Genomic DNA, 112,907 nt, shown 5'->3' with positions numbered 1-112,907 from the left:
GCTGCGGAGATAAAATTGCGATAGTCGCAAATTTAGTCAAGCGGAGACTTGTGCAAATCGCGAATTTATCCGCGCGTCCGTCCCCGCCTTTCTCCCTGACGGAAATTGTCAGGGGGAGGGCGCCGCCCTGACTCGACTCCCGTCGGCGACCCTGCTTTCAATGAGAACATAAATAGAACATACGGGATGCGTGAGATGAGCCTGGCCTTCGAGAATGGACCGTGGAAGCCCGAACTGGCCCTGGTGCGGGCGATCGATATCCGCTGCGAGGATTGCGGCCGGACCAGGCGCATGCAGGCGCCGGCGATCGCGCGCCATGTCAGCGCCGGCTGCCACAGCCTCATCGGCCTGCATGACAAGCTCTATTGCGCGGTTTGCCGCGAGCGCGGTGGCCTCGGCAAGAATCTGAGCCTGTTCCCGATCGACAGGGGCTCGGCGTGAGGCATTGGAGGAGACGATGACCGCTTTCGGCCGTTCTCCAGATCGGCTTGATCCGATCGGTCGACTGGTCGAGGCTGGGATCCCCAGCCCCGAATGTCACGCCAGCGGAAGCCTGCCTGAGCATGATTGCTGATCACGACGCCTATATAGCCGAGGCTCCCGCGGAGCTTCGCCCGCTGCTCGTTCGCCTGCGGGCTCAGCTTGCGCGCGCCTTGCCCGACGCCGAAGAGGTCATCGCCTACAAGATGCCGGGCTTCAGGATCGGGCAAACCATCATCGCGGGCTATGCGGCGTTCAGTCAGCAATGCGGCCTCTATCTGGCTCCGTCCGCCATCGCGTCGCATGCCGATGAGATCGCCGCGGCCGGGCTCAAATCGACCAAGACCGGCATCACCTTCTCGCCGCGCCGGCCGATCCCTGACGAACTCGTCGGGAAACTCGCCCTGGCTTCCCGAAAGGAGCAAAGTCTCTGAGCGGGCCGCGCCACCCGCGCATCGCTCAGCCGTCATTGCGAGCGCAGCGAAGCAATCCAGGACGGCAGCGCTCCACGTCCTCGTGGATTGCTTCGTCGCTACGCTCCTCGCAATGACGGGAGTGCCAGGGCATCGGCCCGGAACCTGGATTGCGGAACGTCAGCCCCCCAAGCCCGGGCAAGCTCTTAGACGCTCAGTCCCATCGCCTCGACATAGGGGATCACCCGCAGCATCTGCCTGACGCGGCTGGCGTCGAAGCGCAGCTCCTCCGGCGGCGGGTTGTATTGCGAGAGGATGACCTGGCCGCCGCGGCGCCGGACCAGCGTCTTGATGAAGGCCGGGCCCGGCTCGTGCTCGTCCTCGCCATAGAGCTCGATCAGCACATCCTCGCCTTCCACCGGCTTGCGCCCGTCCTCGTCGACGAAGACCGGCCAGCCATGACGATAGACCGGCTCCATGCTGCTGTTGCGCAGGATGATCGCATAGGCCTTCGGCCGGCCGAGCAGCCCCGCCGGCCGCGCCATGAAATCGAGCGCCTCGCCGTTCAGGTGGAAATCGCCGTCGCCTTCCTTGCCGCCGAGCGCGATGCCCCTGACGCTGAGATCGGGCTGGCCGCCGCGCTGCGGCTGCGGCGAGAGCGGCAGGCGCGGCCCGGCATCGGCCGGCGGCAGCACCTGGGCGGCATCGTCGAGCCAGGACGACATCTCCTGGAATCCCGGCGGCAGCTCGCCGAAGAAGCGGGCGATGAGTCGGATCTCGGCGAGCGGCAGCTGGCGCCGCTTCTTCGGGTCGCTCGCCTCGAGCTCCTTCGAGCGGGTGATCTTGTCGTTGCTGATCCCCGTCGCCGCCGCGAGCCGGGAGATCGTACCATGCGGCGCGACCTTCTCGGCCAGCCACAATTTCAGAGCGCGCTGAGGGTCATCGGTCATGGCAGGACTCTTTGCGAAGCTCGCAAAATTATCCATCGCGAAGATCGCAAATTTCACTTGACTCAAGAATTGCGATAATCGCAAATTCAGGTGCATGAGCACCGATCGTCCCGACCCCACCCGCTCCGTCATCCGCAGGCGCGACTTTGTCATGTCGGCGGCCGGGTGAGGGCGCCATGACGACCGTCCTCCTGCTCTGCGCTTTTCCGCTCCTCTGCTTCCTCGCCATGCCGGTCATCTGGTGGCTGCACCGGCCATGAGCGCGCGGCTGCCACTCATTCGCACGGCCATCGCGGCCACCACGTCAACCGGAGGAGGCCGCGATGGCTGAAACCGTCGCCAGGCAATCGGGCGTCCCCGTGCGCGAATACCGGGATGCGGCGGATATGCTGAAGGCCGCGCGCGAGCGCCAGGCCCGCTTCTTCCCGCAATCCGTGGTCCCGCTGGCCCGGCCGGCGCCGCCGGCCGAGGGCGGCCGTGCGAGCCTGGTGCAGCGTGCGACGCCGCGGCGCGACTGGCTCAACCTCGCCTCGGCCACCTCGCTGAAGCGGCCGACATGGCGCGACATCCTCAATACCGTCGTCAATGCCACCGGGATCACGCCCAGTGAGCTGCTCGGCGAGTGCCGCGTCGCCAGGATCGCCCGGCCGCGCCAGATCCTGTTCTGGCTGCTGCGCCGGCATGCCGGCCTGTCGCTACCCGCGATCGGCCGCCGCATCGGCGACCGCGACCACACCACGGTCCTGCATGGCTGCCGCCGCGTCGAGGCGATGATGGCGGCAGACCCCGGTTTCAAAGGGCTCATCTGCAGCCTCTCCGACGAGATCATGGCGCGGGCCGAGCCATGAGCGCGCGCAGGCCCCTGGGCAACAACGCGCAACCCGGCAAGAGCACGTCACGCAGCATGGGCAGGGCGCTCGCCATCCCGCGCGAGGCGGACCCGCTGATGAACCGGATGATCCGCGTCACCGCCGGCGAGCACGCCGCCCGCCAGGGCATCGTGCGTCGCGCCTTCCGCGGCCGCGTCGCGACGCCCGATCGGCTCCTTGTCGAGATCGAGGGCGGCCATCCCCACCGCTTCGTTTCCATTCCCGCTGGCGCCGTCGAGGTGCTCGGATGAGCCGCGCCTGGATGCCGCTTTATGTCGCCGATTACCTCGCCGATACCGGCCATCTCAGCGCGGCCGAGCATGGCGCCTATCTGCTGCTGATCATGCATTACTGGCAGAACGGCGCGCTCCCCGAGGAGGACCGCCGCCTCGCCCGTATCGCCCGCATGTCGGCGGCGGAATGGGACGACGCGCGCGCAGCGCTTTTCGATCTCTTCGACGAGAACTGGAGGCATAGCCGCATCGACGCGGAACTCGCGGCCGCCGAGGCGGTGAGCGCCAGGGCGCGGGAGAAGGCCGGCAAGCGCTGGGGCAGGGCGAGAGCATTGTCGAGCGAAGTGGAGACCGGTTCGCGTGAAGACAATGCGTCAATACAAATCGATAGAAGAGGCGAAGCCGCGGCGGATGCAGACACCCATGCAGCGGCAATTCCGCAGCACCTGCCGGGGTCATGCCAATCACAACCACAATCACCTCCTGAAACAGTCTCTGACGATCCTGTTTCAGGGCGCCGAGAACCGAAACAGGCGAGGGAAGCGAGACAGGCGAAGGGCCGCCGGATTGCGCCCGGCTGGCGGCCAGCGGAGCATAACCGCTCCGACGCGCTGCGCCTTGGAGTCCCCGAGGGGCTGATCGATCCGCTCGCCAATCGCTTCCGCGATTTCTGGACGGCGAAACCCGGCAAGGACGCGCTCAAGCTCGATTGGGACGCGACCTGGCGCAACTGGTGCGCCTCGGAATGCGAGCGCAAGGGCTGGGCCGCGCCGGGCGCGGCGACCGGCCCGCCGCCGGCCGGGATCAGCATCTCGCCGATCGGCGATCCCGAGGCCTGGGAAGCCTGGCGCATCGCACGCGACGGCAGGCCGCTGCCGACCGACAGGACCGGCTGCTGGACGGTGCCGACACGCTTTCCCTCGGCCGCCACGACTCCCGCGTCCGCCAAGGGCGCCGTGAACGCAAAGCCCGCCCCGGCATGAGCCGGCGCGCAGCGAATGCCACCCCTTCATCCACCCCCAGTCACCACAAGGAGAGACCCGATGGCAAAACCCGGACGCAAAGCCAGGCCGAATGTGGCGCGTTATGCCAATGGCCGCATCCTCCGCGCCGAGCGCGGCGAGCGGCCCGAGGCGATCATGGCGGTCGCGCTGGCGCAGCCGCATCGCCGCGGCGAACGCTCGTATATGGCGGGCTTCGCCGTCGGGCGGCTGCGGCTCGGCGGCATGATCGACGAGCGCCAGTACCAGGCGGCGGAGATCTACACCAAGCGGGCGGTGCGCTACATGGCGCATGTCACCGGCAGCCTGCCGCGCTTCCCGAGCCTCTTCGCCACCATGCTCGGCACCTTTTCCGGCGGCTCCGGCGGGCCTCCGGACGATGACGCCATCGCCTCGATCCGCTCGCAGTTCCGGGAGCTGCAGGACGCGCTCGCCGATGCCGGCCTGCATCACGAGGGCAACAGCATCCTCGCGCGCGTCTGCATCATGGACAAGGATATCGAGGACCATGCTGCCATGGGCACGTTCCGGAGCGCGCTGAATGTGATCGCTCATCGGCTCAGGTTGCCGTGAGGGGGAGGCGGGGGCTGAGCTTGACGACGAAGCCTCCCGGGTCGCCACAAGCGCTGAGCGACAACGCCCCCGGGATTGCGATCATACCGAGCCCGGCAATTAGCCATGCCGGTCCCGGTTAGCGCATCGGCCCGAAAAGTGGCTTGCGGTTTTCGGAAAAAGCCGATGCGAAAACAAGGAGCTAGATCATCGGACCGGATACGATATCCGGTCCGATGATCTAGAGCATTTCCGCGATTCCCGGAATCGCGGAAACGCTCTATCTATTTGTTTTGAGGCATTTTCTTCACGCGAACCGGTATCCACTTCGCTCGAAAAATGCTCTGACCGTCGGCGCTGCTCCGATGTCGTCTACCGGACCCGCACGAGCTTGCGGATATGGCAAAGATCTTTCGGAAGAGGTTCGCCCGGAAAGAGCATCGGCCAGGAATTGTTGCCCACCTGACCGACATAGATGTCGCCGTGGGAATCCAGTGCCAGCGAATGCGTCGAAAGGAACTGGCCCGGATTGTTGCCCGCCGGCGGGTCGCCGATGAGCCGGCCGAGCAATTTGCCCTCCTTCGTCATGATGCTGACCCGCGGCCCGATATTGGGCGCATGCCTGTTGAACGAGTAGAAGGGACCCAGTTCGCCGATATAGCAGATCGGATCATCGTCCTCCGAAAGGAACAGCCCGCCCGGACGGTGGATATTGTTGATTTGCCAGAGGAACGTGCCGTCGCCGTCGAAGACCTGGATGCGGTGGTTCTCGCGGTCGGCGACGTAGAGACGTCCTTGCTTGTCGCAGCAGATCGCATGGGGGAGGTTGAATTCGCCTTCGCCAGTGCCGGATTCCCCCCAGGAGCCCACCAGATCGCCATCGTAGGTGTACTTGTAGACCTTGGCGTTCCCGTAGCCGTCGGTGACGTAGAGATGTTTCAGGTCGCGCGACAGGACCGTATGGGTCGGGCGGTTGAACGGCTGGCCGCTCATATAGGGCGCCGGTTCGTTCGGCCTGCCGAGCGTCATCAGCACCTTGCCGTCCGGCGTGCAGCGGCGGACCGTGTGGTCGCCCCAGTCGGTGCAGTAGACGTACCCGTCCTCGCCGACATAGACGCCGTGAGCGCTCTTGAAGATGTCCTGGCCCCAGGTCTCGATGAAGTTGCCGGCGGTGTCGACGACGATCATCGGGTTCGGGCCGCGGTTGAAGAGGTATACGCGGTCGTTCTTGTCCACCGTGACGGCTGACACGTCGCCGATCTCGAGATCGGCGGGGAGGCGGGGCCAATGCTCTTCGACCCGGTACCGGTATTCCCCGGCGCCCATGATGACACTCATAGCTTTTCCTTCCAATTGCACGATTGCATCGGGGGTCTCAGACCGTCAGCGCCTTCACCCGCTTCCAGTCGACCTCCATGCCGAAGCCCGGGGCTTCGGTGAGATGCAGCCGTCCGTCCTTGTAGTAGGCGCCGCCGCTGAAGATCTCGTGGTGGACCGGGTGCATGTGCGGATCCGGCACGCATTCGGCGCCATAGGCTCCCTTGCCGAGTGCCGAGGCGATATGGGCGTGCAGATGCGGCCAGGAATGCGGCTGCACCATCACGTTCCTCTGCTCGGCATAGAGCCCGACGCGCAGGCCCTCCGTGATCCCACCAAAGCGAGCCGAGTCGAACTGGATGTAACGGAGCGCCCCTGAATCGATGTAGTCGCGGGCGGCGAAACGGTGCCATTCGCGTTCGCCATGGGCGAGCGGAATCGGGCAGGAATTGGCGAGCCGCACGAAATCTGCCGGCTGCAGGTACCAGTGCAGCGGCTCTTCCAGCCAAGCGATGTCGAACTCCGCCACCGTGTTGGCATATTCGATGCAGTCCTCGACATTGTAGGCGGCGTTGACGTCGAGGGCGAGCTGGATGTCCGGGCCGATCGCGTCGCGCACCGCCTTGATGCGCTCGACCTCTTCCCTGAGCGACAGGCCGCCGGATTTCAGCTTTACGGCCTTGAAGCCGCGGTCGACGAACTCGGCCAGTTCCTCGGCATAATCGGACGGTTTGCCGTTCTTGCGGTACATGCCGCCGACGCCGTAGGTGAAGACATCGGTGCGGGTGCCGCCCATCAGCCGGAAGACCGGGAGGCCGGCTGACTTCGCCTTGATGTCCCAGAGCGCGATATCGATGCCGGCCATCGCGGCCATGAACTCCCAGCGCAAGTGGCGCGCCAGCGGCGCGGGCAGGCCGTCCCCGTCGAACACGGCGCCTGGCCGCGGCGTGGTGATCGACAGCATCCGGTCCCAGATCTCGGTATGGCCGCGCGGGTCCAGGCCGATGATCGTCGGGATGATCAGGTTCAGCATGTCGCAGACGACCGGCTGCGGCCCGCTGGCGATCTCGCCGATGCCGACCACGCCTTCGTCGGTCCTGATCTCCACCAAGGTCAGAATGGCCCGGGCGAAAGGTTCATGGGCCGTCCAGGACAGGCGGTTATGGTCCGCCTGCAAGGGGTGGATGATGATCTCGGTAATCTTCATGAAATGGCATCCTTTCGCCAGGTCGTAAGCTTCATGACGTCTCCGGCGCGGCTCGGTCCGTCCGCTTTCGGCAAAGACTTCTCGTTCCGGCAATCCGGCTGGGCCGGCCCGTTGAACGATCCGTGTAATGACTGCCGGTATTCTGCTTCGAGGTTCCGCCGGAAACGGATAGAGACGAAGCCGAACAGATTTACATCTTGCTCAGTTCAGGCAGGTTCCCTCGCTTTGTCGTCGAGATTGACGACATCATCGATGATCGTCTTTTTCTTGACCTTGAAGTAGATCATCACCGCTGCCGTGAAGAGCAGGATGCCCAGGCTGATCGGATTCTTGAGGAAGACCGAGACATCGCCGTTGCCGATGATCATCGCGCGCCGGAAGTTCTGCTCGAGCAGGGGCTCCAGGACGACGGAGAGGATCAGCGGCGCCGGATTGGCCCCCAGGATTCGGAACAGGATGCCGAGCAGGCCGAGGCCGGCCGCAAACAGGATGTCGAAATAGGAATTCTGCTCGCTATAGACCCCGATGCAGGAGAAGGCGATGATCGGCGGGTAGAGAACGTGGAAGGGCATGCCCAGCAGCCGGACCCAGAGGCCGATCAGCGGCAGGTTCAGCACGAGCAGCATCAGGTTGCCGATCCACATGCTGGCGATCAGCCCCCAGAACAGCGCCGGATGGTCCGTCATGACGCCGGGGCCGGGCGCGATGCCCTGGATCTGCAGCGCGCCGAGCATGATCGCCATGGCCGCCCCCGCCGGAATGCCCAGCGTCAGCATCGGGATGAAGTGGGTAATGGCAGCTGCGTTCGCAGCGGCTTCCGGCCCGACCACGCCTTCGATTGCGCCCTTGCCGAACCGGGAGGGATCGTCCGCCAGGCGCTTTTCCATTGAATAGCCGACGAATGAACTCAGCATCGGCCCCGTGCCGGGAAAAATGCCGAAAGCCGACCCGAGCGCCGTCCCGCGCATGATCGGCTTCCACGAACGCGCCAGATCATCGCGCGACGGGACCAGCCCGCGAAAGCTGAAGCTCATCTTCTGGCGAATGGCCGTGGTGCCGGAATATTCGATGATCTCGGTGAAGGCGTAGAGGCCGACGGCCACGGCGACGAAATTCGCCCCGTCGGACAGCGACGGAATGCCGAATGCATAGCGTTCGTCGCCCGTGGTCAGGTCGGTGCCGATGGAGCCGATCAGGAGGCCGATCATGCACATGCCGAGCGTCGTCAGCAGGCTGTCGTCGGTCAGGATCGAGGCCATGATCAGTGCCATGACGATGGTGGCGAAGTATTCCGTCGGCCCGAAAGCAAGCGCGATATGGGACAATTGCGGCGAGAGCGCCGCCACGATCATGAAGGCGACGCAGCCAGCGACGAAGGAGGAAACCGCCGACATGGCCAAGGCCGCACCCGCGCGCCCCTTCTTCGCGAGCGGGTATCCGTCGAGACAGACGACCACGGAACTCGGCTCGCCCGGCATGTTCAGCATGATGGCCGTCGTCGAGCCGGCATGGTTGGCGCCGTAGTAGATGCCGGCGAGCATGATGAGCGAGCCGATGGCCGGCATGTGGAAGGTCAGCGGGATCAGCATGGCGATCGTGGTGACCGGGCCGATGCCGGGCAGGACGCCGACGGCCGTCCCCACTGTTGCCCCGACCAGGCAGAACAGCAGGTTCTCCGGCGTCATCGCGACGCTGAAACCCATCAGAAGACTTTGCAGGAAGTCCATTTCTTGTCGTCTCCCGCGCGTTACCAGAACAGTTTGATCGGAAGCTTGATGAGCTGGATGAATACGCCCCAGGTCATGCCGAGCACCGCGACATAGATCAGCGCCACTTCGAGCGGATGCTTCAGAACCCGGTCGTAGCAAGTGCCGAGAACCATGAAGAGGAGCGAGACGGCGAGCCCTGCGCGGTCGATCAGCAACGCCATCGCGACAATGCCGGAGATGATGAAGAATGTCGGCACCAGGGACAGGGGCTCGACCGTCGTATGCGCCCGCGAGCGGATGCCGACCGCAACCGATGCCGCGCCCGCCAGAACCAGGCCGATTCCGAGCAGCATCGGGAAGTAGCCCGGGCCCATCGCGGTGAGCGTCCCGATCGGCCGGGGAAGCTCCCAGAGCGCGATCAGGCCGATGACGGCGAACAGGACACCAAGCCAGAACTGTCGGATATTTTGGATTTGCAGCATGCCTGTTTCCCGTGTCGCCGGCGCTGACCGGCCGCAGAACTCGGTCCGCATGGCGCCGTTGCCGCTCCGGCATCGGCAGGCATGCGTCGTTCGAAGGATTGGCTATGCGGCGGCCGTCGCACAGCGCTTGCGGAAGAGGTGGCCCGCGCGGCCTAGAGTATTTCCGCGTTTCTCCGAATTACGAAAACTCTCTATCTATTTGTATTGACGCATTTTATTCACGCGAACCGGTATTCATCTCGCTCGAAAATGCTCTAGGGGCCGGAAAGCCGGAAGTCGATCGCCTTGGCGGCCTTGGTCCATCGATTGAGATCATTGACGACGAAGGTCCTGAACTCGTCGCCAGTGAGCCCGAACGGCTCGAGACCCAGCGAATTGAGTCGCTCCGTCATGCCGGGACTCTTGAGGGCTTTCTGGACATCGTCCCTGACCTTCCGGACGATCGCCGCCGGGGTGCCGGCCGGGGCTAGAATGCCGTAGTAGAGATCCGAAGTCAGATTGGGATAGCCCGCCTCGGCAATCGTCGGCACATCCGGCAAGGCGCTGGCTCGTTTGCTGCCGGAGACCACGATGGCGCGCAGGGTGCCCGCCTTGATATAGGGCAACACCGTCGAGGGGCCTTGCTCGGTGAACTCCGCATGGCCGCCGGCGACCGCGACGGATGCAGGACCGCCGCTATCATAGGGGACGTGCTTCAAGTCCAGGCCAAGCTCTTTCGCAATATAGGCCGCCTGCAGGTGAGAACCACCGCCCGGGCCCGTACTCGCATAACTCATCTGGCCCGGATGAGCCTTCGCGTATTCGACGAATTCCTTCATGTTCGTGATCGGCAGCTTGGCGGACACGCTATGGACGAGCGGGTAGGAGCTGAAAGACGAGATGAATTCGAAACTGCCTGGAATCTTGTAAGGGACCGTCGCCTTGACGGCGGGCAAGACGGAGAGCCCGTCGGATGAAGCCCAGAGCAGGGTGTAGCCGTCGGGCTTGGCCTTCGAGACGAAGTCGATGCCGATCTGGGATGCCGCGCCAGGCCGATTTTCGATGATGACGCTCTGTCCCCACTCCTTGCTGAGCAGCTCTGCGACGATACGGGCCGTGATGTCGGTGCCGCCACCTGGTGCGTACGGCACGATGACCCGCACGGTCTGCGTCGGATAGTCCGTCGTCTGCGCGATGGTCGAAGCAGCCGGAGCAAAAGCGAAGGCAGCCAAAAGAAAACGCAAGAGTTTCCGGTTCATCCATGTCCTCCCAATCTTATTGGATCCAGGTCGATCGACAGATCGATCGAGGGATCAACTCATTCCGCTTGTGTGCCGGGGGCCCAGAACGCTGGTTCTGCAACTGCCTGGACATGATCGTCGTAGGACGCGCTGCGCGGCGACGCGCAGCGCCCGTCGATCAAGACGGCTCCCGGGGCCTATTGGCCGGAAAGCTGGAAATCGATCGCCTTGGCGATCTTGGTCCAGCGATTCAGGTCGGCGACGGCGAATGCCTTGAATTCCTCGCCGGTCAGGCCGAGCGGCTCGAGGCCGAGCGCCCGCAGCCTCTCGGCCATGCCCGGGCTCTTCAGGACGGACTGCACGCCGTCCCGAAGCTTCGCGACGATCTCAGCCGGGGTGCCGGCCGGCGCGTACATGCCGTAGAAGAAGTCTTCGGTGAGGTCGGGATAGCCGAGCTCGCTGACGGTCGGAACATCCGGGAACAGGATCGTGCGGTTCCGCCCGGAGGTCGCGATCGCTCGGATCGTGCCGTCCTTGATGTAGGGCGAGACGGTCGAGGGGGCGACGTCGGTGAATTCGGCGTGACCTCCCGCCACAGCCACGGTCGCGGGAGCCGCGCTGTCATAGGGCACATGCTTCACGTCGAGGCCGAGTTCCTTCGCCATATAGGCCGGCTGCAAATGCCCGCCGCCGCCGGCGCCGGAACTCGAATAGTGCATCTTGCCGGGGTTCGCCTTGGCGTAATCGATGAATTCCTTCATGTTCGTGATCGGCAACTTGCTGTAGACGCCGAGGATCAGCGGAAACGACGAGAAGGTCGAGACGAACTCGAAGCTTTCCGGGATCTTGTAGGGCATTTTCGGCTTGACTGCCGGAAGCACCGAAATTCCGTCAGCCGACGACCACAACAGCGTATAACCGTCCGGCTTCGCCTTCGCGACGTAGTCGATGCCGATCTGCGACGCCGCGCCGGGCCGGTTCTCGACGACAATGCTCTGGCCCCAGGCCTTGCTGAGAGCATCGGCGACGATGCGAGCCGTCAGGTCCGTGCCGCCGCCGGGCGTGAAGGGAACGATGATGCGAACATTTTGCGTAGGGTAATCCGTCCCCTGGGCATAAGCATACCCGGAGAGCGTCGATGTAACGACGGCCAGCGCAAGCCCGATTTTGTTCAAAATCATATGCATCCTCCCATGTTTTATTGATTTTATCATGTCCGAATTGGCTGATGATCTGCGGTATCACTCCTCGCAGCATTCGGAACGAGCTTATTATTTCGAAGTTTTATCAGCATCGCTCCGTGCGGTCTAATTAGTAATCATCCGCACGTCTGATGCGGATTTTTTATCATTCGCCGCCGGTTTACTTGCGCAGAAGCCGCATCGTTTCGCTGCTCCGCGCGCCGGCGGCGTCGCCGGACATCGCGTTCCGCTCGTTGGCGTCGAAGAAATTCGAGCCTGTTCAAGTCGTTAGGCTGAATGAAAGCGACCCGGGCGGAGACGGAAGCTCGCACCGATCTCCGGTTTCGGCGCCCCCCGGCATGATGGCGAAACCACGCGAGACATAAAAATTGCTGCAGTGCAGGATGAGAAAAGCGTACCGCCCGGTCGAGTACTGTCATAAACCTGCGGAATGGCTGCGATCCACAATGTCACGTTGTCGCAAATTCGCGCCTTCGAGCGCACGGTCCGCCTCCACGGCGTGCATGCGGCAGCACGTCATCTCGGCCTGACGCAGCCGGCCGTGTCGCGCCGCATCCGCGAACTCGAATTGGCGCTCGGCATCAAGGTCTTCGTGCGCAGCGGCCGCTCCCTGAGGATCAGCCCGGAAGGCGCCGCACTCCTGGGCTATGCCGATGAACTCATCAACACCGCCGACGAAATGGCGGTGCGGCTCAGCACCGGCGATCCGTTGAGCGGCACGCTGCGCCTGGGCGTGAGCGCCAGCTTTGCGGTCGTCGGTCTCGACATCATGCTCGAGCGGCTGAACAAGCGTCATGCGGGGCTGAAGACGGCGGTCCATGTCGGCGACAGCAACACGATCAGCGAGCTCTTGAACGAGCAGAAGCTCGATCTTGCCGTCACCTCGGAATACCGCATCGCCGAGCATATCCACCGGGAGCGCACGGGCGTCAATCTACATGGCTGGTTCGCCAGTTCGTCACAGGAATTCGACGAGGAAATCCTGTCTCCAGCAGACTTGGCGCCGCATCACCTGATCATCACGCCGCCGCCGGCGCGCCATAACGCCAGCGTCATGCAGTGGTTTCGCCAGGCCAATATCACGCCGCAACGCCTCAGCACCTGCAACGAACTGGCGACGACGGTCCGGATGATCCTGCGCGGCGTCGGGATCGGCTCGGTGCCGATCCGGGTGATGAAGCCCTATGTCGAGCAAGGCCTGGCGAAGGAGCTGAAAGCCTGTCCACCCATCCCGCCCTACGATGTCTGGATCTGCTACCAGGTCGAGGAGCTGGGGCCGAGCCTGCGCCAGGTGGTCGACCTGATCCAAGAGGTCGTCGCCGAGGAGAATATCTACACATAGATCGCCGCGCGTCCTGTCGGACGCGAAGTGGCGATCTATCTCTCTGTTCCAGCATCGGATTTCTCCGAAAAGCGGGTTCCACTTTTCGGTCCGATGCTCCAGAGCATTTCCGCGTTTCTCCGGATCGCGCCAATTCTCTATGCCTTTGTTTCGACGCATTTTCTTCGCGCGAACCGGTACCCATTTCGCCCGAAAATGCTCTAGAGCATTTCCGCGTTTCTTCGAATCGCGAAAATTCTCTATCTACTTGTTTTGACGCATTTTCTTCACGCGAACCGGTATCCACTTCGCTCGAAAATGCTCTAGCGGTGCCGCGCGATCACCAGCTGCACCTTCGCGGCGGCGAGGCGCGCCGGGAACGGTTCCGGCGGGCGTCGGTCGGTGACCAGAACGTCGATCTCCGCCAGGTCGCCCTGGCGGTAGCGGTCGCTGCGGCCGAATTTGGAATAATCGCTCAGCACCATGCGGCGGCGCGCGCGCCGGCGCAGGATATCGGTGATCGCCGCATGCGCGGTGGTCGGGCCCATCACGCCATGCTCGGCATCGAGCGCGGCCGCGCCGGTGATGGCGAGGTCGAACAGCCGGTTCTCCAGGAAGCGCAGCGCCTCCGGCCCGCCCAGCGTATGCGTGTCCGCATAGAGCTCGCCGCCGGTGAGATGGACCTCATGCACGCCGCCGCGCAGCGCGACCGCGATATCGATCATGTTGGTGACGAAGGTGGTGCGCACCGGCAGGTCGGCGAGGCGCCCCGCCAGCGCCAGCACCGTCGACCCGGCCCCGAGGAAGATGTGGCTGCCCGCCGGCACCAGCGGCAGGGCCGCCTCGACAATGTCCGCCTTCGCATCGGAGGCGTAGTCCATGCGCAGCCGCACCGGCGGCAGGCTCGGCGGCGGCAGCGCGACCGCGCCGCCATGAACCCTTCGCAGCAGCCGCCTGCGCTCCAGCGCGACGAGATCGCGCCGGGCGGTCTCGATGGAGACGCCGAGATCGGCGGCCAGCGCCGCGACCTCGACCTCCGCCACCGCATTCAGCAGCTCCAGGATGCGCTGCTGTCTGGCATTGGCGAGCATGGTTCGGGCTCCTGATCCGCACGCGCGATCCGTAGACTTGGCCGCTTCTGCTCGCCTCGGTGAGCGCGCGCCGCCAAATCGGTCAATAGACGGCATAAACAGTCACATTCTGTCATCGACGGGTCAAGCAGCCCTCGTAGCCATGGCTGGACTTCGGAAGGAGGCCGTCATGAGCCAGATCTCACGCCGCACGCTGCTCGCCGCGGGCGCGGGCGCATTCGCCCTTGCAGCCGCGCCGCCCCTGCGGGCGCAGGCGCGCCGGACCGTGACGGTCGCGTCCCAGGCGCTGCCGCCGAGCATGGAGCCGATGGACACGCCCGGCACCAGCTCGGTCTGGTACCGGACGGAATACAATGTCTTCGAGGGGCTGCTCGGGCTCGATTTCCGCAACAACCTGACGGTGCGCGGCGCCCTGGCCGAGCGCTGGTCGCAGATCGGTGCCCGGACCTGGGAGTTCACGCTGCGCCAGGGCGTCAAATTCCATGACGGCAGCGAGCTGACCGCCGAGGACGTCATGGTCTCGCTCGGCGACGACCGGCTGATGGGGCCGAATGCGCCGGGCCGCGCCTCGGCCAAGGGCTTCCTGCCGACCTTCGCGCGCGCCGAGAAGGTGGACGAGCGCACGGTGCGCCTGATCACCAATATGGATGATCCGGTCTTCGACCGGCGCATCGCCGCCTGGGGCGGCCAGATCATCAGCGCGGCCGCCTTCCGCGCCGCGCCGAACTGGGCGAGCTGGGCGGCGCGGCCGGTCGGGACCGGGCCCTATCGCGTCGCCGAGCTCAGGCGCGATTACGGCATCAAGCTGACGGCCCATGACGAGTACTGGGGCGGTAGGCCGCCGCTCGCCGGGGTCAATTTCCGCGCCGTGCCGGAAATGGCGGCGCGTTTCGCCGGGCTGCTGGCGGGCGACTGGGACATCGCCACCGATGTCACGCCGGACGCGGTCAGCGAGATCGAGGGGCGCCGCGGCTTCAAGGTCGCCGAGGCGGGCTCGAACGTCACCCGCATGGTCATCCTCGACGCCAAGCATAATCCGCAGCTGCGCGATGTCAGGCTGCGCCGCGCGCTCAGCCTCGCGGTCGACCGCCAGCTCCTCGTCGACACGATCTGGCTCGGCCGGACCACGATCCCGAACGGGCTCCAGTCGCCGAGCTACGGCCCGCTCTACGATCCCGGGCGGCGCGCCCCGGTCTTCGACCCCGACCTCGCCCGCAAGCTCGTCAGGGAATCCGGCTATCGCGGCGAGCCGATCGCGCTCAGGACCACCGGCACCTATTACCTCGCCGAGCGGCAGACCACGGAGGCGCTCGTCGGCATGTGGCAGGCCGTCGGCATCGAGGTCCGCATCGAGATGGTCGAGAACTACGCGCAATGGTACCGCCGGCCCGGCTCCGGCATGTACAACTACTCCTCTGTCATGCTCTTCCCCGATCCGCTCGCCGGCACGGTCCGCAATTTCGGGCCGAGCAGCGCCCTGCAGCTCACCGAGGACAGCTGGTTCAACGAGGAGTTCAACGGCCTCTGCCGCGGGCTCGCCGGCACGAGCGACCTCGGCGAGCGCCGGCGCATGCATGCGCGCATGCTCGACATCCTCGAATGGGACGATCCGCCGATGGTCCTGCTCTTCATGCAGAACATGTTCTACGGCATCCGCGCCGATCTCGACTGGCGGCCCTATCCCGCCCACCAGATGGATTTCGGCCCCGACAATATGAGGGCCGGCTGATGGCGCGCGCTGTCCTTGCCCTCCTGTCGGATCCGCATCTGTCGCGCCGGCGCGGCTATACGGTCCCGGCCTTCCGCCATCTCCAGGGCGAGCTCGCCGCGCTCGCGCCGGCCGCCAGCATCGTTGCCGGCGATCTCGTCTTCGACGATTGCGACGATGCCGAGGACCGGGCCTTCGCCGCCGAGGCGGTCGCCTCCCTGCCGGGCGAGGTCCGCCTCATCCCCGGCAACCACGATCTCGGCGACAATGTCGCCGAGCCCTGGATGGGGCAGGGCGTCACCGCCGAGCGGCTCGCGGCCTTCCTCGCCACCCACGGCACGGACCGCTTCGCCCTCGACCTCGCCTCCTGGCGGATCATCGGCCTCAACGCCCAGATCTTCGGCACCGGCTTTGCCCGCGAGGAGGAGCAATGGTCCTGGTTCGGCGAGGCGATGCGCGATGCCGGCCGGCGGCCCGTCATCCTGGTGCTGCACAAGCCGCTCGCCCTCTGGACCAGCGCGGAGGCCGAGCAGCCCAACAGCATCGGCAGGGCGGCGCAGGCCAGGCTGCAGGATCTGACGCGGGGCGGCCGGGTCAGGCTCGTCATCTCCGGGCATTACCATCACCATCGCGCGCTCGTCCTCGGCGGCACCGCCCAGCTCTGGCTGCCGAGCACGGCGCTGATCGGCCGCGCCAGCCACGGCCTCGAGCCCTTCGCCCAGCGCAGCCCCGGCTTCGTCGCCCTGGCTGTTGATGGCGAGGATGCCAGCTTCGCCCATGTCGCGACGCCGCCGGCCCTTGCGGTCGATCCGGTGCAACTCGCCGCTCTTCATGGCGAGGCGCCGCGCGATTGGCCGGAGCTGAGCATCGGCCCGAAAAGTGGAGTGCGGTTTTCGGACAAAGCCGATGCGAAACCGAGCGAGGCGGGTGCGCCATGAGGATCGCAGACATCCTGTTCGCAAAGGGCTCCGCCGGCCATTTCCATGTCGACGCCAAAGCGCTGCGCGCCGGCGCGGAGCCGGACGGCTTCTCCTGGAAGGGCGAGCCGCTGACGCCGGGCTTCTCGCGCATCGTCCAGCCGGCCGAAAGCCTGTCGATCCTGCTCCGGCTCGAGGATGGCCAGGTTGGCTTCGGCGATTGCGTCGATGTCGCCTATGCCGGCTCCGCCGGGCGCGAGCCGCCCTTCACGCCGGATCGCGTCCTGCCCTGGCTGGCGCCGGAGCTGCGCGAACGCGTGGTCGGCGCCGAGATCAGCGACTGGCGCGGCCTCGCGGAAAGTTTCGCGGCCGGGCGCGGCAATGGCGAGCCCTGGCCGGCGGCGATCCGCTACGGCCTCGGCCAGGCGCTGCTGCATGCGGCCTCGCTCGCCCGGCATCGGCCGATGGCCGCTCTGATCTGCGAGGCCTATGCCCTGCCGGACCGGCTCGGCATGCCGCCGCTGCTGGCCTGCGCCGCCATGGACGATCACGAGGCGCTCGACCGGCTGATCCTGAAGCGCGTCGATGTGCTGCCGCACAGCTTCATCACCGATCCCGACCGGCATCTCGGCCGCAACGGCGAGGCGCTGCTCGGCCATATCCGGCGCATGGCTGCGCGCATCCGCGCGCTCGGCGACGCCGATTACCAGCCGACCCTGCAATTCGACATGAGCGGCAATCTCGGCCGGCTCTTTCCGGCGCCGGATGCGCGCCTCGTCGATTTCCTCGAAAGGCTCGCCGACGCGGCCGCGCCCTTCGCGCTGCGCATCGAATGCCCCTGGCTCGGCGCGAGCCGCCAGGAGCAGATCGGGATTTACGTCGAACTCACCGCGGCGATGCGGGGCAGGGGGCGCAGGCTAAGCATCGGCGTCGACGAATGGTGCAACCGGCTCGAGGATTTCGCTGCTTTTGCCGCCGCCGGGGCCGGCGACTATCTCCACATCAAGATGCCCGATCTCGGCTGCATCACCGCCAGCATGAGCGCGATCGAGGCCTGCCGCGCCCATGGCATGGCGTTCTGCCTCGGCGGCAGCGCCAACGAGACCGACCAGTCAGCCCGCGTCAGCGCCCATATCGGCCTGGCCTTCCGCCCCGAGGTCATGCTGGCCAAGCCCGGCCTCGGCGGCGACGAAGCCCTGATGATTGTGCGCAACGAGATGGCGCGGGGGGTGGCGATGGTGGGGTAGGGGGAGGGAGATGATGTCGGCTTGAGGAAAGGGGGCTGTGATATCTATTGATTACAATAGTTGCGGTGTGCTTGCGCATCAAATTTGAGCTCCACTGGAGGTTTGGTGGCCCATCGAAAGATCGCCAACTGGCATTCGTAAAGTATTGGTCCGCGATCTTTACGGCAAGTCTCAGCCGGTCAATCAAAATGCTTTATGCGAGTTTCGCCGGCTTCACGGCTCAATAGCCAATCCTTCAACGCTACCGCTACAGAATCAGGATCACGCCTTAAGGCGCATTCCCACACGACCGCTACTCGCCATCCCGCCGCGAGCAGCCCCTGCTCGTTGGCAGCGTCGCGCGCCACGTTGGACGCAAACTTGCCGGCCCAGAAGTCCGCGTTGCTGGCGGGTATGGTGGCAAAACGGCAGCTCCGGTGGCGATGCCAGAAGCAGCCATGGACCAAAATCACAGTCCGATGTCGCGGCAGGACGATGTCAGGGCGGCCAGGCAATTCCCTCGCATGCAGGCGAAAACGCAGCCCTGCAGCATGCAGCATACTTCGCAGCAATCGCTCCGGCTTCGTGTTGCCGCCCCTGATGCCGGCCATCATCCGGGAGCGCGTCTGCCTGTCGACAACGTCGATCATGTTCCTCTGCCATACTCGCTATTCGTGCGGATTTGGATATATCTCGTACCTACAAATGAAGACCGATGTGCCGCCATTAAAGTTTGGGGTCGTTGACCTCTTCGCCGGCCCGGGGGGGCTAGCGGAGGGCTTCTCAGCGCTCGAGGTCGACGGCCATCGCCCATTCCGCGTCATGCTCTCCGTCGAGAGGGAACGTGCGGCGCACAGAACACTTCTTCTCCGTACCTTTCTGCGCGAGTTCGATGGTGGATTTCCGAGTGCCTACTACCAGTGGCTGAATGGGCGTGAGGACGAACCCAATTGGCGCTCTCTACACCCTGCCGAGTGGGAACGGGCCAACGAGATCGCTCTTCGCCGAGAGTTGGGCAAGGGACCTGATCAGGCGGTCATCGACCAGCAAGTCGACGCCGTCCGACGCGAGTTTGGAGAGAGCACGATCCTGATCGGCGGGCCTCCCTGCCAAGCCTATTCGCTGGTTGGGCGCGCACGGAACGCCGGGATCGCTGGGTATGATGCCAAGGAGGATCATCGCCACTTTCTTTACAAGGCTTACATCGCCACTCTTCGCAGGTTGAGGCCCGCCGCCTTCATCATGGAGAACGTAAAGGGCATGCTGTCCTCGAAAGTCGAGGGGGTGGCGGTGTTCCAGCATGTTCTCGATGACCTGAGGTCGGAAGGCTACAGGCTTATTGCGCTCGCCCCGCAGGCCACAGACTTGCTCGCGGACATCGAAAGCGAACCCGAGCCACGTGATTTCGTCGTTTGCGCTGAGGATCACGGACTTCCGCAGGCCCGACATCGCGTGATCATCGTCGGAATTCGACGCGACCTCTCGCACGGCGATGTCAACCCGCGTCTCGACCGGCCCTCGGAACGCAGCAACGTCCGGCATGTTCTCTCGGGGTTGCCTATGCTTCGCAGCGGCTTGAGTGGAGCACAGGACACCGAACATCAGTGGCTCACTGTCATCCATGAGGCGATCGGCAGGCTTGCCGGCTCTCGCCTGAGCGGCCCGGCCAAGCGCCAGTCCGACTTCGAAGCTGCGCTTGCAAGGCTGAAGCTCACGATTCAACTACGCGACGAACCTCTTGTTCGTTCTTCCTCAGCAACCTCGTCACTTCCTGCCAATTGCCCGCCTTGGATCGCCAATTGGCTGCATGATCCGAAACTGTCGGTGACACTCAACCATGATACCCGCGGCCATATGAAATCGGACCTCGGCCGTTACTTGTTTGCCGGACTGTTTGCGGAGGCCGCCGGACGGTCACCCAAGGCCGCCGAATTTCCGGCTTTTCTAGCGCCGGATCACGCGAACTGGGAGACTGGAAAGTTCGCCGATCGGTTCCGCGTGCAGACATGGGATGCGCCGGCGACCACGGTGGTCAGCCACATCTCGAAGGATGGACATTATTTTATCCATCCGGACCCGGCGCAGTGTCGCAGTCTGACCGTGCGGGAAGCCGCAAGACTTCAAACTTTCCCAGACAATTATCTATTTTTGGGAAACCGAACCGAACAGTATGTGCAGGTAGGCAACGCTGTTCCGCCGTTGCTAGCCAGAAGCATCGCCGGTGCACTCTGGAAAATTCTTGGCGGTCATTTCGAGTTGAAGAGGACTGATCTGATCAAATATTCCGGAGCTGCCACTTTATTGGCCGAATGCGCAGTCTAGATTAACGCGTGGGCGTGAGGCTAACGTTGGAACACTACATACTTGAGCCTGAAGCCTCAAAGCTCATCGAGAGTATGCGGGACATCGGCTATTCGTTGGAAACAGCGCTCGCCGACATTCTGGACAATTCGATATCGGCCGGCGCGTCGAAGATCGAAATTTTTTCAAGGTCATCTGGCGAACAGCCAGTCATTGCAGTCCTTGATGACGGTGAAGGGATGACGCGGAACGAACTGCTTCAGGCCATGCGGCCAGGGAGCAGAAATCCGATATTGGACAACCGGCCCCATGACCTCGGCCGCTTTGGCCTTGGTCTAAAGACCGCATCATTCTCACAAGGCAGGCGTCTTACAGTTGTCACTACGAGGTCTGCCCAGACAACATGCGCAATATGGGACCTCGATCATGTCGCTTCGGCTAATAAATGGGAAGTGCTGCTCCCTGAAAGCGCAGCGACAGTGCCATTTGTCGAGCATCTCGCGGGTGATGGCACGCTGATCGTCTGGGAGAAGCTGGACCGTGTGTCGTCGACCGGCGATAGGACGGGAGCCTCTATCGGCGTTGCTTTAGACGAAGCCCGGGAGCATCTGGAGCTGGTGTTTCATCGCTTTCTTGCTGGAGAGAGAGGCCAGAAGAAATTGTCCATGAAACTCAACGGGCGACCGCTAAGGCCTTTCGATCCATTTCATTCGGTTCATCCTGCAACGCAGTGCGAGCCGCCGGAGCCCGAGGTGATGCGCCTGCGTGGGCACGATGTGCTGATCCAAGCGTTCACGCTTCCTCACCATCGGAAGGTTAGCCAGGCAGATTGGGAGAAGTACGCCGGCAAGGCCGGCTACACGAAGAACCAAGGCTTTTACGTCTATCGAGAGCGACGCCTTATCATCCACGGTACTTGGTTCGGGCTCGCACGGCAGACCGAGGCAACCAAGCTGTCGCGTGTGCGGATCGATACACCGCGCGAACTCGACCAGCATTGGAAGATTGATGTCAAGAAAGCCTCAGCGCAGCTTCCGCCAGAACTGCGTGATCATCTACGCTCGCTCGTCGAACGCATTGGGGCGACTTCGAAGCGGGTCTACACTTACCGTGGACGCATTATCACCGACGACAAGCGTCTTCCGGTCTGGAACCGCGTCCAGCAGGCCGGCGAGATCCGTTACCGCTTGAACCTCGAGCACCCCGTGCTTGCCCAGCTCATCGAGGATGTCGCGCCATCAATGGCCGAGCGGATTCGTGATGCGCTGGAACTTGCGGCAGCAGCGCTCCCGATCGACGCCCTAGTAGTGGACCTTTCAGGCAAGCCAGAAGAGGTCTCGGGAGCGGAGATCTCGGCAGAGGCATTGCGAAACGTGGCCATTACCACCTACCGGCAGCTGTCTAGCGCAACCGAAGCGCCTGAAAAGCGCATCATCGACATGATGTCGGTCATCGACCCGTTTCGGACAAGGTTCCAGCAGGTCCGTGAAATGCTCGCTGACGAATTTGGATGGGTGGACGCATGAACGAGTTGATGAAGCAACTTGAAGACATGGTGAGCATGGGTTTGCCACGGTCATCTCTGCCCAAAGCGGAAGCTATTCGCGAGACGGTTTCACAGCTGCGCCGCCTGCCGATGTTCGATTCGCTTGACGACAATCATGCGGAGATGGTGGCTCGTATTTTGGAGGAACGACTGGGAATCACCATGACGGTGGGCGCTCAGCTAGTCACGCCGGATTTCGAGCCGTGGTTGCCCGCCGCCAAGGTGACGATCAATCCGTTCTATTGGGAAAGATACCAGAAGTATCTTGTGCACAAGAGCTTTGCTCGCGACGTCATCGCGAAGACAGACGAAGTGACTGACCGCATTGTCGGGCTGCTCGAGAACCCGGCCAAAGAAGGGCCGTGGAAGCGCCGCGGAATGGTTGTCGGTCATGTGCAGTCGGGCAAGACCGCGAACTACACAGGTGTCATCTGCAAGGCGGCCGATGCGGGATACAGGTTGATCATCGTGATTGCCGGCATCCACAACAACCTTCGCAACCAGACCCAAATACGGATCGATGAGGGTTTCATCGGCTGGGATACCGCCAAGAAGCTGAAGGGTGCATCTCATGATGGTGTCATCGGTGTTGGTAGGTTCGATGCACGGCAGCGCCCGGGCTTCTTTACGAATTCGGTGAAGGATTTCTCCCGATCAGCGACCGACCCTGGAGTTCGCCTTGATGATCTGAAGGTTCCAGCGATCCTTATCATCAAGAAAAATACCAGTACACTGAAGAACGTTATTGAATGGCTCAAGGAGCACAATGCAAAGCGAGGCACCAAAACCATTTCAGCGCCGATGCTCCTTATCGATGACGAGGCCGACAACGCTTCGATTAACACGGCAAGCGACAAGGGGCTGATCAGTCGCATAAATGGGCAGATCAGGGAGCTGCTTGGTGCGTTCGAGCGCAGTTGTTATGTCGGCTACACCGCGACACCCTTCGCCAACATTTTTATCGATCCCGAAACAACGGACGACATGCTTGGCGAAGATCTTTTTCCAAGCGATTTCATCATCAGCCTCGATCCACCGTCCAACTATGTCGGTGCGACCCGCATATTTGCGGACCGCAGCCCCAATATCGTCCGCTACATCGAGGATAACGAGGATCTGCTCCCGCTGGTGCACAAAAAGGAGCATCGGATCGACGGCTTGCCCGAAAGCTTGATAACGGCCATCAGAGCGTTCATCCTCGGTCGCGCAATACGTCTCTTGCGAGGGCATGGCGGTCAGCATTGCTCAATGCTTGTCAACGCTTCTCGGTTCACCGACGTGCAAGAGCGGCTGCGGAACGAGATCGATGCTCGGCTGAATGAAATACAGCGCAATATTCGCGTTGACGGTGCCTTGCCGGTGAAGCAGGCTCTCGCCAATCCGTACATCGCGGCCCTGCACGGCGTTTGGGAGAAAGAGTTCTCCGAGACGCCATGGGCCGATATCCAGTCAGTCCTCAACGAAGCCGCAGCTCCCATCCGCGTCGTGACCGTAAACTCACGTTCTTCCGGCGCGCTCGACTATGACGGACACGCAAAAAGCGGGCTCTCTGTGATCGCGGTCGGCGGCTATTCGCTGTCACGCGGACTTACGCTCGAAGGGCTCATGGTGAGCTACTTCCTGCGGAATTCGATGATGTACGATACCCTGATGCAGATGGGCCGATGGTTCGGTTATCGGGGCGGTTACGAGGATCTTTGCCGCCTGTGGTTACCTGAGGAGGCTGACGGTTGGTATGAACACATTACCGAAGCAATTGAAGAGCTTCGAAGCGAACTCCGCGCGATGGAGAAGGCAAACGCAACCCCGAGAGAATTCGGCCTACGCGTCAGGAGCCATCCCGATACGCTAATTGTCACTGCACGAAACAAGATGGGCTCGGGCAAAAAGCTCGTTTCGCGAGTTGGTCTCGCCAACAACTTCATCGAAACCACAACCTTGCTCGCCGATCAGCCGGCGCTCCGGGCAAACCTTGAAGCGGCCCGCAGATTGGCTGCAGTTATGAACGCCTCCTCGGCCCCGCATTTCCCCACACGGCAAGGCCGCCTTTTTGAGAATGTTCCTGTCGATTATGTTCTGGATTTCCTTCGCGCCTTCAGAAACCACGATGGCTCTATCCTGACCCTCGGAGACCCTGTGGCTGCCTACATCTCCGATCGTGCCAAGGGCGAACTGGCGAAGTGGCAAGTCCTTTTCGCCAGTTTGGGTGCCGACAAACTACCATCTCTAGTCAGTTCCGATTTAGGGTTCCCGATCATTCGTCAGGAACGAAGGGCTGGCGCACGGACAACCGCTTCAGCGATCCATGTTGGTGAAAAGCAACGGGTCGCGTCACGCGGAGTCGAGCGGATCGGCGTCCCGGACGATCTTGCTTCCAACGCGGAGCGAGATTTCAATTCCGGCGAGAGAGATACGGGAAACACCAACTACCCCGACCGGATATACAGGGAGGTTAGGCCGAGGCCGCTGCTTATCGTTCACCTGATGAAGATAAACGCAAACACCGTGTCCGAAAAAGAGGGCCAGCGGTGCGGCACCTTTGCCGGGCTCGATCAACCGGTCGTTGCGTGGAGTATCAGCTTTCCAAAAACGCAGACCCCCGAGCACACTGTCGAGTATGTCGTGAACACCACCTGGATGCGCGAGAACCTCGGAGACGAGGACGAAGATGACGAGCCGCGCGATGACGCCGCCTGATGACCCGTGGAGGGGTATGCCCCAGCCGACATCATCGCAGGATGTCTCTGCCAGGAGGGTGGACGCCAAGTCGCAATGGAATTTCTTCTGGGCAATCGACTACGGCGGACGACGCTTGCTCGTATTCCGTCACCGGCCTGGGTCGTTTGCAAAGACGAAACTGCCATTTTTCAAGGGTTTCGACGTAGTTCATGCCACGCTCGATCATAACGAAGCAACGCTGACATTCCGCCTTCTCGATGCCCAGCTAAAGGAACCGTTCATCCGGCTGTGCGTCGACATTATTGACGCGGCCGAACAGCGTTCTCTCGAACATGAAGCGATCACCATCGCCATCTCACGGACTTGGCGCTGGCACCATCTCCTACGTGGGGGCTCTGGTCGTCTCGGCATCGAGCAGCAAAAGGGACTGCTCGCCGAGTTGCTGACGCTCCGCGATTTAATTTCACCGAACGTAGGAATGCACCAAGCTGTCGAGGCTTGGGTCGGTCCGCTAGGTGCCGCGCATGATTTCCGGCTGCCTCACGCATCTATCGAGTGCAAAGCCACGCAGGGCAGCAGCGAGCCCTTCGTTGCGATCTCGTCAGAGCATCAGCTTGATGGCCCCGCCACGGGCACGCTTTATCTGCGGATCATGGAACTGCGACACAGCGATTCGGGCATGGAAGGTTCCCTCACACTTGCCGAGATGATCGAAGAGCTCGCCTCAATATGTGCCCAGATCGGACAGGCAACACAGGATAATTTCCTGTCCAAGCTCGAGGCTGCTGGTGTACGGCCTGATGGTGACTATGGCGATGAATACTGGTGCGTTGGCCTCGTCATCACCGCTGCAGTGCAGAATGATTTTCCGCGCCTCGTTCCCCATTCGCTGCCACTCGGCGTTGTCGGCGTACGCTATGGCCTTGCCGTTGCATCTGTACGCCCCTACGCGACCGACGAGGCGGAGATTTGGGTCATACCTTCTTGAGGCATTCGATGAGTCTTGCAGAATTTCACGTCGAGTTCTTTCAGGAGATTGCCTCGTTAGCGGGGGCTCACGGCAATTTTAAGCCGGTTGTCTTTTTTGAGAAGATGGCCGAGCACGTTATCGGCACTGGAGAGCTGGAAACTGCGGACTATGTGCCATGGGTTTCCGGCCGCAAGGATGCTCGCGTCGATGGATATGGCGGCGACCCGCGTGAAGCTGACGGAGTTCTGACGCTGATCGTTTCCGATTTTCAGTCTTCTCCCGAACTTGGCCGGTTGAACTCAGGCGACATTGCAAGTCAATTTGAAAAACTTGTCCGATTTATTCGGCAGGCACGAGACTCGAAATTCAGAGCTTCGCTGGAAGAGAGTTCGCCTGCATTCGGCTTGGCAGACACGATCTCAGCCCGATGGGCAAGCTTGACAAAAATACGTCTTGTATTGTTCACGAACCGCGAGCTCCGTGCACGCGTTGACGGTCTGAAGGCGGGCGCGATCGACGGCGTTGAGACTACCTACAATGTCTGGGACATCGCGCGGCTCCACCGGCTAGTTTTGTCTGGCCGTGCACAGGAGGACCGGGACATCGATCTGGTTGACGAGTTCGGTGGCGCCATTCCAGCTCTACGAGCTCATCTGGACAACACCACCTACGAAGCTTTCCTGATGGTCGTTCCCGGGCGTCAGCTTGCGGCAATCTACGATCGGTGGGGCCCAAGACTGCTCGAGCAGAATGTCCGCAGCTTTCTTCAGGCACGCGGAAGCGTGAACAAGGGGATCAGGAAGACAATCGATGCAGATCCAGAGATGTTCTTCGCTTACAACAATGGTCTGACGGCAACCGCGGAAGCCATTGAGACCGAGATGAAGGAGGGCGTGCTGTCCGTTCTTCGGCTAAAGAATCTTCAGATAGTGAACGGCGGACAGACGACAGCTTCAATCCATGCGGCAAGTCGAACAAAGGGCTGCGATCTGTCTCGTGTTTCGGTCCAGATGAAGTTGTCAATTGTTTCGCCGGAAAGGAGCGAAGAGGTCGTCCCGAAGATCTCGGAATTTGCGAACAGCCAGAACAAGGTTAACGCGGCGGATTTCTTCGCAAATCACCCCTTCCATATCGAGATGGAGAAGCTCTCCCGGCGCATCTACGTGCCATCGGTCGACGGCGGGTTCATCCAGACAAAATGGTTTTATGAGAGAGCCCGCGGCCAGTACGCGGACGAGCGCGCCCGTCGTACGGAAGCTCACCGCAAGAAATTCGATGTGGAGTACCCGAAGTCTCAGCTTCTAACAAAGACCGATCTTGCCAAGGTGCTCAGTGTTTGGAGCGGCCAGCCGCATATCGTGGCGCGTGGTGCGCAGAAGAATTTTATTGAGTTCGCCAAGCAGGTTGGCGAGACATGGGAAGCTCGGGAAGACGACTACAACGAAACCTTCTTTCGCGAGAGCGTGGCGAAAGCTATCATTTTCCGTGAGACGGAGAAGATCGTTTCGGAGCAGCCTTGGTATACCGGCGGCGGCTCGCGAGCCCCGATCGTGGCCTACGCCATCGCGAAGTTGGCGCATGATGTGAAGCAGCGCGGCGATGCAATAAACTTCGACCTAGTCTGGCGTATGCAGGATCTTCCTTCTGCGTTGAAGGGAGCCCTCGAGGTCGCCACCGCTGCCGCGAACGAGCTGATCACGCGACCGCCAGTCGTAAGCCAGAGTATCACGGAGTGGGCCAAGCAGCCTGCTTGCTGGAAGCGCGCCCAAGACGTGGAGATTGTATGGCCGGACGATCTTGACGCAGCCCTGATCATGAAAACCGACGCCGATGGCGGGCGGCGGTCCGCTCGCCTGGAACGCAAGATGATCAACGGGATCGAGGCTCAAACCGTCGCGGTCAAGGCAGGGCACGGGTTCTGGGCCAAAGTCTTGGAGTGGGCGCGCGCGAACCATCGAATGTCACCAGCCGATGCAGGCATTCTCCAAGTTCTGGCAACGCCGGGCAGGATCGGCAGTGATAAGCAGTGCCTGCGGGCGCTCGAATTGTTGACGGCGATGAACGAGGCCGGCTGTCGATTGCAGGCTCCGGATAGGTAACCCCGCGTGACCACCGACCGTGCACTGGTTGCAAATCAGGGTGAAACTCGCTGCAGCCCCTGTGATCTGAGGCCTTGGCAATGGCAATGGCAAGGGCACTCGCGATCCCCCGCAGTGCGGGCGGGGGCGGAGCGTTTTCAGCCGATGACGACATAGCCGGCAGGGCGGGATGTTCCCGCGCTCGATGACGTCGCAGCCGGGCGGCACAGGCGGCAGGGACGGTCGATCCCGCCCGCTGACAGCACCCCGAACCAATCCCACCACCCGCTCGACGCATCACTCCCCACATCCCTGAGGAACAAGCGCAAGCCACCGCCGTTCAGACGAGGCCCGAGACCTGTAACCTGGTAAGCGGAGGTGGAGTCCCTGCATGACAAAGCTCGCCGTTCCGCCCTCGCAGCCTGGCAGGCCTGGTCCTGCGCTGTCCACGGCCGGGTTCGGCCCGCTGGCGCTGGTGACGCTGATCGTCTGGACGCTCTATATCGGCCGGGAGGTGTTCGTCCCGGTCGCGCTCGCGGTCCTGCTCAGCTTCGTCCTCGCCCCGGCCATCCGCCTGCTCAGGCGCGTCCGGGTCCCGCGTGCCGTGGCCGTGGTCGGTGTGGTCATCGTCGCCTTCGCGGCGATCGGGCTGCTGGCCCTGCTGATGATGAGCCAGGTCAACCAGCTGGCGGCCGATCTGCCGCGCTACCAGCTGACCATTCGCGACAAGATCACCTCGCTGCGCGGATCGGCGGCCGGAACCAGCGCGCTCGAACGCGCCGCCGGGATGCTGCAGGATCTCGGCAAGGAACTCGACAGGCCGCGCCCCGATCCGGACCAGCCCTCGCTCAAGGAGCCGGCGGATCCCATGGGCCGGCCGATCCCGGTCGAGGTGCGCGAGCCCGATCCCGGCGCCCTGCATACGCTGGCGGCCTTCATCACGCCCCTGATCCAGCCGCTGACCACGACGGGGATCGTCGTCATCTTCGTGATCTTCATCCTGCTGCAGCGCGAGGACCTGCGAAACCGCTTCATCCGGCTCGCCGGCACCCATGACCTGCAGAAGACCACCGCCGCGCTCGATGACGCGGCGGCGCGCCTCAGCCGCCTGTTCCTGACGCAGCTCGCCCTCAATGCCGGGTTCGGCCTGGTGATCGGGCTCGGGCTCTGGGCGATCGGCGTGCCGAGCCCGCTGCTATGGGGGATCCTGACGGCGATCCTGCGCTTCATTCCCTATATCGGGGCGATCATCTCGGCCGCTTTCCCGCTCGCCCTGACGATTGCGGTCGATCCCGGCTGGTCGATGCTGCTCTGGACCGCCGCGCTGTTCCTGATCGCCGAGCCGGTCGCCGCCCATGTCGTCGAACCGCTGGTCTATGGCCGCTCGACCGGGCTCTCGCCGGTCGCCGTGGTCGCGGCGGCGACCTTCTGGACCTGGCTCTGGGGGCCGATCGGGCTCGTGCTGGCGACGCCGCTCACGGTCTGCCTCGTCGTGCTCGGGCGCCATGTCGAGCGGCTCGAATTCCTCGATGTCCTGCTGGGCGACCGACCCGCCTTGTCGCCGCCGGAGATCTTCTATCAGCGCATCCTCGCCGGCGATCCGTCCGAGGCGGCCGACACGGCCGAAGAGGTGCTGAAGGAGCGCTCGCTCTCGAGCTATTACGACGAAGTCGCCCTGGAGGGGCTGCATCTGGCGCGGGTCGACGTGCTGCGCGGGGCGCTCGATGCCGAGCGCCTGAACGTGATTCTGGAGTCTGTTCGCGAAGTGGTCGACGATCTCTCGGATCATGAGGATCGCAAGCCCCAGGGCACAGCCACGCGCGATGCGGAGGCGGCGGCCACAATCGATGCGACCGATGAAGAGGAGGGCGCGGCCGACCTGCCGACACTGACCAGGGAGGAGCTCGGCCCGGCCTTCCAGTCGGAGACGCCGATCCTGTGCATCGCCGGACAGGGACCGCTCGACGAGGCGGCGGCGCTGATGCTCGCGCAATTGCTGACCAAGCACGGGCTCGGCGTGCGCATCGAGGCCGCCGGGGCGCTCTCCACCCAGAACCTGGCCCAGCTCGACACCGAAGGCGCCGCGCTGGGCTGCCTGTGCTATCTCGACGACACCAGCCCGGCGCATATGCGCTACGCCGTGCGCCGCCTGCGCCGGCGCCTGCCCGGCGCCCGCATCGTGCTCAGCTGCCTGAGATCGGATGCAGCCGAGCCCATCGACCTGCAGGACATGATCCGCGTCGATCTGATCGCGACGACCTTGCGCGAAACGGTTCGGCTCTGCCTGGAAGAGGCGCGCGCCGCGACCGGGCAGCCGCTCTCCGCCCGGCAATGAAGCGTCCGGCGGGAAGGCGCCGACCACCCTCACAGTTTTCCAGGCTTGACCTTGGCGGCGACGCGTGTCCGGTCCGGCAGTTTGTCGATCGCCTCGTCGGCACCCTCATCGGTTTTCAGGACGCCCTCGCGAAGAACTTTCGTCGCGGCGACGTCCTTGTCCTTCGAGCGTGTCGGCAAGGGAGCGGTCTCGGGCGTCGCCTCCAGTCCGATATGCTTGGGCTTCTTGCCGCCGGCGCGGGCCGCCGCGGCAAAGGTCGCTAATGTCTCAGGCTGTTTCGCCATGGCGTCCTCCCTTGGATCAGGGAGAACCGGGCGGTTGCGGCCAGGTTCCGGGGAGCGCTCGCCCGCAGGCGCAGATTGTCGCAACGAGCAGCTTTCCCGGCTCAGGGCCTGTGCGATACTGCGGGGAAGCCCGAGGCCGTAACGATGGAGTTCGCCGTGCTGAAACGCGCTTTCGCTTTGATGTTCATTCTTCTCGGGCCAACCGGCTGCGTGACCCAGGATAGCGTTCCCGCCAGAAGGGCCGATGGGCCGGCCTATACGCAGCCAGGTGTCGGTGCGCCCGCGCGTCAGACGGACATGTTCGGGAATGGCCTGCCGATGTGAGGAAGGGCCGCCTGCGACCGCACAATTGGATGATGTGCAGCCGGCGGGCAGCGCCTTTGTCAGCTGTTGCCGCCCATCGGCAGTGGCCTGAATTCGCTGCTTCCGGCGATCGCGCGGGCGGCGTCGACCACGGTCGGGCCGAGCTTCAGCGCGACGTCGGCGCCCTTCCAGTCGGCTGAGGGACTGGAAACTTGTGCCACTGGCACAAGCAGGGCGTTTAGCCTCCGCCATAGGGAACCTCTCTCCCGCCTTCCGGGTTGATTGAAGTCGGGTGGCGGAGGGACTTTCCATGAAATGGGTCACTGCCGTTGGGGCCATCGTTCTCGCCGCTCAGACCAGCTTTGCCTCGGCTCCGTCCGACCGGGCTGCGCTTGATCCCCGAGCCCCAGGAACAGCGACGACAGCCGTCGCTTTGGCGGCACCCGACCATTTGGGGTGCGCGCTCTCGCACGAGCGCATGGACGAGGTCTCGCTCGTGCCGATGTCCTATCCCAGTGCAAGCCTTGGGCGGACTTTGTCGGCGAGCTCTTTGAACGCCATCCGGATTGGCGGTGATCTCCGCGCCGCCGCGACAGGCGAGGGCGTCAGCATGGTCCAGCCGCCGACCCGGCGCATCACCCATATCATTGGACAGGAATTCGAATGATCGGGCCGGTCCCGGTGACCTCATGACATCGATTGCCGTGCGCGCCGCATCCCGCGACGAGGAGGGCGCCGTGTCCGCGGTCATCGCGCTTGCCTTCGCGACCGATCCGATGGCGCGCTGGTCATTGCGGGGCGCGAAGACCTATCTCGCCGTGATGCCCGCGCTGATCTGCGCCTTCGGCGCCGCCGCCTATGACAGCGACAGCGCCGATGTCAGCGAGGATTTCGGCGGCGCGGCGATGTGGCTGCCGCCCGGCGTGGAGCCCGACACCGAGACGCTCGCTCGCCTCATCCGGGACAATGCCGATCCGGCGATCCTGTCCGAGGTCGAGGCGATATTCGATGGCATGGCGCGCTATCATCCTGAGGCGCCGCATTGGTATCTGCCGCTGATCGGCACCGATCCGACGCGGCAGGGCCAGGGCATCGGCAGCGCGCTCATGCGCCACGCGCTCGCGCGCTGCGACCGCGACGGCGCCGCAGCCTATCTGGAATCCTCGAACCCACGGAACATCCCGCTCTACCAGCGGCACGGGTTCGAGATCCTCGGAACCATCCAGGCTGGATCGTCGCCGGTCCTGACGCCGATGCTGCGCCCGCCGCGGCACGCCACAAGCTAGAGCATTTCCGCGTTTCTCCGAATCGCGGAGATGCTCTATCCCTTTGTTTTAACGCATTTTCTTCACGCGAACCGGTACCCACTTCGCTCGAAAATGCTCTAATGGATCGGCCTCCGGGACGTCGATGACGTCCCGATGACCGGCTCAATTGGGCTACCTAGGTCGGGTGCTGGAGTACTGGCGCATTTTCTTCACGCGAACCGGGATCCAATTCGCTCGAAAATGCTCGAGCCAACGCTGAGCCTGGCTCGCGGAGCGCTCAAAGTTCGAGAACGACGTAGTTCTCTTCGACGACGATCGAGAATGTCTCGGCGATATACGGCCCCTTGACCACGCTGGCGCCGTCCTCGATCTCGATCTTGTAGCTCTTGGCCTGGATCTTCGAGGGGTCGCAATAGGACTGGCCGGTTCGAATGTCGAACTCCCAGCCATGCCAGGGGCAGCGCAGGATCTCGCCCTCGCGCTCGAACTTGTAGCAGCCGGGCTCCGAGGAGGCCACGAGCCCGGTGAGGGTGCCGTGGAACAGGCTCGCCTGCTGGTGCGGGCAGCGATTGAGCAGCGCGAAATACTCGCCCTCGATATTGAAGACGACGATCGGCCTGCCCTTGACGGTGATCAGCCTGCGCGTCCCCGGAGGAAAATCATCGACCGACGAAACGACGTGCCGGCTCATCGACCATAGACCTCGCGCGCGTTGTTGCGGAAGAAGTTGCGGCGGTTCTCGTCCGAGATCCTCAGCGCCAGCGAATGCGCCGGGTCGTCATAGTCCCAGTGCGGATAGTCGGTGGCGAAGAGCAGCCGGTCCCAGCCGATCCAGTCCATCGTGTCGAGGAGCTGCTCGCGCGGCTGCGGCTCCTCCATCGGCTGGCTGGTGATCCAGATATGGTCGCGGATGTATTCGGACGGCTTCCGGGTCAGCGCCGGCGTCTCCGCCTTCAGCGTCTTCCAGAGCTTGTCGAGGCGCCAGCCGAGCGCCGGGAGCCAGGCGAAGCCGGCCTCGATCAGCACGACGCGCAGCTTCGGGAACCGGGCGAAGACGCCTTCGACGATCAGGCTGGTCAGCAGCGCCTGGCAGGCCGGGGAGTGCCCGACCATCTCCTCGATATAGTAGGACGGCCAGCCGCCGCCGGTGATCGGATAGCCGCCGAAGCCGAAGGCATGGATGCCGATCGGCAGGCCGTGGCGCTCGGCCGCCTCGTAGATCGGCCAGTAGCGCCGCCGTCCCAGCGGTTCGGCGGTCCGGCTGAGCAGCATCACCTGGGCGAAGCGCTCGTCGCCGGCCCGCCGCTCGATCTCGGCGACGGCTGCCGGCGCATCCTCATAGGAGACGATGATCGAGGCCTTGAGCCGCGGATCCTTCGCGGTCCATTCCTCGATCAGCCAGTCATTGACCGCCGTGCAATAGGCCGCTGCGCATTCGAGGTTCTGGAAGCCCTGGCCGTTGGCTCCGGTTGCGTTGAGGATGCCGAGCTCGATATTGTTGGCATCCAGCAGGTCGCGCTTCAGCAGGTTGAAGTCGCTCCCCGGCTTGCCGCCATCCTCCGGCCAGGCATCGTTGCGATAGCCCGAGGCATTGCCCTTGGGGTAGGGCGTGCCGGTCTGCCAGCCATGGCGATGGCTCAGCCCGAAGGTCTCGATATGCTCCTGCCAGCGCCGCGACAGGTAGGGGTAGAGATCCTTGGGCTTGTTCCAGATCGGGTGGATGTCGCAATCGGCGATCATCGCCGCCTGCGGCTTCTGCACGGCGCTGGGGTTCTGGGCGTTCATGTCATGGCTCCCCGAGGCGCGGATAGGTATCCATGGGATTGTCGACGAGGATCCGCTGCAGCGACTGCGCCGGCAAGCCCGCCGGGATCGCCTCGTCGCCGTCGAACTGCCAATGCGGATAGTCGCTGGAGAAGAGCAGCATCTTGTCGCTGTCGACATGGCGCAGCAGCGCCTCGAGATCGGCGGCGGTGGGCGGCGCGTCCAGGGGCTGGAGCGTGAAGCGGACCCGTTCGCGCACGAGCTCCGTCGGCGAGACGTTGACCCAGGGCACCTCCAGGCGCAGGCCGCGCCAGAATTTCGTCAAGCGCCAGAGATAGCCCGGCAGCCAGGTGAAGCCGGATTCGAGCAGGACGACCGTCAGGTCCGGGAATTTCTGGAAGACCCCCTCGGTGATCAGGCTGGTGAGCTGGTTCTGCAGGGCGAGCGATTGTGCCGCATAATCCTCGGTGAAATAGGACGGCCAGCCGGTCGGCGTCACCGGATGGCGATAGCTGCTGCCGGGATGGATGCCGAGCGGCAGGCCATGGCGGGCGGCGGCGGCATAGATAGGCCAGAAATGCCGCCGTCCCAGCGGGGTCTCGCCCAGGGCCATCACCAGCACCTGCACGAAACGCCGGTCGCTGGCGCAGCGCTCGATCTCGGCGACGGCCATGTCGACATTCTGCAAGGGCACGACGATGGAGGCGCGCAGCCGCTCGTCCCGGTCGAGCCATTCATGCCGGACCCAGTCGTTCAGCGCGCTGGTGAAGGCGGCCGCCATATCCTCGCTGAACAGCAGGTGGACGCCGTAGAGCGGGTTCAGGATCGCGGTGCGGATCTGCCAGGGATCGAGGATATGCTCGCGCATCTGCGCGACGCTTGACGCGGGTTTGCCGCTGGCCGGGCGCCAGTCGCTGCGGGCCGAGAGCGGGGCATTCGGCGGGTAGCTGATCGTCTCGAGATCGCCCATGCCGCGCTGGACGACCTGATCGCGCCAGTGATTGTTGAGATAGGGAAACAGCGCCCGCAGGTCCGGCACCGCCGGATGCACGTCGCAATCGATCGCGCCTGGAGGGATGAGGCTCGGAGGAATGAGGCTCATGGCGTCGTGCAACCCATCGCGTATCGATCTCCCCCATGCGGCCACCGCTGAAGCCGGCCGCCCCCATCCCGTTCTCGACGATCGACGCTGACGTGCCGCGAAGGCAGGCGGCTGCCTGCGAAATTGCGCGGAATCGTCGGCAGCATCGCCGGAGTACGTTGACCCTGATTACCCGGACTGTATAAAATCGACAATACACAACAACTGCATAAAATCGACAACCGCAAAATCGGAAGGGGGACTTGCGATGACCTACGGATCGGACCGATCGGCAGGAGGGCAGGCGTATGCCGGACACGCGGATGCAGGAGGAGCAGTCGGCGCGCGACCTGCGCTGGGCGCGATCGCGGGGCGGGCCCTCAAGGGCTTCGCGGCCGCGTCGCTGATCCTGGCCTGCCTGTCGCCCGCCCGCGCGGCGGATACGCCCGTCCGGGGCGGCACGCTGAACATCATGGTCGAGCGCGACGTGAAGAGCCTCGATCCGCTGTTCGGCAACAGCGTCAGCATCGACCGCAAGGTGTTCAACCTCTATGCGGAGAGCCTGCTGCTGCTCGACGCCAAGGGTGACCTGGTCCCGAACCTGGCCGAAAGCTGGGAATATGCCGATGGCGGCAAGACCATCCTGTTCAAGATCCGCCAGGGCATCTCGTTCCAGGACGGCACGCCGTTGAACGCCGCGGCCGTCAAGTTCAACCTCGACCGCTTGCTCGATCCGGCCTGGAACGTGCCGCTCAAGACCTATGTCGCCGATATGCGCGCGGTCGAGCTGGTCGACGACTACACGGTCCGCGTCAGGCTCGAGCAGCCCAACGCGCCGTTCCTCTCGATGATGGCGGCGGAGCCGGGCTCGATCCTGTCGCCCACGGCGCTGAAGGAACGCGGCGAGGAATTCGGGCGGCGGCCGGTCGGCACCGGGCCCTTCGTCATCGTCTCGCGCACCAATAACGAGATCGTCGCCAAGCGCTTCGACGGATACTGGCAGAAGGCGCCCGACGGCAAGCCGCTGCCCTATCTCGACGGCGTGAAGCTGCTGGTCAATCCCAGCGAGTCGATCCGGCTCATCCAGCTGCGCTCGGGCGCGGCCAGCCTGACCGATGCGGTGGCGCCGCGCTCGATCGTCCAGGTCAAGAGCGACGCCAATCTCGTGGTCCTCGACGATGCCCGCCTCGGCGTCAGCCGCTTCCTGAACTTCAACGTCACGCGGCCGCCCTTCGACAATATCGAGCTGCGCCAGGCCGTCGCCCTGGCGATCAACCGCGCCGCCATGGCGAACGCCCTCTCGCCCGGCACCGGCATCGCGCTGGTCGGCGTCGAGCCGCCGGGAAGCCGCATGTATGATGCCAGCCTGAAGGGCCACGGCTTCGACCGTGCCAAGGCCCGCGAGCAGCTCGCCAAGCTCGCGCCGAAGGAGCCGCTGACGCTCTCGGTGATCCAGCGCGACTACGACATCCAGATCGCCCAGCTGGTGCAGGCGATGCTCAAGGATGTCGGAGTCGAGATCAAGGTCGAGGTTCTGGAGCGCCAGTCCTGGATCCAGAAGATCTTCGCCTATAACTACGACTTCAGCATCTCGCAGGATGCGCTGCAGCGGCCCGATCCGGACCAGTTCTACGCGAACAATTACAGCCGCAAGGCCGCCAACAACTATAGCGGCTTCAAGAACGACGCCGTCTTCGACATGGTCGACAAGGCGCGGGTCGAGCTCGACTGGGACAAGCGCAAGGCGCTCTACGGAACGATCCTGCAGCAGCTCCTGGACAATACCTACCAGACGCCGCTCTACTGGAGCCCGACGGCGGAGATCGCCTCGAAGAAGGTCCAGGGCATCAAGCGCGAGGGCACCATGGTCTGGCTCTACCAGACGATGTGGCTCGCGCCCTGAGCGGACGGAGGGAGCTTTCGGGCTCCCTCACGCCTTTCCGGTCGCGAGCGCCTGCAGCGGAAGCGCCGGATCGGCGAGGCGCTCCGGCGCGATGACGACGCCCGAGCGGACGAGCGCGGTCGCGGCCCGAAAGTCGCGCGGGTTGCCGGCGACGCTGGCCGCGATCACCGCCCCGCTCTCGGCCAGATGAAGCTCCGTCAGGCTCTTGCCGTCGGCCTGGGGCCGCAGGATGTGGCGGGCCGCCTCCGTCGGGAAGCCGAGCACCTGCAGGTTGACGCCGTGCTGCTCGGTCCAGAACGACGGGATGCCGTCATAGACCTCGTCGGCGCCGGCCATGGCCTTGCCCACGGCCAGCCCGTGATCCTGCGCGTGCCGCCAGGTTTCCAGCCGGATCCGGCGCTCGTAGGCCGGGTGCAGGAAGGCGGCGACGTCGCCGGCCGCGAAGATCGCCGGGTCGCTCGAGCGCCCGCTCGCATCGACGCAGATGCCGTCATCCGTGACGAGGCCGGCTTCCGCGGCGATGGCATCGTTGCGGACCATGCCGATGCCGGCGACGACGACGTCGCAGGAGATCGCTTCCCCGCTGGCACAGGACACGACGAAGCCGCCCTGCGCGAGGCGGCCGATCTCCAGCGGCCGCTCGCCGAAGCGCAGATCCACGCCGGCATCCCGGTGAAGCGCAACGAGGAAGGCCGAGCCGGCCGCCGAGAGTGCCCGCAGCATCGGCGCGGCGGCGGGCTCGATCACGGTCACCTCCGCGCCGCGCTTGCGCGCCGCCGCAGCGACCTCGAGCCCGATGACGCCGGCGCCGATGCACAGCACCTTGCCGGCCCGCTCCAGCACGGCCCGCAGATGGCGCGCCTCGGCGGCGGTGCGCAGGTAGAGGGCGTGTTCCGCGCCGGGGATGGCGAGCCGCCTCGCCGTGCCGCCGGTCGCGAGCAGCAGCTTGTCATAGGCGAGCTGCGTGCCGTCGGCGAGCTGCAGGCGCGCCTTGTCCCGGTCGATGCCAGCCACCCCATGGCCCAGCATGAGCGTGACATCGGCATCGGCATAGCGTTCGGCCGTGTGGAAATGGCGCAGCGGCGGCTCGTCTGCATCGACCAGCATGGCCTTGCTCAGGGGAGGGCGCTCATAGGGCCGGTCGGGCTCGTCGCCGACGAGCAGGATGCGCCCGTCGAAGCCGGCCTGGCGCAGACCGATCGCGGCCCAGGCGCCGGCCTGGCCGGCGCCGACGATGACGATGCTGGAACTCACGCGGGTCTCCCTCACGCCAGGATCGAGGCAGCCGCCTCGTCGCGGATGCAGGCGGAGAACCGGCCCTCTCCGACGGCCCTGAGCGCGGGCACCTGCTCGGCGCAGGCGGGCAGGGCGACCGGGCAGCGCGTCCGGAACACGCAGCCGGATGGCGGATCGATCGGGCTCGGGATCTCGCCGGTCAGGGCGATGCGGCGGCGCTTCAGCTCCGGATCGGGGATCGGGATCGAGGAGAGCAGCGCGATCGTATAGGGATGGTGCGGTGCGGCGAAGAGCGCTTCGGTCGGAGCGATCTCCATGACGCGGCCGAGATAGAGCACGACCACGCTGTCGGCGATGTTCTGGACGACCGCCATGTTGTGGCTGATGAACAGCATCGACAGGCCGAAGGCCGCGCGCAGGTCCATCAGCACGTTGAGGATCTGCGCCTGGTTGGAGACGTCCAGCGCCGAGACCGCCTCGTCGGCGACCACGAGCGCCGGCTCGACCGCGAGCGCGCGGGCAATGCCGACACGCTGCCTCTGGCCACCCGACAATTCGTGCGGATAGCGCGTCGCGAACGAGACCGGCAGGCCGACGAGCTCGAGCAGGCGCTCGACCCGCGCATAGCGGTCCTCCCGGCCCGAGCCGATATCATGCACCACGAGGGCTTCGGCCAGGATGTCGCGGATCCGGAAATAGGGGTTCAGCGACGAGAACGGATCCTGGAAGATCATCTGCATGCGCCGCCGCATCCGGCGCAGCTCGCCGCGCGACAGCGTGTTCAGGTCGACGCCGTCGAAGACGACGCGTCCGCCGCTCGCGTCGAGCAGGCGCAGGACCAGCTTGCCGATCGTGCTCTTGCCCGAGCCGGATTCACCGACCAGGCCGACGACCTCGCCGCGCCGCATGGTGAAGCTGACATCCTCCACCGCCTTCAGCAGGGCGGCCTTGCCGACCCCGCCGGCGGCCGTGACCGGAAAGGACTTGCGGAGGTTCTCGATCGCGAGGATGACGTCCTGCGCCGCCGGCGCCGTGGCTTGATCAAGCATGCGGGGCCGTTTCGATCGAACGCCATTTGACGCAGCGTATGCTGCCGCCATCGGGCAGCGCCTCGAGCGGCGGCGGCGCGGCATCGCAGATTCCGACCTCCGCATGGGCGCAGCGCGGCATGAACCGGCAGGCCGGCGGCCGCCGGCCGGGCTCGGGGATCTGGCCCGGGATCGTGAAGAAGCGCGCCTGGCCGCGCTCGGGCCGGTCGAGCCGCGGCACCGAGGCGATCAGCCCGCGCGTATAGGGATGCTTCGGCCGCTTCAGGATCTCGACGACGCTGCCTTCCTCGACGACCTGGCCGGCATACATCACGAGGACGCGGTGGGCGACTTCCGCGATCACGCCGAGATCATGCGTGATGAACAGCGTCGCCATTTGCGAGCTGTCCTGCAGCGAGCGGAACAGCTCGATGATCTGCGCCTGGATGGTGACGTCGAGCGCCGTCGTCGGCTCGTCCGCGATCAGGATCGAGGGCTCGCAGGACAGCGCCATCGCGATCATGACGCGCTGGCGCATGCCGCCCGAGAGCTCGTGCGGATAGGCGCCGAGCCGCTGGCGCGGCTGCGGGATGCCGACGCGCGCCAGCATCTCCGCCGCCCGCTCGAGCGCCTCGGCGCGGCCCGCGCCGCGATGCAGGAAGACCGCCTCGGCGATCTGGTCGCCGACCGTATGCAACGGATTGAGGCTGGTCATCGGCTCCTGGAAGATCATGGCGATCTCGTCGCCGCGAATATCGGGCAGCTGCGTGCGCGGCAGCTTCACCAGATCGCTCCAGGCGCCGCTGCGCCGGCGCAGCATGATCTCGCCGGAGGCGACGCGGCCGGTGCCGGCCGCCAGCAGGCCCATGATCGCCAGGCTCGTCACCGACTTGCCGCAGCCGGACTCGCCGACGATGCCCACCGTCTGTGCCGGCCGGAGGGTGAAGGAGACATCGTCGACGGCGATGATGCGGCCGCGATCGGTCGCGAACTCGACGCGCAGATCCTGCACGCGCAGCAGGGGCGGCGTGGCGGCCGCGTCTGCGCGCCCCTCCGCGTCGGTGACGGTGGCCGGCACCGCGTCAGCGTTATTCGGATAGGCGAGCATCGAGCGCGTCCCTCAATCCGTCACCCAGGAAATTCAGCGCGAGCACCATGATGCAGATGGCCGCGCCCGGAAAAACGCTCATCCACCAGGCGTTCCAGTACTGCATCGACGTCGTCAGCATGCCGCCCCAGCTCGGGGTCGGCGGCTGGACGCCGAGGCCGAGGAAGGCCAGCGATGCCTCGGTGATCAGCGCCGCCGAGCCGCGCAGCGAGGCGTAGACGATGACGTTGCCGGCGACCTTCGGCCAGATGTGGTGGACCATGATCCTGACATCCGAAGCCCCCAGCGCGCGGGCCGCGACGACGAAATCGAGATTGCGCGCCGACAGCACCTGTCCCCGCACCAGCCGCGCGAAGCCGGGAATGTTGACGATGGTGATCGCGATCATCGCATTGGTCAGGCCGGGCCCGAGGATCGCGATGACGCCGAGCGCCAGGACGAGCATGGGGAAGGCCAGCATGCCGTCGACGATGCGCATCAGGACATGGTCGAGCCGGCCGCCGACATAGCCCGAGATCATGCCCACGGCCGAGCCGACGATGACCGAGCCGACCACCGAGACGGTGATCACCTGGAACGAGACCTGGGCCCCATAGATGATCCGCGACAGCACATCGCGGCCGACATCGTCCGTGCCGAGCCAGTGCCGCCAGGACGGGGCGGCGAGGAAATCCTCGTAGAACACCGTGGTCGGATCATAGGGCGCCAGAAGCGGCGCGGCGATCGCGACAAGCGACATGAAGACCAGCACCGCGAGCCCGCTGCGGCCGAGCTTGTGGCGCAGGAGCTTGCGGAAGGCCTGCCCGTAGACGCTGATCGATTGTGATGGCGAGGCATCCGCGTCGCCGGGGCCGCGGGCGATCACGCTGCTCATCGGCTGATCCGCTTGTCGAGGACGAAATAGCTCAGGTCGGTGAGCAGGTTGACGACCAGGATGCTGAAGACGATGACGAGGATCGCGCCCTGGATCGACGGGAAGTCGCGCTGGAAGATGCCCTCGACGATCATGCGGCCGAGGCCGGAGAGGGAGAACACCGTCTCCGTGACCACGGCCCCGCCGAGCAGCGTGCCGATCTGCAGGCCGATCACCGTGATCACCGGCAGGAGCGCGTTGCGCAGGCCATGATGGAGCACGACGCGCGGCTCACGCGCGCCCTTGGCCCGCGCCGTGCGGATATAGTCGGCGGAGAGGACTTCCAGCATCGAGGTCCGGGTCTGGCGCATGATCAGCGCCGCGAGCCCGCTGCCCAGCGTGATCGCCGGAAGCAGCATGGCTTTCAGGTTCGCGACCGGGTCGACGAAGAACGGCACGTATCCGGATGAGGGCAGCCAGCCCAGATGGACCGAGAAGACCATGATCAGCAGGATGCCGGCCCAGAAATAGGGGATGGCGAGCCCGGTCATCGCGGTCAGGCTGGCGGCGACGTCGATCCAGGTGTTGCGCTTGACCGCGGCGACCACGCCGGCCGGAATGCCGACGAGCACGCCGAAGATCACCGACAGGATCGACAGTTCCACCGTCACCGGCGTGCGGTTGCGGATCATCTGCGCGACCGGCTCCTGCGTGGAGAGCGAGGCGCCGAAATCGCCCGACAGCATCCGCCCCAGCCAGCGCAGATATTGCTCCGGGATCGAGCGATCGAGCCCCATCTGCTGGCGCAGCGCCAGGCGCTGGGCCTGGGTCGACTGCTCGCCGAGAATGGTCACGGCCGGATCGCCCGGCAGCAGCAGCGTCGCGGAGAAAACCAGGAAGGAGACGACGACCGCGACGGGCAGCATCTGGATGAATCGGGAAATCAGATACCGCCGCATCTACGCGCCCAAGCCCCTCGCCCCAGGCCCTTGTCTCGGCGCCTGCCAATCATGTCGCGTCGTGACCGACGCCGATTTTTTCTATTGTCTATTTTATACAAAATGACTAGGAACGGGTCAAGGCGGGACGGCGCGCCCGGCGGTGGCGGCCCAGGGTCGGCGGCAGCGGGATCGGCAAGAGGAAGGTTCATGCGGGACGGCGACGGATTTGTGCGCATCGCATCCACCACCGACGTTCCCGAGAACAGCGTCATCGGCCTGAGGGTGGGCGAGCAGGACATCGCCCTGTTCCATCTCGAGAACGGCGAGTTCCGCGCCACCGACAATATCTGCACGCACGAATACGCGCTGATGTCGGAAGGCTGGCTCGAGGATTGCGTCATCGAATGCCCGCTGCATGCCGGGCGTTTCGATGTCAGGACCGGCAAGGGGCTGTGCGCGCCGATCGAGCGCGATCTGCCGGTCTTCGAGGTCAGGATTTCAGGCACGGACGTGTTCGTGAAACTGCCCTGACGCAGCGGTCGATCGTCCGCGCCGGCGCGTCTTCATCTCCCTCGAGCATCGGCCCGGATACGATATCCGGTCCGATGATCCAGGCGGCGCGTGCTTTCAGCGCAATGACGGGCGCGGCCTTTGGCCTGGCGTCAGGTGTTGCCCATCGGCAGCGGCCTGAACTCGCTGCTTCCGGCGATCGCGCGCGCGGCGTCGACCACGGTCGGGCCGAGCTTCAGCGCGACGTCGGCGCCCTTCCAGTCGGCTGAGGAGACGGAGAGGTTGATCGCCGCGGTGCTGCTGCCATCGGCCTTGCGCACGGGTGCCGCGATCGAGACGTCGCCGATCGTGGTCTCCTGCTCGGTCACCGCAAAGCCCTGCATGCGGGCCTTGTGCACCTCGGCCATGATCTCGTCGGTCGTGGTCTTCGTGTACTTGGTATAGGCGACGAGCTTCGAGCGCCCGAGCAGGGCCATGACGTCGTCATCCGACATGGTGGAGAGGATCGCCCGCCCGCTCGCCGTGCAGAAGGCCGGCCGGCGCATGCCGAGGACGACATCCACCGTCACCACCTGGCGGCCGGGATAGCGCACGACATACATCACGTCGGTGTCGTCGAGCACGGTCATGTTCACCGTGGCATCGAGCACCTTGTTGAGCTCGTAGAGCTGATGGCGCGCGCGCGCGACCAGCGGGTCCGTGCGCAGATAGATCATGCCGAGGCTCATCACCTTCGGCGAGATGGTGTAGCGGCGCGCCTCGGCGTCCTTGTGCAGGTAGCCGAGCGCCGCCAGCGTGTAGGTGAAGCGCTGCGCCGTGCTCTTGTCGAGCCCGGTCAGTTCCGAGATCTCGGTCAGGCTCAGGCTGCGCTCGCGGGCCTCGAAGGCGCGCAGGATCTGGAAGGCCTTCTCAACCGAGGAGACGAACCACCCCGGCTCCTTCGCAGCCTTGCTTTCACGCATGATCGCCTCTGCTCTCCCGGCCCTTTTGCCTGTCGCTGGTAGCCGCGCCATCGCCGCGATGCAAACCGAAATATGCGCTTGACATGCGCACCATGATTGGAATGATATCGCATAGAGATACTAGTGCTTGCAATGCGTTCTCTCTGACCTCTCCGGATCGGATACGCCATGACCAGTCCAGCATCGACCAATCCAGCCGCAGCCCCCGTCGTCGGCAATGCCGGCGCCCATGTCGATCAGGTCTCCGATCCACGGCTCGGCTACGAGGTTGCCGACGGCATCTGCACGATCAGCATCCGGCGCCCGGACAAGCTGAATGCGCTGCTGCCGGACATGATCCTGGTCATGTCCGATCTGATCGAGCGCGCCCGCCGCGATGACAAGGTCCGCGTCGTCGTGCTGCGCGGCGAGGGCACCAGCTTCTGCGCCGGCGACGACCTCCATCCGGAAGATCGCTTCAAATATGGCCCGCCGGACCTGCATACCCGGCTCAAGATGGGCTATCCGCGCCTCGTCAACGACCTCATGCAGCTGCGCAAGCCGGTCGTCGCGATGATGCGCGGCTATGCCTGCGGGGCCGGCTTCGACATCGCGCTCGCCTGCGACTTCCGCATCGCGGCCCCGGACACGCGCATGGCCGCGATCTATGTCAGGCGCGGCCTCGGCGGCGGCGCCACCTATCTGCTGCCGCGCTTCGTCGGCCTCGGCAAGGCAACCGAGCTGCTCCTGCTCGGCAGCTGGATCGAGGCGGAGGAAGCCCTGCGCCTCAACCTTTTGACCCGCGTCGTGCCGGAGGATCAGCTGGAGGCGGAGACCTATGCGCTCGCCGCCAAGCTCGCGAAGGGGCCGACCCAGGCTATCGGCGCGATCAAGAACGCCCGCAACCAGGGCCTCGGCCTCGACCCGGTGAAGGGGCTCGAGGCCCAGATCCTCTGCAATGTCGAGCTGATGTTCCACCGCGACGCGCGCGAGGGACCGCGCGCCTTCCTGGAGCGGCGCGAGCCGAACTTCACGGCCGAATGGATCGACCTGCAGTACGACGGCTTCGATCCCGACTACAAATAGGACGACGGGCGTGATCAAGCTTCTCGAACACGAGGGCAAGGCCATCCTCGCGTCCTGCGGGGTCGCCATCCCGGCCGGCGCGCTCTACCGCGCGCTGCCCGAGACGCTCGACGGCGCGCTGGTGGTGAAGGCGCAGGTCCTCTCCGGCGGGCGCGGCAAGGCCGGGGGCATCCGCTTCGCGGAGGGGCGCGCGGAGGCGCTGCGCATCGCCGAAGAGATCGCCGCGGGCGAGCTCGCCGGCGCGCCGATCGAGGATGTCTATGTCGAGCGCAAGCTCGCCATCGCGCAGGAATTCTATCTCGCCGCCCTGGTCGACCGCGATCTCGGCATGCCGGTGCTGCTCGCCTCCGCCGATGGCGGCATCGAGATCGAGGCCGTCGCGCCCGGGCGCCTGCTCCGGCAGCCGGTCGATCCGCTGCTCGGCCTGCAGCCCTTCATGGTCGATCGGCTGGTCAGGGGGCTCGGCCTCTCCGGCGAGCCCGCTTCCGCCTTCGCCGAGCTGGTCGGGCAGGTCTATCATGGGCTCTCCGCCCATGATGCCGAGCTGATCGAGATCAATCCGCTGGTCCTGACCGAGGATGGCGCCTTCGTCGCGGCCGATGCCAAGGTCGTGCTCGACGAGGACGCGGCCTTCCGCCATCCCGGCCGCCGCTCTCAGCCCGACGGCACCGCCTTCGAGAACGCGGCGCGCGCGCTCGAGACCATCGGCGTCGAGATCGCCGGCCCCGGCGGCACCGCCGCGATCATGAACGGTGCCGGGCTCACCATGGCGACGCTCGACGAGATCATCGCCCTCGATGGCCGGGTCTCCGGCGTGGTCGAGCTGCACGGCGCCACCATGCATGGCGCGGCCCGCATCGCCGACGTGCTGGAATGCGTCCTGACCCGGCTCGACCCCGCCGTGATCATGGTCAATATCCATTTCCAGTTCCGCAGCCTCGAGACCATCGCCGAGGGCGTCGTCATGGCGATGCAGCGCCTGCCGCAGCTCACTCCCGAGCGCCTCGTCCTGCGGCTGCGCGGCGAGAAGGAGCCGGAGGCGCTCGCGATCCTGGCGGGCAGCGGCCTCACCATCATCCGCGAGTTCGGGCCGGCCTGCGTCGAAGCCGTGCGCCTGGCGCGCCTGCAGACAGCTGCCTGAGGACGACCGCCTTGGCCATCATCGTCGACGAACGCTCCCGCATCCTGATCCAGGGCATCACCGGCCCGACCGGCCGCTCCTATGCACGGCGCATGGTCGCCAACGGCACGCCGCTCGTCGGCGGCGTCGCGCCGGGCCGGCAGGGGCAGGTGGTCGAGGGCGTCCCCGTCTTCGACAATGTCGCCGATGCCGTCGCCGCGACCGGGGCCGACGCCGCCTTGAGCGCCGTGCGCAGCTCGCTTGCCATGGGCGCCGCGCTGGAGGCCCTGGCCGCGGGCATCGGCACGCTGGTCGTCTATACCGAGAACGTGCCGCTGCACGACGCCATCCGCATGCGCGCCTATGCGAGAGCACGCGGGGCCCGGCTGCTCGGCCCGAATTCCGCCGGCGTCATCAGCCCGGGCAAGGCCAATCTCGCCGATCTCAACGATGCGAACCTGCGGCCGGGCCGCGTCGGCATCGTCTCGAAGAGCGGCACGCTCACCTATGAGGTGGTCGACGACATCCAGGCGCGCGGCTTCGGCGAGAGCAGCGTCGTCTGCCTGGGCGGTGACCCGGTCATCGGAACGAGCTATGCCGATGTGCTGCCGCTGTTCGAGGCCGATCCGCAGACCGACCTGGTCATCCTGATCGGCGAGCCCGGCGGGCGCATGGAACATGACGCCATCGAGGTGATCGGCCGGATGTCGAAACCCGTCATCGCCTATATCGCCGCGCAGAACGCCCCGCCGGAAAAGCGCATGGGCCATGCCGGCGCCATCTATGATCGCGGCGACACCACGGCCGCGGCCAAGCTCGCCGCCTTCCGCGCCGCCGGCTGCGAGGCCGTCGGGCGCGTCACCGAAGTCGCCGCCGCGGTGGAGCGGGTCCTGTCCCGCGCCGCCGCCTGACCGTCCCGGACAGCGAGGGAGACGCCGCCATGGGCTCGCCGCTGCTCCTGCGCATCGCCTCCTTCGAGACCAAGCAGGTCCGCTTCACCTGCGACGGCCGGCCGATCGCGGCGCGACAGGGCGAGAGCCTGCTCGCGGCGCTGCTCTCCGCCGGCGATCACCTGCGCCGGCACGAGGGCAATGGCGAGCCGCGCGCCGGCTTCTGCCTGATGGGCGCCTGCCAGGATTGCTGGGTCTGGATCGGCCCCGATCGCCGTGCCCGCGCCTGCACCACGCCGGTCGCCGACGGGCTGCAGGTCTCGACCATTCCGCCCGCGCCAGCGGGCTTCGCGTGACCAGGATCGTCATCGTCGGCGCCGGACCCGCCGGCATCGCGGCGGCGGATGCTCTCTCCGCTGCGCCGGTCGAGGTGACGCTGATCGACGAGGCGGCGCGGCCGGGCGGCCAGCTCTATCGCTCTCCGGCGCCCGGGCTGAAGCTCGACATGTCCCGGCTGCTCGGCTCGTCCCATGGCGCCTATGCCGCCTTTCACGACAAGGCCGCCGGCCTGTGCCGGCGGCTGGACTATCGGCCCGGAACGCTCGTCTGGAGCATCCATGGCGGCGCGGTGCATCTCGCCTCGGCCTCGGGCGCCGCCGCGCTCCCCTATGATGCCCTGATCCTCGCCACCGGCGCGACCGACCGGATCATGCCGGCGCCGGGCTGGACGCTGCCCGGCGTCTTTACGCTCGGCGGCGCGCAGGCCCTGCTCAAGGACCAGGGCGTCGCCATCGGCCGGCGGGTCGTCTTCTGCGGCAGCTCGCCATTGCTCTATCTCGCCGCCAGCCAGTATCTGCGCATGGGCGTAAAGGTGGCGGCGGTGATCGACAGCACGCCCTTCGCGGCCAAGCTGCGCGCCCTGCCGGACATGGCCCGCGCGCCCGCCACCCTGGCGGCCGGCCTGCGCGCCATGGCCGAGCTCCGGCTCGGCGGCGTTCCCATCCACCAGGGTGCGCGGATCGAGCGCTTCGAGGGCGAGGAGCGGCTCGCCGCCGTGCAATGCCGCGCCGGCGCTGGCCAGTTGGTCCGGATCGCCTGCGATGCCGCCGCCTATGGCCATGGCCTGCGGCCAGAGGCCCAGCTCGCCGAGCTCGCCGGCTGCGAGCTGCGCTACGACCCGGTCCAGCGGCTGCATCTGCCGGTCATCGATGGCGACGGGCGTGCGGGCGAGCGCCTCTACATCGCCGGCGATGGCGGCCATATCGGCGGCGGCCAGGCGGCGAGCCTGTCCGGAGCGCTCGCCGCCGCCGCCCTGCTCGACGATCTCGGCCTGCCGGCCTCCGATGTCGATCGTGCCGGCTCTCGCCGGAGCCTGGCCCGGCTGCGCGGCTTCCCGAACGGCATCGCGGCGGCGTTCCGCTGGCCGCGCGAGCAGGTCGTGGCGCTCGCCGACGACACCATCCTCTGCCGCTGCGAGAATATCCGTGTCGGCGAGGTCCGGGCGGCGCTGCGCCAGCCGATGGCCAGCCCCGACGCCAACCGGATCAAGGCGGTCAGCCGCTGCGGCATGGGCCGCTGCCAGGGCCGGTTCTGCGGTCCGGCGCTGGCGGAGCTCGTCGGTGCCGGCCATGCCGGGGAGCTGGACAGGCTGCGCGCCCAGGCGCCGATCAAGCCGCTCCCGATCGCCCTGGCAGGGGAAGCCGCGCCATGAGCGGGCTGGAGCATTTTCGAGCGGAAAATGCTGTGGACGCCGAGGTCGCGATCGTCGGCGGGGGGCTGATCGGCTGCATGACGGCCCATGAGCTGCGCCGGCGCGGACGCTCCGTCCTGGTGCTCGAGCGCGGGCTCCTCGGCGGCCAGTCCAGCGGCGTCAGCTTCGGCAGCCTGCGGCTGCAGGGACAGCACGCACCCGAATTGCCGCTGGCGCTGCACGCACAGGCGCTTTGGACGGAGGTCGAGACGCTGATCGGCGAGAGCGTCGAATTTGCGGGGCATGGCCATGTCCATTTGGCTGTTGACGACGCGCAGGAGGCCCGCCTCGCCGGCAATGCCGAGCATGGCCGGGCCTTCGGGCTGCCGATCGAGCTGATCGGCCGGCAGGAGGCCATCCGGCGCTGGCCCTTCCTCGGCGCGAGCGTGCGCGCCGCATCCTTCTCCGCGCGCGATGCCGTCGTGAACCCGCGGCTCGTCGCGCCGGCCTTCGCCCGGGCGGCGCAGCGCCTCGGCGCCACGATCTGCGAGCGCGTCGAAGTGCTCGCCGCCCGGCACGATGCCGGAGGCTTTGCCCTGCAGTGCCGGGACCGGGACGGCGCCGAGCGGACTCTGCGTGCCGAGGTCCTGGTCAATGCCGCGGGCGCCTGGAGCGGGACGCTCGCCGGATGGTTCGGCGAGACCATCCCGCTCTTCGCCGCCGGCCCCGCCGAGATGGTGACCGAGCCGGTGCCGCGCTTCGTCGAACCGACCATGCATGTGGTCGACGGCAGCGTGCTGTTCCGCCAGACGAGCCGCGGCAATGTCGTGATCGGCGGCCATCCGCGCATGAGCGTCGATGCGACGACGCGCAGGACGCGCGTCCCACCCGACAAGATGTTGACCAATCTTGGCCGGCTGGTCGCGATCGCGCCGCATCTGCGCGCCTATGCGGTGATCCGCAGCTGGACCGGCATCGAAGGCTATCTCGAGGACATGATGCCGGTGCTCGGCCCCAGCGCCACGACGCCAGGCCTTTTCCATGCCTGTGCCTTCAGCGGCCACGGCCTCCAGCTCGGGCCGGCCGCGGCGAAGGCCCTGGCCGAGCTCATCACGACCGGCGCGACGGCGCTGCCGATCGCTCCCTTCGGCATCGGCCGCTTCTCGGCGGAGGGGCGCCGGCAGGTGCATTCGCTGGCCGAGGAGTTCCAGGACGACGTGCTGCATCGCCCTGGTTAGAGCGTCGGACCGGTATCCACTTCGCTCGAGAATGCTTCAGAGCCAGCCGCCGGTCATGCGGTCCCAGCTTCCCGCCCGCAGGTCGGTTTTCTCGGCGACGAGATCGGGCTTGCGCACCTTGCCGCTGGTGGAGCGGGGCAGGGGCGCGCTGCGATACTCGATGAAGCGCGGCACCTTGAACGAGGCCAGGCGCCGGCTGCATTGCGCGATGATCTGCTCCGGCGGCAGGTCCTCGACGCTGCGGCCCTCGCCGAGGACGATATAGGCCTTGACCTCCTCGCCGCGCAGCGCATCCGGAACCGGCAGCGCGGCCGTCTCGGCGATGCCGGGGATGGCGAGCAGGGCGGCCTCGACCTCGGTCGCCGAAATATTCTCGCCGGCGCGCCGGATCATCTCCTTGATGCGCCCCTGGATGGTGACGAAGCCGTGCTCGTCCTGCACGGCGAGATCGCCGCTGCGGAACCAGTCGCCATGGAAGGCGGCGGCGGTGGCGTCCGGCCGCTTGTAATAGCCCTGGAGCATGCCCGGCCCGCGGATCAGCAATTCGCCGCTGCTGCCGGGCGGGACGGTGTTGCCGGCGGGGTCGGCGATGCGCACCTCGCGGAACGGGCCGGCGATGCCGCAGGAGCCGGAGCCGACCATCTCGGCCGCCTCGATCGGCATCATCAGCCCCGTCCCGATCTCGGTCATGCCGAAGGCGGCCCGCGCCGGGAAGCGGAAGCGGCGCTCGAGCTCGGCATGGAGGTCGCGCCGGTGGACGGCGAGATTGCCCCGGATCAGGCTGAGCTCGCCATCCTCAGGCTGCGGCGGCACCTGCGCGACGATGTCGCTTGGAAACCAGCAGAATTCGATCTGATAGTGCCGGAGCCATTCGGTGAAGCGGGTCAGGCTGAGATAGGGCGCGACATGGAGCGTCGCGCCGTGGAAGAAGGCCATCAGCATCAGCCATTGCGGCGTCATGTAGAAAAACGGGTTCGACGACATGATGCGCCGGTAATGCAGCCCGTCGCTGTCGGCATAGGCCTTGGCGCAGGTCAGCCAATAGCGCTGCGACAGCATGCAGCCCTTCGGCCAGCCGGTGGTGCCGGAGGTGTACTGGATGTTGAGCAGGTCATCGAGCCCGGGCGCGCGGGCCGGGCTGAACGGCTCGGCCGGCCTATCGGCGAGCGCCTGCCAGGACAGGAGGCCGGGCAGGGCGCTCGCGCCGACCGCGATGGTCGTCAGCCCCGCGATCGCGGCCGGCATCATCTCGAGATGTCCGGTGAAATCGGTGTGAATGACGAGATGGCTCGCCTCGCTGTCGGTCAGGACATAGTGCAGCTCATGCGCGGTGTAGCGCGTGTTGATCGGCACCATCACCGCGCCGATCGCGGCCAGGGCGAGCCAGGTGATCGGCATCTCCGGCACGTTCGGGAGCATGACGCCGACATGGCTGCCATGTTCGACGCCAGCCTCGGACAGCCCCGCCGCCAGCCGGTGCACGCTCCGCAGCAGCTCGGCATAGGTGAGCTCACGGCCCGTCTCGATGAAATGGAGGGCCGGCGCGGCCGGATGCGCGGCCGCCGCGCTCTCCAGCAACGCCATCACGTTTGGGGGAAGCGTCTCCTCGCCGATCCGCCGATAGCGTTCGCGCGCGGCGGCCAGCCAGTCGAAATCCCTGCTCTCCATCGTCATCTCCGCAGCGCCGCCCTCCGCGCCTCGATATCCGCCGGTTCCTGCGTGGCCGTCATAGACACCCTATGATTATTTTAGTATCTCTATGCGATATTCAATAGCGAAATAATAGCGCTCTTTTGGGTGCTGATCGCGGAGCGCGGCATGGCCACGAAAGCCGACATCCTGATTTTCGGAACGGGCAATTTCGCAGCCCGCATCCTGTTCGACCTGGCGGCGACCGGGCCGGCCGGCCTCAGCGTCGCGATCGCCGGCCGCAACGAGGACAGGCTGGCCTGGCTGCGCACCGCGGCCCGCGCACGGGCGGCGATGTTCGGCACGGGCGTGAGCATTGCCGAGCACCGGCTCGATCCCTTGTCGGGCGAGGCCGTGAGCGGCCTTCTCTCCGCGCTCGCGCCGCGGCTGGTCGTCAATACCGCCTCGATCCAGGGCGGCAGGACCACGACCGACCGGCCCGACGGCTGGGCCAGGCTCGTCCAGAAGGCCGGGCTCGGCATCTCCGCCGTCCTCCAGGCCAGGATCTCCGCCGTGATCGCCGCTTGCGTCGCGGCGACGGCGCCGGGCGCGGCCTTCGTCAATTGCTGCTACCCCGATGTCGTCAATCCGATGCTCGCCGCGGCGGGGCTGCCGATCACCTCGGGCATCGGCAATGTCGCCATCCTCGCCCATGCCTTCACCGGCGAGCTCGGGCCGGGGCAGGGCGGCCTGCGCATGCTGGCGCAGCACGCGGCGCTCTCGGCCTTCCGCCGGCGCGCCGAGGAGCGGACCGGCCCGGCGCCGCTGCGGCTCTGGCTGGGCGGGCAGGAGGTGGCGGATATCTTCGAGCGCTTCGCCTCGGTGAAGCTCGCGCCGGAACCGGTCATCGATATCTCCGGCGCCTCCGGCGTGCCGTTCTTCATCGCCCTCGTGCAGGGACGGGACTGGCACGGCCACCTGCCCGGACCGAACGGCCTGTCCGGCGGCTATCCGGTGAAGCTGGCGGGCGGACGGCTCGAACTCGATCTGCCGGAGGGACTCTCGGCCGAGGACGCCGTCGCCTGGAACATACGCTTCGAGGAGGCCAATGGCGTCGTGGTCGGACGGGACGGGCGCGTCCGCTACACCGGCCGCGTCGAGGCGGCTTTGCGGGAGGTCAGCCCCGAGCTGGCGGGGGGCTTCGACATGGCGGAATTCGCTGCGGCCTATGAGGCCTATTCGGCGCTGTCCACGGCCTTGCGGGAGCGTGCCTGAAAAATCCGACCTGCCGATTGAACGGTTTGACAAACACGGTTTCGCACCGCACACTCCGGTTGAAAGTATCGCATAGAGATAATTCACATCGCATGAATTGTTGACTGGGTGCCGTAACGGGCTGCAATCTGCCGCTTTCCAAACCGGTTCCCAGCCCATCGACCGTCTTGGTTGGAGGTCCAATGGCAGGCGCCGCAGAGCCCGATCACATTCGCTACGAATGCCGGGACCGCATCGCGACGATCACCTTCGATCGGCCGCAGAAGCTCAATGCCTTCGACGACGCCATGGTGATGCGGCTGGCGGAGGTCCTGCACGAGTTCGATGTCGATCCGGAGGCGGATGTCGCGGTGCTGCGCGGCGAGGGACGCGCCTTCTGCAGCGGCGCCGACGTCCATCAGCGGCAGCTGCGCAGCGATGACGAGCTGAAGAAGCATGGCGGCCCCCAGGGCTGGGGCGCCCATAGCGGCGACCTGTTCACCCGCGCGATCAACTGGAAGCCGATCATCACGGCGCCGCATGGCTTCGCGGTCGGGCTCGGGCTCGCGATGGTCCTCGAAAGCGACATCGTCGTCGCCGAAGCCGGCACGAAGTTCCAGGTCACCGAAACCTCGCGCGGCCTCTCCTCGGCGCGCCACTGGGCGCTGCTCGCCTATCGCGGCCTGCGCTCCTTCGCCACCGAGGTCTCGATCACCGGCCGCTTCTTCACGGCGGAGGAAGGGCAGGCGGCCGGCGTGATCGATCGCGTCGCGCCCCCGGGCCAACATCTGGAGGAGGCCTATGCCATGGCCCGGGCGATCGCCGCCAATCCGCCGCTGAGCGTGCGGGCGACGGTCCGGGCCCGGCGCTGGTACATGGATCAGGCGGAGCGGGAGGCCTATCTGCAGACGCTCCCGCTCAAGCTGCACCTGACCGAGGATTTCCGGGAGAGCGCACGGGCCTTCGCCGAGAAACGCAAGGCCGGACCGTTCAAGGGCCAATGAGCTCCTCGGGCCAATGAGCTCCTCGGCGGTCCGCTCGCAACAGAACGGCCCGCCTTTCGCATAACCAACGACAAGGGGAAAGGACTGGCCGATGACCACGAAATCCGAAATTCCGTTCCGGCTCACCCGCAGGTCGCTGCTCCAGGCCGGCGCGGTCGCGGCAGGCGCGCTGCCGTTCCTGCGCGCGGTTCCCGCGAGCGCCGCCAGCGACCCGAAGGTGATCGAGGCCGCCAAGAAGGAAGGCACGGTCAGCCTCTACAGCTCGGCCTCGACCGGCCCGTCCAACGGCATCGCCGAGGCTTTCAAGAAGAAATACGGCATCGAGGTCACGGTCTACCGCGCCGGCTCGTCCGATCTCGCGACCCGCGTCCAGGGCGAGGAAAAGGCCGGCCGGCCCCAGGCCGATGCGCTGATCATCGAGGAGCCGGCGCTCAGCCTGCTGATGCCGTTCCTCGCCAGCTACGACTCGCCGGAGCGGGCGGAGATCCCCGCCGAGTACAAGGCGCCGCAATACACGCTGATCCGGATGTATACGGCGCAGATCGGCTGGAACAGCAACGCCGTCAAGGCGGATGCGGCGCCGAAGGACTGGAAGGACCTGCTCGACCCGAAATGGAAGGGCCGGTTCGGCTCGCTCGATCCGCATGTCACCGCGACGACGCTCGCCTGGCAGGTCATGGTCGACGAGCTCTACGGGCCGAGCTTCCTCCAGCAATTCGGCGCCAACCAGCCCAAGCTCTATGCCAGCACCAACGCCATGTCGCAGGCGATCGTCTCCGGCGAGATCGACCTCGGCCTGACCAACTCCTTCGGCGTCATCCAGATGGCCGAGACCGGCGCGCCGATGGGCGGCGTGACCCCGAAGAACACCGTGCTGTTCGGAGGCAATGTCGCGATCTTCGCGAAGGCCCCGCACCCGAACGCGGCGCGGCTGTTCTGCGACTTCGCCTGCTCGGCGGAGGGCCAGACGGTGATCAACGTCGCCGGCGCCACCATCCCGACCCATCCCGGGGCCTCGGCGCCGAAGGCGGGCAATCTCGCCGAACTCGCCAAGAGCCACGTCTTCACGCAGCCCGACTACAAGAAGATCCTCGCCGACACGCCCAAGCTCCTCGCGGAATGGGAAAAATACGTCAGATGACGGCAGCCGGGCATGCGGCGGCCGCGCCGCAAGCGAAGCGCCGGCTTCCGGCGAGGGAGCGCGCGCTCTTCGCGGCCATCGCCCTCCTGGCGGTGGTCATGGTCAGCTATCCGGTCGTGCTGGTGTTCCTGCGCAGCATCTCGACCGGGGATATCGGCAGTCCGCTGACGCTGGAATGGCTGTCGGCGCTGGTCGATTCCGGCCGCAGCCGCGAGGCGCTGATCAATACGGCGATCTACACCGCCGGCTCCTCGAGCCTCGCCATGATCCTCGGCGTCGGGCTGTCCTTCCTGGCCGCGCGGACCGACATGCCGGGCAGCCGCATCCTCGGCCTGATGGCGATGATGCCGATCCTGGTTCCGCCCTTCATCCTCGTCGTGGGCTGGGTGGCGCTCGCCGACCCGAATGCGGGCCTGATCAATATCGCCGCTTCCGCGCTGGCCGGCCCGCGCACGGTCCTCGTCAACATCAACACGATGCCGGGCCTGATCTGGATGACCGGCCTCTTCCTGACGCCCTATGTCTACCTGCTCGTCGCCGCGGGCTTCCGGAACTGCGACCCGGCGATGGAAGAGGCTGCACGCGTGTCGGGCGCGAGCCGCCTGCGCCTGCTGACGACGGTCATCCTGCCGCTGCAGCGGCCCGCCCTCCTGGCCGCCCTGCTGCTCGTCGTGATCATGAGCGCCGGCGATTTCATCATCCCCTCGACGGTCGGCCTCAAGGCGCGCATCTACATGCTGCCGAGCCTGATCTGGCAGAACGAGAGCTCGTTCCCGCAACGGCCCGGGCTCGCCGCGGCGCAGTCGATGCTCCTCGTGGTGATCGGCCTGGTCTGCATCTATTTCCAGCGCCGGGCGCTGCAGCGCGGCGGGCGCTACACGCTGGTCGCCGGCAAGGGCGCCAATGTCAGCCAGTTCGCGCTCGGGCGGCTGCGCTATCCGCTCACGGCGCTCGCCTTCCTCTTCGCCCTGTGCTCCTCCGTCCTGCCGATCCTGGCGGTCGGCTGCATGGCCTTCATGCGCTTCTGGGCGCCCTATGCGATGAAGCTGGAGAACGTCACGCTCCGGCATTTCCACTATATGCTGTTCGAGTATCCGCAGGTCTGGCCCTCGGCCCGCCACAGCCTGCTGCTCGGCGTGCTCGGCGCCTCCCTGTGCGTGCTGCTGGCCCTGGCGCTCTGCTGGTACATGGTCCGCATGCGCGGGCGCTTCGCCGGGCTGGTGCAATATGCCATGGTCATCCCGCTCGGCGTGCCCGGCATCGCGCTCGGCGTCGGCATCCTCAGCTTCTGGATCCTCGTTCCGGGCGGCATCTACGGCACGCTCTGGATCCTGCTGCTCGCCTATGTGACCGCCCATATCCCGGTCGCGATCCAGTTCGTCGGCAGCGCCCTGCACCGCATCCACACCGATCTGGAAGAGGCCTCCCGCATCTCCGGCCGCTCCCTGATCGGCACCATCCGGCGCATCGACCTGCCGCTGATGCGCCCGGCCCTGATCGGCTGCTGGCTCCTGATCTATGTCGTGATCCTGCGCGAGATCTCGCTGGTGATCCTGCTCTACAATCCCAGCACCATCGTGCTCTCGGTCGGCCTCATGGATGTCTGGGGCAGCGGCTTCTATCCCGAGCTGGCGGTCTATTCGCTGCTGCTGATGGTGCTCGGCCTGATACCGGTGGCACTGCTGTCGCGCTACGCGCAGTTCAGCGCCGATTGAGACCCCGATTGTCGCCTATGGACGACGAAATGGCTGACGCGAAACATGGCTGACTTCAAACATGGCTGACTTGAAACATGGCTGACTTGCAACATCTGGCGACCGGCACAGAAGCGAGCAGCGTCGCGGTCAAGGGCCTGACCAAGGGCTACGGCCCCGGCGGCGTCGTGCGCGCGCTCAACGAGTTCACGCTGGACTTCCCGGCCGGCGAATGCACCGTCCTGCTCGGTCCGAGCGGCTGCGGCAAGACGACCGTGCTGCGCTCCATCGCCGGCCTGCTGCCGCCGGACCAGGGCCGCATCGAGATCGGCTCCGATATCGTCTTCGATGCCGCGACGGGCGTCCTGGCGCCGCCCGAGAAACGGCGTCTCGGCATGGTCTTCCAGAGCTACGCGCTCTGGCCGCATCTCAGCATCGCCGACAATATCGGCTACCCGCTCGCCGCCGCCAACCTGCCGAAGCAGGCGATCCAGGCCCGCACCGAGGCGATGCTCGAGTGGATCGGGCTCGTCGGCATGGGCGGCCGCTTCGTGCACGAGCTCTCCGGCGGCCAGCAGCAGCGCGTCTCGCTCGGCCGGGCGCTCGTCGGCAATCCGCGCGCCGTGCTGTTCGACGAGCCGCTGTCCAATCTCGACGCGCGGCTGCGCGAGCGCATGCGGCTCGAACTGCTCGCCCTGCGGCAGCGGGCGCCCTTCACCTCGATCTATGTCACGCATGACCAGCTCGAGGCGATGACGCTGGGCGACCGGGTCGTGGTGATGCGCGCCGGCACGATCGAGCAGGTCGGCACGCCGGAGGATGTCTACAAGCGGCCGAGGACGCGGTTCACCGCCGATTTCATGGGCATTCCGAACCTGGTCGACGGTGTCGTGCGGGCGTCCCTGCCGGATGGTGCCGTCGTCGAGACCGTGCTCGGGCCGCTCAGGACCCGCGGCTGGCGCGGCGGCTGGGCCGATGGCGACCGCTGCACCGTCGCGGTGAGGCCGACCCTGCTCTCGATCAGCGCCGGAGAGAGCGATGGCGCGCGGCCCGGCCGGGTGATCCGCAGCGTCTTCCAGGGCACCAGCACGATCCATGTCATCGATATGGCGGGAACCGAGCTCACGCTCGAATCCTTCTCCGAGGAGCGGCATGCCGACGGAGCCGCCATCTCGGTGGCGCCGGTACCGGGCGCCGTCTTCGCCCTTCTCGACGATTGAGCGCAGCCGCCTTGTGAGGCCCGACCGGGCCTGGCTCGCGGACATGGCCGAAGCGGGTTTTCGCGGGACGATCGAGGCCGCGATCGCAGCGCACCGGATAAGGCGTCCCGTCACGCTCCCGCAGGCGCGCTCCCGGTCCGCGTCGCCTTGAAGATCAGATTGGCCGTCGCCACGATCTCATCGGCGACGAACAGGCGTGCCTCGAGGAAGACCATGCTGCGCGTGGTCTTCACGATCTGGCAATCCAGCTCGAGCAGGTCACCGATCCGCACGGGGCCGATGAATGACGTCGCGAGATGCACGGTGACATGGGGCCTGCCCGTCGCTTCCGCGACGAGCGTTCCGGCCACCTCATCGACAAAGGCCGTGATCACGCCGCCATGCACGAAACCGGCACCATTGCTGTGGTCCGAGCGGGCGCGCAGGGCATAGCGCTGGCGCTCTGCCTGGCATGTGCGGCGCAGCGGGCCAAAATGCTGCGTGAATTCATTGAGCGCAGGGGCTTCGCACCAATCGTCGACGGCCTCAGTCACTGTCGTTCCCCTGACGCTGGATCGTTCGACCAGATATCCTATCCGGTCCGGTGATCCAGCTTCCTGTTGTCGCATCGGCTTTTCCCGAAAGCCGCGATCCACGTATCGGGCCGATGCGCCGGAGCATTTTCGAGCGAAGTGGATGCCGGTTCGCGTGAAGAAAATGCTTCAGGACAAATCGATAACGAATTGTCGCGATTCGGAGAAACGCGGACATGCTCAAGCTTTTCGCCATCGCCCGATGCGGCCTGTAGTCTCCGGGGCGAGCCTGCGCGCCCAGCCTAGCCGTCAGAGTCGCGAGGACTACCGCTCACAGGCCGAAGCGCTCATCCAGCCAGTCGAGCACACGCCGGTTGAGCAAGGACCGGTTCGCCATCTCGCAATGGCCGCCTGCGCCCTCGGCTGCAGTGAAGCGGAGCAGGTCCTTCGGACAGGTCAGCGCCTCATGGAAGGCGCCCGCGCCGGCCGCCAGGATGTCGCCGTCGGCCTGCGTGATCAGCGTCGGGCAGGAGATCGCCTCGGCGCGTCCCGCCATCGTGAACAGCTCGGCCGAGGCGAAATAGTCGCGCAGGCTGTCGACGCCATGGGTCCAGAAGCCGCGCCGGACGACTTTCCAGTTGAGCAGGGGGTTCTGGCGGATCGTCGCGTCGATCTTGGCCATGGTCGCATCGTCGAGCGCGCCGAGATCCGCCGCCGCGCCGGCGGGCACGCCGAACTGGCGGATGATCAGGTCGCGAAAGCCGTCCGCGATGCTCCACAGGCCCGGATCCGCGATCAGCGCGGCGATGCGCTTCTCGCCGGATGCGGCGCGTGGCGCGAGATAGCCGCCAAGGCTCCAGCCTGACAGGGCGACGCGGCTCATATCGACGCGCGGCAAGGTCTCCGCGAAATCGACGACCGCCTTGATGACGGTCTCCCAGTCGGGCCGCAGGCTCGTCCCGCCCTCGTAGAGCATCGCGCCCTGGCCGGGGCCGTCGAAGATAAGGCTGTGATAGCCGCGCCGGGAGGCCGCGACCGCGCAGGCGAAATAGGTGTCGACGATCGTCCCGTCATAGCCGTTGGTGAAGATGATCAGCGGCCGGGTCCCGCTTTCCGCGTTCTGCGCCGGAATGAGATAGCCCGGCAGCGAGAGCCCGCCGAACGGGATCGCGACCGGCCCGCTCGGATGCGGCCCGAGGGCGAGCCCCTTGTCGAAGGCCGCCCTTTGCTTGCGCCAGGCCAGGAGCAGGCGCGGATCGACCGGCGAGCCATAGAGCGGCCGGAATGACGAACCGTAGCAGACGCTGGCCCGCAACCAGGTCTCGCGCGCGCTGGTGACATGTCCCTTGGCGAGGAGGGCGTCCGCCTCATCGGCCATCCGCTCGCCGGCCGCGACCCAGGCCGCGTAGAACGCATCGTCGCCGCCGTCGCCGGTCGCCTCCGCCACAGCCCGGATCTCGCCGAAATCCGGTCCGCCGAACGCGATATAGCCATGGGCCCAGACGAAGTCGTTATGCATCTCGTTGCGGAAAAAGCCGGCCATCATTCCCCCCGGACGCTCAGGATGCACCGCGTCTGCCCGGATCGACCTCTATCATGGCCGGCTCGCGCGTGGCAGGCTCGCGGCTCGATCGTTGCCTGATGCCACGGAGCGGGTGTGAACCTCCGCCAGCTGAAGTATTTCGTCCGCGTGGTCGAAGCCGCCAACATGACGCGCGCGGCCGATGAGCTGCGGCTTGCGCAACCGGCGCTCGGCATGCAGATCAAGCAGCTCGAGGAAGGCCTCGGCGTCGCCCTGCTGACGCGCCATTCGCGCGGGGTCTCGCCGACGGCCGCGGGCGAAAAACTGTTCCGGCGCGCCGTCGAGATCCTCGACCTCGTCGAGCTCGCGCGCCGGGAGGTCTGCGAGGACGCGCGCGAGGCCGTCCGGTTCGGGTTGACGCCGAGCCTGATGCAGATCATCGGACCGGAACTGCTGCTGCTGGTCTCGGAGCGCGCGCCGCAGCTCGTCCTCAGCCTGACCGAGGAGATGAGCCATCTCCTGGTGGACAGCCTGCACCGGGCCGATCTCGACCTGATCCTGGCCTATGAGGTCCCGGACCTGCCCGGCTTCTGGAAGCGGGCGATCTATCAGGAAGACCTCGTGCTGGTCACGGCTGCTGGAGAGAGGGCGGCGGGGCAGGCGGACCAGCCTCCGGTCACCTTCGCGCAGGCCCTGGCCCGCCCGCTCATCCTGCCGGAAGCGCGCGACGGCGTGCGCTCCCTCGTCGAGAAGACGGCGGCCGAGCACGGCCTTCCCGTCAGGCTCGCGCACGAGGTTCGCTCGATCTCCGGCATCAAGACCCTGGTTGCCCGCGGTTCCGCGGCCGGCATCCTGCCCTATGGCACCGTTCTCGCCGAGGTCTCGGCCGGAACACTCTTCGCCCAGCCCATCGTCGCGCCGGCGCTGCGGCGCACGCTCTACCTCGCGGGCTCGCGCAAGGCAGGTCAGCTCGCCGCGCTGCCGACCATCCGCGCGGCGGTCGGCGCGGCGATGCGGACGCTGTCGGCGGCCATGCTCGGCCTGGGGCAGCCGCTCCCGGCCAGCGAGCCATCGCAAAACGCTTAGCGCTGACCTAAGCGCTTCGCATTGGATTTTGCCCGGCGTTCGGGATGATCCTGTCCTCGACGACGCAATGTCCCGTCTGTCTCGAGGTCATCCCATGCTGTCGAACTCCACCAAGGCCAGCGAGACCGCGCTCCAACACTATTCCCCGGAGCTCGACGCGATGGTCGCCGAGCTCGTCCTCGCCAGCCGCATCCTGGCGCGCGAAGGCATCGTCGACAGCTTCGGCCATGTCTCGGCCCGCCATCCGCACGACCCGGATCTCTACCTGATGCCGAGGGTCCGTGCGGCCGAGCTGGTCACGGTGCAGGACATTCTCGTCTTCGACCGCGATGACGCCCTTGTCTCGTCGCGCGAGGCCCGCGCCTTCGCCGAGCGCAGCATCCATGGCGCGATCTACCGGGCCCGGCCCGATGTGCTGGCCATCTGCCACCACCATGCGCCCGCCATCATGCCGTTCTGCACCAGCAGCTGCGCGCTCGTTCCCGTCTTCCATCTCGGAGCGACCATGGGCGCGACGGTGCCGCTCTGGGACAGCCAGGACGAGTTCGGCGACACGAACCTGCTCGTCTCGACCAGGGCGCAGGGCGAATCCCTCGCCAACGCCCTCGGGCCGAACTGGACCGTGCTGATGCGCGGCCACGGCGCGACCGTCGCCGGGCGCTCGCTCCGCGAACTGACCTTTCGGACGATCTATGGCGCCCGCAATGCCGATGTGCAGCTGAAGGCGGCACAGCTGGGCGGGGTTCGTCGGTTGACGGAAGCCGAGGCGAAAGCCGCCGAAGAGTTCAACCTGACGCCCTTCGCCATGGACCGCGCCTGGGAGCAATGGACCCGGAATGTCCAGCAAGCCGGCGATGTCCCGGCCGATCATTAGCTAGCGAACGAATTCCAGGCGGACTGAATAACAACGCGCCAGCAGACCGGGAGGTCAACATGTCCCAGCAGATATCTCGCCGTGCCTTTCTCGCCGCTGCCGGCGCCGGCGCCATCGGCCTGCCGGCCCTGGCCCAGAGCCCGGGCGCCTTTCCGATCCGACAGGTTCAGCTCATCGTCCCCTATCCGGCCGGAGGCGCGGTCGATCTCGCGGCGCGGCTCGTCGCGGAGAAGCTGCGTCTCGAATTCGGCCAGCCGGTCGTCGTCGAGAACCGGCCCGGCGCCAATGGCATGGTCGGGGCCGCGGCCGTCGCACGCGCTGAGCCCGATGGCTACACGCTGCTGATGGCGCCGCGGGAGGTGTTCGGCATCAACCCGATCCTGATGCCGCAGCAGGCGATCGATGGACGGCGCGACTTCGCCTATGTCGGGGTGGTCGCCACGGGGCCTTACGTCCTCATCGTCAATCCCGGGCTCGGCGCCAATAGTTTCGCCGAGTTCGCCTCGCTGGCGAAGGGACGCGAGCTCGCCTATGCGAGCTTCGGCAAGGGCAGCATGGCGCATCTCAACATCGAGGCGCTGGCCCGAAGGCTCGGCGTCAAGATGGTTCACGTGCCTTATCGCGGCGCGCCGCCGGCCGTCGCCGCGGTCGCGACCGGTGAGGTCGCCCTGACCATCGCGACACCGCCGGCGGCCCTCTCCCTGATGCAGGACGGGAAGGTGAAGGCGCTCGCGGTCGGTGACAAACGCCGGCTGCCGCAAATGCGGGATGTGCCGACGATGATCGAGCTGGGCATCTCCGACGATCCGCTGATCCCCAATTTCTTCGGGCTGGTGGCGCCTGCCGGAACGTCTGGAGCGGTCGTCGAGCGCCTCAATGCCAGCGCGGCACGCGCCATCGCCGCGCCCGAGATCGCGGCCAGGCTCGAGGCCAGCGGGCTCGTCCCGGCGCCCGGCTCGCCGTCGGAGATGGCAAGCCTGGTCAATGACGACATCGAACGCTTCGGCCGGCTGATCCGCGAGCTGGACATCAAGGTCGGCGAGTAGCCGGAGCTACGGGCGGGGCAGGGGCGGGCGGGCCCTGCGGCCAACCCACCTTGGCCAGCCTCAGCGGTGGAACAGCGGCATCCGCATGGGCTGCGCGCACGGATCGGCCTCGGGCGCGAAGATCGCGACGGCCTGCGGATGGACCTTGAAATGGGCCGGCGTCGCCGTGACGATCTCGCCATCGGTGTTCACCGGCATCGGCCGCCGGGTCAGGATGTCGAATTCGACGCAGCGCGCGGTGCGGACCTCCTGCCAGGCGCCATGCGTGCCCGACCGGAATGAGCGCAGCATCAGCGCCAGCTTCCAGAGGTTGCTGAGTTCGAGGCTGTAGAGATCGAGACGGCCGTCGTCGATCTCGGCATCGTCGCGCACGACATTGCCGCCGCCATAATGCCTTCCGTTGCCGATCGCGATCTGGAACGTGTCGACCTCGGTCGTCCGGCCCTTCTCGGTGATCGTGGCGTGGAAGCGCGAGGCCCTGGTCAGCACCTTGGCGGCCGCGAGCGCATAGCCCAGGCGGCCGAAGCGCTTCTTCAGCTCCGGGTCGAGCCCCTGCGCGAGCTCGCTGCTGAGGCCGATGCTGGCGACGTTGAAGAAGGCGTGGCCGTTGACCGTGCCCATGTCGATGCGGCGCGTCTGTCCCCGTGCGATCACCCCGGCCGCCTCGGTCAGGTCCATCGGGATCGCCAGGGTCCGGGCGAGGTCGTTCGCCGTGCCCATCGGCAGGATGCCGAGCGGCAGGCCGCTTTCCATCACCGCCATCGCCCCTGAGGAGATCGAGCCGTCGCCGCCGCAGATGATGATCAGGTCGGCGAGGCTGCGCAGCCGCACGATATCGCGGGCGATCTCCGGCAGGGCTTCGAAGGTCTCGAGGGTGACCTCGATCCCGCCGCGCTCCAGCTGCCTGAACGGACCCTCGAGCGATTCCTGGCCACGCCGCGCCTTCGGGTTGCGCAGGACCAGGGCGCGCTTGCGATCAGGCTGTGTCATCGGGAGCTTTCATGTGGCGGGGATAGCCGGGCTCAGTTGGGCAGAGGTCACTTGGGAGCAGCGGCGCGCGGATTCAACCGTGCCGCGGCGGCTCTGTCTTCCGCCATGATCGTCCGGGAATACCAGGGCACGCGCGGTCCGCGCGACCATGTTACAGTCCATCCGCGATAGAGCGGAGCAAGTCTCATCGAGGTGGCAAGTCAATCGAGGGGGGTAAGTCATGGAGACCGCACAACTCCGATACAATTGGACTGATGCCGATATCTACGAAGCCTTCATGGGGCGCTGGAGCGAATATCTGGCGGGCCCGTTTCTCGCCCGCGCCGATCTCGCTCCGGGCGCTCGCGTCCTCGATCTGGCCTGTGGCACAGGCGTCTTGAGCAAGGCCCTGGCCGAGGCGGGCGCACAGGTGGTCGGTGTCGATGCATCCGAGGGCTACCTGGAAGGCGCCCGCCTTCGCCGGCCGCACCCTCATGTCAGCTATGAACAGGGCGATGCCCGCCACCTGCGCTTCGACGATAACGCATTCGATGCCGCCGTTTCGACGCTGGCGCTCGACGTCATTCCGGAGGTCGAGCAGGTCGTTGCCGAGATGAAGCGCGTTACCCGTCCGGGCGGCGTGGTCGCCTCCGCGGTGACGCAATTCTTCGGCGGCATGCCCGCCTTCGATCTCGTCTACAATACCGGCGCCGTGCTCGAGAGCGCCGCCGCCAGGATGAGATCGGCGCGGGCAGGGCGCACGCAATTCTGGCCCGGCGGCCAGGCGGCGCTGTGGCGCAAGCTCGGCCTTGCCGAGGTGACCGAGATCCCGGTCGTCGTGGATTGCGAGTATCGCTCCTTCCAGGACTATTGGGTGACCTTCACCGACGGGCCTGGCAGCGTCACCGCCATGCTGATGGGGCTGTCGAGCGGCGCCCGCGCCGCGATCGAGCAGCATGTGCGCGCCGGATACCTGGTCGGCCTGCCCGACGGACCGCGCTCGTTCCCCATGATCTTCCGTGTCGTGCGCGGCCTGGTCCCGGCCTGAGCGGCGCAGCGAGGGGTCAGTTCGCGCCCTCGTCGGGAATGGCCAGGATGCGGCCGCAATGCTTGCAATGGACCGCATCGATATCGTGGATCTGCAGGGCGCAGTCGGGGCACTCGAACCGGATCTTGTTCGGGCGGAAAACCGCTTGCAGGAGCCGCAGGAAGAGCGCGACGCCGACGACCATGATGACCACGGAGATCAGGCGTCCGCCCGGCCCGACCAGTGTGATGTCGCCGAAGCCGGTGGTGGTGAGCGTCGTGATCGTGAAGTAGAGCGCGTCGATATAGCCTGCGATCTGTGGGTTGACGTCGTTCTGGGAGACATAGACCAGCGAGGTCACCACGAAGATGAACACTGTCAGGTTCAGCGTTCCCTGGATCACGTCCTCGTAGCGCCGGAACCAGGGAGAATCGGACCTCAGGTCGCGCAGCAAATGGTAGGAGCGCAGCAGGCGCAGCGCCCTGACGACCCGCAGGAAGCCCAGGTTATCCGTGAGTGCCGGCAGCAGCAGGGAGCCGATCACGACGAGATCGGCCGCTGTCGACAGGGACAGGAGATGTCTGAGCGGGTGATTTCCGGCATAGAGCCGCGCCGCCAGTTCCACGGCCAGGACGACGCCAAGCGCGAAATCGACCGGCACGATCCAGCCTGCGTCGCCGACCGATGCGGACAGGATGAAGAGCCCGATGGTCAGAAGATCGAAGACGACCAGGCCATAGCGAAAACGCCGAGCCCGCCGATCATCTCCGAAGTAGAGACTGCGAAGGAGTGCGCGGGCGCCGGACATCTGAAGCAAGATCAATCGCCCTGTGGGGTCCGGACTGGAACTCGGCGCCGGCCATCGATCTTCCTGTTCCGAGCCTCATCTCACAATAGCCGATTCCAATGAATGCATTGGAAAAGCGCCCCTTCGTCAACGCGAAGCTGGGGGCTTCGTGAGTGTCCGGCGACACCTCCTCACTGTTCCAGGCCGGCCGGGATCGCCGGGCGGCAATCCTCTGCCGCCCGGCGACGGCTCGAAGCCATCCGGCTTCGAGCATGCGCGTGCCCGACCAGGCTCAGGCGGCCTTGGTGCTCCTCGCCGGCATGACATTCTGGTTCATGCGGAACAGGTTGGCGGGGTCATAGCGCTGCTTCAGCATGGCAAGGCGCTGATAGCTGCCGCCATAGGCCTCCTGGACGCGATCGACCTCGTCGGCCGGCATGAAGTTGATATAGGCCGTCCCGACGGAAAACGGCCTTGCGGCGTCGAAGAGCGCGCGCGCCCAGCCGATGCAGGCCTGGTCCATCTCCCGTTCGCGCCAGCGCGCATGGATATTCATGACGAAATGCGAGCTGCGCTGCGGAAACGCCGTGGCATCGGCGGCGACACGGCCTGCCTCGCCGCCGACATGAGCGATGAAGATCTCGCATTCCGGGCCCGGCAGGCTCCTGGCCGCGCCGACCAGCAGGCTGATCGTCTTGTCCCCGAGAGAGGCAAAGTCGTGGCTCTTCCAGTAGTTGCGGGCGCCGGGCGCGAGCAGCGGGTCGAAAGCCTGTTGCCATGCCGTGAACGGCGCGGGCCCCACGACATCGGCGATCGGGGTGCCGATCGAGCGTAGCCTCGCGGTCGCCTTCTCGCCTTCGGCCATATCGCCGCAATAGCACATGGCCAGGATCAGCACCTCCTTGCCGTGCCATTCCTCCGGGAGGAACGGCAGCGGCGGCGCCTGCCGCATCACCGCCCAGCAGGTCAGCTCGTCCGGGGCGAGCTCGAGCGCCTGGCGGTATTCCTTGAGGACCGTTTCGGCGTCGGCGAGCGGGTGCACGACGAGGCCGGACAGGACCTGGGGGCCGAGCTTGTGCAGGCGGAACTCGAAGGCCGTCACCACGCCGAAATTGCCGCCGCCACCGCGCAGGCCCCAGAACAGGTCCGGCTCCTGCGTCGCGCTGGCGCGCCTGACTTCGCCATCGGCCGTCACCACCTCGACCGAGACCAGGTTGTCCAGCGTCAGGCCGAATTTCCGGGTGATCCAGCCGAAGCCGCCGCCCAGCGTCAGCCCGGCGATGCCGGTGGTGGAATTGACGCCGGTCGGCACGATCAGCCCGGCCGCCTGCGTTTCCTTGTCGAGATCGGCGAGGGTGGCGCCGGGCTCGACCCAGGCACGCTGGTTCGAGGCATCGACGCGGACCGATTTCATTGCGGAGAGATCGATCATCAGGCCGCCATCGCAGACCGCGTTGCCGGCAATGCCATGGCCGCCGCCGCGCACTGAGACGAGCAGCCCGTTATCGGCAGCGAAACGGACCGCGCTGACGACATCCATGGTGGTCCTGCAGCGAATGATCAGCCCGGGCCGGCGATCGACCATCCCGTTCCAGATCGCGCGCGCGTCGTCATAGCCGGCATCGCCGGCAGCGAGGATGCTGCCGCTCAATTGTGACGCAAGCGCTTCGACGACCGAACTCGCGATGGTCGTCTTTCCGGCCGTCAGTGTCGTGAGGCTGTATCCGGACATAATCGCTCCTCCCGAATGGGTGCTTCGAGCTTCGCCCCCCAGGGCGGACCGGAAACTGCGTCCGTTCGTGGCCCCGAACAGTGATTCAGCTCACACTGTCGGGCGCCTCGAAGCCTCGAGCGGAGATCTCTCGGCCCGGTCATGGCGGGACGTCTGGATCCGTCGGCTGGCAGGCGGCGGATCGTGGCGAGCCCTGGCTCAACCGAGCCTGGACAAAGGGTCTCGATCACGGTGCGCAGGATCGAGAATCCCTGCGTTCCGGCAGCGGGTCAACGATTTGTTTTGGCGCATTTGCTTCACGCGAACCGCCCGCCGCTTCGCGCGAAAATGCTCCAGGGGCGCTCACTCCACCTGCGCGATCGCCCTTGAGGACAGGAGCGCCTCGATCTCGTCGGCCCGAAACCCGGCTTCGCGCAGGATCTCGACCGAGTGTTCGCCGACCAGCGGCGCGGGACGCTCGATCCCGGCCGGCGTCTCCGAGAAGCGGACCGCCGGCCCGACGACCTGCACCGTGCCGGCGCGCGGATGCTCGTAGCTCTGCAGCGTGCCCATATGGCGCACCTGCGGATCGTCCTTGACCTGGCTATGGGTCTGGACCTGCCCGCACCAGATATCGACCGCGAGCATGGCTTCGAGCAATTCCTGCGTCGTCCAGGTCCTGGTCAGGGCGGCGATGCGCTCCCAGATCTCGTCGCGCTTGTCGAAAAGCAGCTTGGGGTCGTCATAGGCGAGCAGGCTGTCGTCGCCGAGCACGCCGACGAGCCTGGCGAAGGGGCTCATCGCGATCGTCACCCAGCCATCCGAGGTCGGGTAGACGCCGAACGGCGCGTCCATGCCGGGATGGCCGATGCCGGATTTCGGCCGGACGAAATCTCGGCCGAAATTCAGCGCCGCCAGCATCTCCTGGCCCTGATGCGCCAGCAGGCCGCTCATCAGGTCGACCTGGATCTCCTGGCCCTTGCCCGAGCGCTCGCGCCAGTAGAGCGAGCCGAGAATGCCGTAGACCATGTTCATCGCGCCGATCTGGTCGGCGAAGCCCGCGCCGACCGGCACCGGCGGCCCGTCGCCGCGGCCGGTGGCGGCGGCGAGCCCGGTCAGGCCCTGGATCAGCATGTCCTGGCCGGGACGGTCGACATAGGGCCCGTCCTGGCCGTAGCCCGAGCCCGAGCAGTAGATGATGCGCGGATTGACGCGCCTGAAATCCTCGTAGCCGAAGCCGAGCTTGGCGAGCACGCCGGGCCGGAAGTTCTGGACGACGACATCGGCCGTCTCGGCCAGCCGGTAGAGCACGTCCTTCGCCTCCGGCGCCTTCAGGTCGACGGCGATCGAACGCTTGTTGCGGTTCCAGGCCAGGAAGTTCGGGCTCTCGCTGCCTCCGACCCATTGGTTGTTGAAGGTCAGCGTGCGGAAGAGATCGCCCTGGCCGGGGCGCTCGACCTTGATGATGTTGGCGCCGAGATCGCCGAGGAGCTGCGTCGCGAACGGCCCCTGCAGCAAATGGCTGAAATCGAGGATGGTGACGTCTTCGAGGGCTTTGGCCATGGGTCCTTCCGCCTGTCCCGGGAATCTCAGCGCGCCGCGGAGCGCGCGACGAAGGCGGCGACGCGCTCCTGCCCGTCCGGGCTTTCGAACAGCGCCTGCAGCGCCTGCGCCTCGAGGTCGAGCCCGGCCTGCAGCTCGCTCGCCTGGGCGGCGCGGTTGAGGCGCTTGAGTTCGAAGACGGCGGCGGCAGGGTGCTTCTGGAAGCGGGCCGCCAGCGCGAGCGCCACAGCGACGACATCCTCGTCCGTAAGTTCGCAGACGAGCCCCCAGGCGGCATAATCCTCCGCCGGCCGATGCTCGCCCGTCGCGAGCAGCTCGAAGGCGCGGTTCGGCCCGATCTTGCGGGTGAGGCGTTGCGTGCCGCCCCCGCCCGGGACGAGGCCGAGCTTGACCTCGGGCAGGCCCATGCGGGCGCCGCGCCGGGCCACCACGAGATCGCAGGCCAGCACCATCTCGAAGCCGCCGCCGAGCGCATAGCCGTTGACCGCCGCGATGACCGGCTTGGCGTAGCGCTCGATCCGCTCGTAGAGCGCGCGGCCGCGGCGCTGGAAGGCGCGGAAACCGTCGGCATCGAGCGTGGCATATTCCTTGAGGTCGGCGCCGGCCATGAAGGCCTTGCCCTCGCCGGTCAGGATGACCGCGCTGATCGCCTCATCGCCCTCGAAGCGCTCCAGCGCGGCCAGGAACTCGGCGACCATCGCCGTGCTCATCGCATTGAGCTGGTCGGGCCGCGCGAAGCGGATGATGCCGGTCGCGCCGACGGTGTCGACCTTGATCGTCGTTGCGCTGCTCATGCGGCCTTCTCCGTCGCGGATGACTGGAGATCGCCGATGATGCCATCCGCGATCCAGGCGTCGATCTCGTCCTCCGCGAAGCCGAAACCGGCCAGGATCTCGCGGCTGTGCTCGCCGATCCGCGGCGCCGGCCGCCGGATCTCGCCCGGCGTCTCCGAGAGGTCGACGGGGATGTTGACCGTGCGCACCGTCCCGGCGCTCGGATGCTCGTAGCTGGTGAAGGCGCGCAGATGTTCGGCCTGGTCGAGCGTCGCGACATCCTGCAGGCTGTTGATCTCGCCGGCCCAGAGGCCTGCGCCGAGCAGGCGCTCGACCCAATGCGCGGTTGGGCCCGTGAGCGTCCGCGCCTCGATCAGCGCGTGCACGGCGTCGCGTTCGTCCCAGAGACGCTGGGCGTCGCAGGCGGCGAGCTCGGGCAGGTCGAGCAGTTCGGCCAGGCGCTCGACCGGGTTCATCGAGATCGTCATCCAGCCGTCCGAGGTCTGGTAGACGCCGAACGGCGCCGGCATGCCGGAATGGGCGATGCCGGATGCCGGGCGCTCGAAGCTCTTGCCGAGCGTCATCGCGAAGAGCAGCTCCTGGCCCTGATGGGCGAGGCAGGCGCGCAGCATGTCGACCTCGATATGCTGGCCGCGGCCGCTCTTCATCCGGTGGATCAGCGCCGCCAGCACGGCATAGACGATGTGGTAGGAGCAGAGCTGGTCGGCGAGCGAGATGCCGAGCGGCGTCGGCCGTCCGTCCTTGCTGCCGGTCACGCTCATGAAGCCGCTGATGCCCTGCAGCAGCAGGTCCTGGCCCGGGCGCCCGGCCATCGGGCCGCTCGCGCCGTAGCCGGAGCTGGAGCAATAGATCAGCGCCGGATTGACCGCGGCGAGATCGGCATAGCCGAGGCCGAGCCGCTCCATCACGCCCGGGCGGAAATTCTCGACCACGATATCGGCCTTCGCGGCCATGGCGAGGACGATCGCGCGCGCCTCCGGCGTCTTCAGGTCCATGGCGAGGGAGCGCTTGTTGCGGTTCCAGGCCAGGAAATGCGGGCTCTCGCCATTGATGCGCGCGTTGAAGAAGGGCGGCAGGCGCCGGTAGAGATCACCTTCGCCGACGCGCTCGATCTTGATGATATCGGCGCCGAGATCGCCCAGCATCTGCGTGGCCAGCGGACCGGCCAGCAGATGGCTGAAATCGAGCACCGTCAGGTGATCGAGCGCGCTCATGCCTGGGCCGGCTCCAGCGCCAGGATGTGCTCGTAATGCGCGCTCAGCTTGTCGATCGCCGCCTCGCGGCTGAAGGCGCCGCGCAGGCGCGCATTGATGATCTCGCCGCCCTCCTCGAAGAACGGCACGAAGCCGTCGAAGCGCGGGCGCAGGAACGATTTGTCGAGCGTCTCCAGCGTGTTGCGGAAGAAATTGTTCGCTTCGGCGTTGACGCGCTCGTCGAGCCAGGCGCTGCGGCTGCCGGGCTGGCCGCCGGCATCGAAATAGGCGCCGCGCTGATGCGCCGGGTCGTGGACGAAGCGCAGATAGCGGCCGATCGCCTCGAAATCCCGGGCGCTGCTGGTCACGGCGCAGCCGGCGCCGCCGAGCAGCGCTCCGGCCCGCGGGTCGCTGCCGGGGCCGGCGACGTTGGTGAACAGGATCGGCCTGGCCACGCCCTTGCGGGAATAGTTCGAGTAGCCGAAGGCGTAGGAGATATAGGCGATCTCGTCCGTGGACGACATGGCGTTGTAGCCCTGGATCGGGTTCCAGTCCGGGGACGAGGGATGGCTCGCCGCGACCAGCTCCTCGACATAGGCGAAGGCCTCCTCCAGCGCGCGTCTCTCCCAGAACTGGCCCGGCTCGGCGCCGAGCGGCTGGCCGAGATTGGCGGTGAAGGAGAGGATCAGCGACATCGCGTCGGTCGGGCAGGCGGGGGTCGCGATCGACTTGCCGGCGGCGCGCGCGGCCTTGGCGAGCGCGATCGTCTCGCCGAAGCTCTGCGGTGCCTCGTGCTTCAGCGCGGCCATGATGTCGGGGCGGTAGGAGGCGACCTGCGAGGCCGCGTCGGTCGGCAGGCCGTAGACGCCGCCATTCCAGTGATAGGAGACGCTGCTCTTGCCGACGCTGTCCTGCAGCATGGCGTCGACGGCGTCCTTGCCGATGATCGGCGTCACGTCGATGAGGCAGCCCGAGGCGGCGCCATGGCCCACGAAAGGATGGTCGGCGACGATCAGGTCGTAGCGTTCCGCCAAGGCGTCGATCGGCTGTTCGCCGAACTGCTTCAGGCTGCGGCGCTCCCAGACGACCTCGATATCCGGATTGGCCGCCTGGAAGGCCGGCACATTCGCCGCAAGGCAGTCGAAGCCGCGGGGATGATCCCAGGAAATACCGCGAATGGTGCGAAGAGGGGCCATTATTCCATCTTGTTTCTGGAGGGGGAGGGGAAGCTCAGCCGGGATGGTGGCCGAGCGCGTTGGAGATCTCGCGGGTGCCGGCCGCGATCAGCGCCGAGGCTTCCTCGGTCGACACGTCGAGATGAACCTGCGGCAGGAACGGGCTGGTCAGCACGGCGGCGATCCGGCCCTGATGGTTGAAGATCGGATAGGTGATGTTGGTGATGCCGCTGACGATGGCGCTGGTCCGGACCTCGCAGCCGGTGCGCAGCGCCTCGGAACAGCGCATCTCCAGCTCCTCGCGCGAGACATCGGACTGGACCGTCATGATCCGGTCGATCATGCCGCGCCTTGCCTCCTCCGGCTGGTAGGCGAGGAGGACGAGGCCCGAGCTGGTTTCCCAGACCGGGAACTGCGCGCCGAGGCGCACCGCATAATGCATCGGCGTCGGCGCGCTGACCTGCGCCACGACGAGGATGCGCAGGTCGTCCATCACCGCCAGATGGCAGGACTGCATGGTCGAGGCGGCGATCCGGTCCATCACCGGCGTCGCCGCCGAGACCAGCGCCTTGGTCGGCGGCCTGGTATGGGCGAGGTTGAACAGCATCATCGAGAGCCGGTAGCGCTCGCTCTCGGGATCGCGCTCGACATAGGCGCGGCTCTCCAGGCACTGCATCACCCGGAAGATCTCGCTCACCGTGCGGTCGAGCGCCGTCGCGACGGCGCTCATGCTGAGGCTGTCCGGCGACCGGGCCAGGAGCTCGATCACGTCGAGCCCCTTTTCGAGCGCCGGCACGGCGTAGCGGCGCACGCCGTCCCGGTCCTTCTCCAGCTCGGCCGCCGTCATCTCAGTTCCCGCCCATCGCGGCGCGGACCTTGGAGACGAGGTTCGGCGTCCATTTCGGGAAGGCCTTCTCGATCGGCTCGGCGCGCTTGGCGAAGGCCTCGCGGTCGATATCGGTGATGATCGTCATGCCGCGATCCTTGAGGATCTGGACATTGGTGTCGTAGCCCTTGGCGGTGTCGTCGCTGATGAAGTCGCAGGCCTTCTGGCTCTCCTCCGTCACGACCGCCTGGTCGTCCTTCGACAGGCCGTTGAAGGCCGACAGGCTCATCACCACCGGCGACACGTCGACGATATGGCCGGTCTTCATGTACATCTTGGCGTGCTCGTAGTGCTTCTGGTCGACGATGGCGTTCGGTGGCGCCTCGGCGGCGTCGATCACGCCCTGGCTGAGCGCGCTGTAGATTTCCGGCCAGGGCATCGGCGTCGGGGTCGCGCCCATCGACTTGGCGAGCTCGGTGTAGATCGTGACCGGCTGGACGCGGAATTTCAGGCCGGTCATGTCGGCCGGCACCTTCACCGCCTTGTTGCGGGTATAGAGGTCACGCGTGCCGAAATAGACGTGGCAGAGGACCTTGAGATTGTTCTTCTCGAGCGACTTGGCCCATTGCTTGGGGATGTCGCTGGCGAGGAAGGTCTTCACCTGGGCGAAATCCTTGAACAGGAACGGATAGACCAGCACCGAATAGTCCGGGACGTAATCGGCGAGCACGCCGACGCCGATCTGCCCGATCATCGCGCTGCCCAGGCTGATCTGCTCGCCGACCGCCGTGTTCTCGCCGAGCTGGCCGCTCGGGAAGACGCCGACCTGGACCCGGCCGGAGGTGCGGCTCTCGACCGCCTCCTTGAACTTCAGCGCGCCCAGGTTCACCGAATGCTGCGGCCCGTTCATATGCGCGAAGCGCAGCTGCGTCGGCTTCCCCTGCGCCTGTGCCGCGGTCGCGGCGAGGGCGCCGAGCGCCGTCGCGGCCAGAAGCTTCACCAGATTCTTCATCGATATCCTCCCTTGGTCGTTCGGCGACATCCAGGGTCGCCTTCTGGTTCGGCTGGATGATCCAGCTGCTTGCTTCGCAACGGCTTTTTCCGAAAACCGCGATCCGGTTCTCGGGCCGATGCGCTAGAAATAGGCCAGCCAGGTGGCCGTCTGCGGCACGAAGATGATCAGCAGCCCCGTCGCGATGATCGCCGCCAGGAAGGGCAGGCATTCGCGGAAGAACGGCCCCATCGGCACCTTGGTGATGGCGCAGGTCGTGGCCATCAGCGTGCCGACCGGCGGCGTGATGCCGCCGAGCAGCGAGACCAGCACGAAGACGACGCCGTAATGCACCGGGTCGACCCCCGCGGCCGTCACCGCCGGCAGGAACATCGGGGCCAGGATCAGGATCATCGGCAGGCCTTCGATGAAGATGCCGACGACGAAGACGAGCACGCAGATCAGCATCAGCAGCAGGTGCGGCTCCGTCGTGATCGCGATCAGCTGCTCGGCCACCGCCTGCGGGATCCGCTCGAAGGTCAGGACGAAGCCGAGCGCGCCCGTCGCCGCCAGCACCAGCATGATCGCGCCGGTGGTGGCGGCCGTCGTCCAGATCGCGCTGTAGATCTCGGCCCAGCCCGCCTCGCGGGTCACGGCGCAGAAAACGAGCGCATAGATCACGGCGACCGCGCCGGCCTCGGACGGCGTGAACATGCCCAGCCGAATGCCGAATGCGATGACGAGGGGCAGCAGCAGCGCCGGCAGCGAGCCGATGAAGGTGCGGCCGACGGCGCCCCAGCCGAGCCAGGCGGTGTCGCCGCCATAGCCGCGGCGCTTGGCGACGATATGCGTCGCGATCATGAAGGCGACGGTCAGCAGCAGCGAGGGGATGATGCCGGCCAGGAACAGCGCGCCGATCGAGGTATCGGTGACGAAGCCGAACATCAGCAGGCTGATCGAGGGCGGCAGCATGGCCGCGGTGAAGGCCGAGGTCGCGGTCACCGCGGAGGAGAAGGCCGGATCGTAGCCGCGCCGCGTCATCTCCGGCACCAGCATCTTGGCGTCCATGGCCGCATCGGCATTGGCCGAGCCGCTCATGCCGCCCTTCAGCGTGCTGACGACGACGTTCACCTGCGCCAGGCCGCCCGGCATATGGCCGGTCAGCGCCGTCGCGAAATCCATCAGGCGGCGCGAGATGCCGCTGACATTCATCAACTCGCCCGCCAGCAGGAAGAGCGGGATGGTGATCAGCGGGAAGGGCTGCGTCGCGTTGACCAGCGCCTGGATCACGCCGAGCGGCATCAGCCCCGGCTCGGCCATGACGAAGAGGATGGCGGCGCCGAGGATGACCAGGGCGATCGGCATGCCCGTGATCATCAGGCCGGTGAAGACGGCGAAAAGGCCCGTGCTGCCCACGTCTCAGACCTCCAGCGGGGTGGGGGCGGGCGCCCTGACGACGCCGACCAGGCGGGCGAGGTCGTAGACGATCCAGCCCATGTAGAGCGCGGAGCCGGCGGGCACGGCGGCATACATCCAGGCCATCGACAGGCCGAGCGTCGGCATCTCGACGCGGGTTCGCCCGGCCAGAACCCAGGCATACCAGCTGATATAGGCGAGCACGGCGAGCGAGCAGGCATGGGCCAGGATCTGCAGCAGCCGCAGCGCGTTCGGGCCGAGATAGGGCGTCAGGATGTCGGCGCCGAGATGGGCCGCCTGCGCCGCGCCGCCGGCCAGCGACAGGAAGACCAGCCAGACGAAGAGCAGCGAGGCCAGCTCGTAGGAATACAGGATCGGCGCCCCCAGCCCGTAGCGGAAGAGCACGGCGACGGCGATGAGCAGCGCGATCGCGATCAGCAGGCCGACGAGCACGGCGCGGTAAAGCCCGATTGCCACGGCGAGCCCCCCGGGCGGGTGGCGGGTAGTCATGCGCGTCCTCCAGTATTTTTATATATGAATTTTATTTTCACAGATGAGTAGACGCGTGCTAGGCCTCCGTCAACACGCTTCGAGCGGCTTTGTGGGGGGACGGACATGGCCGATCACGGCCTCGCGCTGGCATGAGCGGGCAGGCGGCGACGCTGATCGGCTCCTGTGCCGTGCTGCTCTGGTCGACGGCAGGGCTGTTCACGGTGCTGTCCGGCCGCATTCCGCCGCTTCAGCTGGTGGCGATGACCTTCTTCATCGGCGGGCTCTTCGTGCTTGCGATTGCCGCCATGCGTGGCCGGCTGCGCAGGACGCTGCCGACGCGCGCCTCGTTCCTGCTCGGCCTTGTCGGTCTTCTCGGCAACAGCGCGCTGTTCTTCGCCGCCATCAAGACGGCGCCGCCGGCCGAAGCCAACCTGGTCAACTATCTCTGGCCGCTGCTGATCGTGCTCTTCGCGGCGCTGCTGCCGGGTGGGCGCCTGATGCCCCGGCATCTCGCGGGCGCGTTGCTCGGCCTATGCGCGAGCGTACTCCTGCTCGCCGATGGCGGGCCCGATGCCGGCCTTGCGCTCGGCCATGGCCTGGCCTTCGCCGGCGCGATCGTCTGGGCCGGCTACTCGGTGCTCTGCCGCAACCTGGCGGCGGTCCCTTCGGAGAGCATCGCCCTCACCATGCTCGGCTGCGCCGTGCCGGCCATCGCGCTCCACGGCCTCGTCGAGACGACGCACTGGTCGCCGAATGCCTGGGAATGGCTGGGCGTGATCGGGCTCGGACTGGGCGCGAACGGCCTTGCGATGGCGTGCTGGGACATCGGCATGAAGAGGGGGGACGTCGCCCTGCTCGGCGTCGTCTCCTACGCGGCGCCTGTCCTGTCGACGCTCGCGCTCGTCGCGGCCGGCTTCGCCACCGCGGGCTGGACGCTGGCCCTCGCCTGCCTGCTGATCATGAGCGGGGCGCTGGTGGCAAATGCCGGCGGGGCAGGGTTTCGGCGGCGGGCCAGGCCACAGTCGGCAGGTTGAGGGTTGTGCGTTCGGCATAGCGAGAGCCGGGCTTCGGCCGAGCTGCCGGTTTCCAGGCTGTGCTTTTCACCATCCATGCCTGGCGGCCGCAACTGGCACTTTGCTGACGCGTGGAACGTCCGGTTTCGGGCGGTTCATCGGGGGGCCGACGGCGGATCGCTACCTGGGTTGTGTCCCCGCGCATGTCAATTTCTGGCAAATACCAGATTGATCGGAAGAGAATATGCCGAAGTATAGGCAATAACCGCTCAGATTGCCTGTACATGTTTCGATCAGAACAAGGCGAATACTATATCTCATATCGAAGTGATGGACTTGATCTGATTCAATTCAACCTGGCAGACGCCAACCGCTAACCTCAGGCCTGGAGAGTAACGATGGAATGGGAAGACGGGCTACTCCAAATACTGTAGCCATCAAATTAGCCTCAATCTCGATGGTCAAACGGGAAGAACGTGCGCTCTCCAGCAGCGATCCCACGCCGCCGGTGAACATTCTCATAGAAAATCGCGCGCGGTCCGACGCCGATCATACCTCTCACGGCACGCGGTAGAACGGATTGGGAAGAAGGAAGATCTTCCGTGCGTTCCCGCCAAAGAGATCGGAGGGTTGGTCCCCGATATTGGCGATGATGGTGTAGCCTTCCGCTTCGATGGCTGCGCGAACAGGAGCCTTGAAATCTACCGCCGACGCGAAGGAGCTGCCCTCAGGAACCATGTAGAGTTTGACGAAGTCTGTGTAGCCGGCGGCGCGCAGGTTGCGCTCGGTCGCCTCCCTCTGATTTTCCGGTCGCCCGGTTATAAAGAAGACGGCGATACCACGGGCCTGCGCCTTGCGGGCGAGATTCTGGATCGGGGCGATGGGCGTACTGCTGGCAAGCAGATCCCAGCTCGCCCATCCGCACGGTGCCGTGGAACCCGAGACGCAGGGGCCGGCAATGGGCCGGCCAAAATTGTCGCGACGAATGACTTCCCAATTTGAGAGCGCGGTCTCGTCGACGTCGAGCACGAGCGCCGGTCGGGCGGCGTTTGGAGCGGTCTGAGCCATCCATTCGTCGGCGAGGTTAGCGATGCGGGCAACCTCGCGCTCATAGGCCCCTTCATCGTGATACGCCGCGGCAGCGAGCATCGCGTCGCCGACATTCAGCGGCTGTGACGACGGCGCGACCATCACGCCGTCCGACGCCTGAGCGCTCATCACACAAAGGCCCAAAATGGCTCCGGCGATAATGCCCACGCCGCTTCGCAGTATGTTCACTGGCCTCTCCCCTGCTATCGCCGGATCCGCCCGCAGTAACCTTCCCATCGATCAGTCTGTAACGCCAGCTCCAGTTAGCGGTCCTACCCGACCGTTTCGGGGCTTCCTAAGCACTGCCGCAAGATTTCATATTTTTCCGCGATCGAGCCGCCCATTAGACCAGTGCCGTGACGCGTCCCAGCGGCGGAGCGCGAGAAAATCGGCAAGGGCGGACAATGTCAGTTGAGAAGATAGACACGCTCGTCATCGGCGCCGGCCAGGCGGGGCTCGCGATGAGCGAGCATCTGAGCCGCAGCGGCGTGCCGCATCTCGTGCTGGAGAGGCATCGCATCGCCGAGCGCTGGCGCTCGGAGCGCTGGGACTCGCTCGTCGCCAACGGCCCGGCCTGGCATGACCGCTTTCCCGGCATGACCTTCACCGATGTCGAAAGCAGCGTCGGGCCGGACGATTTTCCGGGCAAGGAAACCGTCGCCGATTACTTCGTCGCCGTTGCCAAGAAGATCGAGGCTCCCATCCGCTGCGGCGTCGAGGCGCTGAAGCTCGAACGCAATGCGGGCCGCTCCGGCTTCCGGGTCGAGACCTCCAAAGGGGTGATCGAGGCCGAGCGCGTCGTGGCCGCGACCGGCCCCTTCCAGACACCGGTCATCCCCGCCGTGGTTCCCGAGCGGGCCGGCTTGCTGCAGATGCACTCCACCGGCTACCGCAATCCCGCGCAATTGCCGGATGGTGCGGTGCTGGTCGTCGGTTCCGGCTCGTCCGGCACCCAGATCGCAGAAGAGCTGATGCAGGCGGGACGGCGCGTCTATCTCTCGGTCGGCCCGCATGACCGGCCGCCGCGGGGCTATCGCGGCCGCGACTTCTGCTGGTGGCTGGGCGTGCTCGGCAAATGGGATGCGACCACGCGTGAAGCGGGCAAGGAGCATGTCACCATCGCCGTCAGCGGCGCACATGGCGGCCACACCATCGATTTCCGCCGCCTCGCCGCCCAGGGCATGATCCTGGTCGGGCGCACGGAATCCTGCACGGACTGCGTCGTCCGCTTCGCTCCCGATCTCGTCGAGAACCTGCGGGCCGGCGACGAGAACCATGATGCCCTGCTCGACGAGGCGGACGCCTATGTCGTCCGCAACGGCCTCGACCTGCCCGAGGAGCCGCAAGCCCGCGACCGGGTGCCGGATGCCGACTGCATCGCCAAGCCCATTCTGGCGCTCGATCTCGCCGAGGCCGGCATCGGCAGCATCATCTGGGCGACCGGTTTCACCGCCGATTACAGCTGGATGCGGGTCGACGCCTTCGACGAGAGCGGCAAGCCGCGGCACCAGCGCGGCGTCTCCTCGGAACCCGGCATCTACTTCCTCGGCCTGCCCTGGCAGTCGCGGCGCGGCTCCAGCTTCATCTGGGGCGTCTGGCACGATGCGAAATACGTGGCCGACCAGATCGGGATCCAGCGCCAGTACATGGCCTATGACGCCGCCGCCCGCGGCGAGCTCGAGCCGGCCTGACGCGACATACTTCAACAGACACCGATGGAGGCCGAGATGGCGCATACCCGCATCCGCAAGTTCAACACTAAGGATACCTACCCGGAACAGAAGCTCGACAACGACCTCGCCCAGGCGGTGGTCACCCAGGGCGGCAAGATCGTCTGGCTGCGCGGCCAATGCCCGCAGAATCTCGACGATGCCAAGAACATCGACAGCCACGACCCGGTCGAGCAGACGCACAAGGTCATGCAGAACATCAAGCAACTGATCGAAGAGGCCGGCGGCACGATGGAGCATCTGGTCAAGGTCGTCGTCTACATCACCGACGTCCGCCATCGCGAAGCGGTCTACCGCACCATTGGCCAATACATCAAAGGCGTGCACCCGGTCTCGACCGGCCTCGTCGTGCAGGCGCTGGCGCGGCCGGAATGGCTGGTCGAGATCGACGGCACGGCCGTCATCCCGGAGTGATCGCATGACATTCTCGCTGGTCGCCCGCTGCGCCCGGACCGGTATGTTCGGGGTCGCGATCTCCTCATCCTCGCCGGCGGTCGCGGCGCGCTGCTCCTATGCGCGCGCCGGCGTCGGCGCCGTCGCCTCGCAGAACGTCACTGACCCGACGCTGGGCCCGCTGGCGCTCGATCTGATGGAAGGCGGCATGAGTGCGGCCGAGGCGGTCGCGGAGGTGCGCCGGCGCGGCAAGTTCATCGAATACCGCCAGGTTCTGGCGGTCGACCGCGATGGCGGGACGGCGATCCATTCCGGCCCGAACTCGCTGGGGATCTGGACGCAGGCGCAAGCGCGGGACGTCGCCTCCGGTGGCAATCTTCTGGCCAATGACGGCGTGCCGCAGGCGATCGTCGACGGATTTCTCTCCGCCTCCGGCCATCTCGGCGACCGGCTGATCGCGGCGATGCGCGCCGGCCTCGCTGCCGGCGGCGAAGCCGGGCCGGTTCATTCGGCCGGGCTCAAGATCGTCGACAAGGTCAGCTGGCCGGTCGCCGATCTGCGCAGCGACTGGACTGAAGACTGCCCGATCGAGGCGGTGGCTACGGCCTGGGAGGTCTACAAGCCCCAGCTCGACGCCTATATCCAGCGCGCGCTCGATCCACGGCAGGCGCCATCCTACGGCGTGCCGGGAGACGAGTGAGCCGCAGCGGTCTTGAAAACGCTCTAGGATTCGACGCGCGGCCGATCCGTCATGACCGGCGCGATCATGCCGGGGATGTAGGCGCGCGAAATGCGCGCCTCGCAATGCGCCTGGAAGGCCTCGATCAGCTTGGACTTGGCGAGCCCGGCCAATGTCGCGACGCCGATCGTCATCGGGCGGTGCTGGCCGGCGAGCCGTATCGAGACCAGCTTGCGCCCGTCGAGCGAGTGATCGGAGCGCGGGCGCACATTGAACAATGCGTAGCCGGCGCCGTTGGCGACCATCGCGCGCACCAGATCCGGATAGGCCGAGCGCGCCGCAATCGTCGGCACCACGCCGGCGGCCATGAACAAGGCCAGGAAGTATTCACGGCTCAGCGGCAGATCGAGCAGCACGAGCGGCTGCTCTGCGAGCTCCTCGAGCGTGACGGCGCTCTGCTGCGCCAAAGGGTGCGTATCCGCCACCACGATATGGGGGGGCAGGCTGACCAGCGGCGTAAACGCGATGTCGTCGGGGACTTGCAGATCGTAGGTCAGCGCCACATCGACCTCGGAGCGGCGCAGCCCCCTCAGGAGATCCTCCTGGTTGCCCTCGACATGGCGGATCGCAGTCTCGGGGAAGGCCGCGATGAAGCCGTTGCTGAGCTCCGGCACCAGCATCGGCGCCAGCGTCACCATGCAGCCGAGCGAGAGTGTGCCGCGCACGGTGCCGATTGTTTCCGAGGCGATGGTGTAGAGGCTTTCGGCCTGGCCGACGACCCGCTTCGCCTCGCTCAGCAGCGCCCGGCCGACCGGCGTCAGCGACAGGCCCTGGGCGTGATGGCGGATGAAGAGCTGCGCGTTCAGCTCCCGCTCCAGATGCGAGATCGCGGTCGAGATCGACGGCTGCGAGATATGGATCATCTCGGATGCGAGGGTGATGCTGCCCGTCTCGCCGGCCGCGATGAAATATTCGAGTTGGCGCAAGGAGAACCGCATCTGGCCAGCATAAAGCACGATAGAAGCGGGCCGGCAAAGCGGTGGATCAGGCCGCGATCCTGTCGAGCAGCCGGTCCATCATCCGGTCGCAGGCCGCGAGCTGGTCGAGCGCGATGAACTCGTCCGCCTTGTGCCCCTGTTCCATCGAGCCCGGCCCGCAGACCAGCACCGGGGTTCCCAGCCGCTGGGAGAACAGCCCGCCCTCGGTGCCGAAGGCCACCTTGCACAAGGTGCTGTCATCGAGGATCCCCCGCAGGAAGGCGACGGCCTCGGAGGCCGCCGGCATCGCCAGTCCCGGATAGTCGTTCAGGCGCTCGAAGCCGATCCCGGCCTCCGGGAAGCGCTCGCGCCGCGCCGCGACGAGGGCGGCCGCCTCGTCCATCAGCCGGGCCAGGATCGCCTCGGGGTCGTCCTCGGCGACGTTGCGGATCTCGAAATCGATCGTGCAGCGCTCCGGCACGATGTTGAGCGCGGTCCCGCCCGCGATGCGCCCGGCATGCAATGTGGTGTAGGGGATGTCGTAATCGTCGTCGCGCGGGCCGTCCCGCTCGATCTCGTTCTGCAGCCCGCGTAGCGCGCCGACGAAATCGCAGGCGAGATGGATGGCGTTCAGCGCGTTCGGCGCGAGGGCGGAATGCCCGGTGACGCCGCAGCAGGTCGCTCGCGCCGCGAGCTTGCCCTTGTGCCCGGTCGCGATCGCCATCGCCGTCGGTTCGCCGATGATGGCGAGCTTCGGCCGCAGCGGCCGGCCTGCCAGCCGGTCGATCAGCGAGCGTACGCCGACGCAGCCGATCTCCTCGTCATGGCTGAAGGCGAGATGGAGCGGCGTTTCGAGTTCGCGCGTCGAGGCGCGCGCGGCAAGCGCGAGAGCCGAGGCGACGAAGCCCTTCATGTCGGCCGTGCCGCGTCCGTAGGCACGACCGTCCGCGACCTTCAGCCGAAACGGGTCGTGGCTCCAGGCCTGGCCGTCCACGGGCACGACGTCGGTGTGGCCGGAGAGCATGACGCCCGGCCGGTCCCTGGGGCCGATGGTGGCGAACAGATTGGCCTTGCGCCCGTCCTCGGCCTCGATGATCTCGCTCTCGATGCCGTGCCCGGCGAGGAAGTTGCGCACGAAATCGATCAGCGGCCGGTTCGGATCGCGGCTGACGGTGGCAAAACCCACCAATGTGTCCAGGATCGTCAGCGTGTCCATCGCCGCTCCGCCTTCGCCTGCTCGATCCGCTTGTCTTGACGCATTTTCGTCACGCGAACCGGTGTCCACTCCGCTCGAAGATGCTCTAGAGCATTTCCGCGTTTCTCCGAATCGCGAAAATTCTCTATCTACTTGTTTTGACGCATTTTCTTCACGCGAACCGGTATCCACTTCGCTCGAAAATGCTCTAGAGATACAGGTGCCGCACGGCGTCGCTGCCGAGCAATTCGGCGGCGTTGCCCGCCGCCATGACCCGCCCCTTGGTGAGCAGGATGCCGCGATGGGCGATGGAGAGCGCCATCTCGGCGTTCTGCTCGATCAGCAGGACGGTCGTGCCAGTGCGGTTCACCGCCGCAACCGTGTCGAAATACTCGTCGATCAGCTTCGGCGAGAGGCCGAGCGAGGGCTCGTCCATGATCACGAATTGAGGCTTGCCGATGAGCGCGCGCGCCAGCGCCACCATGGCCTGCTCGCCGCCCGAAAGCGTGCCGGCGCGCTCGCGGATGCGCTCGCGCACGCGCGGAAACAGCTCCAGCATCTCCTCCAGCCGCTCCTCGAAGCCGGCCTGGTGCCCCTGCGCCTCATAGCCCAGGCGAATGTTGTCGCGCACCGAGATGTCGGCGAAGAGGCGCCGGCCCTCCGGCACGAAGCCGACGCCGAGCGCACTCAGGGCCTCCGTCCGCGAGCCCTTGAGGTCCTGCCCCATGATCGCGATGCGGCCGCGTGCCAGGGGCAGCAGCGCCGAGATCGCCCGGAAGATCGTGGTCTTTCCGGCCCCGTTCGGTCCGAGAATGCAGACCAGCTCGCCCGGCTCGACGCTGAGCGAGACGTCGCGCAGCATCGCCACCACGCCGTAATTGGTGTCGACATTCTCAAGCCTGAGCATGCTGCGCTCCCTTCCGGCCGAGATAGGCCTCCTGCACGCGCGGGATCAGGCGGATCTCGTCATAGGTGCCCTCGGCGAGCTTCTGGCCGTAATCGAGGACCAGCACACGCTGCGGCAGCGACGCGATCAGCCGCATGTCGTGCTCGATGATCATCAGGGCGAGGTCCGGGCGCTCGGCGCAGACCGAGCGGATATCGTCCATCAGCGCGTCGGTGTCGGCATCGTCCATGCCCGAGGAGGGTTCGTCGAGAAGCAGGACCTTGGGCTCGCTGGCCAGTGCGCGGGCGATCTCCAGGCGCCTGCGGTCGGCCTGCGGCAGCTCGCCCGCCGGCCTGTGGCGCTGGGCATACAGCTCGCGCGAGACGGCCTTCAGCAGGCGCTCGGCCAGCTCGGCCGCCGCGTTGAGCTCGGCTTCGGCCTTGCGGCGGTTGAAGATCGCGTCGAACACCCCGGTCTTCATATGGGTGTGGCGGCCGATGATGACGTTGTCGAGCACCGAAAGGTCGGCGAAGAGCCGGCTCGACTGGAAGGTGCGTGCGATCCCCTTGGCGACGATGCGATGCGCCGGCTGGCCGTTGAGCAGCTCGCCTTCAAGCCGCACCTCGCCGGAGGACGGCACATAAAGTCCGGTGATGATGTTGAGCAGGGTCGACTTGCCGGCCCCGTTCGGCCCGATGATACCGAGCACCTCGCCTTTGCGCAGGGAGAAGTCGACCTCGGCCATGGCGACCAGGCCGCCGAAGCGCATGGTCAGGGCCTGGCCTTGCAGAATGATGGCGCGGTCCATGGTCAGCCTCCGTAGCGGCGCAGCCGCTGCGGGAAGATTCCCTGCGGGCGGATCATCAGGAAGGCGATCACGGTGATGCCGAAGAACAGGATGCGGTAATCCGAGAAGGCGCGCAGCTTCTCGGGCAGCAGCGTCAGCAGGAAGGCGCCGACGATCACCCCGAGCGTGTTGTCCATGCCGCCCGCGATGACCATGGTCATGATCGTCACCGATACCAGGAAGGTGAAGTTGTCGGGCGAGATGAAGCCGACATAGAAGGCGTAGATCGTGCCGGCGAAGCCGGCGAGGAACGCATCCACCGCGAAGGCGAGCACCTTGTACCAGGTCGCGTTGATGCCCTGGCAGCGGGCCGCGAGCTCGTCCGCGCGCAGCGCGTTCCAGGCCAGGCCGATGCGTGAATGGTGCAACCGCCCGGCGAACAGGATCGAGACGCCGACGAGCAACGCCGAGAGGTAATAGAAATTCGCCTGGGACGGCAGCGAATGCCCGAAGATCACCAGCGGCGAGGCGAAGGAGTGGCCGAACAGCTCCGGTGCCGGGATGCCGACCAGCCCGTTGGGGCCGCCGGTGAATTCCAGATTGTTGAGGAGCTGGTGCACGACGACGCCGAAGGCGATCGTCACCAGCGCCAGATAGCTGTCCCGTGTGCGCATCGAGGGGATGCCGAGCAGGAAGCCGAACAGGGTCGCGACCACCGCGGAGGCCGGCAGCGCCAGCCAGAAGCTGACGTCCCACTGCAGGGCGAGCAGGGCCGAGGCATAGGCGCCGATGCCGTACGAGGCGCCGGTGGCGAAGTTCGGAATGTTGGCGCTGCCGAGCTGGAAGTTCAGCGCCAGCGCCAGCACGGCATAGAGCTGCGCGATGATCAGCAGATGCAGCGCATAGGTGCTGTTCTGCAGCACGAAGGGAAAGACGAGCACGATCGCCATGCCGAGCACTGTCGCGAAGCGCCGGTTGCTGCCGAAAGCCTGCTCGATATTGGTCTCGATCGCCGGCAGGCGCTGCATCGCGACGAGCACGCCGCCGAACAGGGCGAGGAGTCCGACGACCGCGCGCCAGTCGTCGACCAGCAGGAACTGGCGCAGGAAGGCGGCGCCGGCGATTTCCGTCAGCGCGACGAGCGTGAGGCCGCTGGCGATGCCGAGCGTCGCGCGGGCGGGGACTGTCAGATCCGTCATCGGCTCAGACCTTTTCAACGACGGTGCGGCCGAACAGGCCGGCCGGCCGGAACACCAGCACGCCGATCACCAGCAGGAAGACGAAGACGAGGCGATAGGCTGCGCCATTCGGCACCACCGCCTGCACCAGCGTGTCGAGCCCGGCGATCACCAGGCTGCCGATGATCGCACCGGGCATCGAGCCCAGCCCGCCGACCACCGCCGCGGAAAAGCCGATCAAGCCGACATCGATGCTGAAGTCGAAGCGCACGATGCCGGCATAGCCGGCGAAGAACAGGCCTCCGACGGCGCCGACCGCCGAGGCGATGAAGAAGGTGATCCGGAAGATCTTTCCCGGCGCGATCGAGAGCAGGCGCGCCGCGTCGCGGTCCTGCGAGACCGCCTTGATATGAAGGCCGAGCCGGGTGTTGCCGAGCAGGAAGAACAGCCCGGCGACGCACAGCACCGAGGTCGCGATCGCGACGAGGTTGAAGGCCGGCACCGTCACGCCGAGCATCTCGACGCTGCCCCGGACGAGGCGCGGCACCGCATGCGGGTTCGAGCCGTTGGGGAAGAGATGACGGATCAGTTCGCGCAGCACGATGCCGAGCGCGACGGTGGCGACGAGCGCCATCATCGCGGGCGCATTGCGGAAGCGCTGGATGACGAGGAAGTCGAGCACGACGCCGAGCAGCCCCGTCAGCGCGATGGCCAGCGCGACGCAGAGCAGCATGGCGCCCGGCGTCGCTGCAGCCCCGAGCGCCGTCGCGAAGGTCTGCACCAGCGCGAGCGCCAGGAACGGCGCCATAAGCGCGACGTCGCCGTGGGAGAAATGGATGATGTTCAGCACGCCGAAGAGCAGGCTGAACCCGACCGCGATCAGGGCATAGATCGAGCCGAGCGTGATCCAGTTCAGGATCTGTTGCAGAAGCTGCTCGGTCATCCCGTCCCTCTCTTTGTCTTGGCGAGCGCCTTGTGGCCGCTCGCTCGGCTGTGCACCAGCCCGCATGCGGACAGGAGTCGTAATTTCGGAATCTCTGCTTTGCTTGTGTTGAGGCAGCTTGTCGGGCGGGTTCGGTCCACACTTGGGCCGCTGGAGCACTTCCGCGTTTCTCCGGATCGCGCAAGCACTCTATCTCTTTGGTTTGACGCATTTTCTTTACGCGAGCCGGAACCCACTTCGCTCGAAAACGCTCTACTTAGGCAAACCGAGACCGGGGGTTCGAAATATCCGATTTGCTTCGCGTTTCCGGAAGGGCGGATTGTCCGGCCGAAGCATCCTCGGGATCGGCATGGCTGACCGCTGGAGCTCGAAATCCATCCTGGAGGGGATCATGTTGTTCAAGTTCGGCGCCGGCCCCGGCTCAATTTCAGCAGTGCTGCGCATGTCGGCTGTCGCTGCCGCGGTGACGTGGGGCGCTGCGGCCGCCTGCGCTCAGGAAACCGTCAAGATCGGGTTCATCGGCCCGCTGAGCGGCGGCAACGCCCAGCAGGGTCTCTCGGCCCGCAATGGTTTTCAGCTCGCCATCGATCAAGCGAACAAGGCCGGCCTGCCCTTCAAGCTCGAGGCGGTCATCCTCGACGACGCCGCCAATCCGCAGACCGGCGTCGCCGCGGCCCTGAAGCTCACCAACGATCCGCAGGTGCTGGCCGCGACCGGCCACTGGAACAGCGGCGTCGCGCTGGCCACCATCCCGGTCTTCCAGCGCGCCGGCGTGCCCTTCATCGTCTGGGGCGCCATCTCGCCCAAGGTCACCGAGCGCAACAACCCGATGGTCTCGCGCGTCGTGACGACTCTGGTCAACACCAACGAGCCGCTGGCCAAATGGGCCGTCGCCAATGTCGGCAAGAAGATCGCGATCGTCTCCGACACCTCCGATTACGGCGTCGCCAACACCCAGAATTTCGAGAAGTTCTACAAGGCTGCCGGCGGCACCATCCTCACCGCCGAGGCGGCGCCCGTCGGCACCACCGATTTCCGCGCGCTGCTGACCAAGATCAAGGCCGGCTCGCCGGACGCGATCTATTTCGGCGGCGTCGTGACCGAGGCTGGCCTGGTGCGCCAGCAGATGGTCGAGCTCGGCATGGCCGTGCCGATGATCGGCGTCGACGGTTTCCATGACGCGGAATTCATCAAGATCGCCGGCCCGGCCGCCGAAGGCACCATCTCGGGCATCGTCAAGGAAAAGGGCAATCCGCAGCTGGAGAAGCTGACCAAGGATTATCAGGCCGCCAATTTCGCCGAGCCGGCGACGACCTACACCAAGAACGCCTTCGATGCCGCCAACATCATCGTCGCGGCGATCAACAAGGCTGGCACCAAGGACAAGGCCGCCATCGCCAAGGCGATCCGCGAGACGCAGTACGACGGCGCCATGGGCCACACCAGCTTCGACGAGAACGGGCAGACCAAGCTGCCGGTCGAGCTCGAGCTGCGCACGGTCAAGAACGGGGCGTGGACGACGCGCTGACAGTGGCATCCTGAGCTGTCGCTCTCGGAAGCGGGTTCGCGGAGGACGCGGGCCCGCTTCATTCGATTCTGGGACATTGCATCGCTTTTTAAGTTCTGCGCGGCCGTTTGGACGCCGTCACGGCGGTCCTGGCTGCCGATGCTTGTCTCGATCTCCACAGGAAGGGCATAGAGGTCCATGTCGTGCCGGTGGCGGCCGGGCCGAGCTGCGCGAGCGCAGATGTTCGTCCTCCGGCTCGATGCCCGCAGCCACGTGACGCGCTCCGTCGCCGTCTCGACGAGAATATTGAGCTGAGCGGCCCGCTCTCGCGGAGCGACTTCTATCGGCCGCAGGCAACGGCGCCCAGTTTGATGGATAATGAGCCCTTCGACCGGCTCAACCGACAACGTCTGGTCGCGGGCTGAAGATCGATGGCTTTCGACAAAACAGCGCCCTTGATGGATAGCGGCTCGACATCGGCGGCGACCGCGATGATGATGACATCAAAGCAAATTCGCTTAAGTTCGATCCATATCCGGCTGCGGGGGCAATCAGGATGCCTGGCTAGTTGTTCGATGCGGGCAGGGCATCTGCGTAGTCAGATCGGAGATTGTATTTCAACAAATCCTGGAAGTAATGACAACGATATCGAGCCTGGTCGATCGCGGCGTGATCATCCCGATCACGGTCGCACTTGACAAAAGCGAGCAGCCGATGCGCTTGCTTTACGCGACGCCGACTTTCATCGCGTGGTTGGGCGAACAGGCGAAGTCAATAGAAAAGTCTCCTATAGGTTCCGATCTTACTCCCATTGAGCAGATAGAGAGCATTTTTTACACGTTTGTGAGCGGAAAACCACTTGTCTACTCACGGCAATTCAGGTTCATTCGTTCCGAGCCCAACGCCGTCTGGGAGCTGAAGACTCCGGACACCCGAATATTCGGCTGGTTCATGATGAAAGATTGTTTCGTAGCGGTCTTTGGTGATTGGGCAGATAAGGTCAAGGACCATGACCTTTATCGTGGCTACCGCCTGGAGATAAGGCGACTCCGACGTGAGCTAGGCATAGAAAAATCGCTTTGCGTTACGGAGGTCGACCCAAGTGAAGTTCTTTCGCTTTGACATCGGGGCAAGGTCAATTGCGGCAAGTCGGTTCATCGGAGGTGTAAGGGGGGAGTTGCTGAAGGCACTGGTGGAACGGAAGGATGGCGGCCTGACGCAGCAGGCACTCGCCCAGAAGCTGGGCATGTCGCGAACCGAATTGAATCGTCAGCTCAGCGGCAGCGCGCCACTTTCATTGCGGGTGATATCCGGGATGGCCTGGGCGCTCGATCGCGAGATCGTCTTCGAGCTGCGGCCAAAGAGCGACCGCCCCGGCCAGAACCAATTCAGCGACACGGCAACGCTCGAGACCGATACGCGGACGATCGGCGAAGCCTCCAGCAGTTCGACATTGCCGTCGCGTCCGGCCATGCGTATCCGATCCCCCGCGAGCGCGAAGTAGACCGATGAACCGCTACGGGTACTCGATTTTCTGCGATGATATTCGCAACGAAGTGGGTGGGAAGCTGAGTTTTGTCGGTTGCTACAACGCGGTGATGTTCGTTCCGCAGAGTTTTCCCTTCGTGCTGCCGAAATTCTGCGTTCACCTCCACATCCTGTCGCCGGCTCACCAGCCGTTTCGGTCCATTCTCGCGCGCTGCTATGCGCCGACATTGAGCGACCCGATCGCGAGCGAGCCGATCGAGGCGCCGGACGAGGCCGTTCAGGGACGCATCATCGAGGAGATGGGCACCGTGGAAAAGGTGCCGCGCTTCATCGTCGCCGCTGCGAGCCTGATCTTCACGCCCCTGGAAATTCTCGCCCCCGGGCTGATCAGCGTGCGCGCGCTCGTTGACGACGATCCCGAAGAGCTGAAGATCGGCTCGCTGCGGGTCGTGAGCAAATGAAGGCGCGGCCTTAAGGATTTAGCGGGCTCGCGCGGTTTGCGAGACCATGGCGACATTTCCCTGCCCCCGCTGAGTGACGAGTGCGTAGTTTCCCGCCCCCTGCTGCGCGATGACGGCCTGATTCTGGCTGCCGGTCTGGACGATGCGGGCGCTATTCTGGTCCTGGCCCGCGCTGTTCTGGACCGGGGGCAATGCCAGGGCCTTGGCCTGCGACAACGGGATCGGGTTGCTCAGCAAGGAAGCGGCACGCGAAGCCTTCTCGTTGGCGACCTGCCGGAACGTCGCCTGCTGCACGAAGGCTTCGGCCGCAATGGCCGGTGCGGCGGAGAGCAGGGCTGTGCAGCAAAGAAAAACCGGCGCGCTCGTCTTGAACATTGGACAGACCTCTGTGTGAGATGCCAATATTCCGCGGATGCGTGAAGGATCGGTTAGTGCAATCATCTTGCACTGTTGAGCGCGAGTGGAAGCTCTTGCCCCGGTCGCTTCAGAACTGGCGCCAGCGAGGCCGCCCGAAGGGAGCACATATGCAGCGCTTGATTTCGATTGCGGCCGTCGCCGCCGCTACGAGCCTGCTCTCGGGCTGCGTTCAACATGCCGCGGCGCCCGTTTCACCCAAGGCCCGAACCGGCGTCGTCACCGGGCGAGCGATCGCGCCCGAGGCCAGGGTGGCCCAGGTCAGCGGGCGGGTGCGCACGGATGGCGGCGCGGCGCCGGCCAAGTTGAAACCAGGCCTGGCGGGCAACGGCGGCGGCCCTGCCGCTCCAGCCACCTGCGGACAACAGAATGCTGACAGCCAGGCATGCTACACGGCAACCCAGCAATCGCGTCCGCTATCGCGCTGACATCGCCGTCGCACGACTGGAAGCCGGCCATGCGCGGAGCGAAGTGGCCTGTCAGGAACGCGGTGGCGGCGCCTCCGCGGCGGGCAACGCCGATGTCTTGGTGGGCGCTGCCTGCACCTCGGCCGATTGAAGATCGAAGTTCACCGCCTTCTTCTGTTCATCGAGAGCCCGCATGAAGGCCGCACCCGCTGTCGGGTTTGCGAAATCCCAGAGCTTGGCCTTCACGCCCTCGAAGATGAGAGCGTAGACGGCCAGCTGCACGCCTTCGCGGACCGCAAGTGTTCCCGGCGAATTCTTGGTGAAGCCCGCCTCGACCTGCAAGAGGTGATCGACCTTGGCGAATTTGAAGGCACTGCCCTGGACGAGCACCGAATAGATCGTCTTGGTGGTGGTGACGGATGCGACGACACGGCCGGTTTGGACGCTGACTGCGCGCAGCGCAACCGTGACGATGTCCTGCCGGTACTGGGTGTTGCCACCGATACCGAGATAATTGGCGCCGATACCGCCAGTGGTCTCGTTGGTATCGTAGCCGATGATCCCGCCCTGCAGGAGGATTCCGGCGAAACGGAGCGGTGGCAGACCCTGCGCGTGGCGCCCATCCACCGCGGTGCGCGTGTTCTGGATGATCTGCCGCTCCTGGAGCAGGGGCTGCAGATCGTTGCGCTCGATGACGTTGAACCAGGCGCCGTTGCCGGCCTTGGTCAGTACATCAGACAGGACCGCCGATCCACCCTGCGTGACCGCCCGGGAGAACTCGGCGAAATTGTCGTTCGGCTTGTTCTGCCCGGTCAGGTCAGGAAAGCTGTAGACCGCGACATCGAGCCTCTGCACCGGCGGCGGCAGGGCATCGAGCACGACACCGGTCTTGGTATCCTGCACCATTGTCGCAGGCTGAGCGATCGGATCGCTCGCGGTTCCCGTAAGCACGCAACCACTCGTTGCCAACGCGAGTGTGAGCGCGCCGGCCATACGCAACGAAAACGAAATCATGACGCCGTCGAACCTGTATCAGTTGTGTCAGCTCCAGCCCCCCGACCGGAACCGCCATCAAGGATTGGAAGGAACCACCGGAAGGCCGTTGCCACCAATGACGACGACGGGAGTCGAGCCGGTATTGTTGCCGATATTGCTCAGCGCCTCGTTCAATCCGGACAGATCGGGTGATTGCTGCCCGGACTTGACGCCCTTGCCCTGCGCCTGCGCTGTCGAGAGCAGGAAGCTGCCATTCAGCGCATTGCCGCCGAAGGTCGGGTTTGTCGGCCGGTAGATCTGCTCGCCGGCAAAGACACTTGCCGGCAACAGCGCGCTCGCGGCGATCGATAGGAATAGCAGAACTGGCTTCGTCATCTCGGTACCCCGGTGTCGTTGGAACAGGCATGGACGTCAGCGCTTGATGAGCAGCGCTCCATTCGGCAGTCTTGCGATCAGCATGTTGACCGGCGCCGAGCCGTTCGGCTGCAAGACGCCGACGGACAGGCCCTGTGTGTTGAGCAGGACGAGATTCGATCTCAGATTGTTTCCGGCCTGCACGACGCCGACATTGTTCAGTTGCCCCGCGATGACGCCGACCGTCGAGACATTGTTCGCGCCTGCCTGGATCTGGGCGACCTGGTTGAGCGCCCCGATCTGCAGCGTCCGCGCCAGATTGTTGCCGGCGGCGACGCTTGCTTCCGGCGTGAAACGCTGGAGGCTTGGCGCAGGGACGCCGGCAAAGCCCGGACGCGGGATCGTTTGCTGCGGCACCGGCACGCCGATGGCAGGCAGCATCGCCGTCGCCTGGCTTTGCTGGATATAGGCCGATTCCGCCGCAGCCGGTCCTGAAGCGATCGTTGCGAGGAAGGCTGCGACCAGGCCCGATCGCGCACGGGTCAGGGGAAATTGCATGTGACGCTCCCGTGATCGGTTTCAATGGCGAGCTCGGCCCGCACATGCCCCTGCGCGGAGCGTTCGAGCACGACCGCGGTGAGGATCTGCTCCCCGCTCGACTCGATGCTGAATGCGCCGCTCTGCATGTTCTGGCTGGTGCCGCTCGCGCTCTGCTTCAGCACCATGAACTGGTACTCGCCCCTGTCGGCCTGCGCCGTGCGGGCGAGTGCCTTCAGGCGATAGCCCGTGCCGAGATCCTGGCCGATGATGTCGCAACGCAGCTTGGCGTCACCCGGCGAAGGCCCGGCCGGTTCGGCGCCCGCCGAGGACATGGCGAGGCTCGCCATCAGAAGCGGCAACGCCGCGATGGCAGCAGTCCGACTGCTGGAGACTCTATCGCACCACATGACCACGCTCCGCCCAAAGCGAGGAAGAAAAGGCGGCGGGGATCGTCCCGCCGCCTCCCTGTCGATCACTTCTGCACGGTGACTGCCGTGTTCTTGTAGCCGAACTGGGCGGTGACCGAGGTGTTGGTCAGGCCCGCCGCCGAGACCTGCGAGGTGGTGGCATAGTTGCCGACACCGGCCTGGACGGTCGATTGCAGGTTCGCGCCGATCATCGGCTGAAGGCCGGTCGACTGCGCGGCGACCGCCTGGTTGTCGGCGCCGAGCTGGACGATCAGCGAGCCGTTGAGGCCGCCCGCGAGCGGGTTGGCGACCTGGCTGGTGAGCGCGTTGTTGCGCGCACCGGCCTGGATCGTCGCAGCGGCGTTCTGAGTGCCGCTGAGCGCGGCGCTGGTGTTGCTCTGCGACGTCAATGCGGCGTTGCGGTTACCGGCCTGCAGGGTCGCCTGGCCGTTCATGCCGTTGGTCTGGCCGACAACGGCGGAGTTGCCGACGCCGAACTGGCCGACGAACGAGTCGTTCGAGCCGGGAATGGCGAGAGCCGAACGCGCCCCGCTCTGCGAGGTCGAGGCGAAGTTCTCCTTGCCGACCTGCACCGTCAGCGCATTGTTGTCGACACCGTCCAGACCCGTGCCATAGGGCGAGGTGAACGTGCCGAACTTGCTGCCATTGAAGCCCAGCTCGGTCGATGGCGCGCGCGCGCCGCTGGCATCCTGCCCGGTCAATGCAATGTTGCCATTGCCGGCCTGGATCGTTGCCGCCGCGTTGGTGCCGCCCTCATAGGCTGCCTTGTAGCCCGGCCGGTTGACGGTGGTCGGAGAGCCGAACAGCAGAGGCGTGAAGGTGAACGGACCGCTTTCCGCCGCGGCGCCGGTCGTCTTCTGCGACGTGACCGAGCTGTTGCCATTGCCGGCCTGCAGCGTCAGCGCGTCGTTGGTGCCGGCGAGCGCGCTGGCGAGCTGACCGGTGGTCGAAGCGTTCCGGTTGCCGAACTGAAGCGTGCCCTGGCTGTTGTTGCCGCCGTCCTGGCCGACGACCGAGGCGTTCCGGTTGCCGAACTGGCCGGTGAACGAATCGTTCGAGGCGCCGCCGGTGGTGCGCTCGCCCGCCTGGCTGGTCAGCGCATAGTTGCGCGCGCCGAACTGCAGGACGGCCGAGTTGTTGTCGACCCCGGTCATGCCCTTGCCGCCATTGGCGTTCTGGCCGGTCAGCGCCACGTTGGCGGTGCCGCCCTGCAGGATGGCCGAGCGGTTATCGCCACCCTGGCCGCGCTGGCTCGGGCTGTTGCTGTCGTAGCCGGTCGAGGTCTGCGAGACCGTCGCGCTGTTGCGCGCACCAAACGAGGCGACCGTCGAGTTGTTGGTGCCGCCGCGCTTGTTGGTGGCCTGGCCGGTCAGGGCGTTGTTGCCGGCGCCGACCTGAAGCGTGTTCTGCGTGTTGTTGCCGCCGTCCTGGCCGACGACCGAGGCGTTGCGGGCGCCGAACTGAGCGGTGCCGGAGCGGTTCAGGCGATCGGCAGTGCTGACGCCCTTCTGGGACGTGGCCGCATAGTTGCGTGCGCCAACCTGCAGCGTGCCCTGGCGGTTGTTGCCGCCGGTCTGGCCGACCGCCGCACCATTGCGGACGCCGATCTGCACCACGCCGGATTCGTTGGTATTGTCGGTGCCGGCCCCCGACTGGGAGGTCACAGCCTGGTTGCGGGCTCCGAGCTGGACCGTGCCCTGACGGTTGTTGCCGCCGGTCTGTCCGACGAGAGCGTCGTTTTTAGCTCCAACTTGCCCGATGAATGACTCGTTGCTTGCCCCATAGGCGAGCGAAGTCGAGCTGGCGAGTGCCAGCATCAACGCGGTTACTCTTTTCACGGGGGGCTCCCCTGTTTTTCCAAGGTGGGGCAAGCGACCATTCGCCGCCCTCGCGCCCAGTTAATACATTGTTAATCTTTTCGGCAAGGAATTAATGAAGTCTTAATTAATGCGCTCGACTGGGAGCAGCGCGCGACGCGAGTAGCGACGATGAATGCGCAGCGATCGAAAGTGAAGCCAATCGCTCGAAGGATCTCCGAAATCCGAGATTGACTGTATCTGAACACCGCCCGGAAAATATTCATGTTTTCAACTGAGTTTATCTTGCGGTATCGGTCATTCGAGGTGTCATATGCGTCGAGTATCGTTCGATTTAAGAGAGGATCGCAACTTTCTATTGCCTCTGGCGGGCGGCGACCCGTGCTCATCTCACAGTTATTCTGTAGATCTGAAACCGGGAATACCACTACCCCATTTGGATAGTATCCTCTTTGGTACCCTGCTGACACCGTCGCTGGTCCACGGCAACTTGACGCCGCCTGCTCAAATCAGTCGCGAAGCCAGGGCTCGTCTCGCGCCATTCGGCCCCCTGGAACACTGGCGAAAAGGGCCGTTTCGCGGGGCATCACGGCCTGAACTGACAGCCATCGTCGAACGCTCGGCCCGAGGCGTGATGCCAAACGATCTCAGGCCTACGGACCCCAGAGCATTTTCGCGCGAAGTGGGCACCGGTTCGCGCGAAGAAAATGCGTTAAAACAAAGGGATAGAGCATTTTCGCGGTTCGGAGCAGCGCGGAAATGCTCTAGTCGCGCGCAAGCGCCGTAATGGGATCGAGCCGCGCGGCATTGCGGGCGGGCAGGAAGCCGAAAATGAGGCCGATCAGCGTCGAGCAGGCGATCGCCGCGACGAAGGCCTCGGTGGAATAGATGAAGCTGAGCTGCGAGCCGGAAAGCTCGAAGCCGAAGCCTACGGCGAGCGCGAGCGCCACGCCGAGCGCTCCGCCGATGAAGCAGACCAGCGAAGCCTCGATCAGGAATTGCTGGAGGATGTCGCTGCGCCTGGCGCCGACCGCCATGCGCAGGCCGATCTCGCTGGTGCGCTCGATCACCGACACCAGCATGATGTTCATGACGCCGATACCGCCGACCAGAAGGGAGATCACCGCGATCGAGGAGATCATCAGGGTCATGGTCGCGGTCGTGCTCGTGATGGTGTTGCGAATCTCGTCCTGGTTCAGGATGAAGAAGTCCTTGGTGCGGTGGCGGTGGGTCAGCAGCTCGGTCACCGCCTCCTGTGCCGCAGCCATCGGGGTCTCGTCATCGACGCGCAGCGTGATGCTGCGCAGGGAGAGGTCGCCGAGGAAGCGGCCCTGGACGGTGGTGTAGGGGAGGAAGACCTGCGGGTTCTGGCTGCCGCCGAAGCCGCCTTGCTGCTGTCGCACCACGCCGACGATCCGGCAGGGCACGGAGCCGATCAGGATGATGCTGCCGATCGGATTGGCGCCGGCCTGCGGGAACAGCACGCCTTGGGCGTTCTCGTCGATCACGACATCCTGCGCCAGACTGCGGACGTCGCGCGCATCGAAGAAGGAGCCGCGCGCCAGGACGCTGCCGCGCACGTCGAAATAGCGCTCGCTGACGCCGTTGACCTGGGCGTTCGCCTCGACGCTGCCCAGGCGGATCGTCGCGCTCGTCGTCACAGTCGGCGTGACGCTCGCGGCATAGGGTTGGCTGGCGAGAACCTGCGCATCGGGCACGGTGAGGGTGCGGACCCTGCCGGAGCGGAGATCGCCGAAGCCGGCGCCGGGGAAGATTTCCAGCGTGTTGGTGCCGAGGCCGGAGATGTTCGCCAGCACGCGCTGGCGCGCGCCCTCGCCGAGCGCGACGACGCTGACCACGGCGGCGATGCCGATGACGATGCCGAGCATGGTCAGCGTCGTCCGCAGCTTATGTGCCGCCATGGCGCGCAAGGCCATGCCGAAGGCCTCGCTGAGCCGGCCGCAGGCGGCGCGCAGGCGTCCTGACGGCGGCGGTACCGGCGAAGGCGGCGGCACTGCCTGTGAACTCGGAGCGGTACGGCGGTCGGAGATGATGCGGCCGTCACTCAGCTCGATGATGCGCTGCGCCCGGGCCGCGACGTTCATGTCGTGGGTGACGAGGATGACCGTGTGCCCCTCGCGGTTGAGCTCCTCGATCAGCGCCAGCATCTCCTCGCCGCTGCGGCGATCGAGCGCGCCGGTCGGTTCGTCGGCAAGCAGGACGCGCGCCCCGTTCATCAGGGCCCGCGCGACAGAGACGCGCTGCTGCTGGCCGCCGGACAGCTCGGAGGGGCGATGCGTCTTGCGGCTGCCGAGGCCGAGCCGGTCCAGCAACGTCGCCGCCCGGCTCTGGCGCGGCCCGGCGGGGATGCCGGCATAGATCGCCGGTACCTCGACATTGGCGAGCGCCGTTAACTCCGAGAGCAGGTGGTAGCGCTGGAAGACGAAGCCGAAATACTCGCGCCGGAGCCGCGCCAGTTCGTCGGGGTCGAGCTCGCGGGTGGGGCGGCCGTCGATCTCGTAGACGCCGCCGGTCGGCCGGTCGAGGCAGCCGATGATGTTCATCAGCGTCGACTTGCCGGAGCCGGACTGGCCGACGATCGCCACCATCTCGCCGGCCTCTATGATGAGTTCGGCGCCGTCCAGCGCCGCGACCGTGGCCTCGCCGCTGCCGAAATCGCGCCGGACGCCGGTCAGGCGAATGAGGGGCACGCCCATGCTCAGAACCCGAAGGGCGAGCGGCGGGCTCGCGCAGGGCGCGTCGCGTCGGGGCCGCCGGAATTGCGGGTGGTGACGACGCGTTCGCCCGCCTTCAGCCCGGAGCTGATCTCCGCCACGATCTTGTTGTCGAGCCCGACGGTGACCTTGCGCGGCGCGGGCCTGCCCTCCTCGCCGAGGACGTCGACGAAGGCATTCTCGCCGCGGCGGCGGATCGCGGTCGAGGGCACGGTAACGACGGCGCGCGCGCGGCCGACGACGACGGTGACCTGCGCGGTCATCGAAGTCAGCAGGCGCCCGTCCGGATTGGGCACCTCGAAAAGCGCATTGTAGTAGACCGCCGTCGTCGTGGCGGCGCTGCTGCTGTTGCTCGCCAGCGAGGACGAGCTGGCATTCTGCGTCTTCAGCGTATCGGGGGCGGGCTCGACGAAGGAGATCTTGCCGGGGAAGCGCTGGTCCGGCGCGCCGAGCACGCTGAAATAGACCTCCTGGCCGGGCTTCACCCGCAGCACGTCGGCTTCGGAGATCTTGGCCTTGATCGTCATGGTCGAGACATCGCCGAGCACGACGATGGTGGGCGCCGACTGCACCGCGTTCACCGTCTGGCCCTCCAGCGTGACGATGGCGAGCACTGTGCCGGCGCTGGGCGCGGTGATGCGGGTGTAGCCGAGATTGGCGCGCGCGGTCTCGACCTTGACCTGACCGGAGACGATCTGCGCATCGAGCGCCTCGATCTGCGCGCGCGTGGTGCGCACGGTCATCTCGGCATTCTCGTAGGCGTCCCGGGAGACGGCGTTCTGGCCGACCATCTGCTTCTGGCGGGCGAGCACCGACTCGGCATAGGCCAGGCTGGCGCGGCGCTCGTCGCGCTGGGCCTGCAGCGCGGCGAGATCGGCCTCGGCCGAGCGCAGGGCGTTCTGCTGGGTGACGCCGTCGATCTCGGCGATCAGATCGCCCGCCGCGACGTTCTGGCCGAGCTTGACTTTCAGCGAGATCAGCCGGCCCGAGACCTGCGCGCCGACGCTGACCTGGCGAACCGGCTCCAGCGCGCCCGAGGCGAGCACTGCCTCCTCGACATCGCCGATCACGGCCTCCACGCTCGGGAGGCTGATGGTTTCCGTTTTGGCTGCCTGGCGCGACTGCCAGAGATAGAAGCCGCCGGCGGCCGCGACGATCAGGATGGGGAGAACAAGGCGGCGCAGCCTCATGGTTGCGGCTCCTCGATCGGGATGATGCGCAGGCGCGGGCCGGTCTGGCCGTCGATGACGGCTGGAGTGGAGACATCGACAGGCTTGAGCCAGCCGCCGCCCAGCGCCTTGTTCAGTGCAATGAACTGCGTGGCGAGCGCGACGCGGCTCTGGATCTGGGCTTCCTGCGAGCTGTAGAGCGAGCGCTCCGAGTCAAGCACGTCGAGAAAGCTCGCATTGCCGGACGTGTAGAGCGCGCGCGAGAGCCTGGCGGCCTCGGCATTGGCGGCGGCGGCTTCCGAGAGGCGTGCCAGGCGAAGCTTCTCCTGCCGCAGCCCGACGAGCCCGTCCTCGACATCCTGCAGCGCGGTCAGGACCGCGAGCCGCAAGGTCGCGTCGGACTGGTCGCGCCGGGCGCGGGCGGCGTCGACCGCAGCGGCGAGCTCGCCGCCATTGAAGATCGGCACGCTCAGGCTCGGGCCGATCGACCAGCCGATCGCACTGTTCTTGGCGAGGTCGCCGAGTTTCAGCGCCGAGGTCGAGATGCTGCCGGTCAGCGAGACCGAGGGGTAGCGTGCAGCCTCCGCCTGGCCGATCCGGGCCGTCGCCTGGGCGAGCAGCCGCTCGGCGGCGCGCACGTCCGGCCGGCGGCGCAGCACGTCGGCGGGAATGCCGGCGCGCGGCGGGGCCGGAGGCGAGGGGACCGCCGCCCCCGGCTTGAGCGGAGGCACCATGGCAGCGGGCGGCCGGCCGGTGAGCACGGCGAGGCGATGCTGGCTCTGGGCGAGCGCAGTTTCCAGCGCAGGGATCTGCGCCTCGGTGCTGGCCGCCTGAGCCGTGGCCCGGTTGGTATCGATGGCGGAAATGTCGCCGGCCTGGAAGCGCGTGCGCGTCAGGGCTTCCGTCTCGCGTTGCGTTCTGGCGGTGCTGCGGGCGAGAACGATCCTGGCCTGCAGGCCGCGCGCCTCGACATAGGTCGAGGCGACGTCGCCGATCAGCGTCAGCATGACGCCGTCGAGATCGTCGAAGGCGGCATCGGTGCCATAGGTCGCGGCCTCGACGGCCCGGTCCTGCGCACCGAAGAGATCGATCTCCCAGGACGAGTCGAAGCCGGCGCGGAAGCTGTTGCGTGTCACGCCGGCTACGCGCGAGCGCGTGCCCGAGGCCCCGGCATCGACCTGCGGGAAGAGCGCGCCGACGGCCTGCTCGCGCGCGGCGCGGGCTTCGCGGATACGCGCCTTGGCCTGGGCGACCTCGAGATTGCCCGCGATTGCCGTCTCCACCAGCGCATTCAGCTGGGGATCGCGGAAACCGCGCCACCATTCCGATGGCCGCGGCGCCTTGGCGTTCGCGCCAGCCGAGTTCCAGCTCTCCGGGAGCTGCATGACAGGCGGCGTGTAGTCGGGGCCGACGGCGCAGGCCGAGAGGGACAGGGCAAGCAACAGGCTGAGCCCGGCGCGGGCCTGCTTCCGCCGGGTGAGAAAACGCCCGAGCGTCACCTGCACATCGCGGCGATAGGCGCTGGAGCGCTGGCTGTCGGCGCGGTGACGAGCAGGCACGGCAAAGTCCAGATTGGAATGCTTCGACATCTGAAGTCGTCGCGGGCGGCATGCCTATCGAAACGGCCGTTGCAGGGCAAGGCGCCGCACTGCCGCGCCCGGACGCGGCCGAGGCGGTGTTGCCTGTCGCGAGGCGTGCCGGCTCAGGCCGGCTCGCTCTGATACCCGGCAGCCTGCAGCTCGAAGAGCTCGGCATAGCGCCCTGCGCGGGCCATCAGCTCGGCATGGCTACCGCTTTCAAGGATCTGCCCGCCCTCGAGGACGAGGATGCGGTCGGCCATGCGCACGGTCGAGAAGCGATGCGAGATCAGCAGCGTGGTCGTCTTTTCGCCGAGATGGCGGAAGCGCTCGAAGATCTCGGCCTCGGCGCGGGCGTCGAGCGCTGCCGTCGGCTCGTCGAGGATCAGGATCCCGGCATTGCGGAAATAGGCGCGGGAGATCGCCAGCTTCTGCCATTGGCCGCCGGAGAGATCGAGCCCGCCCATGAACGAGAGGCCGAGCATCTGCTCGTAGCCGCCGGGCAGGCTGGCGATGAGCGCGTCGGCCTGGCTCTTTTGCGCCGCCGCGACGATGCCGGCCCGGTCGGCGATATCGGCGACGCGGCCGATCCCGATATTGTCGGAGGTGGTGAGGTTGTAGCGCACGAAATCCTGGAAGATCGCGCCGACATGCTCGCGGAGTTCGGCGAGGTCGATCTCGCGCAGGTCGAGCCCGTCGACCAGGATGCGACCCTCGTCGGGTTCGTAGAGGCGGGTCAGCAGCTTGACGATCGTCGTCTTGCCGGCGCCGTTCTCGCCGACGAGCGCCAGCGTCTCCCCGGCCGGGAGGGAAAAGCTGAGATTGCGCAGGGCCCAGCGCTCCGTGCCCGGGTAGCGGAAGCCGACATTCTCGAAGACCACGCCTTCGCGCAGCGGAGCGGGAAAGGGGCGCGGGCTCGCCGGCGGCGCCAGCGCCGAGCGCATGTCCATGAAGGCGTATAAGTCGTTGAGATACTGCGTCTGCGAGGCGATCTGGGTCAGCCCGAGCACCAGCCCCTCGAACAGGCCGTTGAGCCGCATCAGTGAGCCGGCGAGGAAGGTCAAGTCGCCAATGCTGATCGCTCCGGTCAACGCCCGCCAGGCGATCACGGCATAGGCGCCATAATAGGCGAGCGAGCCGACGGCTCCCGACGCGCTGCTCCAGATCGCACGGCGGGTCGCGATCCGGCGGTGCGTCGTCACGATCCGCGTGGCGACCTCGGCCAGGCGTTCCGCGACATAATTGCCGAGGTCGAAAAGCTTGACCTCTTTGGCGGCGGAGGCGGTCGTGCCGACCTGCTGGAAATAGTTCAGCCGCCTGCGCTCGGGGCTCAGCGCCAACGCCGCCTCGTATTGCCGCGCATTGAAATGGGCTTCGACCAGGAAGGTCGGCAGCAACGCGGCGAGCAGAAGCAGGACGAGCCAGGGCGCGAACGCGATCAGGCCACCGAGCAGCGCGAGCAGGGTGACCGCGCTCTGCATCTGGTTCAGCAGCGTGGCGAGAAGCTGGTTGCCCAGCATCGTCGCGGCATTGGCCCGCTGCAGCTTGTCCTGCGCGGTGCTGCTCTCGATGTCCTTGAGGTCGAGCCGGGCGGCCTGCCTGACAAGCTCGACGCCGAGGGCGTGGCCGTGCCGCTCGGCGAGCAGGCTTTCCGCGAGGGTGCCGAGGCGCGTGAGCGCATTGCCGCCGGCGACGAGCAGGAACTCGACGAAGATCCAGCCGGCGAGCGCCGAAGCCCTGCCGCTATCGACCCAATCCGACAGGTTCGGTCCCGGCGCTGGACTCTGTGTCTGGAGCACGATCTCGTCGATGATCAGCTTGCCGACGAACAGCATCGCCGGCGGTTGCAGCGCGCGCAGCAGCCGGACCAGCGCGATGGTGCTGGCGAGCTTCGGGCCTGCCCGCCATAGCGAGCGCAACAGGCGCGGGACATTCGCCCAGCCCGTGAGACGGCGGTGCAGCCCGGCGCGAAGGCCGGCCAGGGTCGGGATGCGGATCATGGCTGCCGATGACGGAGAATCGCGCCGATAGCCGCTCAGCCTAGCCGCTCGGACAGGGGCAGGATATCGCCCGATAGCGGTTCCGGCCGGGACGCACGCACGAGGTCGATCTTGCGGACCCCGTCGATGCCGCGCGGGGCGCGATGGGCGATGAACACCAGCGTCGCCTGCGGCAGGGCGCGCCGCAATGCCGTCAGGACCTGCTCCTCGGCATCGAGGTCGAGCGCACTCGTCGCCTCGTCGAGCACCAGCCAGTCCGGCTTCTGAAGGAGCGCGCGTGCCAGGGCGAAGCGCTGGCGCTCGCCGCCGGAGAGGCCGCGCCTGAGATCGGCCCAGGCTGCCGCGTCGAGCTCCCACATGGCCTCGAGCCCGACCGTCGCGAGGGCAGCGCGCAGTTCCGTGTCCGCGAAGGCCTCCGGCGCTTGCGGATAGGCCAGCGCGCCGCGCAGGCCGCCGAGCGGCAGATAGGGCTGCTGCGGCGTGACGAGAAGGCGTCCGTGCGGGCGTTCGATCACGCCTTCGCCATGACCCCACAGCCCGGCGACAGCCTTTGCGAGCGTGCTTTTGCCGTGGCCGGACGGAGCCGCGAGCCAGTAGCTGTGTCCCGGCTCCAGCGCGACGTCGGGCAGCGGGGCGAGGCTGCGTCCTGCGGGTGTGGCGAGGACGACATCGCGCAGGTGCAGGCCGCCGCTGGGGGAGGGGGCCAGTACCGGGCGCGGCGCGGGCGTTGCAGCGGCATCGGCAGCCTCGATGAAATGCGCAAGGCGACTCGCGGCTGCGGCGAGCTCGGTCAGGTCGCGATAGGAGAAGATGAACCAGGACAGCGTCGTCACGACGTTCTGGAACGCGGAGCCGATCTGCATCAACCCTCCGAAGGTCACCCGCCCGGCGAGATAGGCCGGCAGCGCCAGGAACAGCGGGATGCGCAGGACTGTCTGGAAATAGGGCCGGGTGAAGCAGCCGAGGATCAGCTCGCGATTGGCGAGGCTGCGCCAGTTGCTCGCGATCGCCTGGAAGCGCTCGCGGAACAGGCGGCGCTCGGCCGGCTCGCCATCGGCCAGCGCGACGGCCTCGACATGCTCGCGCAGCCGCGTCAGCGCAAAGCGGAAATCGGCCTCGCGGCGCTGCTGCTCGACGGTGAGTGCCTTGAGGGGCCGGCCGAAGGCATGGGTGACGCCGGTCGCGACGGCGACATAGAACGGCGCGGCCCAGACCATGTAGCGGGGTATCTCGACCGCCTGGCCGAACAGGCTGAAGGAGAGCGGAAAGGTCGAGAGCGACCACAGGATCGCGACATAGGACATGAGCGCGACGATATTGGTGACCAGCTCGATCGCCTCCACCGTGAGCTTCTCGACGAAGATGCGGCAATCCTCGGCGATGCGCTGGTCGGGATTGTCGAGCCCGTGATCCGTGCGCTCGCGCAGGTGCCAATAGGCCTTGCCGGCAAGCCAGCGGTCGAGGACCGCCTCGGTGAGGGTCCGCCGCCAGCGGATCTGCAGCATCTTGCGCAAATAGGCGCCGGTCAGGAAGAGCGTGACGCTGATCGCGATCAGGCCGAAGAAGATCGCAATCTGCCGGAGTGTCGCGTCGACGTCGAGCTTCTGCAGCGCGTTGTAGAAATCCGCGGTCCAGGAAATCAGCCGGACCGTGACCTGCACGCCCGCGAGACCGAGCGCGAAGACGAGCACGAAATAGACAGCGCCGAGTTTGCCGCCCGGGCCTGCGATGCAGAGCCGCGTCAGCGTCCGGATGCGCGCGAGGACCTGGCTCACGATGTGGCTCGCGGCAGGCTTCGCCGAGGTTGCGGCGGCTCGGGCGTGTCGAGGCGGAACACGGCATCGGCGATGCCGGCGAGCGACGCGGGCTCGTGTCCGGCTCGATCCGTGGGCAGGAGCACGGCGGCGTCGGCGATGCCGAGATCGCGAAGCTGATGGGGCGTGCCATGGCCGTATTCGAGATGGCCGCGCCCGATGATGCCGATGACGATCGGATCGTCCTTCGCCTCGGCGAGATGCTCGGCGATCCGGCAGGCGAAGGCACGGTCCCAGCACTGCTGGGCGCGGACGAAGCGATCGGAGACCGGCTGGCGCTCTTCTCCTGCGACGCTCGACATCAGCGAGGTGAGATATCGCCGATAGGCCTCGGTCGCCGGCGCAGCCGGCGTCACGCCGTCGCGTTCCTCGACCGGGATCGCCTCCCAGCCGATCTGGCCGACGCGCGTGACGAGCGGCCGCTCGCAATTCAGCGCGAGCATCTTCACCCGCTGCTGGCGGCAGAAATGGAAGAGCGGCAGGTAGAGTTCGGGGTCGAAACCCCAGACCTGTGCCCATTCGCTGCGCTCGATGAAATCGGCCGTATCCATCGCGCCCTCGACCCAGGCGTCGAGGACGGCCTGGACGCGGCGCGGGAACATCTCGAACCCAACCGCCAGCGCCGGGCGCAGCATGTGCAGGAAAGCCGTGACGTGGAGCTGCCAGCGATGGATCTCGGCGACGTCATGTGTCTCGCCGAGCAACACCACGCGCCTTTGCGCCATGGCGCGCATCAGCTCGCCTTGCGGCAGCGCCTGGCCGGACTGCGGGCAAAGCCAGGTCGCGCGTGCATGCGCCAGGTTATCCCGCTCGGGCACGAGCTCAGCCATCGGCCGGGCCGACCTTCGGCACATTGGCGAAGGCCGCTGCGGGACCACGCAGGATAAGGCCGGTTTCCTGCCCCTCCGCATCCAGCCCGTGCAACGCGATGCCGCCCGCCGTCTCGCGGCGCAGCCAGCCGGCAAGCGCGCCAGCCTTCAGATGCAGGTGGAAGTCCGGCTGCATGATGTTGACGAAGCCCATGGCGGGCTTGGGCTCGGGCAGCGCTCCGGACCAGTGCTGGAACAGGCCGGGGCGCTCGACATCGATCGCGATCGCCTCGCCACTGGCGAGGATCGCGGCGAAGCTGAGTGCGCCAAGATCATCCTCCGGCACATCCTGGCTGCCGCCGCCGCGCTCACGCTCGACCGGTTCCAGCGCCTCGCCCGCGCCGAAGGAGGCCAGCGCCTTGTCGAACGGCTCCAGGCCGTCGAGCCCGATCAGGCTGAACAGCACCTCGCCATGCACGTCCTGGCATTCGAGACGCGGCAGCACGCGCTCGCGCATCGTGCTGGTGCGGTCGGCGACGAGACGCGCGACCGTGGCGAGATCGATGCGGCTGTCGTGAAAGGCGCCGGACAGACGGGCCTCGGCGCCCTCGATCGTGACGGCCTCGACGAGGCCCATGCGCTCATGCGTCGCGCCGCCCGAGCGGGTGCTCAGCATGACGCGGCCCATGGCGGGCAGGCTCGGCAGGATATCGGCAGGGCTTTGCCTGAGGCGCTCGCGCGGATTGGTCATTTCGGTCATTTCGGTCATCTCGGTTTTCGAAAAGGGGCAGGCGACGCGCCGGGGTCTCGAACCGGAGCGTCGCCCGTCGCGGCCGCAGCAGCAATTGCACGGCCGCGTGACGGCAAGGGTCAGAATTCCGCGGTCGCGGCGAGCTTGAAGGTGCGGCCCGGCGCGGTCTGCAATTCGAGCGGATTGGTGCCGGCCACGGCGATCGTATCCGGCACCCTGTTGTAGGTCGGGCTGACCAGATCGGCGAAGTAGCGCCTGTCGAAAATGTTCTCGACGCCGGCGCGCAGGGTGATGAAGGAAGCCGGCTTCCAGTTCAGGTAGGCATCGAAGACCGAATAGCCGCCCGGCTTGAAGATCGCCGGCGAGCTCGCCCGCGTGGCGCCGGCCGCAAGGGTGCTGATCACTTCGGCTTCCAGCCCGTATTCCGGCATCTGGTACTTGAGCCCGGTCACGACCTTCAGCGGGCTGACATTATAGGGCGTCACCGGTGCGCCCTGCACGACACGCTGCTTGCCGTACTGATAGCTGAACGCGAAGTTCGCGAGCCAGCGCTCGTGGAAGCGCCATTCCGCCGAGGCCTCGATACCGGAGATCTGCACCCGCGCCAGGTTGCGCGAGGTGATATCTGTCGTGCCGGGGACCTCGAAGAGTTCCTGGATGAAGTCCTTGTAGTTGGCATGGAAGGCGCCGATCGAGAACCAGCCATCGGCGAACCTGCCGCGGAAGCCGGCCTCGTAGGAATTCACTTTCTCGGGCTTCAGATCGGGATTCGGAATCAGGTTCTGCGTACCGAAGGGGAGGGAGGTGTAGAGCTGCTGCGCCGTCGGCATCTTGAAGCCCTCGGCATAGCGGGCATAGACCGAATAGGTCTCGTCCAGCTTGAAGATGGTGCCGATCTGCGGAATGAGCCGGTGGGCGTCGAGCTCACGCGGTTCCTTGCCCCGGACGAAGACATAGCCAGGGCCCGGGCGCGGATCGATATTGTAATTGGCATAGCGCAGGCCCGGCGTGATCGTCCAACGGCCGCCGAGCAGCTCGATCTCGTCCTGCAGGTAGAAATCGTAGCGGGAGGTGGTCGAATTGGCGAAGTTGAAGCCGCCGGCAATCGCGGTGGTGGTGACGCCTGTGGCGAGGTTCTTCACATCGTCGCGGCGCTCGTAATCGGTGCGGGTGACGTCGCCCTGGAAACCGTAGGTCAGGCGGTGGAAGCTCGAGCCGAGCCCGAAGCTCGATTTGGCCTGGATGTCGAGCTGCGAGAACTTCTCGGAATAGTCGAGCAGGCCGCGGGTGAAGCGCTGCTGGCCATTGGCAAGCGTCTGCAGGTTGTTGGTGATGAAGGTGCGTTCCTGCGGCGAGAACGAGGCCTGCCAGCGCAGCGAGTCGAGGAAACTCGCGCCGACAGTCCAGTCGTGCTCGATGGCATAGCGCTGGCGCGTTTTCTGCTGGTCTCGGATGTTCGGGCCGTTGCGGATGCCCGAGCTGACGACATTGAAATTATAAAGCTGATTCACCGTCGAAGCGCTGTCGAAATACTCGCCGGTGAGCTTGATCGTATGGTCGCTGTTAGGCTGGAAGACGAGCTTGCCGAACGTGTTCCAGACCGTGGTGTCGAGTGGGTTGAGCAGGTTGCAGGGCAGGAAGCGCTGCGCCGGGACCGGGCAGCCCCAGCGTCCGCCATCGGCCCGCGCCCGGCCGAGCTTCGCTTCCTGCGCCGTCTTCTGGCTGACGCCGAAGATCGCTTCCAGCGTGGGCGTGAGCCTGAAGGCGGCAATGCCGGTCTTCACGAAGGAGCGATCGAGGCTGTCATAGCCGGTGTTGAGACGCACCGCGTAAGGTTTATCCTTGCCCTTGAGCAGGTCTTGCGGGTCGAGCGTGCGGTAGGCGATGATGCCGCCCAACGCATCGGCGCCCCAGAGCACCGAGCCCGGCCCTCGGACGATCTCGACACTCCTGATGAAGGGCAGATCGACGAAGTCACGATTGCCGTCGGTGATGCGCTCGATGACGCGGGAGCCGTCGACCTGCATCTGCACGCGGTTGCCGCCGACGCCGCGAATGGTGAAGCCGCCATAATTGCCAAACGGATCCGTACCGCTGGTGATGCGGTTGACGCTGACGCCCGGCTCGTAGCGGACAAGATCCTGCGTGTCGCGGATCATCCGCTCGTCCAGTTCCTGCCGTGAGATGACGCTCACCACGCCGGGCACGTCGAGCACCTGCTTCTCGGTGCGCGTGGCCGTGACCGTGATCTGGTCGAGCGAGATCGGCTGCTCAGTCGAGCGCCCGTCGCCCGGCTGTGCCTGAGCGTTCGCCAGTGCTGTCGATGATAGCAGCGCCAGGAGAGTAAGTAGTTTTGAATTATTATTCATAACCGAGCCCCGAATTTATGCGTAGATGCTCTAATGCATCTGCGAATAGATTCGCAACATCAATAATACATGAGCTATACTTCAAAACTAAACGAAATACGAACTAGAAATACATTGAACTAATTCGAGTCAGGCCGCGGCAAGCTGCCTGACCCCGCCGATGCGATAGGAGTTGCGCTGCTCGATCGAGGCGCGGGGACGACTGTGCTGAGGCTAGAGCATTTTCGAGCGAAGTGGGTACCGGTTCGCGTAAAGAAAATGTGTCAAAACAAAGAGATAGAGCATTTCAGCGATTCGGAGAAACGCGGAAATGCTCTGGACACGGCCAAGCCTGGGTAGCAGGGCCTTCTCGGTTACAGGGCTCAGCCTTCAGCCAGCTCACGTCAGAAGCCACAATCTCGTGGCTGCCGAATGTCCGGTTCCGGGCAAGCCTTAACGTCCGCAATTGGCCCATCTTGTCCGGATGGGGCGACCGTAGTCGTGGCGCTTTCGAGCAGCCCGAGGATGGCTGCTCGATCGTGATGGACACCGGCGAAAGCTCTGGATGTTCAAGCCAAAACGGCTTCCTGACGGAACTCCCGGGTGACTTCCGAAACCGCGCCACGTCGTGAACCGGAGGCATCGCGTACATCCGCGCGTATTCCCGGCTGAATCGGGATGCGCTCGCGGCATCCCTTACGGGCAACGGCTGGCTTGACGACGACCAGGAATAACCGAAAGCCACTCAAGCGGCTTCCGGCATCCGGGGCAGCAGCTTGTCGAGCGTGATCGGGTAGTTGCGCACGCGCACGCCGGTCGCGTTGTAGATGGCGTTGGCCACGGCAGCGCCGACCCCGCAGATGCCGAGCTCGCCCACGCCCTTTGCCTTCATCGGCGAGGACATCGGGTCTGCCTCGTCGAGAAAGACCACGTCCTGATGCGGAATGTCGGCATGCACCGGCACCTCGTAACCGGCGAGGTCGTGGTTGACGAAGAAGCCACGGCGCTTGTCGACCGCCAGTTCCTCCATCAGCGCCGCGCCTGCCCCCATGGTCATCGCGCCGATCACCTGGCTGCGAGCGGTTTTGGGGTTGAGGATGCGCCCTGCCGCGCACACCGCCAGCATGCGCCTGACCCGCGTCTCGGCCGTAGCCGCGTCGACACCCACTTCCACGAAATGCGCGCCGAAGGTGGATTGCTGGTGCGTCTCGTCGAGATCGCCATATTCGATCGTGTCCTCGCCGGTCAGGGGGCCGGCCTCTGCCGCGCTCTTCAGCGGGAGGCTGCGATTGCCGGCTTTCACCTCGCCGCCCGCGAAGACGGCCTCTGTCGAGTTGATGCCCAGCTTTTGCGCCACGGCCTCGCGCAGCTTCACGCAAGCTGCGTAGACGCCGGCCGTCGAGCTGTTGCCGCCCCACTGCCCGCCGGATCCGGCCGAGACGGGGAAGGCGGAATCTCCCAGCTTCACCACGACCTTTTCGAGATCGACGCCCAACATCTCGGCGGCGGTCTGCCCGATGATGGTATAGCTGCCGGTGCCGATGTCGGTCATATCGGTCTCGACCGTGACGATGCCCTCGGCGTCGAGACTGACGCGCGCGCCCGACTTCATCACGAGGTTGTTGCGGAAGGCGGTCGCGACGCCGAGGCCGATCAGCCAGTTACCCTCGCGCATCTGGCCCACCCGCTCCGAGCGACGGGACCAGCCGAACCGTTCCGCGCCGAGCTTGAAGCACTCGTCGAGCCGCCGCATCGAGAAGGGCCGCCCGGGCTTCTCCGGGTCGACCTGCGTGTCGTTGAGGAGGCGGAAGGCGATCGGATCCATCCCGAGCTTCTCGGCCATCTCGTCCATCGCCATTTCCAGCGCCATCAGGCCCGGTGCCTCGCCGGGCGCGCGCATAGCGTTGCCTTCCGGCAGGTCGAGCTCGGCAAGACGCATCGCGGTCATCCGGTTGGCGCCGGCATAGAGCAGCCGCGTCTGCTGCACCGCGACCTCCGGCCCGCCGCCCTTGAGATCGCCCGACCAGCTTTCATGGCCGATCGCGGTGAGCTTCCCCTCCTTCGTCGCGCCCAGCCGGATACGCTGGATCGTTGCCGGCCTGTGCGTCGTGTTGTTGGCCATCAGCGGGCGCGTCAGCGCCACCTTGACCGGCCGCTGCGCCAGGCGCGCGCCCAGCGCCGCCAGCAGCACATCGGCACGCAGGAACAGCTTGCCGCCGAAGCCCCCGCCGATGAAAGGCGAGACGATGCGGATGTTCTGCTTGGGAATGCCGAGCGTCGTCGCCATGTCCGTCACGCCCCAGGCGACCATCTGGTTGGCGGTCCAGAGCGTCAGCCTGTCGCCTTCCCAGGCGGCGAGCGTGGCATGGGGCTCCATCATCGCATGGCTCTCGTCGGGCGTCGTGTAGGTCTCGTCGAGGCTGACCGGCGCGCTCGCGAAGGCGTCCACAAAGTCGCCGACATGGGTGTCTTTGAGACTGGGGTCGTCGCCCTCGGGCTTCGTGGCCCTGTCCTTCGCGGCCGCGAGGTCAAAGGCGCCCTTGGCCGCGGCATACTCCACCTTGATCAAGCTAGCCGCGGCGCGCGCCTGCTCGAAGCTTTCGGCCACCACCAGCGCGACGGCCTGATGGTAATGCTCCACCTCCGGTCCCGCGAGCAGGCGGGCGGTGTTGCGCGGGCCCTTCTTCAGATTGCCGGCCTCCTTCGCCGTCACGATCGCAAGCACGCCTGGCGCCTTTCGCGCGGCGTCGAGTTCGATCGAAGCGATGCGCCCCTTGGCGATGCCGGCGCCGATCACATAGCCATAGGCCTGGTTGGGCACGACATCGTGCTGCTCATAAGCGTAGCGGGCTGTGCCGGTGACCTTGCGGGCACCGTCGATGCGATCATGCGGCTGTCCGATCACCTGGAGGCGGTCGATCGGGTTCGCGGTTGCAGGCTTGTCGAATTTCATGGTTCAGCCCCTCGCTTGCGTCAGCACGGCGCCGAGCGTGCGCTCGACCAGCGGCAGCTTGAACGCGTTGTCATGGGTAGGCTTGGCGCCGGCGAGAATGGCCTCGGTGGCAGCCTTCGCGCCGCGGGGAAGTTCCGCCTCCGCCTTCTCGACGCGCCAGGGTTTCGGCGCGACGCCGCCGAGCGCGATCCGGCCGCTGCCGTCGCGCTGCACGATGGCGGCGACGGAAATCAGCGCGAACGCGTACGACGCCCGGTCCCGCACCTTGCGATAGATCTGCGTGCCACCGGCGGGCTTCGGCAGCGTCACCGCCGTTATGAGCTCGCCCCTTTCCAGCACAGTCTCGACATGAGGCGTCTTGCCCGGCAGCCGATGCAGATCGGCAACGGGGATCGAGCGGGTCGATCGATCGGGCTTGACCGTCTCGACCGTGGCGTCGAGCGCCCGCATTGCCACGGCCATGTCCGAGGGATGCGTCGCGATGCAGGTGTCGCTGATGCCGACGACGCCGAGCTGGCGCGAGAACCCGTCGATCGCCGAGCAGCCACTCCCCGGCTGGCGTTTGTTGCAGGGCTGCGCCGTATCGTAGAAATACGGGCAGCGCGTCCGCTGCAGCAGGTTCCCGGCGGTGGTGGCGCGGTTGCGCAACTGGCCCGAGGCGCCCGCGAGCAGCGCCCGCGACAGCACCGCATAATCACGCCGGACGCGCTCGTCCGCGGCCAAGGCGGTGTTGCGGACCAGCGCCCCGATGCGCAGCCCGCCATCGGTGGTGGGCGCGATTGTGTCGAGCCCCAGCCCGTTGACGTCGATCAGATGCGTCGGCGCCTCGATCTGCAGCTTCATCAGGTCGAGCAGATTGGTGCCGCCAGCGATGAACCTGGCGTCGCGATCGCTTGCAGCGGCCGCAGCCGCCTCGGCCGGAGAAGCGGCCTTCTCGTAACTGAAAGCCCTCATCCGCGCCTCCCGGCAACCTCGGTGATCGCCTCGACGATGTTGGAATAGGCACCGCAGCGGCAGATGTTGCCGCTCATGCGCTCGCGGATCTCGGTTTCGGTCAGGGCCATCGGGCCGGTCAGATCGGCGCTGACATGGCTTGGGATGCCCGCCTTGATTTCATCGAGAACCGCGACGGCGGAACAGATCTGGCCCGGCGTGCAATAACCGCACTGGAAACCGTCATGCTTCACGAAGGCCGCCTGCATCGGGTGGAGATCATCGACGCCGCCCAGCCCCTCGACCGTCGTCACCTCCGAGCCCTGGTTCATGATCGCCAGCGTCAGGCAGGAATTGATCCTCTGCCCGTCGACCAGCACGGTGCAGGCGCCGCATTGGCCATGGTCGCAGCCCTTCTTGGTGCCGGTCAGGTGAAGGTGCTCGCGCAGCGCGTCGAGCAAAGTCGTGCGCGTATCGAGTTCGAGCTTGTGAATGCGCCCGTTCACGTTGAACGAGACCTCGCTCAGCACCGGCTTTCCGACTGGCGCCGGCTGAGCGCGCGCGCCCGCCGCCGTCGTAGAAAAGGCAGCACAGGCGCAGGCGATGACCATCAGGTCGCGTCGGTTCATTTCCAGTTCGCTGGGAGTTGGCATACCCGCCTCCGGTTTCGGCAAATCGCAGCTGGGGGCTCGCTCCCGAGACAGCTGCGTTGCGAAGGAGAACGACGGAAGCGGCGGCTAGTTCATTCTCGCTCTGAAATGCGCGCACACGAGATCGTCAGCGCGCTTGCGCATCGTCCGATCAGTCCATCTGGAACGTCCGCTGTCCGGCGACGCTCGAATGCCAGCTTGGACGCTAGCGAGAAGCGACTGGTTGGCGCGGCCGGGTGGGTAGTCGCAGCGACCTGACCTTCGCGAACGGATATGCAGAATGGTCCGGAACTTTTTCGGCGATTGACCGCCCGATAGACCTGATTGGCTCAACCCATGCCCTTTAATCCTTCATCTTCGCTGACCATGCTCTTGAACGCACCGGTCAGATCGGGACAGGTTGTGTGGCTCGGCATTCGGCCGCGCCGTCGAGAGCCTGTACGTGCGGTCGAGACCGCGGAATTCGATGCGGCAGGAGGCGTGATCGGCGACCGTTACGCTCGTGTCGCTGGGGCGCGTCAGGTCACTTTGATCCAGGCAGAACACCTGGACGCAATCGCCAGTCATTTGGGACGTTTGAGTGTGGTGCCAGCCGATCTGAGGCGCAACGTCGTCACCCGAGGTCTCAACTTGCTCGCGCTGAAGGAGAAGCGCTTCCGGATCGGTTCCGCGATCCTCGAGACGACCGGAGAATGTCACCCTTGCTCTCGCATGGAGGAAATACTCGGCACGGGCGGATACAATGCGGTGCGCGGACTCGGAGGTATTACGGCACGCATCGTCGAGGGTGGAACGGTCAACGTCGGCGACACCCTCTCACCCATCTTGCCCTCTCCCTGACAAAACACATCCGTCGGCTGTGTGGCCGGAGCGATGCGGTACCCGCTGAATATCCTGGTTGGTTGCAGT

103 protein-coding genes are annotated in these 112,907 nt (G+C 66.1%); 45 read left to right on the top strand and 58 right to left on the bottom strand.

Annotation, left to right across the window (positions count from 1 at the left end; translation table 11 throughout):
• Positions 1 to 195: 195 nt before the first annotated feature.
• Complete coding sequence (locus EV560_RS26675; RefSeq protein ID WP_131858864.1) at positions 196 to 441, top strand: hypothetical protein; 246 nt, start codon at positions 196 to 198, stop codon at positions 439 to 441.
• Between the two features lie 47 nt (positions 442 to 488).
• Positions 489 to 914: an iron chaperone gene (locus EV560_RS26670; RefSeq protein ID WP_248312220.1), complete on the top strand. Its 426-nt coding sequence runs from the start codon at positions 489 to 491 to the stop codon at positions 912 to 914.
• Positions 915 to 1,099: 185 nt separating this feature from the next.
• Here EV560_RS26670 and EV560_RS26665 read toward each other — a convergent pair whose 3' ends face one another.
• Entirely contained in the window at positions 1,100 to 1,843 is a 744-nt protein-coding gene (locus tag EV560_RS26665; protein ID WP_165923650.1) for a S24 family peptidase, read from the bottom strand.
• A gap of 323 nt (positions 1,844 to 2,166) precedes the next feature.
• Between EV560_RS26665 and EV560_RS26660 the strand changes: the two genes are divergently transcribed.
• From EV560_RS26660 to EV560_RS26645, 4 genes are read left to right on the top strand one after another with little or no spacing between them, the layout of a single operon-like run.
• Positions 2,167 to 2,691 carry a helix-turn-helix domain-containing protein gene (locus tag EV560_RS26660; protein ID WP_131858862.1) on the top strand — a complete coding sequence of 175 codons (525 nt, stop codon included), beginning with the start codon at positions 2,167 to 2,169 and terminating at the stop codon, positions 2,689 to 2,691.
• Positions 2,688 to 2,963, top strand: a complete 276-nt coding sequence (locus EV560_RS26655) for a hypothetical protein (RefSeq protein WP_131858861.1) — start codon at positions 2,688 to 2,690, stop codon at positions 2,961 to 2,963. Before EV560_RS26660 ends, EV560_RS26655 begins: the two co-directional genes overlap by 4 nt.
• Positions 2,960 to 3,928 (top strand): YdaU family protein, encoded by a 969-nt coding sequence (locus EV560_RS36535; RefSeq protein ID WP_131858860.1) that lies wholly within the window; start codon positions 2,960 to 2,962, stop codon positions 3,926 to 3,928. Before EV560_RS26655 ends, EV560_RS36535 begins: the two co-directional genes overlap by 4 nt.
• A gap of 60 nt (positions 3,929 to 3,988) precedes the next feature.
• Entirely contained in the window at positions 3,989 to 4,519 is a 531-nt protein-coding gene (locus tag EV560_RS26645; RefSeq protein ID WP_131858859.1) for a hypothetical protein, read from the top strand.
• A 351-nt stretch (positions 4,520 to 4,870) separates the two neighbouring features.
• Here the strand turns inward: EV560_RS26645 and EV560_RS26640 are convergent, their stop codons facing one another.
• From EV560_RS26640 to EV560_RS26615, 6 genes are all read right to left on the bottom strand, one after another.
• Positions 4,871 to 5,836, bottom strand: a complete 966-nt coding sequence (locus EV560_RS26640) for a peptidyl-alpha-hydroxyglycine alpha-amidating lyase family protein (protein WP_131858858.1) — start codon at positions 5,834 to 5,836, stop codon at positions 4,871 to 4,873.
• A 37-nt stretch (positions 5,837 to 5,873) separates the two neighbouring features.
• Positions 5,874 to 7,022 carry a mandelate racemase/muconate lactonizing enzyme family protein gene (locus EV560_RS26635; protein ID WP_131858857.1) on the bottom strand — a complete coding sequence of 383 codons (1,149 nt, stop codon included), beginning with the start codon at positions 7,020 to 7,022 and terminating at the stop codon, positions 5,874 to 5,876.
• 206 nt (positions 7,023 to 7,228) lie between these two features.
• Positions 7,229 to 8,749, bottom strand: a complete 1,521-nt coding sequence (locus tag EV560_RS26630) for a tripartite tricarboxylate transporter permease (RefSeq protein ID WP_131858856.1) — start codon at positions 8,747 to 8,749, stop codon at positions 7,229 to 7,231.
• Positions 8,750 to 8,769: 20 nt separating this feature from the next.
• A complete protein-coding gene (locus EV560_RS26625) occupies positions 8,770 to 9,213 on the bottom strand; it encodes a tripartite tricarboxylate transporter TctB family protein (RefSeq protein WP_165923649.1) in 444 nt (147 codons plus the stop codon).
• Between the two features lie 254 nt (positions 9,214 to 9,467).
• Positions 9,468 to 10,355 carry a Bug family tripartite tricarboxylate transporter substrate binding protein gene (locus tag EV560_RS26620; RefSeq protein WP_165923648.1) on the bottom strand — a complete coding sequence of 296 codons (888 nt, stop codon included), beginning with the start codon at positions 10,353 to 10,355 and terminating at the stop codon, positions 9,468 to 9,470.
• Between the two features lie 275 nt (positions 10,356 to 10,630).
• Complete coding sequence (locus EV560_RS26615) at positions 10,631 to 11,614, bottom strand: Bug family tripartite tricarboxylate transporter substrate binding protein (protein WP_165923647.1); 984 nt, start codon at positions 11,612 to 11,614, stop codon at positions 10,631 to 10,633.
• A gap of 451 nt (positions 11,615 to 12,065) precedes the next feature.
• Between EV560_RS26615 and EV560_RS26610 the strand changes: the two genes are divergently transcribed.
• Positions 12,066 to 12,977, top strand: coding sequence for a LysR family transcriptional regulator (locus tag EV560_RS26610; protein ID WP_131858852.1), 912 nt, complete (start codon positions 12,066 to 12,068; stop codon positions 12,975 to 12,977).
• Between the two features lie 302 nt (positions 12,978 to 13,279).
• Here EV560_RS26610 and EV560_RS26605 read toward each other — a convergent pair whose 3' ends face one another.
• Positions 13,280 to 14,047, bottom strand: coding sequence for a DeoR/GlpR family DNA-binding transcription regulator (locus tag EV560_RS26605; protein WP_165923646.1), 768 nt, complete (start codon positions 14,045 to 14,047; stop codon positions 13,280 to 13,282).
• Between the two features lie 169 nt (positions 14,048 to 14,216).
• Between EV560_RS26605 and EV560_RS26600 the strand changes: the two genes are divergently transcribed.
• From EV560_RS26600 to EV560_RS26590, 3 genes are read left to right on the top strand one after another with little or no spacing between them, the layout of a single operon-like run.
• Positions 14,217 to 15,776, top strand: a complete 1,560-nt coding sequence (locus EV560_RS26600; RefSeq protein ID WP_165923645.1) for an ABC transporter substrate-binding protein — start codon at positions 14,217 to 14,219, stop codon at positions 15,774 to 15,776.
• Positions 15,776 to 16,693 carry a metallophosphoesterase family protein gene (locus EV560_RS26595; RefSeq protein ID WP_165923644.1) on the top strand — a complete coding sequence of 306 codons (918 nt, stop codon included), beginning with the start codon at positions 15,776 to 15,778 and terminating at the stop codon, positions 16,691 to 16,693. Before EV560_RS26600 ends, EV560_RS26595 begins: the two co-directional genes overlap by 1 nt.
• The gene (locus EV560_RS26590; RefSeq protein ID WP_131858848.1) at positions 16,690 to 17,919 is read left to right on the top strand and encodes a methylaspartate ammonia-lyase; all 1,230 of its coding nucleotides are present in this window, start codon (positions 16,690 to 16,692) and stop codon (positions 17,917 to 17,919) included. Before EV560_RS26595 ends, EV560_RS26590 begins: the two co-directional genes overlap by 4 nt.
• 179 nt (positions 17,920 to 18,098) lie before the next feature.
• Here the strand turns inward: EV560_RS26590 and EV560_RS26585 are convergent, their stop codons facing one another.
• Positions 18,099 to 18,548 (bottom strand): very short patch repair endonuclease, encoded by a 450-nt coding sequence (locus EV560_RS26585; RefSeq protein WP_131858847.1) that lies wholly within the window; start codon positions 18,546 to 18,548, stop codon positions 18,099 to 18,101.
• Between the two features lie 55 nt (positions 18,549 to 18,603).
• Between EV560_RS26585 and EV560_RS26580 the strand changes: the two genes are divergently transcribed.
• The 6 genes from EV560_RS26580 to EV560_RS26555 all read left to right on the top strand — a co-directional run bounded on the left by EV560_RS26580 (position 18,604) and on the right by EV560_RS26555 (position 29,807).
• A complete protein-coding gene (locus EV560_RS26580; protein ID WP_207908124.1) occupies positions 18,604 to 20,220 on the top strand; it encodes a DNA cytosine methyltransferase in 1,617 nt (538 codons plus the stop codon).
• Between the two features lie 26 nt (positions 20,221 to 20,246).
• Complete coding sequence (locus EV560_RS26575; protein WP_248312219.1) at positions 20,247 to 21,725, top strand: ATP-binding protein; 1,479 nt, start codon at positions 20,247 to 20,249, stop codon at positions 21,723 to 21,725.
• Entirely contained in the window at positions 21,722 to 24,442 is a 2,721-nt protein-coding gene (locus tag EV560_RS26570; protein ID WP_131858845.1) for a Z1 domain-containing protein, read from the top strand. Before EV560_RS26575 ends, EV560_RS26570 begins: the two co-directional genes overlap by 4 nt.
• The gene (locus EV560_RS26565; protein WP_131858844.1) at positions 24,414 to 25,412 is read left to right on the top strand and encodes a PD-(D/E)XK motif protein; all 999 of its coding nucleotides are present in this window, start codon (positions 24,414 to 24,416) and stop codon (positions 25,410 to 25,412) included. The genes EV560_RS26570 and EV560_RS26565 overlap by 29 nt, the downstream gene beginning before the upstream one ends.
• 8 nt (positions 25,413 to 25,420) lie before the next feature.
• Positions 25,421 to 27,493 carry an AIPR family protein gene (locus EV560_RS26560; protein WP_131858843.1) on the top strand — a complete coding sequence of 691 codons (2,073 nt, stop codon included), beginning with the start codon at positions 25,421 to 25,423 and terminating at the stop codon, positions 27,491 to 27,493.
• 370 nt (positions 27,494 to 27,863) lie between these two features.
• Entirely contained in the window at positions 27,864 to 29,807 is a 1,944-nt protein-coding gene (locus EV560_RS26555; protein WP_131858842.1) for an AI-2E family transporter, read from the top strand.
• A 29-nt stretch (positions 29,808 to 29,836) separates the two neighbouring features.
• Here EV560_RS26555 and EV560_RS26550 read toward each other — a convergent pair whose 3' ends face one another.
• Both EV560_RS26550 and EV560_RS35870 read right to left on the bottom strand, forming a co-directional pair.
• A complete protein-coding gene (locus tag EV560_RS26550) occupies positions 29,837 to 30,091 on the bottom strand; it encodes a hypothetical protein (protein ID WP_131858841.1) in 255 nt (84 codons plus the stop codon).
• Between the two features lie 383 nt (positions 30,092 to 30,474).
• On the bottom strand, positions 30,475 to 30,615 hold the full coding sequence (locus EV560_RS35870; RefSeq protein WP_165923642.1) for a hypothetical protein: 141 nt from the start codon (positions 30,613 to 30,615) through the stop codon (positions 30,475 to 30,477).
• A 257-nt stretch (positions 30,616 to 30,872) separates the two neighbouring features.
• Here EV560_RS35870 and EV560_RS26545 point away from each other — a divergent pair, with 257 nt between their 5' ends.
• Positions 30,873 to 31,061 (top strand): hypothetical protein, encoded by a 189-nt coding sequence (locus tag EV560_RS26545; RefSeq protein WP_131858840.1) that lies wholly within the window; start codon positions 30,873 to 30,875, stop codon positions 31,059 to 31,061.
• Positions 31,062 to 31,083: 22 nt separating this feature from the next.
• Positions 31,084 to 31,680 carry a GNAT family N-acetyltransferase gene (locus EV560_RS26540; RefSeq protein ID WP_131858839.1) on the top strand — a complete coding sequence of 199 codons (597 nt, stop codon included), beginning with the start codon at positions 31,084 to 31,086 and terminating at the stop codon, positions 31,678 to 31,680.
• Positions 31,681 to 31,939: 259 nt separating this feature from the next.
• Here EV560_RS26540 and EV560_RS26535 read toward each other — a convergent pair whose 3' ends face one another.
• The 3 genes from EV560_RS26535 to EV560_RS26525 are packed head-to-tail and all read right to left on the bottom strand — an operon-like array spanning position 31,940 to position 34,528.
• Positions 31,940 to 32,353: a Rieske (2Fe-2S) protein gene (locus EV560_RS26535; RefSeq protein WP_131858838.1), complete on the bottom strand. Its 414-nt coding sequence runs from the start codon at positions 32,351 to 32,353 to the stop codon at positions 31,940 to 31,942.
• Positions 32,350 to 33,447: an amidohydrolase family protein gene (locus EV560_RS26530; protein WP_131858837.1), complete on the bottom strand. Its 1,098-nt coding sequence runs from the start codon at positions 33,445 to 33,447 to the stop codon at positions 32,350 to 32,352. Before EV560_RS26530 ends, EV560_RS26535 begins: the two co-directional genes overlap by 4 nt.
• 1 nt (position 33,448) lies before the next feature.
• The gene (locus EV560_RS26525) at positions 33,449 to 34,528 is read right to left on the bottom strand and encodes an amidohydrolase family protein (protein ID WP_131858836.1); all 1,080 of its coding nucleotides are present in this window, start codon (positions 34,526 to 34,528) and stop codon (positions 33,449 to 33,451) included.
• A gap of 247 nt (positions 34,529 to 34,775) precedes the next feature.
• Between EV560_RS26525 and EV560_RS26520 the strand changes: the two genes are divergently transcribed.
• Positions 34,776 to 36,410 carry an ABC transporter substrate-binding protein gene (locus EV560_RS26520; protein WP_131858835.1) on the top strand — a complete coding sequence of 545 codons (1,635 nt, stop codon included), beginning with the start codon at positions 34,776 to 34,778 and terminating at the stop codon, positions 36,408 to 36,410.
• Between the two features lie 27 nt (positions 36,411 to 36,437).
• Here the strand turns inward: EV560_RS26520 and EV560_RS26515 are convergent, their stop codons facing one another.
• The 5 genes from EV560_RS26515 to EV560_RS26495 are packed head-to-tail and all read right to left on the bottom strand — an operon-like array spanning position 36,438 to position 41,594.
• Positions 36,438 to 37,664 (bottom strand): NAD(P)/FAD-dependent oxidoreductase, encoded by a 1,227-nt coding sequence (locus EV560_RS26515; protein WP_131858834.1) that lies wholly within the window; start codon positions 37,662 to 37,664, stop codon positions 36,438 to 36,440.
• Between the two features lie 11 nt (positions 37,665 to 37,675).
• A complete protein-coding gene (locus EV560_RS26510; RefSeq protein WP_131858833.1) occupies positions 37,676 to 38,695 on the bottom strand; it encodes an ABC transporter ATP-binding protein in 1,020 nt (339 codons plus the stop codon).
• The gene (locus EV560_RS26505; protein WP_131858832.1) at positions 38,688 to 39,782 is read right to left on the bottom strand and encodes an ABC transporter ATP-binding protein; all 1,095 of its coding nucleotides are present in this window, start codon (positions 39,780 to 39,782) and stop codon (positions 38,688 to 38,690) included. Before EV560_RS26505 ends, EV560_RS26510 begins: the two co-directional genes overlap by 8 nt.
• On the bottom strand, positions 39,763 to 40,656 hold the full coding sequence (locus EV560_RS26500) for an ABC transporter permease (RefSeq protein ID WP_131858831.1): 894 nt from the start codon (positions 40,654 to 40,656) through the stop codon (positions 39,763 to 39,765). The genes EV560_RS26505 and EV560_RS26500 overlap by 20 nt, the downstream gene beginning before the upstream one ends.
• On the bottom strand, positions 40,653 to 41,594 hold the full coding sequence (locus tag EV560_RS26495) for an ABC transporter permease (protein ID WP_131858830.1): 942 nt from the start codon (positions 41,592 to 41,594) through the stop codon (positions 40,653 to 40,655). Before EV560_RS26495 ends, EV560_RS26500 begins: the two co-directional genes overlap by 4 nt.
• Positions 41,595 to 41,783: 189 nt before the next feature.
• Between EV560_RS26495 and EV560_RS26490 the strand changes: the two genes are divergently transcribed.
• Positions 41,784 to 42,107 carry a non-heme iron oxygenase ferredoxin subunit gene (locus EV560_RS26490; protein ID WP_131858829.1) on the top strand — a complete coding sequence of 108 codons (324 nt, stop codon included), beginning with the start codon at positions 41,784 to 41,786 and terminating at the stop codon, positions 42,105 to 42,107.
• 131 nt (positions 42,108 to 42,238) lie between these two features.
• Here EV560_RS26490 and EV560_RS26485 read toward each other — a convergent pair whose 3' ends face one another.
• On the bottom strand, positions 42,239 to 43,048 hold the full coding sequence (locus EV560_RS26485; RefSeq protein ID WP_165923641.1) for an IclR family transcriptional regulator: 810 nt from the start codon (positions 43,046 to 43,048) through the stop codon (positions 42,239 to 42,241).
• A gap of 168 nt (positions 43,049 to 43,216) precedes the next feature.
• Here EV560_RS26485 and EV560_RS26480 point away from each other — a divergent pair, with 168 nt between their 5' ends.
• The 6 genes from EV560_RS26480 to EV560_RS26455 are packed head-to-tail and all read left to right on the top strand — an operon-like array spanning position 43,217 to position 49,051.
• On the top strand, positions 43,217 to 44,113 hold the full coding sequence (locus EV560_RS26480; protein WP_131858827.1) for an enoyl-CoA hydratase/isomerase family protein: 897 nt from the start codon (positions 43,217 to 43,219) through the stop codon (positions 44,111 to 44,113).
• A 10-nt stretch (positions 44,114 to 44,123) separates the two neighbouring features.
• Positions 44,124 to 45,254, top strand: coding sequence for an ATP-grasp domain-containing protein (locus tag EV560_RS26475; protein WP_131858826.1), 1,131 nt, complete (start codon positions 44,124 to 44,126; stop codon positions 45,252 to 45,254).
• A gap of 11 nt (positions 45,255 to 45,265) precedes the next feature.
• Positions 45,266 to 46,144: a succinate--CoA ligase subunit alpha gene (locus EV560_RS26470; RefSeq protein ID WP_131858825.1), complete on the top strand. Its 879-nt coding sequence runs from the start codon at positions 45,266 to 45,268 to the stop codon at positions 46,142 to 46,144.
• A 29-nt stretch (positions 46,145 to 46,173) separates the two neighbouring features.
• On the top strand, positions 46,174 to 46,479 hold the full coding sequence (locus EV560_RS26465) for a (2Fe-2S)-binding protein (protein WP_131858824.1): 306 nt from the start codon (positions 46,174 to 46,176) through the stop codon (positions 46,477 to 46,479).
• Positions 46,476 to 47,834: an FAD/NAD(P)-dependent oxidoreductase gene (locus EV560_RS26460; protein ID WP_131858823.1), complete on the top strand. Its 1,359-nt coding sequence runs from the start codon at positions 46,476 to 46,478 to the stop codon at positions 47,832 to 47,834. Before EV560_RS26465 ends, EV560_RS26460 begins: the two co-directional genes overlap by 4 nt.
• A gap of 32 nt (positions 47,835 to 47,866) precedes the next feature.
• A complete protein-coding gene (locus tag EV560_RS26455) occupies positions 47,867 to 49,051 on the top strand; it encodes an NAD(P)/FAD-dependent oxidoreductase (RefSeq protein ID WP_165923640.1) in 1,185 nt (394 codons plus the stop codon).
• A 36-nt stretch (positions 49,052 to 49,087) separates the two neighbouring features.
• Here EV560_RS26455 and EV560_RS26450 read toward each other — a convergent pair whose 3' ends face one another.
• Entirely contained in the window at positions 49,088 to 50,719 is a 1,632-nt protein-coding gene (locus EV560_RS26450; RefSeq protein WP_165923639.1) for a class I adenylate-forming enzyme family protein, read from the bottom strand.
• Between the two features lie 150 nt (positions 50,720 to 50,869).
• Between EV560_RS26450 and EV560_RS26445 the strand changes: the two genes are divergently transcribed.
• The 5 genes from EV560_RS26445 to EV560_RS26425 all read left to right on the top strand — a co-directional run bounded on the left by EV560_RS26445 (position 50,870) and on the right by EV560_RS26425 (position 56,993).
• The gene (locus tag EV560_RS26445) at positions 50,870 to 51,955 is read left to right on the top strand and encodes a hypothetical protein (protein WP_131858820.1); all 1,086 of its coding nucleotides are present in this window, start codon (positions 50,870 to 50,872) and stop codon (positions 51,953 to 51,955) included.
• A gap of 182 nt (positions 51,956 to 52,137) precedes the next feature.
• Positions 52,138 to 52,938: an enoyl-CoA hydratase/isomerase family protein gene (locus EV560_RS26440; protein WP_131858819.1), complete on the top strand. Its 801-nt coding sequence runs from the start codon at positions 52,138 to 52,140 to the stop codon at positions 52,936 to 52,938.
• A 91-nt stretch (positions 52,939 to 53,029) separates the two neighbouring features.
• A complete protein-coding gene (locus tag EV560_RS26435) occupies positions 53,030 to 54,079 on the top strand; it encodes an ABC transporter substrate-binding protein (protein ID WP_131858818.1) in 1,050 nt (349 codons plus the stop codon).
• Positions 54,076 to 55,794 (top strand): ABC transporter permease, encoded by a 1,719-nt coding sequence (locus EV560_RS26430; RefSeq protein ID WP_165923638.1) that lies wholly within the window; start codon positions 54,076 to 54,078, stop codon positions 55,792 to 55,794. The genes EV560_RS26435 and EV560_RS26430 overlap by 4 nt, the downstream gene beginning before the upstream one ends.
• 77 nt (positions 55,795 to 55,871) lie before the next feature.
• Entirely contained in the window at positions 55,872 to 56,993 is a 1,122-nt protein-coding gene (locus tag EV560_RS26425) for an ABC transporter ATP-binding protein (protein WP_131858816.1), read from the top strand.
• A 110-nt stretch (positions 56,994 to 57,103) separates the two neighbouring features.
• Here EV560_RS26425 and EV560_RS26415 read toward each other — a convergent pair whose 3' ends face one another.
• Complete coding sequence (locus EV560_RS26415; protein ID WP_165923637.1) at positions 57,104 to 57,526, bottom strand: PaaI family thioesterase; 423 nt, start codon at positions 57,524 to 57,526, stop codon at positions 57,104 to 57,106.
• 310 nt (positions 57,527 to 57,836) lie between these two features.
• A complete protein-coding gene (locus EV560_RS26410; protein ID WP_131858813.1) occupies positions 57,837 to 59,048 on the bottom strand; it encodes an alpha/beta hydrolase family protein in 1,212 nt (403 codons plus the stop codon).
• Between the two features lie 114 nt (positions 59,049 to 59,162).
• Here EV560_RS26410 and EV560_RS26405 point away from each other — a divergent pair, with 114 nt between their 5' ends.
• The 3 genes from EV560_RS26405 to EV560_RS26395 all read left to right on the top strand — a co-directional run bounded on the left by EV560_RS26405 (position 59,163) and on the right by EV560_RS26395 (position 62,033).
• Positions 59,163 to 60,113, top strand: a complete 951-nt coding sequence (locus EV560_RS26405; protein ID WP_131858812.1) for a LysR family transcriptional regulator — start codon at positions 59,163 to 59,165, stop codon at positions 60,111 to 60,113.
• A 94-nt stretch (positions 60,114 to 60,207) separates the two neighbouring features.
• Complete coding sequence (locus EV560_RS26400) at positions 60,208 to 60,987, top strand: class II aldolase/adducin family protein (RefSeq protein WP_131858811.1); 780 nt, start codon at positions 60,208 to 60,210, stop codon at positions 60,985 to 60,987.
• 59 nt (positions 60,988 to 61,046) lie between these two features.
• On the top strand, positions 61,047 to 62,033 hold the full coding sequence (locus EV560_RS26395) for a Bug family tripartite tricarboxylate transporter substrate binding protein (RefSeq protein ID WP_165923636.1): 987 nt from the start codon (positions 61,047 to 61,049) through the stop codon (positions 62,031 to 62,033).
• 60 nt (positions 62,034 to 62,093) lie between these two features.
• On the opposite strand, the gene EV560_RS26390 is transcribed toward EV560_RS26395, so the two are convergent.
• Positions 62,094 to 63,023, bottom strand: a complete 930-nt coding sequence (locus EV560_RS26390) for a lipid kinase (RefSeq protein WP_131858809.1) — start codon at positions 63,021 to 63,023, stop codon at positions 62,094 to 62,096.
• Between the two features lie 220 nt (positions 63,024 to 63,243).
• Here EV560_RS26390 and EV560_RS26385 point away from each other — a divergent pair, with 220 nt between their 5' ends.
• A complete protein-coding gene (locus tag EV560_RS26385; RefSeq protein WP_131858808.1) occupies positions 63,244 to 64,050 on the top strand; it encodes a class I SAM-dependent methyltransferase in 807 nt (268 codons plus the stop codon).
• A 16-nt stretch (positions 64,051 to 64,066) separates the two neighbouring features.
• On the opposite strand, the gene EV560_RS26380 is transcribed toward EV560_RS26385, so the two are convergent.
• The 10 genes from EV560_RS26380 to EV560_RS26335 form a co-directional block, all read right to left on the bottom strand.
• Positions 64,067 to 64,837 (bottom strand): potassium channel family protein, encoded by a 771-nt coding sequence (locus EV560_RS26380; protein WP_131858888.1) that lies wholly within the window; start codon positions 64,835 to 64,837, stop codon positions 64,067 to 64,069.
• Positions 64,838 to 65,108: 271 nt separating this feature from the next.
• Entirely contained in the window at positions 65,109 to 66,548 is a 1,440-nt protein-coding gene (locus tag EV560_RS26375; RefSeq protein WP_131858807.1) for an FAD-binding oxidoreductase, read from the bottom strand.
• A gap of 342 nt (positions 66,549 to 66,890) precedes the next feature.
• Complete coding sequence (locus tag EV560_RS26370) at positions 66,891 to 68,090, bottom strand: CaiB/BaiF CoA transferase family protein (protein WP_131858806.1); 1,200 nt, start codon at positions 68,088 to 68,090, stop codon at positions 66,891 to 66,893.
• 26 nt (positions 68,091 to 68,116) lie between these two features.
• Positions 68,117 to 68,884, bottom strand: a complete 768-nt coding sequence (locus EV560_RS26365; protein WP_131858805.1) for an enoyl-CoA hydratase/isomerase family protein — start codon at positions 68,882 to 68,884, stop codon at positions 68,117 to 68,119.
• Positions 68,881 to 70,098, bottom strand: a complete 1,218-nt coding sequence (locus EV560_RS26360) for a CaiB/BaiF CoA transferase family protein (protein ID WP_131858804.1) — start codon at positions 70,096 to 70,098, stop codon at positions 68,881 to 68,883. Before EV560_RS26360 ends, EV560_RS26365 begins: the two co-directional genes overlap by 4 nt.
• Positions 70,095 to 71,273 (bottom strand): extracellular solute-binding protein, encoded by a 1,179-nt coding sequence (locus EV560_RS26355; RefSeq protein WP_131858803.1) that lies wholly within the window; start codon positions 71,271 to 71,273, stop codon positions 70,095 to 70,097. The genes EV560_RS26360 and EV560_RS26355 overlap by 4 nt, the downstream gene beginning before the upstream one ends.
• A gap of 34 nt (positions 71,274 to 71,307) precedes the next feature.
• Positions 71,308 to 72,099, bottom strand: a complete 792-nt coding sequence (locus tag EV560_RS26350) for an IclR family transcriptional regulator (protein WP_131858802.1) — start codon at positions 72,097 to 72,099, stop codon at positions 71,308 to 71,310.
• Position 72,100: 1 nt separating this feature from the next.
• Complete coding sequence (locus EV560_RS26345; RefSeq protein ID WP_165923635.1) at positions 72,101 to 73,090, bottom strand: TRAP transporter substrate-binding protein; 990 nt, start codon at positions 73,088 to 73,090, stop codon at positions 72,101 to 72,103.
• A 123-nt stretch (positions 73,091 to 73,213) separates the two neighbouring features.
• Positions 73,214 to 74,485 (bottom strand): TRAP transporter large permease, encoded by a 1,272-nt coding sequence (locus EV560_RS26340; protein WP_131858800.1) that lies wholly within the window; start codon positions 74,483 to 74,485, stop codon positions 73,214 to 73,216.
• Between the two features lie 3 nt (positions 74,486 to 74,488).
• Positions 74,489 to 74,995, bottom strand: coding sequence for a TRAP transporter small permease (locus EV560_RS26335; RefSeq protein WP_131858799.1), 507 nt, complete (start codon positions 74,993 to 74,995; stop codon positions 74,489 to 74,491).
• A gap of 131 nt (positions 74,996 to 75,126) precedes the next feature.
• Here EV560_RS26335 and yddG point away from each other — a divergent pair, with 131 nt between their 5' ends.
• Positions 75,127 to 76,011, top strand: coding sequence for an aromatic amino acid exporter YddG (gene yddG, locus EV560_RS26330; protein ID WP_131858798.1), 885 nt, complete (start codon positions 75,127 to 75,129; stop codon positions 76,009 to 76,011).
• A gap of 537 nt (positions 76,012 to 76,548) precedes the next feature.
• Here the strand turns inward: yddG and EV560_RS26325 are convergent.
• On the bottom strand, positions 76,549 to 77,268 hold the full coding sequence (locus EV560_RS26325) for an HAD family acid phosphatase (RefSeq protein ID WP_248312218.1): 720 nt from the start codon (positions 77,266 to 77,268) through the stop codon (positions 76,549 to 76,551).
• 215 nt (positions 77,269 to 77,483) lie between these two features.
• Between EV560_RS26325 and EV560_RS26320 the strand changes: the two genes are divergently transcribed.
• Genes EV560_RS26320 through EV560_RS26310 form a run of 3 tightly spaced genes read left to right on the top strand, consistent with a single transcriptional unit; the run spans position 77,484 to position 79,902 of the window.
• On the top strand, positions 77,484 to 78,770 hold the full coding sequence (locus tag EV560_RS26320; RefSeq protein ID WP_131858797.1) for a flavin-containing monooxygenase: 1,287 nt from the start codon (positions 77,484 to 77,486) through the stop codon (positions 78,768 to 78,770).
• A gap of 36 nt (positions 78,771 to 78,806) precedes the next feature.
• Complete coding sequence (locus EV560_RS26315; RefSeq protein ID WP_131858796.1) at positions 78,807 to 79,223, top strand: RidA family protein; 417 nt, start codon at positions 78,807 to 78,809, stop codon at positions 79,221 to 79,223.
• Positions 79,224 to 79,227: 4 nt separating this feature from the next.
• Positions 79,228 to 79,902 (top strand): DUF1028 domain-containing protein, encoded by a 675-nt coding sequence (locus tag EV560_RS26310; protein WP_131858795.1) that lies wholly within the window; start codon positions 79,228 to 79,230, stop codon positions 79,900 to 79,902.
• A gap of 23 nt (positions 79,903 to 79,925) precedes the next feature.
• On the opposite strand, the gene EV560_RS26305 is transcribed toward EV560_RS26310, so the two are convergent.
• The 6 genes from EV560_RS26305 to EV560_RS26280 all read right to left on the bottom strand — a co-directional run bounded on the left by EV560_RS26305 (position 79,926) and on the right by EV560_RS26280 (position 85,847).
• Positions 79,926 to 80,879: a LysR family transcriptional regulator gene (locus tag EV560_RS26305; protein WP_131858794.1), complete on the bottom strand. Its 954-nt coding sequence runs from the start codon at positions 80,877 to 80,879 to the stop codon at positions 79,926 to 79,928.
• Positions 80,880 to 80,925: 46 nt separating this feature from the next.
• Positions 80,926 to 82,074, bottom strand: a complete 1,149-nt coding sequence (argE, locus tag EV560_RS26300; protein ID WP_131858793.1) for an acetylornithine deacetylase — start codon at positions 82,072 to 82,074, stop codon at positions 80,926 to 80,928.
• Positions 82,075 to 82,261: 187 nt separating this feature from the next.
• On the bottom strand, positions 82,262 to 82,960 hold the full coding sequence (locus EV560_RS26295; protein ID WP_131858792.1) for an ABC transporter ATP-binding protein: 699 nt from the start codon (positions 82,958 to 82,960) through the stop codon (positions 82,262 to 82,264).
• Positions 82,947 to 83,747 carry an ABC transporter ATP-binding protein gene (locus tag EV560_RS26290; protein ID WP_131858791.1) on the bottom strand — a complete coding sequence of 267 codons (801 nt, stop codon included), beginning with the start codon at positions 83,745 to 83,747 and terminating at the stop codon, positions 82,947 to 82,949. The genes EV560_RS26295 and EV560_RS26290 overlap by 14 nt, the downstream gene beginning before the upstream one ends.
• A 2-nt stretch (positions 83,748 to 83,749) precedes the next feature.
• Entirely contained in the window at positions 83,750 to 84,925 is a 1,176-nt protein-coding gene (locus EV560_RS26285) for a branched-chain amino acid ABC transporter permease (RefSeq protein ID WP_131858790.1), read from the bottom strand.
• Positions 84,926 to 84,929: 4 nt separating this feature from the next.
• Positions 84,930 to 85,847, bottom strand: coding sequence for a branched-chain amino acid ABC transporter permease (locus tag EV560_RS26280; protein WP_131858789.1), 918 nt, complete (start codon positions 85,845 to 85,847; stop codon positions 84,930 to 84,932).
• Between the two features lie 391 nt (positions 85,848 to 86,238).
• Here EV560_RS26280 and EV560_RS26275 point away from each other — a divergent pair, with 391 nt between their 5' ends.
• From EV560_RS26275 to EV560_RS26260, 4 genes are all read left to right on the top strand, one after another.
• On the top strand, positions 86,239 to 87,375 hold the full coding sequence (locus EV560_RS26275; RefSeq protein WP_131858788.1) for a branched-chain amino acid ABC transporter substrate-binding protein: 1,137 nt from the start codon (positions 86,239 to 86,241) through the stop codon (positions 87,373 to 87,375).
• Between the two features lie 615 nt (positions 87,376 to 87,990).
• Positions 87,991 to 88,476: a hypothetical protein gene (locus EV560_RS26270; RefSeq protein WP_131858787.1), complete on the top strand. Its 486-nt coding sequence runs from the start codon at positions 87,991 to 87,993 to the stop codon at positions 88,474 to 88,476.
• A 55-nt stretch (positions 88,477 to 88,531) separates the two neighbouring features.
• Positions 88,532 to 88,858 (top strand): helix-turn-helix domain-containing protein, encoded by a 327-nt coding sequence (locus EV560_RS26265; protein WP_165923634.1) that lies wholly within the window; start codon positions 88,532 to 88,534, stop codon positions 88,856 to 88,858.
• Positions 88,859 to 88,862: 4 nt separating this feature from the next.
• Positions 88,863 to 89,303, top strand: coding sequence for a hypothetical protein (locus tag EV560_RS26260; protein WP_131858785.1), 441 nt, complete (start codon positions 88,863 to 88,865; stop codon positions 89,301 to 89,303).
• Between the two features lie 18 nt (positions 89,304 to 89,321).
• Here EV560_RS26260 and EV560_RS26255 read toward each other — a convergent pair whose 3' ends face one another.
• Entirely contained in the window at positions 89,322 to 89,678 is a 357-nt protein-coding gene (locus EV560_RS26255; RefSeq protein WP_165923633.1) for a curlin repeat-containing protein, read from the bottom strand.
• Positions 89,679 to 89,827: 149 nt separating this feature from the next.
• Between EV560_RS26255 and EV560_RS26250 the strand changes: the two genes are divergently transcribed.
• Positions 89,828 to 90,145, top strand: a complete 318-nt coding sequence (locus tag EV560_RS26250) for a hypothetical protein (protein ID WP_131858783.1) — start codon at positions 89,828 to 89,830, stop codon at positions 90,143 to 90,145.
• Between the two features lie 51 nt (positions 90,146 to 90,196).
• Here the strand turns inward: EV560_RS26250 and EV560_RS26245 are convergent, their stop codons facing one another.
• From EV560_RS26245 to paoA, 16 genes are all read right to left on the bottom strand, one after another.
• The gene (locus EV560_RS26245; protein ID WP_465247040.1) at positions 90,197 to 91,138 is read right to left on the bottom strand and encodes a CsgG/HfaB family protein; all 942 of its coding nucleotides are present in this window, start codon (positions 91,136 to 91,138) and stop codon (positions 90,197 to 90,199) included.
• A gap of 57 nt (positions 91,139 to 91,195) precedes the next feature.
• Positions 91,196 to 91,495 carry a curli assembly protein CsgF gene (locus EV560_RS26240; protein ID WP_131858782.1) on the bottom strand — a complete coding sequence of 100 codons (300 nt, stop codon included), beginning with the start codon at positions 91,493 to 91,495 and terminating at the stop codon, positions 91,196 to 91,198.
• Between the two features lie 36 nt (positions 91,496 to 91,531).
• Entirely contained in the window at positions 91,532 to 92,032 is a 501-nt protein-coding gene (locus EV560_RS26235; protein WP_131858781.1) for a hypothetical protein, read from the bottom strand.
• Positions 92,017 to 92,346 carry a curli-like amyloid fiber formation chaperone CsgH gene (gene csgH / locus EV560_RS26230; RefSeq protein ID WP_131858780.1) on the bottom strand — a complete coding sequence of 110 codons (330 nt, stop codon included), beginning with the start codon at positions 92,344 to 92,346 and terminating at the stop codon, positions 92,017 to 92,019. Before csgH ends, EV560_RS26235 begins: the two co-directional genes overlap by 16 nt.
• A 140-nt stretch (positions 92,347 to 92,486) precedes the next feature.
• Positions 92,487 to 94,280, bottom strand: a complete 1,794-nt coding sequence (locus tag EV560_RS26225) for a beta strand repeat-containing protein (RefSeq protein WP_248312217.1) — start codon at positions 94,278 to 94,280, stop codon at positions 92,487 to 92,489.
• A gap of 743 nt (positions 94,281 to 95,023) precedes the next feature.
• Entirely contained in the window at positions 95,024 to 96,976 is a 1,953-nt protein-coding gene (locus EV560_RS26220; protein WP_131858779.1) for a MacB family efflux pump subunit, read from the bottom strand.
• A 2-nt stretch (positions 96,977 to 96,978) separates the two neighbouring features.
• A complete protein-coding gene (locus tag EV560_RS26215; protein ID WP_131858778.1) occupies positions 96,979 to 98,184 on the bottom strand; it encodes an efflux RND transporter periplasmic adaptor subunit in 1,206 nt (401 codons plus the stop codon).
• Positions 98,181 to 99,722, bottom strand: a complete 1,542-nt coding sequence (locus EV560_RS26210) for an efflux transporter outer membrane subunit (protein ID WP_248312216.1) — start codon at positions 99,720 to 99,722, stop codon at positions 98,181 to 98,183. Before EV560_RS26210 ends, EV560_RS26215 begins: the two co-directional genes overlap by 4 nt.
• Before the next feature lie 143 nt (positions 99,723 to 99,865).
• Positions 99,866 to 101,740 (bottom strand): ABC transporter ATP-binding protein, encoded by a 1,875-nt coding sequence (locus EV560_RS26205; protein ID WP_131858776.1) that lies wholly within the window; start codon positions 101,738 to 101,740, stop codon positions 99,866 to 99,868.
• A 35-nt stretch (positions 101,741 to 101,775) separates the two neighbouring features.
• Positions 101,776 to 103,515, bottom strand: coding sequence for an ABC transporter ATP-binding protein/permease (locus tag EV560_RS36735; protein ID WP_207908122.1), 1,740 nt, complete (start codon positions 103,513 to 103,515; stop codon positions 101,776 to 101,778).
• Positions 103,512 to 104,384: a ChaN family lipoprotein gene (locus EV560_RS36130; RefSeq protein WP_207908121.1), complete on the bottom strand. Its 873-nt coding sequence runs from the start codon at positions 104,382 to 104,384 to the stop codon at positions 103,512 to 103,514. The genes EV560_RS36735 and EV560_RS36130 overlap by 4 nt, the downstream gene beginning before the upstream one ends.
• A complete protein-coding gene (locus tag EV560_RS26195) occupies positions 104,377 to 105,132 on the bottom strand; it encodes a ChuX/HutX family heme-like substrate-binding protein (RefSeq protein WP_131858774.1) in 756 nt (251 codons plus the stop codon). Before EV560_RS26195 ends, EV560_RS36130 begins: the two co-directional genes overlap by 8 nt.
• A gap of 101 nt (positions 105,133 to 105,233) precedes the next feature.
• Complete coding sequence (locus EV560_RS26190) at positions 105,234 to 107,483, bottom strand: TonB-dependent hemoglobin/transferrin/lactoferrin family receptor (protein WP_131858773.1); 2,250 nt, start codon at positions 107,481 to 107,483, stop codon at positions 105,234 to 105,236.
• A 724-nt stretch (positions 107,484 to 108,207) separates the two neighbouring features.
• A complete protein-coding gene (gene paoC / locus EV560_RS26185; protein ID WP_131858772.1) occupies positions 108,208 to 110,415 on the bottom strand; it encodes an aldehyde oxidoreductase molybdenum-binding subunit PaoC in 2,208 nt (735 codons plus the stop codon).
• 3 nt (positions 110,416 to 110,418) lie between these two features.
• Positions 110,419 to 111,369, bottom strand: coding sequence for an FAD binding domain-containing protein (locus EV560_RS26180; protein WP_131858771.1), 951 nt, complete (start codon positions 111,367 to 111,369; stop codon positions 110,419 to 110,421).
• Positions 111,366 to 112,001: an aldehyde dehydrogenase iron-sulfur subunit PaoA gene (gene paoA, locus EV560_RS26175; protein WP_131858770.1), complete on the bottom strand. Its 636-nt coding sequence runs from the start codon at positions 111,999 to 112,001 to the stop codon at positions 111,366 to 111,368. Before paoA ends, EV560_RS26180 begins: the two co-directional genes overlap by 4 nt.
• A 333-nt stretch (positions 112,002 to 112,334) precedes the next feature.
• Here paoA and EV560_RS26170 point away from each other — a divergent pair, with 333 nt between their 5' ends.
• Positions 112,335 to 112,838: an MOSC domain-containing protein gene (locus EV560_RS26170; RefSeq protein ID WP_131858769.1), complete on the top strand. Its 504-nt coding sequence runs from the start codon at positions 112,335 to 112,337 to the stop codon at positions 112,836 to 112,838.
• Positions 112,839 to 112,907: the final 69 nt, after the last annotated feature.

This window comes from Allobosea sp. BK604 (assembly GCF_004341515.1).
Taxonomy (GTDB): domain Bacteria; phylum Pseudomonadota; class Alphaproteobacteria; order Rhizobiales; family Beijerinckiaceae; genus Allobosea.
This window is presented reverse-complemented; position numbering and strand designations above follow the sequence as displayed.

What these genes read in the sequence shown, in the direction of transcription:
- EV560_RS26430 (WP_165923638.1), top strand. Translation starts at nt 54,076, where the DNA reads ATGACGGCAGCCGGGCATGCGGCGGCCGCGCCGCAAGCGAAGCGCCGG.
- EV560_RS26445 (WP_131858820.1), top strand. Translation starts at nt 50,870, where the DNA reads ATGGCCACGAAAGCCGACATCCTGATTTTCGGAACGGGCAATTTCGCA.
- EV560_RS26510 (WP_131858833.1), bottom strand. Translation starts at nt 38,695, where the DNA reads ATGCTTGATCAAGCCACGGCGCCGGCGGCGCAGGACGTCATCCTCGCG.
- EV560_RS26645 (WP_131858859.1), top strand. Translation starts at nt 3,989, where the DNA reads ATGGCAAAACCCGGACGCAAAGCCAGGCCGAATGTGGCGCGTTATGCC.
- EV560_RS26310 (WP_131858795.1), top strand. Translation starts at nt 79,228, where the DNA reads ATGACATTCTCGCTGGTCGCCCGCTGCGCCCGGACCGGTATGTTCGGG.
- paoC (WP_131858772.1), bottom strand. Translation starts at nt 110,415, where the DNA reads ATGAAATTCGACAAGCCTGCAACCGCGAACCCGATCGACCGCCTCCAG.
- EV560_RS26545 (WP_131858840.1), top strand. Translation starts at nt 30,873, where the DNA reads ATGGACGAGGTCTCGCTCGTGCCGATGTCCTATCCCAGTGCAAGCCTT.
- EV560_RS26635 (WP_131858857.1), bottom strand. Translation starts at nt 7,022, where the DNA reads ATGAAGATTACCGAGATCATCATCCACCCCTTGCAGGCGGACCATAAC.
- EV560_RS26630 (WP_131858856.1), bottom strand. Translation starts at nt 8,749, where the DNA reads ATGGACTTCCTGCAAAGTCTTCTGATGGGTTTCAGCGTCGCGATGACG.
- EV560_RS26585 (WP_131858847.1), bottom strand. Translation starts at nt 18,548, where the DNA reads ATGATCGACGTTGTCGACAGGCAGACGCGCTCCCGGATGATGGCCGGC.
- EV560_RS26220 (WP_131858779.1), bottom strand. Translation starts at nt 96,976, where the DNA reads ATGGGCGTGCCCCTCATTCGCCTGACCGGCGTCCGGCGCGATTTCGGC.
- EV560_RS26305 (WP_131858794.1), bottom strand. Translation starts at nt 80,879, where the DNA reads ATGCGGTTCTCCTTGCGCCAACTCGAATATTTCATCGCGGCCGGCGAG.
- EV560_RS26450 (WP_165923639.1), bottom strand. Translation starts at nt 50,719, where the DNA reads ATGGAGAGCAGGGATTTCGACTGGCTGGCCGCCGCGCGCGAACGCTAT.
- EV560_RS26605 (WP_165923646.1), bottom strand. Translation starts at nt 14,047, where the DNA reads ATGCTCGCCAATGCCAGACAGCAGCGCATCCTGGAGCTGCTGAATGCG.
- EV560_RS26385 (WP_131858808.1), top strand. Translation starts at nt 63,244, where the DNA reads ATGGAGACCGCACAACTCCGATACAATTGGACTGATGCCGATATCTAC.
- EV560_RS26550 (WP_131858841.1), bottom strand. Translation starts at nt 30,091, where the DNA reads ATGGCGAAACAGCCTGAGACATTAGCGACCTTTGCCGCGGCGGCCCGC.
- EV560_RS26410 (WP_131858813.1), bottom strand. Translation starts at nt 59,048, where the DNA reads ATGGCCGGCTTTTTCCGCAACGAGATGCATAACGACTTCGTCTGGGCC.
- EV560_RS26260 (WP_131858785.1), top strand. Translation starts at nt 88,863, where the DNA reads ATGAACCGCTACGGGTACTCGATTTTCTGCGATGATATTCGCAACGAA.
- EV560_RS26360 (WP_131858804.1), bottom strand. Translation starts at nt 70,098, where the DNA reads ATGAGCGCGCTCGATCACCTGACGGTGCTCGATTTCAGCCATCTGCTG.
- EV560_RS26390 (WP_131858809.1), bottom strand. Translation starts at nt 63,023, where the DNA reads ATGACACAGCCTGATCGCAAGCGCGCCCTGGTCCTGCGCAACCCGAAG.
- EV560_RS26560 (WP_131858843.1), top strand. Translation starts at nt 25,421, where the DNA reads ATGAGTCTTGCAGAATTTCACGTCGAGTTCTTTCAGGAGATTGCCTCG.
- EV560_RS26465 (WP_131858824.1), top strand. Translation starts at nt 46,174, where the DNA reads ATGGGCTCGCCGCTGCTCCTGCGCATCGCCTCCTTCGAGACCAAGCAG.
- EV560_RS26500 (WP_131858831.1), bottom strand. Translation starts at nt 40,656, where the DNA reads ATGAGCAGCGTGATCGCCCGCGGCCCCGGCGACGCGGATGCCTCGCCA.
- EV560_RS26555 (WP_131858842.1), top strand. Translation starts at nt 27,864, where the DNA reads ATGACAAAGCTCGCCGTTCCGCCCTCGCAGCCTGGCAGGCCTGGTCCT.
- EV560_RS26675 (WP_131858864.1), top strand. Translation starts at nt 196, where the DNA reads ATGAGCCTGGCCTTCGAGAATGGACCGTGGAAGCCCGAACTGGCCCTG.
- EV560_RS26170 (WP_131858769.1), top strand. Translation starts at nt 112,335, where the DNA reads ATGCCCTTTAATCCTTCATCTTCGCTGACCATGCTCTTGAACGCACCG.
- EV560_RS26640 (WP_131858858.1), bottom strand. Translation starts at nt 5,836, where the DNA reads ATGAGTGTCATCATGGGCGCCGGGGAATACCGGTACCGGGTCGAAGAG.
- EV560_RS26395 (WP_165923636.1), top strand. Translation starts at nt 61,047, where the DNA reads ATGTCCCAGCAGATATCTCGCCGTGCCTTTCTCGCCGCTGCCGGCGCC.
- EV560_RS26235 (WP_131858781.1), bottom strand. Translation starts at nt 92,032, where the DNA reads ATGCAATTTCCCCTGACCCGTGCGCGATCGGGCCTGGTCGCAGCCTTC.
- EV560_RS26205 (WP_131858776.1), bottom strand. Translation starts at nt 101,740, where the DNA reads ATGATCCGCATCCCGACCCTGGCCGGCCTTCGCGCCGGGCTGCACCGC.
- EV560_RS26525 (WP_131858836.1), bottom strand. Translation starts at nt 34,528, where the DNA reads ATGAGCCTCATTCCTCCGAGCCTCATCCCTCCAGGCGCGATCGATTGC.
- EV560_RS26595 (WP_165923644.1), top strand. Translation starts at nt 15,776, where the DNA reads ATGGCGCGCGCTGTCCTTGCCCTCCTGTCGGATCCGCATCTGTCGCGC.
- EV560_RS26485 (WP_165923641.1), bottom strand. Translation starts at nt 43,048, where the DNA reads ATGCGTGAAAGCAAGGCTGCGAAGGAGCCGGGGTGGTTCGTCTCCTCG.
- EV560_RS26655 (WP_131858861.1), top strand. Translation starts at nt 2,688, where the DNA reads ATGAGCGCGCGCAGGCCCCTGGGCAACAACGCGCAACCCGGCAAGAGC.
- EV560_RS26250 (WP_131858783.1), top strand. Translation starts at nt 89,828, where the DNA reads ATGCAGCGCTTGATTTCGATTGCGGCCGTCGCCGCCGCTACGAGCCTG.
- EV560_RS26580 (WP_207908124.1), top strand. Translation starts at nt 18,604, where the DNA reads ATGAAGACCGATGTGCCGCCATTAAAGTTTGGGGTCGTTGACCTCTTC.
- EV560_RS26350 (WP_131858802.1), bottom strand. Translation starts at nt 72,099, where the DNA reads ATGACGGCGGCCGAGCTGGAGAAGGACCGGGACGGCGTGCGCCGCTAC.
- EV560_RS26275 (WP_131858788.1), top strand. Translation starts at nt 86,239, where the DNA reads ATGTTGTTCAAGTTCGGCGCCGGCCCCGGCTCAATTTCAGCAGTGCTG.
- EV560_RS26280 (WP_131858789.1), bottom strand. Translation starts at nt 85,847, where the DNA reads ATGACCGAGCAGCTTCTGCAACAGATCCTGAACTGGATCACGCTCGGC.
- EV560_RS26270 (WP_131858787.1), top strand. Translation starts at nt 87,991, where the DNA reads ATGACAACGATATCGAGCCTGGTCGATCGCGGCGTGATCATCCCGATC.
- EV560_RS26240 (WP_131858782.1), bottom strand. Translation starts at nt 91,495, where the DNA reads ATGACGAAGCCAGTTCTGCTATTCCTATCGATCGCCGCGAGCGCGCTG.
- argE (WP_131858793.1), bottom strand. Translation starts at nt 82,074, where the DNA reads ATGGACACGCTGACGATCCTGGACACATTGGTGGGTTTTGCCACCGTC.
- EV560_RS26535 (WP_131858838.1), bottom strand. Translation starts at nt 32,353, where the DNA reads ATGAGCCGGCACGTCGTTTCGTCGGTCGATGATTTTCCTCCGGGGACG.
- EV560_RS26320 (WP_131858797.1), top strand. Translation starts at nt 77,484, where the DNA reads ATGTCAGTTGAGAAGATAGACACGCTCGTCATCGGCGCCGGCCAGGCG.
- EV560_RS26440 (WP_131858819.1), top strand. Translation starts at nt 52,138, where the DNA reads ATGGCAGGCGCCGCAGAGCCCGATCACATTCGCTACGAATGCCGGGAC.
- EV560_RS26365 (WP_131858805.1), bottom strand. Translation starts at nt 68,884, where the DNA reads ATGAGCAGCGCAACGACGATCAAGGTCGACACCGTCGGCGCGACCGGC.
- EV560_RS26490 (WP_131858829.1), top strand. Translation starts at nt 41,784, where the DNA reads ATGCGGGACGGCGACGGATTTGTGCGCATCGCATCCACCACCGACGTT.
- EV560_RS26290 (WP_131858791.1), bottom strand. Translation starts at nt 83,747, where the DNA reads ATGGACCGCGCCATCATTCTGCAAGGCCAGGCCCTGACCATGCGCTTC.
- EV560_RS26215 (WP_131858778.1), bottom strand. Translation starts at nt 98,184, where the DNA reads ATGAGGCTGCGCCGCCTTGTTCTCCCCATCCTGATCGTCGCGGCCGCC.
- EV560_RS26665 (WP_165923650.1), bottom strand. Translation starts at nt 1,843, where the DNA reads ATGACCGATGACCCTCAGCGCGCTCTGAAATTGTGGCTGGCCGAGAAG.
- EV560_RS26540 (WP_131858839.1), top strand. Translation starts at nt 31,084, where the DNA reads ATGACATCGATTGCCGTGCGCGCCGCATCCCGCGACGAGGAGGGCGCC.
- EV560_RS26625 (WP_165923649.1), bottom strand. Translation starts at nt 9,213, where the DNA reads ATGCTGCAAATCCAAAATATCCGACAGTTCTGGCTTGGTGTCCTGTTC.
- EV560_RS26335 (WP_131858799.1), bottom strand. Translation starts at nt 74,995, where the DNA reads ATGACTACCCGCCACCCGCCCGGGGGGCTCGCCGTGGCAATCGGGCTT.
- yddG (WP_131858798.1), top strand. Translation starts at nt 75,127, where the DNA reads ATGAGCGGGCAGGCGGCGACGCTGATCGGCTCCTGTGCCGTGCTGCTC.
- EV560_RS26530 (WP_131858837.1), bottom strand. Translation starts at nt 33,447, where the DNA reads ATGAACGCCCAGAACCCCAGCGCCGTGCAGAAGCCGCAGGCGGCGATG.
- EV560_RS26195 (WP_131858774.1), bottom strand. Translation starts at nt 105,132, where the DNA reads ATGACCGAAATGACCGAAATGACCAATCCGCGCGAGCGCCTCAGGCAA.
- EV560_RS26400 (WP_131858811.1), top strand. Translation starts at nt 60,208, where the DNA reads ATGCTGTCGAACTCCACCAAGGCCAGCGAGACCGCGCTCCAACACTAT.
- EV560_RS36130 (WP_207908121.1), bottom strand. Translation starts at nt 104,384, where the DNA reads ATGGCTGAGCTCGTGCCCGAGCGGGATAACCTGGCGCATGCACGCGCG.
- EV560_RS26590 (WP_131858848.1), top strand. Translation starts at nt 16,690, where the DNA reads ATGAGGATCGCAGACATCCTGTTCGCAAAGGGCTCCGCCGGCCATTTC.
- EV560_RS26570 (WP_131858845.1), top strand. Translation starts at nt 21,722, where the DNA reads ATGAACGAGTTGATGAAGCAACTTGAAGACATGGTGAGCATGGGTTTG.
- EV560_RS26505 (WP_131858832.1), bottom strand. Translation starts at nt 39,782, where the DNA reads ATGCTCGCCTATCCGAATAACGCTGACGCGGTGCCGGCCACCGTCACC.
- EV560_RS26375 (WP_131858807.1), bottom strand. Translation starts at nt 66,548, where the DNA reads ATGTCCGGATACAGCCTCACGACACTGACGGCCGGAAAGACGACCATC.
- EV560_RS26345 (WP_165923635.1), bottom strand. Translation starts at nt 73,090, where the DNA reads ATGAAGAATCTGGTGAAGCTTCTGGCCGCGACGGCGCTCGGCGCCCTC.
- EV560_RS26615 (WP_165923647.1), bottom strand. Translation starts at nt 11,614, where the DNA reads ATGATTTTGAACAAAATCGGGCTTGCGCTGGCCGTCGTTACATCGACG.
- EV560_RS26190 (WP_131858773.1), bottom strand. Translation starts at nt 107,483, where the DNA reads ATGAATAATAATTCAAAACTACTTACTCTCCTGGCGCTGCTATCATCG.
- EV560_RS26285 (WP_131858790.1), bottom strand. Translation starts at nt 84,925, where the DNA reads ATGACGGATCTGACAGTCCCCGCCCGCGCGACGCTCGGCATCGCCAGC.
- EV560_RS26180 (WP_131858771.1), bottom strand. Translation starts at nt 111,369, where the DNA reads ATGAGGGCTTTCAGTTACGAGAAGGCCGCTTCTCCGGCCGAGGCGGCT.
- csgH (WP_131858780.1), bottom strand. Translation starts at nt 92,346, where the DNA reads ATGTCCTCGGCGGGCGCCGAACCGGCCGGGCCTTCGCCGGGTGACGCC.
- EV560_RS26610 (WP_131858852.1), top strand. Translation starts at nt 12,066, where the DNA reads ATGGCTGCGATCCACAATGTCACGTTGTCGCAAATTCGCGCCTTCGAG.
- EV560_RS26355 (WP_131858803.1), bottom strand. Translation starts at nt 71,273, where the DNA reads ATGGCCCCTCTTCGCACCATTCGCGGTATTTCCTGGGATCATCCCCGC.
- EV560_RS26660 (WP_131858862.1), top strand. Translation starts at nt 2,167, where the DNA reads ATGGCTGAAACCGTCGCCAGGCAATCGGGCGTCCCCGTGCGCGAATAC.
- EV560_RS26245 (WP_465247040.1), bottom strand. Translation starts at nt 91,138, where the DNA reads ATGATTTCGTTTTCGTTGCGTATGGCCGGCGCGCTCACACTCGCGTTG.
- EV560_RS26435 (WP_131858818.1), top strand. Translation starts at nt 53,030, where the DNA reads ATGACCACGAAATCCGAAATTCCGTTCCGGCTCACCCGCAGGTCGCTG.
- EV560_RS26315 (WP_131858796.1), top strand. Translation starts at nt 78,807, where the DNA reads ATGGCGCATACCCGCATCCGCAAGTTCAACACTAAGGATACCTACCCG.
- EV560_RS26255 (WP_165923633.1), bottom strand. Translation starts at nt 89,678, where the DNA reads ATGTTCAAGACGAGCGCGCCGGTTTTTCTTTGCTGCACAGCCCTGCTC.
- EV560_RS26295 (WP_131858792.1), bottom strand. Translation starts at nt 82,960, where the DNA reads ATGCTCAGGCTTGAGAATGTCGACACCAATTACGGCGTGGTGGCGATG.
- EV560_RS26425 (WP_131858816.1), top strand. Translation starts at nt 55,872, where the DNA reads ATGGCTGACTTGCAACATCTGGCGACCGGCACAGAAGCGAGCAGCGTC.
- EV560_RS26520 (WP_131858835.1), top strand. Translation starts at nt 34,776, where the DNA reads ATGACCTACGGATCGGACCGATCGGCAGGAGGGCAGGCGTATGCCGGA.
- EV560_RS26600 (WP_165923645.1), top strand. Translation starts at nt 14,217, where the DNA reads ATGAGCCAGATCTCACGCCGCACGCTGCTCGCCGCGGGCGCGGGCGCA.
- EV560_RS26480 (WP_131858827.1), top strand. Translation starts at nt 43,217, where the DNA reads ATGACCAGTCCAGCATCGACCAATCCAGCCGCAGCCCCCGTCGTCGGC.
- EV560_RS26565 (WP_131858844.1), top strand. Translation starts at nt 24,414, where the DNA reads ATGACGAGCCGCGCGATGACGCCGCCTGATGACCCGTGGAGGGGTATG.
- EV560_RS26380 (WP_131858888.1), bottom strand. Translation starts at nt 64,837, where the DNA reads ATGTCCGGCGCCCGCGCACTCCTTCGCAGTCTCTACTTCGGAGATGAT.
- EV560_RS36535 (WP_131858860.1), top strand. Translation starts at nt 2,960, where the DNA reads ATGAGCCGCGCCTGGATGCCGCTTTATGTCGCCGATTACCTCGCCGAT.
- paoA (WP_131858770.1), bottom strand. Translation starts at nt 112,001, where the DNA reads ATGCCAACTCCCAGCGAACTGGAAATGAACCGACGCGACCTGATGGTC.
- EV560_RS26370 (WP_131858806.1), bottom strand. Translation starts at nt 68,090, where the DNA reads ATGGCCAAAGCCCTCGAAGACGTCACCATCCTCGATTTCAGCCATTTG.
- EV560_RS26495 (WP_131858830.1), bottom strand. Translation starts at nt 41,594, where the DNA reads ATGCGGCGGTATCTGATTTCCCGATTCATCCAGATGCTGCCCGTCGCG.